General features: G+C 68.7%; 88 protein-coding genes, 5 pseudogenes and 3 riboswitches (2 of these 96 cut by a window edge). Of the genes and pseudogenes, 43 read left to right on the forward strand and 50 right to left on the reverse strand.

Annotated elements, in window-relative coordinates; genetic code table 11:
- From AC1UKG_RS16685 to AC1UKG_RS16720, 8 genes and pseudogenes are all read right to left on the reverse strand, one after another.
- A protein-coding gene (locus tag AC1UKG_RS16685; protein ID WP_482642276.1) for a discoidin domain-containing protein crosses the window boundary here: on the reverse strand, nt 1–3076 show its 5' portion. Its footprint begins 119 nt before the window's first position; only the first 3076 of its 3195 coding nucleotides appear in the window; the start codon lies at nt 3074–3076; its stop codon lies off the left edge, out of view.
- Nucleotides 3077–3196: 120 nt separating this feature from the next.
- A pseudogene (locus AC1UKG_RS16690) lies at nt 3197–3610 on the reverse strand (GlcNAc-transferase family protein); the annotation flags it as partial.
- 43 nt (nt 3611–3653) lie between these two features.
- The gene (locus AC1UKG_RS16695) at nt 3654–4178 is read right to left on the reverse strand and encodes a type VII secretion system-associated protein (protein WP_018746119.1); all 525 of its coding nucleotides are present in this window, start codon (nt 4176–4178) and stop codon (nt 3654–3656) included.
- A complete protein-coding gene (locus AC1UKG_RS16700; protein WP_018815585.1) occupies nt 4175–5107 on the reverse strand; it encodes a hypothetical protein in 933 nt (310 codons plus the stop codon). Before AC1UKG_RS16700 ends, AC1UKG_RS16695 begins: the two co-directional genes overlap by 4 nt.
- A gap of 171 nt (nt 5108–5278) precedes the next feature.
- Nucleotides 5279–6361: a hypothetical protein gene (locus AC1UKG_RS16705; protein ID WP_026271791.1), complete on the reverse strand. Its 1083-nt coding sequence runs from the start codon at nt 6359–6361 to the stop codon at nt 5279–5281.
- Nucleotides 6362–6549: 188 nt separating this feature from the next.
- Nucleotides 6550–23013: a hypothetical protein gene (locus tag AC1UKG_RS16710; RefSeq protein ID WP_482643212.1), complete on the reverse strand. Its 16464-nt coding sequence runs from the start codon at nt 23011–23013 to the stop codon at nt 6550–6552.
- A 23-nt stretch (nt 23014–23036) separates the two neighbouring features.
- On the reverse strand, nt 23037–24029 hold the full coding sequence (locus AC1UKG_RS16715) for a hypothetical protein (RefSeq protein ID WP_482642883.1): 993 nt from the start codon (nt 24027–24029) through the stop codon (nt 23037–23039).
- On the reverse strand, nt 24026–24442 hold the full coding sequence (locus AC1UKG_RS16720; protein ID WP_012184805.1) for a YbaB/EbfC family nucleoid-associated protein: 417 nt from the start codon (nt 24440–24442) through the stop codon (nt 24026–24028). Before AC1UKG_RS16720 ends, AC1UKG_RS16715 begins: the two co-directional genes overlap by 4 nt.
- A gap of 258 nt (nt 24443–24700) precedes the next feature.
- Here AC1UKG_RS16720 and AC1UKG_RS16725 point away from each other — a divergent pair, with 258 nt between their 5' ends.
- From AC1UKG_RS16725 to AC1UKG_RS16775, 11 genes are all read left to right on the forward strand, one after another.
- On the forward strand, nt 24701–25021 hold the full coding sequence (locus tag AC1UKG_RS16725; RefSeq protein ID WP_012184806.1) for a WXG100 family type VII secretion target: 321 nt from the start codon (nt 24701–24703) through the stop codon (nt 25019–25021).
- A 112-nt stretch (nt 25022–25133) separates the two neighbouring features.
- Nucleotides 25134–25436: a WXG100 family type VII secretion target gene (locus AC1UKG_RS16730; protein ID WP_012184807.1), complete on the forward strand. Its 303-nt coding sequence runs from the start codon at nt 25134–25136 to the stop codon at nt 25434–25436.
- Nucleotides 25437–25576: 140 nt separating this feature from the next.
- A complete protein-coding gene (locus tag AC1UKG_RS16735) occupies nt 25577–26395 on the forward strand; it encodes a hypothetical protein (protein WP_018815238.1) in 819 nt (272 codons plus the stop codon).
- 67 nt (nt 26396–26462) lie between these two features.
- Complete coding sequence (locus AC1UKG_RS16740; protein ID WP_482643207.1) at nt 26463–29633, forward strand: hypothetical protein; 3171 nt, start codon at nt 26463–26465, stop codon at nt 29631–29633.
- Nucleotides 29626–29994: a hypothetical protein gene (locus AC1UKG_RS16745; protein WP_018745602.1), complete on the forward strand. Its 369-nt coding sequence runs from the start codon at nt 29626–29628 to the stop codon at nt 29992–29994. The genes AC1UKG_RS16740 and AC1UKG_RS16745 overlap by 8 nt, the downstream gene beginning before the upstream one ends.
- On the forward strand, nt 29958–33953 hold the full coding sequence (gene eccCa / locus AC1UKG_RS16750) for a type VII secretion protein EccCa (protein ID WP_482642881.1): 3996 nt from the start codon (nt 29958–29960) through the stop codon (nt 33951–33953). The genes AC1UKG_RS16745 and eccCa overlap by 37 nt, the downstream gene beginning before the upstream one ends.
- A gap of 28 nt (nt 33954–33981) precedes the next feature.
- Nucleotides 33982–35388, forward strand: coding sequence for a type VII secretion integral membrane protein EccD (eccD, locus tag AC1UKG_RS16755; protein WP_482642880.1), 1407 nt, complete (start codon nt 33982–33984; stop codon nt 35386–35388).
- A 6-nt stretch (nt 35389–35394) separates the two neighbouring features.
- Nucleotides 35395–36759: a type VII secretion protein EccB gene (gene eccB, locus AC1UKG_RS16760; RefSeq protein ID WP_482642879.1), complete on the forward strand. Its 1365-nt coding sequence runs from the start codon at nt 35395–35397 to the stop codon at nt 36757–36759.
- A 9-nt stretch (nt 36760–36768) separates the two neighbouring features.
- Nucleotides 36769–39576, forward strand: coding sequence for a hypothetical protein (locus AC1UKG_RS16765; protein WP_482642878.1), 2808 nt, complete (start codon nt 36769–36771; stop codon nt 39574–39576).
- Nucleotides 39573–42890 (forward strand): right-handed parallel beta-helix repeat-containing protein, encoded by a 3318-nt coding sequence (locus AC1UKG_RS16770; RefSeq protein WP_482642877.1) that lies wholly within the window; start codon nt 39573–39575, stop codon nt 42888–42890. Before AC1UKG_RS16765 ends, AC1UKG_RS16770 begins: the two co-directional genes overlap by 4 nt.
- Nucleotides 42891–42906: 16 nt before the next feature.
- On the forward strand, nt 42907–43206 hold the full coding sequence (locus AC1UKG_RS16775) for a YbaB/EbfC family nucleoid-associated protein (RefSeq protein WP_018815231.1): 300 nt from the start codon (nt 42907–42909) through the stop codon (nt 43204–43206).
- On the opposite strand, the pseudogene AC1UKG_RS16780 reads toward AC1UKG_RS16775, so the two are convergent.
- The 11 genes and pseudogenes from AC1UKG_RS16780 to AC1UKG_RS16830 all read right to left on the reverse strand — a co-directional run bounded on the left by AC1UKG_RS16780 (nt 43193) and on the right by AC1UKG_RS16830 (nt 54930).
- Nucleotides 43193–46647: pseudogene (locus tag AC1UKG_RS16780) on the reverse strand (ATP-binding protein). The gene AC1UKG_RS16775 and the pseudogene AC1UKG_RS16780 sit on opposite strands and share 14 nt — an antisense overlap.
- A 122-nt stretch (nt 46648–46769) precedes the next feature.
- Nucleotides 46770–48395 carry a phosphoenolpyruvate--protein phosphotransferase gene (gene ptsP, locus AC1UKG_RS16785; RefSeq protein WP_018745610.1) on the reverse strand — a complete coding sequence of 542 codons (1626 nt, stop codon included), beginning with the start codon at nt 48393–48395 and terminating at the stop codon, nt 46770–46772.
- Nucleotides 48388–48678 (reverse strand): HPr family phosphocarrier protein, encoded by a 291-nt coding sequence (locus AC1UKG_RS16790; protein WP_018732039.1) that lies wholly within the window; start codon nt 48676–48678, stop codon nt 48388–48390. The genes ptsP and AC1UKG_RS16790 overlap by 8 nt, the downstream gene beginning before the upstream one ends.
- A 36-nt stretch (nt 48679–48714) precedes the next feature.
- Complete coding sequence (locus AC1UKG_RS16795; RefSeq protein WP_018745611.1) at nt 48715–49755, reverse strand: zinc-dependent dehydrogenase; 1041 nt, start codon at nt 49753–49755, stop codon at nt 48715–48717.
- A 27-nt stretch (nt 49756–49782) separates the two neighbouring features.
- Complete coding sequence (locus tag AC1UKG_RS16800) at nt 49783–50223, reverse strand: PTS sugar transporter subunit IIA (protein ID WP_018745612.1); 441 nt, start codon at nt 50221–50223, stop codon at nt 49783–49785.
- Nucleotides 50216–50524, reverse strand: coding sequence for a PTS lactose transporter subunit IIB (locus AC1UKG_RS16805; protein ID WP_018745613.1), 309 nt, complete (start codon nt 50522–50524; stop codon nt 50216–50218). Before AC1UKG_RS16805 ends, AC1UKG_RS16800 begins: the two co-directional genes overlap by 8 nt.
- Nucleotides 50525–50529: 5 nt before the next feature.
- A complete protein-coding gene (gene mtlA, locus AC1UKG_RS16810; RefSeq protein ID WP_482643208.1) occupies nt 50530–51747 on the reverse strand; it encodes a mannitol-specific PTS transporter subunit IIC in 1218 nt (405 codons plus the stop codon).
- Nucleotides 51748–51753: 6 nt separating this feature from the next.
- Nucleotides 51754–52805, reverse strand: a pseudogene (locus AC1UKG_RS16815) (1-phosphofructokinase family hexose kinase).
- Entirely contained in the window at nt 52802–53563 is a 762-nt protein-coding gene (locus tag AC1UKG_RS16820) for a DeoR/GlpR family DNA-binding transcription regulator (RefSeq protein ID WP_018745616.1), read from the reverse strand. Before AC1UKG_RS16820 ends, AC1UKG_RS16815 begins: the two are co-directional and overlap by 4 nt.
- A gap of 244 nt (nt 53564–53807) precedes the next feature.
- A complete protein-coding gene (locus tag AC1UKG_RS16825; protein WP_018745617.1) occupies nt 53808–54431 on the reverse strand; it encodes a response regulator transcription factor in 624 nt (207 codons plus the stop codon).
- A gap of 124 nt (nt 54432–54555) precedes the next feature.
- The gene (locus tag AC1UKG_RS16830; protein WP_018815228.1) at nt 54556–54930 is read right to left on the reverse strand and encodes a hypothetical protein; all 375 of its coding nucleotides are present in this window, start codon (nt 54928–54930) and stop codon (nt 54556–54558) included.
- Nucleotides 54931–55220: 290 nt separating this feature from the next.
- Here AC1UKG_RS16830 and AC1UKG_RS16835 point away from each other — a divergent pair, with 290 nt between their 5' ends.
- The gene (locus AC1UKG_RS16835; RefSeq protein ID WP_482642876.1) at nt 55221–57524 is read left to right on the forward strand and encodes an ATP-binding protein; all 2304 of its coding nucleotides are present in this window, start codon (nt 55221–55223) and stop codon (nt 57522–57524) included.
- A gap of 242 nt (nt 57525–57766) precedes the next feature.
- On the opposite strand, the gene AC1UKG_RS16840 is transcribed toward AC1UKG_RS16835, so the two are convergent.
- Nucleotides 57767–58357 (reverse strand): hypothetical protein, encoded by a 591-nt coding sequence (locus AC1UKG_RS16840; protein WP_026271697.1) that lies wholly within the window; start codon nt 58355–58357, stop codon nt 57767–57769.
- Nucleotides 58358–58394: 37 nt separating this feature from the next.
- Here AC1UKG_RS16840 and AC1UKG_RS16845 point away from each other — a divergent pair, with 37 nt between their 5' ends.
- From AC1UKG_RS16845 to AC1UKG_RS16860, 4 genes are all read left to right on the forward strand, one after another.
- Nucleotides 58395–59084, forward strand: a complete 690-nt coding sequence (locus AC1UKG_RS16845) for a response regulator transcription factor (protein WP_018745621.1) — start codon at nt 58395–58397, stop codon at nt 59082–59084.
- Between the two features lie 30 nt (nt 59085–59114).
- Nucleotides 59115–60440 (forward strand): sensor histidine kinase, encoded by a 1326-nt coding sequence (locus AC1UKG_RS16850; RefSeq protein WP_018815226.1) that lies wholly within the window; start codon nt 59115–59117, stop codon nt 60438–60440.
- A 165-nt stretch (nt 60441–60605) separates the two neighbouring features.
- Nucleotides 60606–61406 carry a lytic polysaccharide monooxygenase gene (locus AC1UKG_RS16855; RefSeq protein WP_018815225.1) on the forward strand — a complete coding sequence of 267 codons (801 nt, stop codon included), beginning with the start codon at nt 60606–60608 and terminating at the stop codon, nt 61404–61406.
- 56 nt (nt 61407–61462) lie between these two features.
- Complete coding sequence (locus tag AC1UKG_RS16860; RefSeq protein ID WP_482642896.1) at nt 61463–62002, forward strand: DUF305 domain-containing protein; 540 nt, start codon at nt 61463–61465, stop codon at nt 62000–62002.
- Between the two features lie 286 nt (nt 62003–62288).
- Here the strand turns inward: AC1UKG_RS16860 and AC1UKG_RS16865 are convergent, their stop codons facing one another.
- The 3 genes from AC1UKG_RS16865 to AC1UKG_RS16875 form a co-directional block, all read right to left on the reverse strand.
- Nucleotides 62289–63506, reverse strand: coding sequence for an MFS transporter (locus AC1UKG_RS16865; protein WP_018815223.1), 1218 nt, complete (start codon nt 63504–63506; stop codon nt 62289–62291).
- A 136-nt stretch (nt 63507–63642) separates the two neighbouring features.
- Complete coding sequence (locus AC1UKG_RS16870) at nt 63643–63945, reverse strand: ArsR family transcriptional regulator (RefSeq protein ID WP_018745626.1); 303 nt, start codon at nt 63943–63945, stop codon at nt 63643–63645.
- A gap of 224 nt (nt 63946–64169) precedes the next feature.
- Nucleotides 64170–65000, reverse strand: a complete 831-nt coding sequence (locus tag AC1UKG_RS16875) for an alpha/beta fold hydrolase (protein WP_018745627.1) — start codon at nt 64998–65000, stop codon at nt 64170–64172.
- Nucleotides 65001–65153: 153 nt separating this feature from the next.
- Between AC1UKG_RS16875 and AC1UKG_RS16880 the strand changes: the two genes are divergently transcribed.
- Nucleotides 65154–65360: a hypothetical protein gene (locus AC1UKG_RS16880; protein WP_029124934.1), complete on the forward strand. Its 207-nt coding sequence runs from the start codon at nt 65154–65156 to the stop codon at nt 65358–65360.
- Nucleotides 65361–65420: 60 nt separating this feature from the next.
- Here the strand turns inward: AC1UKG_RS16880 and AC1UKG_RS16885 are convergent, their stop codons facing one another.
- A complete protein-coding gene (locus tag AC1UKG_RS16885; RefSeq protein WP_482642875.1) occupies nt 65421–65897 on the reverse strand; it encodes a peroxiredoxin family protein in 477 nt (158 codons plus the stop codon).
- A gap of 111 nt (nt 65898–66008) precedes the next feature.
- Here AC1UKG_RS16885 and AC1UKG_RS16890 point away from each other — a divergent pair, with 111 nt between their 5' ends.
- Nucleotides 66009–66647: a TetR/AcrR family transcriptional regulator gene (locus AC1UKG_RS16890; protein ID WP_482642874.1), complete on the forward strand. Its 639-nt coding sequence runs from the start codon at nt 66009–66011 to the stop codon at nt 66645–66647.
- Nucleotides 66648–66728: 81 nt separating this feature from the next.
- Here AC1UKG_RS16890 and AC1UKG_RS16895 read toward each other — a convergent pair whose 3' ends face one another.
- On the reverse strand, nt 66729–67751 hold the full coding sequence (locus AC1UKG_RS16895) for a phosphatidylinositol-specific phospholipase C domain-containing protein (protein WP_482642895.1): 1023 nt from the start codon (nt 67749–67751) through the stop codon (nt 66729–66731).
- Nucleotides 67752–67944: 193 nt separating this feature from the next.
- Between AC1UKG_RS16895 and AC1UKG_RS16900 the strand changes: the two are divergent.
- Together AC1UKG_RS16900 and AC1UKG_RS16905 are read left to right on the forward strand one after the other, a co-directional pair.
- Nucleotides 67945–68166: pseudogene (locus tag AC1UKG_RS16900) on the forward strand (ABC transporter ATP-binding protein); the annotation flags it as partial.
- Between the two features lie 144 nt (nt 68167–68310).
- The gene (locus AC1UKG_RS16905) at nt 68311–69174 is read left to right on the forward strand and encodes an FtsX-like permease family protein (RefSeq protein WP_482642873.1); all 864 of its coding nucleotides are present in this window, start codon (nt 68311–68313) and stop codon (nt 69172–69174) included.
- Between the two features lie 25 nt (nt 69175–69199).
- Here the strand turns inward: AC1UKG_RS16905 and AC1UKG_RS16910 are convergent, their stop codons facing one another.
- Nucleotides 69200–69973 carry a TetR/AcrR family transcriptional regulator C-terminal domain-containing protein gene (locus tag AC1UKG_RS16910; protein WP_029124937.1) on the reverse strand — a complete coding sequence of 258 codons (774 nt, stop codon included), beginning with the start codon at nt 69971–69973 and terminating at the stop codon, nt 69200–69202.
- A gap of 216 nt (nt 69974–70189) precedes the next feature.
- Here AC1UKG_RS16910 and AC1UKG_RS16915 point away from each other — a divergent pair, with 216 nt between their 5' ends.
- The 4 genes from AC1UKG_RS16915 (at nt 70190) to AC1UKG_RS16930 (ending at nt 73828) form a co-directional block, all read left to right on the forward strand.
- A complete protein-coding gene (locus AC1UKG_RS16915) occupies nt 70190–71188 on the forward strand; it encodes an ATP-binding cassette domain-containing protein (RefSeq protein WP_482642872.1) in 999 nt (332 codons plus the stop codon).
- Nucleotides 71185–72000: an ABC transporter permease gene (locus tag AC1UKG_RS16920; protein WP_018745636.1), complete on the forward strand. Its 816-nt coding sequence runs from the start codon at nt 71185–71187 to the stop codon at nt 71998–72000. The genes AC1UKG_RS16915 and AC1UKG_RS16920 overlap by 4 nt, the downstream gene beginning before the upstream one ends.
- A gap of 382 nt (nt 72001–72382) precedes the next feature.
- Entirely contained in the window at nt 72383–72679 is a 297-nt protein-coding gene (locus AC1UKG_RS16925; RefSeq protein ID WP_018732065.1) for a DUF1540 domain-containing protein, read from the forward strand.
- Between the two features lie 297 nt (nt 72680–72976).
- Nucleotides 72977–73828: a DUF2470 domain-containing protein gene (locus AC1UKG_RS16930; RefSeq protein WP_018815217.1), complete on the forward strand. Its 852-nt coding sequence runs from the start codon at nt 72977–72979 to the stop codon at nt 73826–73828.
- 64 nt (nt 73829–73892) lie between these two features.
- Here the strand turns inward: AC1UKG_RS16930 and AC1UKG_RS16935 are convergent, their stop codons facing one another.
- Nucleotides 73893–74603: a DUF2470 domain-containing protein gene (locus AC1UKG_RS16935; RefSeq protein WP_029124941.1), complete on the reverse strand. Its 711-nt coding sequence runs from the start codon at nt 74601–74603 to the stop codon at nt 73893–73895.
- 48 nt (nt 74604–74651) lie between these two features.
- On the opposite strand from AC1UKG_RS16935, the gene rpsD reads away from it, so the two are divergent.
- Nucleotides 74652–75260 (forward strand): 30S ribosomal protein S4, encoded by a 609-nt coding sequence (gene rpsD, locus AC1UKG_RS16940; RefSeq protein ID WP_018815216.1) that lies wholly within the window; start codon nt 74652–74654, stop codon nt 75258–75260.
- 52 nt (nt 75261–75312) lie between these two features.
- Here rpsD and AC1UKG_RS16945 read toward each other — a convergent pair whose 3' ends face one another.
- Entirely contained in the window at nt 75313–75588 is a 276-nt protein-coding gene (locus AC1UKG_RS16945) for a hypothetical protein (RefSeq protein ID WP_475890436.1), read from the reverse strand.
- A gap of 1 nt (nt 75589) precedes the next feature.
- On the opposite strand from AC1UKG_RS16945, the gene AC1UKG_RS16950 reads away from it, so the two are divergent.
- From AC1UKG_RS16950 to AC1UKG_RS16965, 4 genes are all read left to right on the forward strand, one after another.
- Nucleotides 75590–75919 carry a hypothetical protein gene (locus AC1UKG_RS16950; RefSeq protein WP_080641997.1) on the forward strand — a complete coding sequence of 110 codons (330 nt, stop codon included), beginning with the start codon at nt 75590–75592 and terminating at the stop codon, nt 75917–75919.
- 363 nt (nt 75920–76282) lie between these two features.
- Nucleotides 76283–76978: a DUF2975 domain-containing protein gene (locus AC1UKG_RS16955; RefSeq protein ID WP_482642871.1), complete on the forward strand. Its 696-nt coding sequence runs from the start codon at nt 76283–76285 to the stop codon at nt 76976–76978.
- Nucleotides 76979–77148: 170 nt separating this feature from the next.
- Nucleotides 77149–78696: a glutamine/gamma-aminobutyrate antiporter GadC gene (gene gadC, locus AC1UKG_RS16960; RefSeq protein WP_482642870.1), complete on the forward strand. Its 1548-nt coding sequence runs from the start codon at nt 77149–77151 to the stop codon at nt 78694–78696.
- A gap of 372 nt (nt 78697–79068) precedes the next feature.
- Nucleotides 79069–80124: an alpha-lytic protease prodomain-containing protein gene (locus AC1UKG_RS16965; RefSeq protein WP_018745644.1), complete on the forward strand. Its 1056-nt coding sequence runs from the start codon at nt 79069–79071 to the stop codon at nt 80122–80124.
- 46 nt (nt 80125–80170) lie between these two features.
- Here AC1UKG_RS16965 and AC1UKG_RS16970 read toward each other — a convergent pair whose 3' ends face one another.
- On the reverse strand, nt 80171–80866 hold the full coding sequence (locus AC1UKG_RS16970; protein ID WP_018745645.1) for a pentapeptide repeat-containing protein: 696 nt from the start codon (nt 80864–80866) through the stop codon (nt 80171–80173).
- Between the two features lie 102 nt (nt 80867–80968).
- Here AC1UKG_RS16970 and AC1UKG_RS16975 point away from each other — a divergent pair, with 102 nt between their 5' ends.
- On the forward strand, nt 80969–81166 hold the full coding sequence (locus tag AC1UKG_RS16975; protein WP_018724500.1) for a hypothetical protein: 198 nt from the start codon (nt 80969–80971) through the stop codon (nt 81164–81166).
- Nucleotides 81167–81202: 36 nt separating this feature from the next.
- On the opposite strand, the gene AC1UKG_RS16980 is transcribed toward AC1UKG_RS16975, so the two are convergent.
- Nucleotides 81203–81541, reverse strand: a complete 339-nt coding sequence (locus AC1UKG_RS16980; protein WP_482642869.1) for a hypothetical protein — start codon at nt 81539–81541, stop codon at nt 81203–81205.
- Between the two features lie 490 nt (nt 81542–82031).
- Between AC1UKG_RS16980 and AC1UKG_RS16985 the strand changes: the two genes are divergently transcribed.
- Together AC1UKG_RS16985 and AC1UKG_RS16990 are read left to right on the forward strand one after the other, a co-directional pair.
- Complete coding sequence (locus tag AC1UKG_RS16985) at nt 82032–82841, forward strand: helix-turn-helix domain-containing protein (RefSeq protein WP_482642868.1); 810 nt, start codon at nt 82032–82034, stop codon at nt 82839–82841.
- The gene (locus AC1UKG_RS16990; protein WP_018739251.1) at nt 82838–83020 is read left to right on the forward strand and encodes a DUF397 domain-containing protein; all 183 of its coding nucleotides are present in this window, start codon (nt 82838–82840) and stop codon (nt 83018–83020) included. Before AC1UKG_RS16985 ends, AC1UKG_RS16990 begins: the two co-directional genes overlap by 4 nt.
- 171 nt (nt 83021–83191) lie before the next feature.
- Here AC1UKG_RS16990 and AC1UKG_RS16995 read toward each other — a convergent pair whose 3' ends face one another.
- The 11 genes from AC1UKG_RS16995 to AC1UKG_RS17045 all read right to left on the reverse strand — a co-directional run bounded on the left by AC1UKG_RS16995 (nt 83192) and on the right by AC1UKG_RS17045 (nt 95139).
- Nucleotides 83192–83695, reverse strand: coding sequence for a hypothetical protein (locus AC1UKG_RS16995; protein WP_026325501.1), 504 nt, complete (start codon nt 83693–83695; stop codon nt 83192–83194).
- 13 nt (nt 83696–83708) lie between these two features.
- A complete protein-coding gene (locus AC1UKG_RS17000) occupies nt 83709–85367 on the reverse strand; it encodes an alpha/beta hydrolase (protein ID WP_482642867.1) in 1659 nt (552 codons plus the stop codon).
- Complete coding sequence (locus tag AC1UKG_RS17005) at nt 85364–85678, reverse strand: WXG100 family type VII secretion target (RefSeq protein ID WP_482642866.1); 315 nt, start codon at nt 85676–85678, stop codon at nt 85364–85366. The genes AC1UKG_RS17000 and AC1UKG_RS17005 overlap by 4 nt, the downstream gene beginning before the upstream one ends.
- 112 nt (nt 85679–85790) lie before the next feature.
- Nucleotides 85791–86561 carry a MerR family transcriptional regulator gene (locus AC1UKG_RS17010; RefSeq protein ID WP_482642865.1) on the reverse strand — a complete coding sequence of 257 codons (771 nt, stop codon included), beginning with the start codon at nt 86559–86561 and terminating at the stop codon, nt 85791–85793.
- Nucleotides 86562–86587: 26 nt separating this feature from the next.
- On the reverse strand, nt 86588–87349 hold the full coding sequence (locus AC1UKG_RS17015) for an ABC transporter permease (protein ID WP_029124953.1): 762 nt from the start codon (nt 87347–87349) through the stop codon (nt 86588–86590).
- A complete protein-coding gene (locus AC1UKG_RS17020; protein ID WP_482642864.1) occupies nt 87346–88188 on the reverse strand; it encodes an ABC transporter ATP-binding protein in 843 nt (280 codons plus the stop codon). The genes AC1UKG_RS17015 and AC1UKG_RS17020 overlap by 4 nt, the downstream gene beginning before the upstream one ends.
- Nucleotides 88189–88381: 193 nt before the next feature.
- A complete protein-coding gene (locus AC1UKG_RS17025) occupies nt 88382–89449 on the reverse strand; it encodes a ribonucleotide-diphosphate reductase subunit beta (protein ID WP_018814645.1) in 1068 nt (355 codons plus the stop codon).
- Nucleotides 89446–91839 (reverse strand): ribonucleoside-diphosphate reductase subunit alpha, encoded by a 2394-nt coding sequence (locus tag AC1UKG_RS17030; RefSeq protein WP_475891200.1) that lies wholly within the window; start codon nt 91837–91839, stop codon nt 89446–89448. The genes AC1UKG_RS17025 and AC1UKG_RS17030 overlap by 4 nt, the downstream gene beginning before the upstream one ends.
- Before the next feature lie 130 nt (nt 91840–91969).
- Nucleotides 91970–92187, reverse strand: a riboswitch (cobalamin riboswitch).
- Nucleotides 92188–92235: 48 nt separating this feature from the next.
- Entirely contained in the window at nt 92236–93033 is a 798-nt protein-coding gene (locus AC1UKG_RS17035) for an alpha/beta fold hydrolase (protein WP_018745655.1), read from the reverse strand.
- Between the two features lie 48 nt (nt 93034–93081).
- Nucleotides 93082–93882 (reverse strand): inositol monophosphatase family protein, encoded by an 801-nt coding sequence (locus AC1UKG_RS17040; protein WP_026325503.1) that lies wholly within the window; start codon nt 93880–93882, stop codon nt 93082–93084.
- 81 nt (nt 93883–93963) lie between these two features.
- Nucleotides 93964–95139, reverse strand: coding sequence for a serine hydrolase domain-containing protein (locus AC1UKG_RS17045; RefSeq protein WP_018814648.1), 1176 nt, complete (start codon nt 95137–95139; stop codon nt 93964–93966).
- A gap of 106 nt (nt 95140–95245) precedes the next feature.
- On the opposite strand from AC1UKG_RS17045, the gene AC1UKG_RS17050 reads away from it, so the two are divergent.
- Nucleotides 95246–95722 (forward strand): hypothetical protein, encoded by a 477-nt coding sequence (locus AC1UKG_RS17050; protein WP_018745658.1) that lies wholly within the window; start codon nt 95246–95248, stop codon nt 95720–95722.
- 378 nt (nt 95723–96100) lie between these two features.
- On the opposite strand, the gene AC1UKG_RS17055 is transcribed toward AC1UKG_RS17050, so the two are convergent.
- Nucleotides 96101–96565 (reverse strand): hypothetical protein, encoded by a 465-nt coding sequence (locus AC1UKG_RS17055; RefSeq protein WP_475891206.1) that lies wholly within the window; start codon nt 96563–96565, stop codon nt 96101–96103.
- Between the two features lie 938 nt (nt 96566–97503).
- The gene (locus AC1UKG_RS17060) at nt 97504–97896 is read right to left on the reverse strand and encodes an SCO5389 family protein (protein WP_018745660.1); all 393 of its coding nucleotides are present in this window, start codon (nt 97894–97896) and stop codon (nt 97504–97506) included.
- Between the two features lie 185 nt (nt 97897–98081).
- Nucleotides 98082–98206, forward strand: a riboswitch (cobalamin riboswitch).
- A gap of 99 nt (nt 98207–98305) precedes the next feature.
- Here AC1UKG_RS17060 and AC1UKG_RS17065 point away from each other — a divergent pair.
- The 6 genes and pseudogenes from AC1UKG_RS17065 to AC1UKG_RS17090 form a co-directional block, all read left to right on the forward strand.
- On the forward strand, nt 98306–98797 hold the full coding sequence (locus AC1UKG_RS17065; RefSeq protein ID WP_018745661.1) for a hypothetical protein: 492 nt from the start codon (nt 98306–98308) through the stop codon (nt 98795–98797).
- Between the two features lie 151 nt (nt 98798–98948).
- Nucleotides 98949–99021: riboswitch (cobalamin riboswitch) on the forward strand.
- Nucleotides 99022–99178: 157 nt separating this feature from the next.
- On the forward strand, nt 99179–100633 hold the full coding sequence (locus AC1UKG_RS17070) for a prenyltransferase/squalene oxidase repeat-containing protein (RefSeq protein WP_482642863.1): 1455 nt from the start codon (nt 99179–99181) through the stop codon (nt 100631–100633).
- The gene (locus tag AC1UKG_RS17075; protein WP_080644711.1) at nt 100630–101565 is read left to right on the forward strand and encodes a hypothetical protein; all 936 of its coding nucleotides are present in this window, start codon (nt 100630–100632) and stop codon (nt 101563–101565) included. The genes AC1UKG_RS17070 and AC1UKG_RS17075 overlap by 4 nt, the downstream gene beginning before the upstream one ends.
- Nucleotides 101558–102706 (forward strand): CbiQ family ECF transporter T component, encoded by a 1149-nt coding sequence (locus AC1UKG_RS17080; protein ID WP_018745664.1) that lies wholly within the window; start codon nt 101558–101560, stop codon nt 102704–102706. The genes AC1UKG_RS17075 and AC1UKG_RS17080 overlap by 8 nt, the downstream gene beginning before the upstream one ends.
- Nucleotides 102703–104334 carry an ABC transporter ATP-binding protein gene (locus AC1UKG_RS17085; RefSeq protein WP_482642862.1) on the forward strand — a complete coding sequence of 544 codons (1632 nt, stop codon included), beginning with the start codon at nt 102703–102705 and terminating at the stop codon, nt 104332–104334. Before AC1UKG_RS17080 ends, AC1UKG_RS17085 begins: the two co-directional genes overlap by 4 nt.
- A gap of 218 nt (nt 104335–104552) precedes the next feature.
- Nucleotides 104553–104912: pseudogene (locus AC1UKG_RS17090) on the forward strand (ECF transporter S component); the annotation flags it as partial.
- 234 nt (nt 104913–105146) lie between these two features.
- Here the strand turns inward: AC1UKG_RS17090 and AC1UKG_RS17095 are convergent.
- The 3 genes from AC1UKG_RS17095 to AC1UKG_RS17105 are packed head-to-tail and all read right to left on the reverse strand — an operon-like array spanning nt 105147 to nt 108909.
- Entirely contained in the window at nt 105147–107594 is a 2448-nt protein-coding gene (locus tag AC1UKG_RS17095) for an FtsX-like permease family protein (RefSeq protein ID WP_018814655.1), read from the reverse strand.
- The gene (locus AC1UKG_RS17100) at nt 107591–108313 is read right to left on the reverse strand and encodes an ABC transporter ATP-binding protein (protein ID WP_018814656.1); all 723 of its coding nucleotides are present in this window, start codon (nt 108311–108313) and stop codon (nt 107591–107593) included. Before AC1UKG_RS17100 ends, AC1UKG_RS17095 begins: the two co-directional genes overlap by 4 nt.
- Nucleotides 108310–108909, reverse strand: coding sequence for a PadR family transcriptional regulator (locus AC1UKG_RS17105; RefSeq protein WP_018814657.1), 600 nt, complete (start codon nt 108907–108909; stop codon nt 108310–108312). Before AC1UKG_RS17105 ends, AC1UKG_RS17100 begins: the two co-directional genes overlap by 4 nt.
- A 177-nt stretch (nt 108910–109086) precedes the next feature.
- Here AC1UKG_RS17105 and AC1UKG_RS17110 point away from each other — a divergent pair, with 177 nt between their 5' ends.
- Entirely contained in the window at nt 109087–109494 is a 408-nt protein-coding gene (locus AC1UKG_RS17110; protein ID WP_018745667.1) for a RidA family protein, read from the forward strand.
- Here the strand turns inward: AC1UKG_RS17110 and AC1UKG_RS17115 are convergent, their stop codons facing one another.
- Complete coding sequence (locus AC1UKG_RS17115) at nt 109495–109887, reverse strand: winged helix-turn-helix transcriptional regulator (protein WP_018745668.1); 393 nt, start codon at nt 109885–109887, stop codon at nt 109495–109497.
- A 364-nt stretch (nt 109888–110251) separates the two neighbouring features.
- Between AC1UKG_RS17115 and AC1UKG_RS17120 the strand changes: the two genes are divergently transcribed.
- Both AC1UKG_RS17120 and AC1UKG_RS17125 read left to right on the forward strand, forming a co-directional pair.
- Nucleotides 110252–111085 (forward strand): alpha/beta fold hydrolase, encoded by an 834-nt coding sequence (locus AC1UKG_RS17120; RefSeq protein WP_482642425.1) that lies wholly within the window; start codon nt 110252–110254, stop codon nt 111083–111085.
- Between the two features lie 81 nt (nt 111086–111166).
- Nucleotides 111167–111637, forward strand: coding sequence for a Dps family protein (locus AC1UKG_RS17125; protein ID WP_482642861.1), 471 nt, complete (start codon nt 111167–111169; stop codon nt 111635–111637).
- Between the two features lie 20 nt (nt 111638–111657).
- On the opposite strand, the gene AC1UKG_RS17130 is transcribed toward AC1UKG_RS17125, so the two are convergent.
- The 3 genes from AC1UKG_RS17130 to AC1UKG_RS17140 form a co-directional block, all read right to left on the reverse strand.
- Entirely contained in the window at nt 111658–112797 is a 1140-nt protein-coding gene (locus AC1UKG_RS17130) for a DUF6596 domain-containing protein (RefSeq protein ID WP_018745863.1), read from the reverse strand.
- Complete coding sequence (locus tag AC1UKG_RS17135; RefSeq protein WP_482642894.1) at nt 112794–113204, reverse strand: YciI family protein; 411 nt, start codon at nt 113202–113204, stop codon at nt 112794–112796. Before AC1UKG_RS17135 ends, AC1UKG_RS17130 begins: the two co-directional genes overlap by 4 nt.
- A gap of 156 nt (nt 113205–113360) precedes the next feature.
- A complete protein-coding gene (locus AC1UKG_RS17140; RefSeq protein ID WP_018815394.1) occupies nt 113361–114773 on the reverse strand; it encodes an alpha/beta hydrolase in 1413 nt (470 codons plus the stop codon).
- Between the two features lie 241 nt (nt 114774–115014).
- On the opposite strand from AC1UKG_RS17140, the gene AC1UKG_RS17145 reads away from it, so the two are divergent.
- Nucleotides 115015–115343 carry the beginning of an SAM-dependent methyltransferase gene (locus AC1UKG_RS17145; protein ID WP_026271735.1) on the forward strand. It continues 430 nt past the right edge of the window, so 329 of the gene's 759 nt are visible here — the first part of the coding sequence; it begins with the start codon at nt 115015–115017; its stop codon lies beyond the right edge, outside the window.

A 115343-nucleotide genomic window follows, 5' to 3' on the forward strand; every position in this document is an offset into this window, starting at 1 on the left:
CGTTACTGGTGGAATAGACGGTCGTCCAGTGCGCTCCGTCAGGTGAAAGCTCGACCCGGTACCTGGTCGCGTAGGCCTCCTCCCAGATCAGCCGGACCTCGGTGACAGCCCAGACCGAATCAAGGTCGATTCCCAACCACTGCGGATCGTCATTCCACTCGCTGGACCAACGGGTCGTCCGGTCACCGTCGACCACGTTCTCGACCGCCAACGTGGACGTCTCCGTGCTGGAGGCGGCCGCCACCCGACCGAGGGCCAGGTTACGCTTCGTGGTGTTCGGCCGACCCGTAACCGGGGTCGACGTCGAGGTCGGTCGACCGGCGGCAGCGGGTGACGTCTGCTCGGCGCCCGTTCGTGTTGGCCCGGTCACCGGAGACATCGACGCAGCGGGCGCGGGCGTCCGGCTCGGGTGTTCGGACGCGGTCGGGGACGCGCTCGGGAGCGCGCTCGGACTCGCCGTGGGCTGCGGCGTCGCGCCTCCGGCGACGGGCGCCGGCTCCGATGACGTCGTCACCTCCGCAGCCCTCGGCACGTTGCCGGCACCCGCGTCCACCGCACCCCGCAGGGCGAGAACAGCACCGCCGGTGGCCGCGACAGTCGCCGCGACCAGGACCGCTCCCGCCATCCTGCGACGACGGCGGGGGCCCCGCGCGGCAGCGCGAGCCGGTGACGATGTGGACGCAAGCATGGGCAGCGGCACGGCTTCCTCGGCCGGCGCCGTCCGGGCCGGCAACGCACCGGAGGCACCCGAGGTTGCGCTCCCACCACCCGTCGAGGCCTCAGGTTCCACGGTGTCCGGGTCCGGGTCCGGGACCGGGGTGGTGGGAGCCGCCATCGCCACCGGCGTTGGCGTTGGCGTTGGCGTCGACACAGGCGGTGCTGGCGTGCTGTCGGGCACCGGACCCGCAGGGGTCGGATCTGGTCCAGCAACGACGGCCTGCTCGGCCGGGACCGGGGAGGTGAACCGGAAGCCGCTTGTCGTGGGCCCCACCACCCGACGAGGTCGAGCCAGCCTCCCCCCAGGTTGGTCGCCGGCTGCCGGACGCCCGTCGACTCGCTGCCGCCGCGCGGCCAAGGGCGCATCCAGGTAGTTCGCCAGTAGCTGCAGACTCAGCGGATCAACCGCATCAATCTCGACCAGGATCAGCTGGTCACAGTGGATCCACTCCGGCCGTTGTGTGGCTATGGTCAGGGCCACGTGCCACTCACTCGCCAGTCGGCCGGACACGCGAAACGGCGTACGAGCGCCGGGACCACGGGCCAACAGTGCGACGCGATCAGGTGTGTCCGTCTCGCCCGCCGCCGTGGTTCCGTCACGCGCTTCCGCCACAGACGACCTTGTTCGCAGGTCCAGCCTCCGCCGGTTTCCGCACGCCGGCTGCCATGTCACCTCCGTAACCGGTACCGCCTGCTCTTTCAGCATGTCGTCCAGATCGTGGTCGGCCAGCGGATACGGGCTTTCCAGACGGGAAGGTGGCAACTCGTCGTGATCTACCTGACGCGGGCGGATGGTGGACCATCCGCCACCGTGCGGACTGCCGGTGATCACGATCGCCGGGACCTGGTCGGCGACGCGCTGGCAGAACTCCATCGGCAGGTCGGTATTCGCCACGAGCAGGATCGGTCGGCCGGCCCGCTGACTATGGGCCGTGATCAGTTCACCGAGCTCACCAGGTCCGAGCACACCCTCCTCGGTGCACACCTGACCGTCGTCATCGATCTCGACCAAGACGCTGAACAGTCGTTCGTCGGCTTGCCACCACACCGGCGGCTCGGTCCGCGCCGGCACGAGTGCGATGTCGGGCGCTTCGGTCGAAGGTGTGTACTCGCGCGCTAGGGACTCGGCCTCCCGGGGATACAGGTCGACCCGTCCTCGTACCGGAGCCGGCAGCCGGACCAGCAGCTCCCGCAGCGCCCGCCGGGCCTCGCCGTCCAACGGTGCGCCCGGCACCCCAACGACGATCGCCATCCGCCCGGACTGCCAGGGCCGCTCACGCACCGCTGGGGCCGACTCTCCCGACAGCGGTGGACGAAGCCACACACCGCTCTGCACGACCTCGACCACCCACTCTGAGGTGAGTTGGTAGGCGTCCGGTTCGACCCGGGCCAGCCCGACCAGAAAGTCGACCGGCCCGGCCGGACTCGGCTGACCGGATGGTGCGAAGGCGAGCCGCGTTATCGGCGGTGCCCACCTACCGACGCCCTCCGTATTGACTACAACCGGCACCAAACGATTGCCGTGGTGCAGTGTTGGTACCCCCGTGGCCATCGTTACGGTGCACGCCCATCGCCGGGCGAGCATCTCGCACACCTGCGCGCTGACCGTCGCTCCCGGGCCATGGGGCACCACGTTCAGGCGTCCACGCAGGGCACTCGGCAGCGCGTCCGCCACTGCCATGACCGCATCTGGGTCAGGTGCCGCAACGCCCGGCCGTCCCACCAGCAACACCGGACGGTCCGCGTCCACCGGTATGGCGTACGCGGGGTCGTCCCGACCCGGAGCAGGCTGGTCGGGCGCGTCGGGGTACACCCACAGGCCCGCCGGGATCGGCGTTTGGCGCAGGCCGGCCACCGATCCGCCGTCGGCCGGGGAGTCAACGGCAGGTTGCCAGCGGGGCGCGGGAAACCGCCGGCCCACAGCCGGATCGGGCTGGCCGTCGCCGTCGGACGACGACGATTCTGCCCCGAACCGCCGCCAGCCCTCGTCCGCGAACAGCGTGCCGCCGGAAATCGGCTCGAGGCGTCCGGCCGGCGCGAGAACCTCGAATCCCGCGTGCTCGGCCAGAACCGCCGCCGGCACCTGCCCCGAGGTGTCCGGGCTACCACCTCCCGGCACCGCCAGCCGTACCACCGCCCGTGCGGACACGACGGCCAACAGCGCATCAGCAACGTCTCGCCAGTCGACCGACCCGCTCGGCCGTCCCAGCACCGCGACCTCACCTGGCGGCACCGGCAGTGATCGGGCCATCACCGCGAAAGCCGACGGTTCGCCGACCACCACGGCGCGTTCGGAGTACCACGTCAGCGCGGACGTCCCCGAGGTCGCCGGTTTCATTGTGTTGTCGCTACCGTCCACCGCTCACGAACTCCCAACGAGTCACATCGTCCCGGCCACGCCATCACCCAACCCTGAGCGGCACCGCGCGCCCGCTCGCCTGGGCCTGCCACCCGCCCTGGCCGCCATCCAGCTAGGCCGGGTCCGTCCAGGTGCGGCGGCGAAAGTCACATCCGGAGTAGGCCTCGTAGTCCGCAAGCGGGCAGGTGATCACCGGCTTTGTGGCGCCGGTGGCGTGGGCCGTCGCGATCACCCGGGTGTCCCAGTCCGGCGCGAACCGGGTGTGGCTGTCCACCTGGAGGAACCAGTCCTCATCCAGGTACTGCCGCAGCACCTGGGCGCGTGCCCAGCACGCGCACGGCTGTCGCGCGCATCGACGTCCAGCAGCTCCACCCGCGGGCCGGCGGCGATCGCCGAGACGTCCTCGTCTCCGCGGTGCTGCCAGCACACCACGACGCGCACCTCGTCCGGTTGCCCCGCCTTGGCCAGACAGTCCAACACCGTCGGTACCAGCTCGGGGTCGCGGTAGGAGGCCACCGACACGAACACCGTCATCGGATTCCCGCCGCGGATGCGATCCGCTCCGCGCACCGCGCGGTCATTCCCTCGCCTGCCGCAGGAAGTCGGCACCGAGGCGAGCCCCCGTGGGGCTACCCGGGTTCACCAGAACGTCGGTACCGTCGGCCAGGGTGGTGGACAGCTCGGCCAGCCCGACTCGCCGCCAGTCTGGCGCGATGATTCGACGCTGGTGCGACGCACTCGTCGCGAGCATCGCGCACAGCCCGCCGTCATCGTCGCGCACCACCAACGGTCGACCGTCGCCATTGAGCGCGAGTTCCACCAGGGAGGTGCGCAGCACCGCGGCCAAGTGTTCGGGGTCGACCTCGCCGAGCAGTGTGAGGCGGATGAGGGCGTCGAGCGGATCAGTCGGCGAGGCCTCGTAGCGCGGCTCGTAGTCCGGATTGGGGCGGAACTCGCCGACGGTGCCGTTCGGCAGCATCGGCCACGTTCCCACCACCACCTCGAAGGGCGGCGCGTCGTCGGGGTCCTCTGGCTCCCACTCCGGGTCGGTGAGCAGAAACACCTCCTCCGCTGCCGAGGTACCGCCGGACGCAGTGGTCATGACTGTGTCCCGTCCCCGGCCGGCACGAATGCGGCCGATTGGAACAGCATCGCCAACGCCCGATGCTCGTGTGCCGCGTCCGGTGCCGGCAGCAGTGCCCCGGCCGCCCGTACGTGCGCCAGCAGGTCCGGCTCCGGCGCCAGTCCGTGCGTACGGAGGTAGTAGGTGACCGATTCCGTCCACAGCCAACGTCCGTCGGTGCGGTAGCTCATCGGTACCACCGCTCCGCGCTCCGGCGCGACCACGTCGGACAGCGTCCCGGTGGTCCCCAGCACCGGAGCGCCCGCCTCCAGGTAGGCGGTGACCTGCTCACGATCCGCGCCGTCCAGCCGTTCGTGGCCGGACTCGAACCGGGCGCCGTCCGCGTCGACCACGTCGAAGACCCGGGCGATCCGCGGGGGCGGCGACTCGTCTGCCATCCACAGCAGCGCCCCGGAGCTGCGGGCCGCGCGTGCGTACGACGGGAGATCCGCACCGGATCGATATACCTCGACCTGCGGCATGTCCAGGTCCGCGGCCAGCGCGCGGATCATCGCGGCCGCGATCGCCGCCGGCGGCCCGGATGCCTCCAGCACGTAGACCCGGATCGGTGGTATCGCGGACGAGGCCCACTGGGGCGCCGTACGCCAGGAGCGCCACAGCGCCACCGCCCCTGTCTGCTCCCGCGCGGCTCGGATCGCCAGGTGGTCGATCTGGTCGGCGAGGTCCCGGCCGACCAGATCGAGCAGCGGCGGTACGGCGGTACCGAAGGTCTGCGGGTCCGGCAGTGCGGGTGCGAAGGTGTGCGTAGGTTCCGTGGGGTCGTCGGGCCGGGGCGCGAGTACCGTGCCGGTGTCGGCCAGCCGCAGCCGGAGCTCGACCAGCATCGCGTCCGGTATCCGGCCACCGAGGCGCAGCAGCGCGGCGTGAAGCTCGGCTTGATCGCTCATCACCGTTTTCCTTCTGAGTGGCGCTGTGATCGTCTCAATGGAGTCGGCAACCGTGCCCGGTCGGCTGGCAGGCTTGCCCCTACGGCCCCTCACCCGATCCCGTTCTTACCTCGACGGAGGCGCGGATGGTGAAGGGCGAGACCGGTCCGTGTGCGTCGTACCGGCCGGGATTCAGCGGGCGGCGGCAGGGCTCGGCATCGCGGGGCGGAACAACGCAGCCAGGACCCGGTGTTCGGCCACCTCGTCCACCTCGGGGGGCCGGAAGTCGGCGCGCCGGATGTGATCCACCAGGTCAGCCGCCGGAGCCAGGCCGTACGTGCGGAGATAGTAGGTGACGGTGTCGGTCCACACCCACACACCGTCGGTTCGATAGGACATCGGCACGACGGCACCACGATCGGGTTCCACCACGTCACTCTCCCGTCGGGTCGTCGTCAGAACCGCCCAACCGGAATCCAGGAAGGCGGCGACCCGCTCCTGCTCGGCGCCATCAAGACGAGGATGGCCCGGGGCGAACCACGGCCCGGCCGCCGGGTCGACGCCGTCGAAGACCGGGGCGACAGCGATCGGGTACGCCTCGGCGGCTGTCCACAACAACGCGGCGGACCCCCGCGCCTGCATCTGGTACGCGGGCAGTTCGTCACCCGACGCGTACACCTCGACAGGCGTTGGCGCGGCACCCACCGTACTGAGTTCCTGCTGCGCCATGGCGGTAACCACGGGCAGGTAGTCCGCGGGCACGTCGGCGGCCAGGACGAAGACCCGCGCTGCTGTTCTGCCGGTACCACTGGACGCACCGAAACGCCAGGCCCGCCACAGCGCGGTCACACCGGGTACCTCGCTCAGGGCCTCAGTCGCTGCCCGGTCCAGCTCGTCGGTCAGCACGCCGACGATCTCGGGTGGGGCATCCGTCAGATCCAGCAGCGGCGGCGGCGCTCCCGCGGCGAAGGCAGAATCCTCCCCCAGAGCCGGCTGGAACGTGAAGGACGTCCGTTCCTGTCGGTCCTGGCTTGGGCCTGACAGCGCGCCGACGCGATCCGGGTCCATGGCCGCGATCAGGGCAAGCTCCTCCTCGGTGAGGACCAGCCCCGCGGCTGCGGCAACTGCGGCAACCGTCCGGGTGACGTCGACCATCCGGCCCTCGGCCAACGCATACCGCGCCTCGGAGATCGTGTGGTCGGGCGCATGGCCGGCCACGCGCAGGAGAAGCCGATGTAGCTCCGGCCCTGGACCGACCGTACGAAACTCAGGCACCGCGCCATTCGACCACGGCCGCGTACCGCTGATCGACGGTCGAGTACCGGGTTTGCCCTCGTGTCACCGGCTGGTGGTACGCAGGCGCACCGACGGTCGCGGCCTTCACCACCGAGGTCGACCGAAGGGCAGCCGAGGGGCCAGCGGTGACGGATGGTGGACCTGCCCGGTCTGGCCGTCGGGGAAACCTAACGGGTGTCCTTGCGCTTGCCATGCGGGTCGGATACCCGATAGCCGTGCCACTCGTCGTCGTCGTAGTACTCCCACTGGCTGGTCTCGGGGTTCCAGTAGAACTGGCGGCCCTGGTTGTCTGCATAGACAGGGGGACCGTGGTCGGAGACGTAGACCGGGTCCGTGTTCGCAGGTGGTGGAGCGGGGTCTGCTGCGGGTGCGGCCTGTGGCGGAATGTCGTAGGTGATGGGTGCGGTGCTGTAGGTAACCCTCGGCGGTTGGGGCCCGGAAGCGCTGCTGGGCCCTGCGTGGCTGGCTCCTGCCGGCTCATAGTCCATGGCGTCGGAATCAGGCGGGATGTACATCTGCCGGCCGAGGTCGTCGTCGTAGTACGTGGAGTTGTCGTCGTAGTACATGGAGTTGGTGACGTCGTAGACGGGGTCGGTGGCTACGGGCGCGGGATAGGCGTCCGGCGCTTCCTCATCGATGGGGCTGGGCTGGGGAATATTGACGTCGTTGACCGGGCCGTAGCGCTTGTCCAAGTGCTGCTGCAGACTCTTGCGTGGCATGTGTAGGTAGTCAGCGATGCTCTGCATGCTGTACTGCTGCCGGGCGGCGGCGAGGGCCTCATTGAGCGCGGATGGGATGTCGCGAGCCTTCAGAGTCGATTTACTCTGCGACTTCTCGATGTGCTTCCAGCCCTGGTAGAAACCGGTGCCGCGCATGACGTCACGGAGGGAGGAACGGCCGATGTCGTCGATGTCGGGGCGCTTCTTGAACTTGCCGGCGCCCTTGCTGGTCGTGGAGGACACTGTTGAGTCGTGGCGGCCGCTGCGGGACGCAACCCGTCGCGTGACACTGTCGCGGCCGTCGCGGCGCTCATGGCCGTCCTTGTCCCGGACCATCCGGTAGACAGTGCTCCGGCCGGCCCCGGACGCCTCGGCGATTTCGGCCTGCGACACACCACGAGCCTCGTGGAACTTGAACCGTGCGGCAACCCGCTCAGGATCACGGTCCCGCCACACCGCTGCCAGTTCCGCGCGCTCGACCTCGTTGAGCACACGCTGGGCTGCGCGGGAACTGTGCGACTTTTCTCTACCGGTGCCGAGAGTGCGGTTCCGCGTGCCCGCGGTGAAGTCGAGGGCACGCTTCCCGCTCACAATCTTGTTCATTTCTTGGTCGAACGCACTCTCGGAGTCCGAGGCGGTGACGTAGCCCCGGTTGGGGGCGTCCTCCACGGGGATGACCTTCTCGGGTCCGTTGTTGTCGACGGCGTCATGGGGTGGCGCTTGACGGGACAGCGCGGACACACTCATCATTCGTTGGGCCTCACCACTGATGACACTCTCCAGATAGTTCTTCACCACGCCCCGCGGATCGCGGATGGTGTGCGGGAGGTAGGAGACCAGCGAACGAATCGACTCGAGATAGTAGTTGCCGTAGTTGTCATCAAAGTCGACGGGGAATTTATTTGCCCGATGATGCTGGAGAGCAGCCCAGCATCCCAGGCAGGGCCGATACTTACCCATGATCAGATAAGTACCCCTGATGTCCTTCGCCCGCAGACCGGCGCTGTGCACGGCCAGCAGGAGCTTCTGCTCGGCGTGGATCGAATCAGTACCACTGTCCGCGTGCTGCAGCACGATGACGGCACCCACGCTAGCGTCGTCGGTGAGCAGAGATTTCAACCGCAGTCGATTCTCGTCGCCATCCGGAGCAGCGTCCACGAGTTGGATATCCCGGTTGGCGCGCATCGCCCTGGCCGTGTCGTTATCGCGGTCACCTCGGAACGCCTCATCGATCTTTTCCTCGCTGCGCCGCAGCCGCCCGACATACTCGTCGGCGTCCTGCGACGTCAGGTGCTTCCGCCGACTGCTGTCGCTCTGTGAGATGCGCAGCACCTGATACAGGTGCGAGCCATCATCCTCTTCTGTCGAAAATGACACCATGTTGATCAGAGAGGCGGTGGCGTTGAAGTTGGTGGCAAATACCAACCGGCCATTGATCAACATACCCTGCACCTCGAGGTCCTTGGGCAGACTCTCTCGGTGCTTGCTCTGCTCACGCAGCTGCCGGAACACGTCATGCAGCTTGAAGCTGAGATGGGAGAGCGTCTGAGCCGCCCTCTTGGCACTCTTGTCCCGAGCGAACCGCAGCCGGAATTGGTCCCCTGCCCGCCCGTACTGGCCGCCCCCGTAGGACAGGGTAAATTTTTTGGCGGCCTGATCGATATCTTCGATCAGGCTCTTTTTGGATTGCTTCTTGTCCGAGGATGTGGCTGGCTTCTTGCTCGACGATCCGAAGGGAATGGCATCGGCAATGTTCGGAGGTTCGGCACTGGTGTGGCGGGTGGGATATTCGTAGTGGTGGTGAACCCTGGTAATGGGAGGGTGGCCGGCGGTGCGACGCCAGGCGCCAGGGCGGGTGCGGTCGAGTTGCGGGTGACCAGTGGAGGTGTAGGTGGTGGCAGCGGCAAAGATGCGGCCGGTGGGGGTGACCCAGGCGGTGTCAGGGGATGCGCTGACAGCGGTGATGTCGGCTTGACCGGAAAGACGGAGGTCGTAGTCGCGCTGCCCGGTCTCGCAGGCGACGAGAACGACATCTTTGCCGTGGGACCGGGTGTCAGCGGTGATGAGGGCCGCGAGGTGTTCGGGCGTGACGAGTTTGTTGCCGACGACGATGCCGTCGGGGGTGCCCTCGGCAAAGACCAGATATTCGTCGGTTTGGGGTGGGTAATTGAGGGCGACACGCATCTTGTCGGCCTGGTCGGGATCGAGCAGGGCGAGTCCGGCGGGAACGTAGGTGACCGGCGGTGGTGCGGTGTGGGTGCCCGAATCGGTGGTGGCGGCCCGCTCGGTGGCACCCGGGGCCTCAGGGTCCGTGGGCCGCTCTCCGGTGGGCTCCTCGGGAATGGGCCGGTCAGGCAGCGTCGCCTTCACCACCTCGGCCTCGTCCGTAAGGACGTGGTGTCGGCCTGCCACCCCTGGTGTTGCCGGGTCACGCTCGGTCTGGCCCGGTCCCGGCGGGACCAGCGGCGGCCGGTCCACCTCGGTATCCGACCGGTCAGCCTCGGCGCGGCTTGGCGTGGGGTCGACATCGGCCCGGCGATCCGGGGTGGCCTGCGGTGTGTTAACCGGGGATGCGACAGGCTGATGCGCCACGGTGACAGCGTCGGGGTCAGCCGACGGTTCGATGATGCTGGGCCGTGAGTCGTCGACTGCCTTGATTCTGTCGCTGGCGGAATGGAAGGCACCCGCCGTGACGGACTCGGTCCGGTCCGGGATCGTACTGACGTCGCCAGGCCGGTGTGACGCACCCACGGTGCCAACGATTGTGCTTGGTGTGGTCGTCGGGGTGGCGCGGCCGTTCGGTTCGTTGTGACTGGTTGTCGGCGAAACCCGCGCGTCAGTGGTGGTACTGGCCGGGGGAGGAGTGGCGGTGGCTTGGTAATGATCGTGATGCCGGTGAATGGTGACCAGGGGGGCGTCGTCAGGGCCGATGGTCTGGACGTGATCCGGTGTGTGGATGCGGATACGGGAGCTCAGTGCGGAGGCGAGTAGGCCGATGTATGCCTCGCCGACATCGCGGTGCCAATGTTGCTCCCAGTGTTGTAGAGCCTCGGCGAGCTCGGCGAACTCGTCGGGGTCAGCTGGTCTGGCCGGGTCGAGCAGGTGCACCGTCAGCTGGTCGCGCTGTACCTGCTCAGGCAGGTCGTGCAGGGGGATGTCGTGGTGAGTGCTGAGGAAGTCGAACATCTGCTGCGCCGACAGGGATCCGTCCGCAAGGTCACGTGCTGGGGTGCCGTCAGCGGCAGGCTTGAGGGGCACCTCCTGTTCCGCGATGGTTCGGGCACTGGCGTGGTCGGTGCCGTTGGCGGTCAGGCCGGCGGTGCGGTGATGCACGTACAGGTCCCGTAGGTGGGCCACGGGGAGCAGACTGGGGTCACGCAGGCTGGTGATCCCCGCCGCGTGGAGCCGATTGAGGACCGTGGCCTGATCCAGGGAGTCGACGGTGGCGTGGAGTGTCTGATTGCGGTTTCCCCGATATGCCTGCAGGGCCACGGTCGGCACGTTCGCCGGCCCCAGCGTGATCAGGTGTCGTTCGACGAGTTGACGTAGACGCTCGGCCGCCTGCCCCAACTCGGTGGACTGCGGTACGAGTTCCCGTGCGTCCCGCCTCTCGGGGCTGCTCTGCTCGGTGAGCTGGGTACGGACCAACTCCGGGTCGGCCAGCCAGGCACGTAGGGCTGGGGTGTCGAGTTCTGCCGAAGCCAACCTCTCCCCCACCAGACCGGGATCACTTCCGATAACCGCATACAACTGACATCGACCATCACCAGGAGTAGGCAACAACGACGGTCCCACCACCGATGGAGTGGCAGCCACCGGATCAGCGGCAGTCTCCGCACCATCCGGCCCGCCATCAGCGGCTGCGGAGACGGTGGCCTCCGCTACGTCGCTGACGGCCGGCGCGGGTGCGGAGGCGCCGGGCTCGATCGCCGGTGTGTCACCCGCCGCAGGGGACAGCTGCGCCCCCTCGGTAGGCGGTGGACTGGGTGAAGCATCGGTCGGGTCCTCAACATCGTTCTGTGACGCTGATGAATCAGCAGCGGTGAGATCAGTGGTCTCCTGCGTCGTGGTGGCGGGCTGAGTCTCCTCGATCCTGCTGGCATCCTCAGTGGTGTGCACAGAGTCGGTGTGGGGTGCGGCGGGACGCAGCGTGTCGAGTTGGCGTTCATGGGCCTGATAGGCATCCCACCACTTGGATTCAGCATCGTTGGCCTCTTGTTCGGCAGCTTTTAGGAGGTCAGCGTCTGTGGCCTTTTGAGCCCTCAACCCGTCCCTGCGATTGACTGCCTTGGTCCACTTCTCACTACTCTCGGCCAAACTCTTGGCTGTTTCGTTGAGTTCCGGCGGTAGCACGATGTCAGTGTGTTCACGTGCTGCCGCGTCGTTCATCCGCAGGATCATGGCGTCGTCGATTCGAAGAATGACGCCCGCACGCTTTCGTGACGTGGGTGGGTTGAGGCGGTGCTGGTGTGTACGACGGGCGGACGGTTGGAGCCGATTTCGTGGGCGGTGCACGTGCACAGGGACGGCGACCAGGGAGAATTCCAACGAATAGGAAAGACCCCAGACGAGAGTGTCATCCTCTGGGGTGGACGACGGTTGGGCGGTCGTCTTGTATTTTTCTGGCGTCGCACTGGCGTCGTATCGTTGACTGTCAGCCGTCGCGTAGTGACGCCTCTCCACTGGCATACCCCCCCTCCCGTCCTCGCCAACGGCGAGCAGGCCGCGTGTTTTTGCCAGATAGGTGCTCCCGGACTTGTGCGTCACCTTCTGGGAGCGCTCACCCTTCAAGGAATTCTTGATAGCGACATCCGTGTTGGCGCCAGCGAACCTCGGTCGCCCTACCACCCGGGCATCCAGGAAGAGTTTCCGTTTTGTCTGGCGGGGCAGCGGGATCAGGAATAGGCCAGCCAGCATGGCTGGCAGCCCAGCCCTCAGGTTGGTGGTGTTGATCGCGGCGCGCAGCGTGGCCTGTGTGGTGGCGTCGACGGTCACACCGGATTTGGCCAAGGCCAACTCGGCCGCATCGTGCAGCTCCGCCACATCCAGAAACACGTGCTCGACCGCGTATTGCGAGGGCTCTGGCAGGCTCTTGACCCCCGCAGCGTTACGCCATTCACTGCGAGCGGAGTCGGTGAGCTCGTTGCTCGGCAGTATGCCCTTGTCACCGGCGGCTCCGACCTGGCCGTTGATCCGCGAACTGTACGGCGACACGCGAAGTGTCAGTGGACGGACCTCTCTGAGGACCGCGCCCGCTTTGGGTAGCTCGCGACCGGTCACAGTAATGCTGAGGGCGATGTCGGTGCCGAATGTGGCGACTGGCCCCTCCACGGCCAGAGACTGAGAATATTTCAGAGTGTCAGCGTCGGAGTACTCTTTTTCGCGGGCACCCCAATTCGCGGAGATAGCCGCTCCCGCCCCACCCAGCACTCTGACTGGATCAGAGTTCTGCTGCGCTTCCGGGCTTCGACCTTCAACGTGTATCCCCCGACCCCTCAGCATGAGGGATACCGATGCCTTCGTGTGGCTGCGAGTAGTGCCGCCGGTGAGGGTCATTTTCGTTTTGTCACTGACAGTCAACTTGTCGACATGCACGATTTCCTTGAATTCAGGCTCACGCACCATCGACGCGGTAACCGTCATCTGATAGGTGTGTCCCCGGCCTCGCCCGTCCAGGCGAAGCAGCAGGCTCCGGCCACCGTTGAGGGCGCTGGCGATGTGACTGTCGGCGTGGCTCAGGAAGGTCTGCAACATCCGTACGTTGTCGTGCGGTGCGTCCAGCGAGGACTCCGGCAGCAGCGCCTGTGCCACCCGCGTACCGCGGGTTCCGCCGATCGCGTTCGTAATCGCACGCCGCACGGCACCAATATGACCGCTCAGGTCCAGGGTGCGATCTAGGCCGCCGATTCCGAATGACGGTTTGCCGGGAATACCCAGCATCGCGGGCAACGTGATGGTGCGGTTAGTCCGAACCGAGGGCTGGGCACGGTACATAGCGTTGTCTCGACGGTCGCGCTCGTGCGGATCGGCCTGCACGGCGTTGTCCGGCAGATACCGCGTTTGTCGCTCGGCCTCGGCCAGCTGGCCAGAATGCGCTTTGTCGTCGTCCTCGAGTTCCCGCGCCTGGCTCTCGGTCATCCACATCAGGAGTGAGTTGCGCAAGGTAAAGCTCTGCCCTGCCCGCTGGATCGGACTGTCGGGCAGCACTTCCAGCACATCCAGGTTGCCTCGACGTCGGGTTTCCGCGACGACCTCCACGTCCACGTCAAGTTGCACCAACACCCGACGTTCTGGTCTGCCGCCTACCTCGAGTTTCGATGAACCTGAGATGTTGTGCTCGTACTTTCGGCCCCGGGCGAATTGCAGGAAGGTTCCCGACATGACAAAGAAACCGCTTGCGGTGACGCGGTCTGTATTCGGATCGCCGGCTGGTCCGCGCACCACGCCCACCGGCGTAATCGACAAGCTTCCGCCCCACGAGCGAGCCTGCTTGGCGCCGCTGCTGGAGCCACCCGCGAGAATATCCTTGACGGTGTGGAACTCGGTCGACGGCTGCACCCGCGGGTTGCGTGGCCTCAGTCGAATCTTGACCTCGGCGTAAGCATCCGCCCGCCGGCGGCCGTACGTGAGCTGGGACAGCGACAGCGGTGTGCTGAACAGCTCGCCACCACCCGTCAACTGGTCTGGCGCCAACGACCGGGAGATGAGGGTGGAAATCGACCCGTCTGCGAAGCCCCAGATGGGGTCATTCGTAGCCCGCGTCAGGGTCTCCTTGACCCCCTCGAGCAGATGAGCCGTTCCGAGGAACGTCTCGACGAGGCTGCCGTCCAGCTTGTACGGGTACCCACCAGATATCTCCCTCAGTGCCGGTGGATTTGTCATCCACTCCCTGTCGACCGGTTCCGGCGCTGGCGCGGACGGCGGCGGTCTCAGTGTGACCCGGTGCTCGGGCACCAGCAGGCGCAGCTCCAACTGGTGCTCCTTGGGCGGCAGGGCACCGGAAACGACGGTCGGGACGTGGAGACCGGGCCTACCGGGCGTCAGGAGTAGTCTGCTCGGGTTGGGCCGCACGTTGGATTCGAAGGTCGTCGTCACGGTCAGGGTGGCCGCGAATTCGCGCATCGGCGCCTCCGCGAGCCCGCCATCCTCTTCAAGATCCGGTGCGCGCGCAATCTCAGCCTCGTGACGATGCTTGACGCCGACATCATGGCCACTGCTCGCGGTGTACCCGACACGCGGGCCGGCAATACCGACCGGGAAGGCCGGGCCGAGCACCGCGATGAGCCGGGCACCAACTCCTACGGAAGAAGCCCAACTCCTATCCTTACTGGCAACGGCTTCGTCCTTCGCTCCACGACTCTCGGTAGCTCCTGACACCTTTTGGCTCAGAATTTCGCCGTCGGATAGGCTGGAGAGCTCACCTTTGATCGTCACGACCGTGGTGTAGTCGTGCAGCATGCCATTCATCGTTAACGGGATTTCCAGCCCGGGTCCGACGATCCGGTCCAACATAAATCGTAGTTGACGATTCGAAAGCTGGACCTCAATATCTTCCCGACGCGACAAGATCGCCTGGATCGGCCCGGTCAGCCCCTGCGCCAACTCCGGATCGCCGAACTGCCGAACAAATGCTTCCTTCTTTAATGCTGGAATTAGACGCTGCGTGATCGGCAGACTCTTGTCCCCGATATTTCCGAATAGCTCCAGGCTTCCACGGGCTCCAGGCACGTTCCGTAATGCCCGGATCACACTTCTCCTCAGCTGATCACCACCATCAAGATCATCGATGTAGGCCCCTCCGAAGGAGCGTCCCTGCTCAATAGGCGCTGGCGCGAAGTGCGTACGACGTTCACCCGTGCGCCCCTGCCACTCGGTCGGTTCGCTATCCAGCGAAGTACCCCGCACCCGGTCCTTGGTCGTCCACTGCACCGTCGCGACGGCCCCGGCCAACCTCTGAGCTGGCCTTCCGATCAGGCGCACTTCCAGGTCATAGACAGTTCGGTAGCGAACGGCGGAGCCTTTGACCCTCACCTTCTGGCGCCCGACTCTCGTAGCCGCCACCTTCTGCTCGCTCGGCTCGGTGCGCGACACCGTCACCCTCGGCCCGACGACGTACATCAGTGGCCCCGCCACACCACCGCCACCACCGGTCAACATTGCCGCCCACGGCCGGTCGGCGATTGTGCTGTCGGTATTCTCGCTGGCCAGCTTGAAGCCATCTTCATACTTGACACCGTCCGCAGTCCCGAGATACCGCACTTGCCTGGCCACAAGCCGTGCCTGCAGGGCGCTGCCACGCCCCGGGAAAACACGGCGCCAGAGATTACGCTCGGCAGGCGTTCGTAGCAGCGGCTCCGAGGTGGCCCAGCCTTCCTCGGCCCTGTCGGCGCCAGCTGTTGTCGCGTCAGCGACAGGAAGCTTGTCTCTGGCCAAGAACTGCTTGAGTACGCTCCGGCCCGGCGCCCCTACGCTAACAATGTCCCCCAGCCCTTCCTCTTGGAGAATTTTCGCGACCTGCTCGAAGTGCGTGCCGCGATCTGGATCGGAGTGAACGACAACGCTCTCCACACCAAACCTCTTGGGCAGGGCGGTGGGCACCCTCACCGGAAGGGGTTCCGGGCCCGGCTCTGGAACAGCCAGTTTGGTCGGCACCCGCAACGGGACGATGCCCCTCGCCGTGACCTTTCCCGGGCCGCTTGAAAACGCGCGCTTCTCGGATGGTCGGGCATCGATTGGCTGCCCGTCGGGCCCTCGCAGAGAGGCGTAGATCACAGCCGGGACAGTGACCTTGATTTGATCCTCCACCTCCACGGTGGTAATCGCTTTGAAGCGCGTTTTACTGGTCCTGGAAATCGTCGATTTTGGCGCGGTCGGGATGGACACTCCCCCAGCAACCAAAGCACTGGGAATAAACGACGCGAAGAACTTTGGATCTACATGCGAATAATGATCAAGCTTGACTGAGTGCGAGTGCGATCCGTCGGGTTTACTTTCTGCCTTCGAACCCTCCTTGGCCTTTCCCTCAGGCTTGAGGCCATCCCAATCGAACCGAGCTGTGACGGTTAACTCGGCAGCTTCCCCGCCAAGACGGACAGGGTATGAATACCCCTCACCAAGAAATCTGCCAAAATCATCTCGTATGTCGCGGTTCACTTCCTCCAACACCGATTGCGACATTCCTGGCGCCAACAACTCTAGCTCACGAATAAGGTTTGTGTCATCATCGATGATGACGGATCGGAACTGCACAGCCGGACCCAAGGCTTCGCTCCGACGTAAATAATCAGGCAGAGCACTACGCAACTTATCCGCCGACAGAACCGTTGGAGAACTGCCGTCCCCGCTGTCAGTTTTCTGTTCGGCCTCGGCCTTGAAATCAGCCTCCGCCTTCGACTCGGACTCGGACTCGGGCTGTGCCTCCACCTTTGACTCGGGCCCGGGCTGCACTTCCGCCCTTGGCTCGGGCTCGGGCTCGGGCTGTACTTCCGCCTTTGACTCGGGCTCGGACTCCGCCTCCGCCTTCACCTGGGACCTGGGCTCAGGCCCAGGCTCTACCTCCGCCTTCGACTCGGACTCGGACTCGGGCTGTGCCTCCACCTTTGACTCGGGCCCGGGCTGCACTTCCGCCCTTGGCTCGGGCTCGGGCTCGGGCTGTACTTCCGCCTTTGACTCGGGCTCGGACTCCGCCTCCGCCTTCACCTGGGACCTGGGCTCAGGCCCAGGCTCTACCTCCGCCTTCGACTCGGACTCGGACTCGGGCTGTGCCTCCACCTTTGACTCGGGCCCGGGCTGCACTTCCGCCCTTGGCTCGGGCTCGGGCTCGGGCTGTACTTCCGCCTTTGACTCGGGCTCGGACTCCGCCTCCGCCTTCACCTGGGACCTGGGCTCAGGCCCAGGCTCTACCTCCGCCTTCGACTCGGACTCGGACTCGGGCTGTGCCTCCACCTTTGACTCGGGCCCGGGCTGCACTTCCGCCCTTGGCTCGGGCTCGGGCTCGGGCTGTACTTCCGCCTTTGACTCGGGCTCGGACTCCGCCTCCGCCTTCACCTGGGACCTGGGCTCAGGCCCAGGCTCTACCTCCGCCTTCGACTCGGACTCGGACTCGGGCTGTGCCTCCACCTTTGACTCGGGCCCGGGCTGCACTTCCGCCCTTGGCTCGGGCTCGGGCTCGGGCTGTACTTCCGCCTTTGACTCGGGCTCGGACTCCGCCTCCGCCTTCACCTGGGACCTGGGCTCAGGCCCAGGCTCTACCTCCGCCTTCGACTCGGACTCGGACTCGGGCTGTGCCTCCACCTTTGACTCGGGCCCGGGCTGTGCCTCCACCTTTGACTCGGGCCCGGGCTGTACCTCCACCTTTGACTCGGGCCCGGGCTGTACCTCCACCTTTGACTCGGGCTCGGGCTGTACCTCCGCCCTCGGCTCGGGCTCGGGCTGTACCTCCACCCTCGGCTCGGGCCCGGGCTCTGCCTTTGCCTTCGCCTGGGACCTGGGCTCAGGCCCGGGCTCGAGCTCCGCCTTCGACTCGGACTCGGACTCGGGCTGTGCCTCCACCTTTGACTCGGGCCCGGGCTGTACCTCCGCCCTCGGCTCGGGCCCGGGCTGTACCTCCGCCCTCGGCTCGGGCCCGGGCTGTACCTCCACCCTCGGCTCGGGCCCGGGCTGTACCTCCACCCTCGGCTCGGGCCCGGGCTCCGCCTTCGCCCTCGGCTCCGGCTCGGGCTGCACCTCCGCCCTTGGCTCGGGCCCGGGCTCTGCCTTCGCCTTCGCCTTCGCCTTCGCCTGGGACCTGGGCTCAGGCCCGGGCTCGAGCTCCGCCTTCGACTCGGGCCCGGGCTCCGCCTTCGCCTTTGATTCGGGCCCGGGCTCCGCGTTGGCATCACTCTTTACCCTGGCATCATCAGCCTCTGCTCTGAATCTGCCGTGGAGATCTTCTCCTGCCTTCGGCTCAGGCTTGGAGTCAACCTTGAGATCGACTTCGAGACCACCCTCTATTTTAAACTGAACTTGGAGGTCAGCCTGGGAGTTGGGGCTAACGAGCGAGACAGCTTGTGCTGTGGCCGCTCCGGCTGGCCGAGCTGAGTGTTGCGTTGTGGCTTGTGGGGTGGGTGTGGGCTGGGGGGCGGTGCCTTCGCTTCGGGTATCGCGCTTTCGCGGAGTCCCGTCGGGGTTGATCAAACTACTCGTTTGGTCCGTGCCCGCGTTGTCCGTTGCGCTGGCACGCGCCGACTCACCACTCGGCTGCCGGCCATCCTGCACGATTAAGTGAGGCTCGGATGCGAAATTTTCCACGGGTGACGGCACAGTATCGACCACGACGTGGGCCAGACCCTCCGTAGCCACCATCGGGGCTCGGGAGGACTCCGCAACGTCTCGGCTATCCACCACAGCGGCTACCTGATCAGCAGGATCATCAGCACTCGTATAGCCCGCCTTGTCGCCCGATGTCCTCGAGTCAGGCTGGGGCACTCGCCGCTCTTCCCGCTCACGAGAAACCGCGCTCAGGGTGAACGGACCGGGAGGGTCGAGGTCCTGCTCGGTTTCTTCAGGAATTGTGGGAAGGCTCGGAGGCTGCGCGGCGCGGGTGATGGTCGATGTGGGGGCTGACTTGGGGCCGAGGCGTATGCCTTCGGGGGTGGGTTGGGTGCTACGCCGGACAGTAACGATGCCGTCGTTGGACTGGTTGGATTGGCCAGTGTTCGAACCGGCCGCAGTGCCTGCACCGGGGTCGGTGGTGGGTTCTGGGTCGGCGTTGATGCCGAACAGGGGTGGTGTGCCGGTGGCGACGTCGTTGACGGCGTCCCAACCCTCGTCGTCCAGAGAATGAGGAGTGTAGAGCCGCCAAGATTCGCTATCGGTGGTGCGCAGTCCTCCTTCGACTCCGGTCACTCCAACATAAATGACCGTTTTGGGGGCCAGGACGTCACCATCATGGGCGTGGGCAAGCTGATGTGCGAAACCACCGGTGAGAGCACCGGTCTCGCAAGAGACCAGGACGATGGGTGCGCCGGGCCGGCCAATGACTTGGGCGAGGCCGTCCGGGTCCAGCGCGACGGTGGTGGTGGAGCCGTCCGGGTTGCGGACCGGAGCGTGCACGACGTCACCGACGCCGTGCACGATGACCGCGGTCGCGGGGTCTCCCTTGAAATCCTGTGCGGCGGCATATGTGTCCGGCGGCAGGAGGGTTCGGGTGCTGACCCTGTTCCAGTCACTGTCGTCAAGCAACGCGATGCCAGGCCGGTCACCCGTCAACGGCCGGATGACCAGCGGCTTGCCAGACGCACGCAGCACTCCGTCCGCACCCCTGACGACCGTGGCGAGGGGCACGACCGACGAACTGTCGTGCCGGTGACCATCCGACGAGGCCGCCGGCGCAGTGGTGTCTGCCTGCGCCGCGACACTCGTGATGGCAGGAACATCGACAACGGTCAGAATCTGTGCGACAGGGGCGACATTCGCTTTCGGATTTGGTTCGGTGCCGAGGCGTATGCCGGCGGTGGCGGGTTGGGTGTTCCGCAGGACGCTGACGATGTCGTCAATAGAACGGCCGCCTTGAAACAGTTGATCCATGTCGGGAGCGATGACGGGTTGGAAACCGTTGTCGAGCAGCAGTTTGGGAAGGATAACGTGGACGTTGAGGCGACGATTACCGTCCTCGAAGGGGTGGGTGATATGCAGCTTACGGATCGTGCGGGCGATGGCGGCAAGGGTCGCGTCGGAGGTCGTCGCGTTCTGTCGTTCGTGACGGTATTGGTCAAAAATGGTGTTTACTAGGGCGGGCGCGTCGGTGCGGGAGTAGTTGGTGGTGATAGTACGGGGCATGGTGGTGGCGCTGATGCCACCGCGCCCCATGATGGTGCTGGTGAAAGTGACCGGCTTGGGGCCGCCACGTTGCCGAAGAGCTTCGTGGAAGTCTTTGATGAGAGGGCGTTCGCCGATGCGTTCGGCGAGGACGTCGGAGCTGATATCCGGGTTACGAACAGGGAATGATGTGGGTTTAATAACTCCTTGTCGCGTGGTGCCGCCAGTCCAGTCGAACTGCTTATTGAGATGTCGAGTGACTGTTTCGTGTATTTGTTTGTAGGTATCAGCGTTAAGGGTATTGCTATTGATGCCAGGATTATTAAGGAACTGTTCGTAGGCTTCGGTCATACCTCTCTGAAAGCCCGGCGATTGATCGTTATCGTAGTAGGAGCCGGGATCATTCGGGTACGCGGCCTGCGCTGCGGCATGGTGCCTTGGATCGAGATAGAGCCGCCACCACTGATCACGAGAAACAACATCGGCAAGTAGGGCAGACACTGACCCGGGAACCACCGCCTGACTGCCCGTGCCGCCCAGTGCAAGACCATCGTAACTTTCGGTCGTGGACTGACCCTGAACCGACTCTTTGACTGACACCGGTGCGGATGGTGATGTCGGTGCCGGAGCCTCCAGGTTGGAAGTCGAAGCGGCAACCGGTTCAGTTCGCAGCACAGCATCGGGAGCACGCTGCAGGGTGGGGATCGTGGGTCCGGCTTGCGGAGTGACCGGCGAGGGCTTCGTGTCATCGGCTGTCGGCCCGATCGAAGCGGCTGTGGTCCTCGGGCCGTTTTCGGCGCCAGGATCGTTTGACGAACCCGATGGTTTGTCGACGACATCGGTATGTCCGCGGCTGGTAGCTAGTGCGACCTCAACGGTCGGTGACAGAGCTACTACCGGATCGTGCTGACCACTGGCCCTCCGTGGACCATCGGCCTGGAAACGTGAATCGCGGTCCCCCGCACTCTCGGTACGTGTCGTGGTGTCGCGCGTGGAGTCGCCACGAAGTGGGCTATCACTCGACAGTGGTGACTGCACAGTCCCGCTGCCGAGAGAGGGCTGGGTAGCGGTAGTCGTCATGGGTACCTGGTGCGAATTGGTCGTCACCAGGTTTTGCTGCGCGTCTAGGAGCTGGCCCGCGATTCCACTCTCCGACGCCAACGACTGCTCGACAGCAGGGCCAGGCACAGTCGAACCCTGCTCGATCGTGGCCGGTGCGGGAGCGACCGGATGGGTGATTTGTGGGGCCGGAGACGCGGATGAGAGCGGCGTATTGTTTCCCTGGGCATTCGGTAGTGTCCCGCTAGATGTTTGTGGACTGGGCAACTGTGGGGTAGGCGACTGGCCCGTTGGCGCTTGAACCACCGAGGAGTCGGCGCCGGGGCCTCCGGTGCGAGGCACCTCGACGGCTGGAACCGCCGTCACTGGCGTCCCAACCGTGGGCGCCTGTCCAGCCGGGTCTGCCGCAGGCGAAGCAGCAGCCTCCGCCGCCTGGGTTGACGTGGGTGCCGTCGTCTCGAAGACGGCCGGGGCCGGGGCTGTTGGGTCGGTGGGGGCAGATGCCGCGGGGCTCGTGGACTCGAAGCCGGGAAGGCCGCCGGCATTCACGGGCACGATAGCGTCGGCACCAGCAGGCGCCGCGATAGGTGCGACGTCCTCCGCCGGCGATGTGGCTGGAGGGGGCGCGGCGGGAGTCGCGGCAGGGTGCGCGGCGACCGAGCCGGCTGAGCCTGTGGTTTGTGGGGGCACCTGACCGCTTGCGGGTCCGAGCTGGTTTACGCCTGCGAATCCGGGTCGGAGCGCGCCAGCCGATGCCGAGGCAGTGCCAGGATCAGGCGCGACTGAACGGTTGGGAGCTGGAGCGTTGACGGTGCTGAGATCGGGTCGATTGGCGAATGCCGGAGCGGTGGCTGGGGTCAGGGCGCCATCGCGTTCGGCGTTCGAAGGTTGGGCGGTGTGACTACCGTTTGTGACGGGGCTGCCGGGAACCGGGGAACTGCCGACGGAGGGTGGTGCGCCCGTCGCGGCGTTCGAAGGGCCGGTGGCTTCGTTGTAGGGAGGGGGGTCTCCCTGCGTCTCGCTGTGCGGTGGGGGGCCACCGGCAACCTGGTCGTACGACGGAGGGCTGTCGCCAATGTCGTGGTACGCGGGTGGTGGAGGGCCCTCGACTGAAGTCGGGGGCGTCTTGGCCTTGTCGGAGCCCGTCTTAGGGTCGGGCGATGGCCGGTCCGGGAGGTTTTGGGGGTCGGCGCCGAACTGCTTGCCGAAGTCGTGTGCGTATTGGTGTGCGAGGCCGCCGATGATCGACGAGGTCATCGTGGCGAATGGGTTGAAGCCGCCCCCGACCATCATGCTGAACAGGCCCTCGAAGAGGGTTTCCGCAAGTGCGGACAACGTCTCGCGGGTATAGGTGTTCTTGTTGATCTTCGGGTAGAGCTTTCCACCGATCGCGTGCATGCCGGAGACGCCCATGCCGATGAAGAATCCGCCCGCGAAAGCAAGGGCAAGGTCCTGGTAGTCGAAACCCTTACGGTTGCCCTCGGCCATTTGCGTGAGCTGGGCAGCCATGCCCTGCCAGAGTTCCTCGAGCCCTTCCTCGACGCCTTCCCAGACCAGCCTCAGCAGCTGGTTCTGCAGCCGCATACGAAGAAAATCGATCAGGGTCTTTACAGTCTCCTGCCCAATTTTTATCAGTGCAGGCACGGCCGCCGCGCCGAAACCAGAGGCGATGGCGAAGGCGATCTCCACCACCTGGGTGAACGCGGCGATGACGATGTTGTATTGAGTAGATTCCGAATCCAGGGCAAACTCGTAAGCCGCGTTCCCGAGGGCCCACGAGATGTTCCCGGCGGTCGGGACGTTGTTCGCGATGCCGCCCCGGAACTGGTTGAACGCGTCCGCGGCGGGTCCGTCCAGATACGCGGAGAGCCCGTTGCCCAGGTTGGACGTCGCCGCGGTCCCGTTCAGCAGGTTGTTGGTGAAGGCGTAGAGCTCATCCCCCATGGCACGTAGTGCCGTGGGATCAGCCTCGGGGAATTCACCGCCGGTGGTGTAGAGAATGGCGTCATAGGCCCACTGCCACTCAGGGTCATTCGGAATATGAAAGTCAGGCATGACCAGCAGCCCGCGCTAACGATTCAACGATCCAGCGAGTGCCCACTGTCCGGGTAGCTGAGAACCAACGGCTGGTAGTCGGGCTCCGTCGGATCGGCATCCGGGTTCTCCACAACGACAAAGAAACGCCCGCCCCCCGAATCCAGCACCTGTCCGTCTCCGTCAGTAATCAAGGCGTCATCCACCGGCATGATCGAGTCGTAAAGGTTGACATCAACCCGCACACTGCCGTCCGGAAAGGGACGAAACGCCACTAGCCGGGAGTCCTCCGGCAACGGCTCACCATCAACCAGGACCGACAGGCTGTCCGGCACCACCAGGTACGGCGAACTCGCCAGGGACACCGACGTATCCGGATTCGTGGCGCGAACAAAGACCGGTTGCAGCGGCGGTTCCGCGATCCCCTCCCCCGGATCTGGCACCCCCTCCTCCGGACGCGTCGCTCGAACAACCGACGGAAACAGCGGCTTCGCGAACCCCTCCCCCGAACCCGGCACCCCCTCCTCCGGACGCGTCGCTCGAACAACCGACGGAAACAGCGGCTTCGCGAACCCCTCCCCCGAACCCGGCACCCCCTCCTCCGGACGCGTGGCACGAACAGCAACCGACGGAAACAGCGGCCCCGCGAACCCCTCCCCCGAACCTTCCACCCCCTCCTCCGCATACGTCAGGGAAAGGTGTGAATCGAAATCTTGCCTCATCGAATGGCTGACTTCCTGTGCCTCGTCATCAACCACAGCGTAGAGCCGCCCGTTTTCCCGCAACCCCTCCCCGGCGAACACCAAACGACCCTTTACCCCGCCAATCACACCCTCGATGTTGTCCATGCCACCCAGAAACGCCTGGGAGAACTGGACGCCCATCTCGTCGTTGCCCCAACTGTTGGCGTATCGACTGCGCATCGCGTCGAGATCGTTTAGGTAATTCTGATACAACGCGGCGTGCTCGGCGTACCCGTCGCCGACCAGCACGACGCCTTCGGGGTCGACCCAGAGCCGGCCCGCGGGACTGTTCATTGGCTCTGCCGTCCCATGCCGAGGATCTCTCGAACGCTGGTCGTCATTCGCGGCTCGGGCGGTAGAAAGGCATCCGTGCCGGCGGTGCCACGCACCAGTGAGCGGGCGTCAACGCCGTCGGGCAGCATCGGCGCGAGCACCGCCTCAGCCTGCAGCATGACGCTCTCCTTGGCCTCAGCGTAGGTAGCCATGATCACTTCGGTGAGGTCAGCTGGGGTCAGCCGTTTGTACGCCGACGTCAGGAACCGGATATCAGTAACGACGCCGCTCTGGCCGACGGTGACGCTGACCTCACGTCGGGGTGAGGTAGCGGTGGCCGTGAGCTCACGCATCCTGTGCTGTAGTTCGGTAAGACTGTTGCGCTGCCGTTGGTACTCCTCGAAGAGGCCCTCGATCCGCTCGCTGATGTTCATCCTCGGCGCCTCCCTCCACATCACCACTCAGTACAGATCGTGGATCACCGCCAGTGGAAGACCGCACGTGCCACTTGGTACAGACGTGCATCAGGTCTTCCCGATATACCCTGGATGGTCGCCCTCACATCCGGATCTGTGCGAAGCCGTGCAAGCATTCGAAGACATTCGGACATGCGTGTTGCCCGGGCGTGTCCTACGGCGGGTTCGGCCGCTAAGACTCATCCGTGCCAACGACTCGACGTGAGGAGTACGGCTGTGACGATGCCGAGAGTCAGTACGACCGAAGAGGGCATGCGACGTGCTGCCCAAGAATTCTCTGACAAGGCTACCGAGTTCACTGGTTCGCTGCAGGCCGTTAATGGACAGATGGCCATCCTGCAGGGATCCTGGACCGGGCAGGCCTCAGCCGGGTTCAACCAGGCGATGGACAGCTGGGAGGCCGCGTTTCAGCGGGTCATCAACGAACTGATCAAGATGCTCGACGTGATGGGCACAACCACCACGGGCTACCTCCAGGCAGAGGACACCGCGAGCAGCACGGCCAGCTCGTTCGGCGCGGCGCTGCCAGGCGTGTGAGGTTTTTGCCGCTGGTGGCGTCGAGCCCATAGCCCCCAGGTCGTCCACGAACCGCCGCCTGGAGGTCGTAGCTACTCGCCCGCGTGGCGGTCATTTCTTAGGAAGGTCCACAATGTCCAACTATACATTTGACTTCCGGCAGGCTGATGCCGTGCTGCACGACATGAACCAGATCAACGTGCGGATTCGGTCGGCGCTGGAGCAGATGGAGCAGACCGTAGAGGCCAGCCTCGCCCAGTGGACTGGTGCCGCCCAGGCTCAATACCACGTGTCCAAGGCGGTCTGGAACCAGTCGGCCGGTCAGATGACCGCGTACCTGGAGCAGGCCCGCCGTACGCTGCTGCAGATCTCGGACAACTACGGCACGACCGAGCAACGTCATGCGCAGATCTGGAATGACGTCCGCGGAGGCTGACCTCGTCCGCCGGCTGCCGCGTCTCTGTGCCGCGGTAGCCGGCTCCTGGTCAACCAGCAGCCCAGTGCGCTCGTCTGCCTCACGCGCCGCGCCTAACCCACTCGGAGCGCGGGCGCGGCACCACGACACGACCGAACGGAATGGATCCGATGGGCATCGACTGGAGCTACCCGAACACACAGGCGGTTGACGCGACCGGCGTACTGGACGAATACGATGAGGAGAACAGCCACCCCCCTGGCTGGACCAGATCGGTAATAGAAAAAATCAAAACCGACATCAACACCTACACGCCGGTGGGTCGGTTCGGGGGAAGAAACGGTTTCGACCGCGACGACTACACCGACGAGGAGTTGGCTGCCTGGGACTGGTACCAGGCAGAAGTGGTCGACAACTGGGACGAGGTGGCCGAGGAGCACAATTCCACTGTCACGGACACCGACAACGTCAATCCAGATGAGTACGACCCGGATCATCAGTACGTCGAGCAGCCTCCACCGGGATTCACACCACCGGAGACCGGTGAGTGGGCTGGTGGCGACAACCCGAACCAACAACTCAGCGTAAGCACCGAAGCGCTGGAATTCTTCGCGGACCAGATTGACCAGATCGCCGGGGACGGCACCGGAATCCTGTTCGACGCACGCACACTGCTCGGCGAGGTGCAGATGCGCCCCGGCGGATTCGCCAAGGCCGAGCTGATGCGGCAACTGATCGATGGCAGCAGCTCGGAGAGTCCGGGTCTACGCGGCGACACCATGAATCTGATGCTCTCTGTGCACCAGGCATTGTACGAGGTCAAAACGGGCCTACGCCTGATGGTGCGGGGATACGACACCAGCGAGGAGTTCAACGACATGACCGCCGACGAACTCGGGGAGGCGATGGGTGGCGCCTGGAGCAAGATCGGTGTCGTCGGCGACCACGGCCAGGACAGCGGTACCACCTCCGGCAGTTGATCGACGGGAGTAGGCCCGGTTCCGGTCGTCACGGCGTTCGTAGCACGTTCGGTAGAGAGGTCAGGGCATGCCGGAAGAGAAAGACGAGTGGTCGCATGTCGCGGAGGAGGAGGCGACGTTCGTCCCGCCCACCATCAACACGAGTGACCTCTACGACTACCGCACGTGGGCTCAGGAGGAGCGAGGGTGGCGCAAGCTACTCGCCGCGGTCAACGGTGGGGCGGCTATCGCCACAGCTGATGGTGAAGCGTTGGCCGCGCGCCTGGTCAGTCCTCAGTCGGTGATGGATGCCGGCGTAGCCTTCCAGCATGCCTACGACACCCTGAACTGGCTGGAACAGTTCGTGCGAGACCAGTCTCAGGCCATCGCCGGGGAGGACCGGGCGTGGCAGGGCGAGGCGGCCGATGCCTTCCTGGCAAAGATGACCTATTTTGCCGACTACATCGGCGCGCAGGCGGAGCGGATCGTCGGCGGCGACGGCACCGGTGGTGTCAACTCCGTCCCTAACCAGCTCTACAAGAGCGCGAACTACTTCGCCTGGGCACAGAGCACCATGAAGTACCTCGACCGATCCTGGGCGACAATCGCTGCGCAGAACGGTGTCGGCAGCAATGACCACGACATGGTGGCCATCAGCGGCACCAAGTTTGAGCAGCCGATGACCGAGCAGATGCTCCAGGTTGTTGACACGCTTGCGACCCAGTACGACTTCACCTACAGCTCGGTCATCCCGCCCGATGGCGACGGAGAACTGGAGCTCAACACGCAGGACGTGCCGCCCCCGCCGGAGATGCCGCCCCCGCCGGAGATGCCGCCCCCGCCGGAGATGCCGCCCCCGCCGGAGATGCCGCCCCCGCCGGAGATGCCGCCCCCGCCGGAGATGCCGCCCCCGCCGGAGATGCCGCCCCCGCCGGAGGTGCCGCCGCCGGGCGAAATCCCGCCACCCGAGCTGACCCCGCCGGGCGAGATCCCGCCGCCCGGTGTGACGCCGCCAGGCGAAATCCCGCCACCCGAGCTGACGCCACCAGGGGACGGCCCCTCCCTCTTCAACGGCGGTCCAGGCCTGGAGGACCCGACTCTTGGTGGCCTGCCCGGCCTGGACAGCCCGAGCGGTGGGGGCGCCGGTGACCAGGTGGTGCCACCCATCGTCCCGCCTCTTCCCGGGCCAGGTAACGGCAGTGGAGGGCCCAGGGACACCGGCTCATCGAATCCGCAGGCGCCGAGCGTGCCGGGCATCGACGCTGGCGAGGGTCTCGGCGTGCCACCCCCGCCGGGGACATTCACCCCGGCCCCCGTCCCGGGCCCCGGCAGTGGCAGTGGCAGTGGCAGTGGCACGCCCAGCATCCCGCCACCGCCCAGCGCCGGTGATCTGGTCGACGGCGACCAAGACGATTGGACCGGTGGGGGTGCCGGAGATGCACCCCTGCCAAACCCACCAGGTGACACGACGATGCCCGGCGCCGACAGCGACGCCCCGCTACCGACCGCGCCACCACTCGTCGCCGACAGCGACGTCCCCCTTCCGACCGCGCCACCACTCGTCGCCGACAGCGACGTCCCCCTTCCGACCGCGCCACCACTCGGCGCCGGCGGGACGGGCGACGCCCCCACCGCGCCGATGATGCCGGGCACGCCGATGATGCCGGGAGCGGGTGGGGTTCCAGGGGCCGGCGGTGCCGGTGGACCGGAGAAGCCCGACGCCAACGGACTGATCCAAGGCCCACCCGACGACTGGCAACCACCCGCCTTCACCGGCGTGGACCTACCAGGCTCACCCGACGGCACCTCACCAGGTGGCGCCGGCCTGAACGACACAACACCAGGCACCGACCCAGACGACACGACACCGCCCGCAACCCACGACACCACCACACCCACCGTGCCCGGCACACCGATGATGCCCGGCATGCCAGGACCAGGCGGCACACCAGGCTCCCCCGGCGGCCCCGGCGGACCGGAGAAGCCCGACGCCAACGGACTGATCGAAGGCGGTACGGACGCGTGGGAGCCCTCCGGCGTCGGCGATATCGGCGCGCTGGGAGCTCCGCACGGCACGGCAGCGGGTGGCGCGGGGCTCCACATCCCGCAGCAGAACGGAGGCTCTACCAACCCACTGTGGGACGTGGCGCCCGCCGGCGGAACGGCCACCAACACGCCGATTCTGCCGGGCATGCCCGGCAGCGTGGCCTCCCCCGGTGACACCAACACCCCTGATCATCCGGGTGCATCCACGCTGATCGCGGCAGACGACACCAACTGGCAACCATCCACACCCGACGGTACGGGGCCGGATGCGCCGGACGGCGCGTCCGGCGGTGGCGTCGGCCTGACCCCAGCCGCTCCCCCGATCACCGAGGTGACCGTGCCGCCGGTGAGCCAGGGTTCCCCCGAGCCACCGATACCGGTCCCCGGCGTGCTGCCGAGCCCGGGGCGAGCCCCGGCCGGCGATGCCTCGAGGTATCCGGGGACCTCGCGGGCCACGCCGGTCGACGCGGCGCTGACGCCCCCGGAGGAAGGGCCAGAGTCCCCGGAACCCGTCGCGCCGCCAACGGCCGTGAACCTGCCGATGGGCTTCCCCGCAGCCGGTGTGCCGTTCCCCGAGGCCCCGGCCGCGGACGCCCTGGACGGGCCGAGGTCGCAGAAGGACATCTCGCTGGTGGCCGGCGTTCCGGACTCGCCCCACCAGCACCGCAGGGCTGCGGCGCCCCCGGCGGACACCGAACCCGACGGCGGTTCAGCTACCGCTGACGGAAGTACCGCCCCCACCGCGGCGACTGCCGATGATGCTCCCCCGGGTCTCGTACCCGAGGTCACCGCGGATCCGGAACCGCGCACGCCGGTGGCGTTGGTCGGTGCGTCCGTCGGCACCGGGACCGCGGTGGCCCGGGTCGGCGGCCTCGCCCGTCGGGCCGAGGCCGCCGAGCCGGATGTCGGGGCGTCGGGGACGGTGGCTGGCCCCCGGCCGTATCCCGGTGTACACCCCGCACACCGCTCCGCGCCGACCGATGAACGGATACCGATCGACCGACCCGACGCCGCCGAGCTTCTGCGCGACGAGCACGACAGTTGGGGCCAGGACACGCCCGATGCACAGCTGCCACCCGGCGACGACTACGTACCCGTGATCCGGCCGGACAGCGGCGACGCGGACACGTCCGAGTGGGACGACCTCGACGACTCCGCGTGGCTGACCGAGGGGTACGCCGACGAGCAGGACGAAAGACTGACAGATGCCTGACATCGTGCCCGAAGAGGGCTCCTCCCGCCCGGTGTGGCGGCGTGCCGCCGCCACACCGACTGCTGCGGCCACGCCAACCGCCGGGTCGGACAGGCCGCTGCGGTGCGGCGGTCCGGAGCTCGACGTCCACGAGCGGTTCTACCTGATGCGGGAGAAACGGCGGTCGCAGCTGGCGGAGCAGGCGCGACTGCGGGAGGAGGAGGCCGAGGAGCGCGGCGCCGCCGCCAAGGAGCGGGTCCCGGACGACGAGGACGAGGACCGGGCGGCCGAACGGTTCCGCAACGACCGGTACGCGGTCAAGCTCCTGCACCAGGACAACTCGGCGTGGGTCGGCGGTACGGACCCGGGGGCACTCGGGTGAGCACCGTCACCATCAAACGCCCGCCGCGGGCCACCGGCCCCGAGGCACCGGACGGCCAGATCGAGCTCCAGGAGCCGCCACTGATGGCCGAGGAGGCGCCGCTCGACTTCCGGTCATTCGCGATGATCGTTCCGATGGGCCTCGGCATGGGCGCCATGATGGCGATGTTCGGCCTCTTCAACAGGTCGCCCATCATGTATGTGATGGGCGGTGCGATGGCCTCCGGCATGCTGCTCATGGGCATCATGCAGATCGGCAGGGCCGCCTCCGACCGCAAGCGCAAGATGCGCGGCGAGCGCCGCGACTTCCTGCGCTACATCGCCCAGTTACGCAGGCAGGCACGTACCGCGGCGGACCAGCAGCGACAGTTCGTGCTGTGGAACAACCCGCAGCCGGGCTGGCTGTGGTCGATCGCGATGAGCAGCCGCCTGTGGGAGCGGCGGCCCAGCCACGACGACTTCGGGCGGGTCCGGATCGGGCTCGGACGGCAGAACGCGATGCTGCAGCTCGCACCGCCGTCGACCAAGCCGATCGAGGACCTGGAACCACTGGCCTCCATCTCACTACGGCGCTTCTCCGAGGCGTACCGCAGTGTGTCCGGCATTCCGATCTCGGTCGGTCTTCGTAGCTTCACCAGCGTCGAGTTCGAGGGCGCCGCCGACCCGGCCATCGATGTGGCCCGAGCCATCGTCGCCCAGCTGGTGACCTTCCACGCCCCGGACGAACTACGGATCGCGGTGCTCGCCACCGAGGTACATCGTGGCGCCTGGGACTGGGCCAAGTGGCTGCCGCACAACGCGCACCCGACCGCTGTCGACGATGTGGGCCCGGTGCGTCTGTTCGCCGACACCCACGCCGACCTGATGGACCTGCTCGGTCCGGAGATCAGCGACCGGGGCGACCACGATCGCGAAGCCCGGCCGTCCTCCACCGAGCCGTTCGTGGTGGTCATCGCGCACCTGGTCGACCTGCCCGACAGCTCCCGGCTGCTCGGCGCCGGCATTCGCAACGTGGTGCTGCTCGACCTCACCGGCGACATGCCCGGCGGTCCCAAGGTCCTGCGCCTGACCATCGAGAACGACGTCATCACCTACCCGGCTGGGGAGACGGTCGGTTCCGCGACCCGCGACGGCCTCGACGCGACCCAGTGCGAGGCGCTGGCCCGGATCATCGCGCCGAAACGGACCAGCGGCACGTTCGACATCGTCGAGGAGCCCCTCGAGACGAGCTTCGAGCTGACCGCGCTGCTGGGCATCCGCGACGTCCACACCTTCGACGTGTCGACGCTGTGGCGTTCGCGGCAGCCGCAACGCAACCGCCTCACGGTGCCCATCGGCGTCACCGAGGAGGGTGAGGTCATCGAACTCGACCTCAAGGAGTCGGCCCAGGGTGGGATGGGCCCACACGGCCTACTGATCGGCGCCACCGGCTCGGGCAAGAGCGAGTTGCTGCGTACGCTCGTCTGCGCGCTCGCCGCGACGCACAGCTCGGAGATCCTCAACCTGGTGCTCGTCGACTTCAAGGGTGGGGCGACGTTCCTCGGCATGGACCGGCTGCCGCACACCTCCGCGGTGATCACCAACCTCGCCGACGAACTGCCGTTGGTCGACCGGATGCAGGACGCGTTGAACGGTGAGATGACCCGACGCCAGGAGATGCTGCGTGCCAGCGGGTACGCGTCGCTGTTCGACTACGAGAAGGCCAGGGCGGGTGGTGCCCCGTTGGTGCCGTTCCCGGTGCTGCTGATCGTCGTGGACGAGTTCAGCGAGCTGCTGTCGAGCAAGAGCGAGTTCATGGATCTGTTCGTGTCCATCGGTCGCCTGGGCCGCAGCCTCGGCGTGCATCTTCTGCTCGCTTCCCAGCGGCTGGACGAGGGACGGATCAATCGGGTCGAGGGACATCTGTCGTACCGGATCGCGCTGCGCACCTTCTCGTCGATGGAGTCACGTTCGGTCATCGGTGTCGGCAGGGCGTACGAGCTGCCGCCGGAGCCGGGTAACGGCTACCTCAAGTTGGACACCACGAACCTGGTGCGGTTCAAGTCGGCGTACGTGTCCGGTCCGTACACCGGACCGAGCACGGCTGCCGAGGTGGAGGAGGGCGGGGAGGAGCCCGTGCTCGACGTCGTCCCGTTCACCGCTGGCCAGGTCGCCGGCCGGCACGATCCTGGTCGGCTCCGCCCCGCCGACGCGATCATCGAGGCCGAGGACCAGGACGAGCGGGAGTCGCCCACTGGTCCAAGTCTGCTCGAGGTCCTGTTGGATCGCCTGGCCGGGTCCGGCCCACCGGCCCGTCAGGTGTGGCTGCCGCCGCTGTCCACCCCGCCCAGCTTGGACGCTCTGCTGCCGAGCGTGGTGCCGGATCCGGTGCGCGGTATGACCGTCGGCGACGTCACCGCCCAGGGTCGGCTCCGGGTTCCGGTGGGCATCGTGGACCGGCCCCAGGATCAATTGCGTGAACTGCTGGTCGCGGACCTGGGTGGCGCCGACGGTCACGTGGGTATCGCCGGTGCTCCGCAGAGCGGCAAGTCAACACTGCTCCGCAGTCTGATCCTGGGGCTGGCCCTCACCAACACCCCCGGCGAGGTGCAGTTCTACGGCCTCGACTTCGGCGGCGGCGGGTTGTCCTCGATCGCTGGGCTCCCGCACGTCGGATCGATCGCGACCCGGATGGAGCGCGACCGGGTGGTCCGCACGATCCAGGAGATCGGGCAGGTCATGGAGCGGCGCGAGGCCGAGTTCGCCGCCCGCGGCCTGGATTCGATGCGGGCGTATCTGGCGGCACGGGCGCGCGGCGACATCGACGACCCGTTCGGTCACGTGTTCCTGGTCATCGATGGCTGGTACACGATGAAGCAGGATTTCACCGATCTGGACACCAGGTTCCAGGAACTCGTCTCGCGGGGGTTGTCCTTCGGCATCCACGTGATCGTCACCGCGACCCGCTGGTCAGAGATGCGGACCTGGCTGCGTGACCTGCTCGGCACCCGGCTGGAGCTGCGCCTCGGCGACGCGATGGAATCCGAGGTCGGGTCCCGTAAAGCCGCGACCGTGCCGAACCAGCCCGGCCGTGGCCTCACCTCGGAGGGCCTGCACTTCCTCGGCGCGTTGCCCCGGGTGGATGGCAGCTCGGACGTCACCGACCTGGCCGAGGCGACCAAGGGTGTCACCGAGGAGATCCGCACGTTCTGGTCCGGGTCGCCGGCACCCAGTGTCCGGATGTTGCCCACCCAGCTACCGGTGGAGCAGTTGCCCGAGCCCGAGCCCGAATTCAGGGTCTGCCTCGGTCAGGACGAGCAGCGCCTCGCCCCGGTCTGGCACGACTTCATGACGACGCCGCACCTGCTGGTCTTCGGCGACAACGAGACGGGCAAGTCGAACGTGCTGCGGCTGGTGCTGCGCGCGATTCAGCGGCGCTTCGGGCCGGATCAGGCGAAGGTGGTGCTCGGCGACTCACGGCGAGACCTGGACACCGCGATCACCCCCGACTACCAGGTCGGCTTCGGCTTCACCGGCGACAAGTTACACGAACTGGCCGGCCAGGCGTCGGTATCGATGAACCGCCGGGTTCCCGGATCGGACATCTCGTCCGAACGGATGCGTCGGCGCGACTGGTGGGAGGGCCCGGAGCTGTTCGTGGTCGTGGACGACTACGACCTGATGACGAGGGGGACCGGCGTCGGCTCCTCGTTGGACCCGCTGTTGCCGCTGCTCGCCCAGGGCCCGTACATCGGGCTCCATCTCATCGTCGCCCGCAGCACCTCGGGCGCGATGCGGGCGATGATGGACCCGGTCATCCGGCGGCTGTGGGAGCTGGGCACACCAGCGACGCTGCTGTCGTACCCGAAGGAAGAGGGAAAGTTCCTCGGCGAGGCCACGCCACGCCGGTTGCCCGCGGGGCGAGCGCAGCTCGTCACTCGTCGCGGTGTGACGTTGCTGCAGACCGGACACGTGGCATGAGGTCCTGCCTCGGGAAAGGGGACCGTGGGTGAGCACCGTACTGGATGGACGACTCTGCCGAGTCACAGTGGCCGGCCCGGATCGCCGGGTCGACCTGGCGGTGCCGGTGACGACTCCGGTGGCGACGCTGCTGCCGGTGTTGTTGGGGCACACCTCGGAGGGACACCGCCTCGAGGGGGACACACCCGAGGCCGCGTGGGTCCTGCAGCGTCTCGGCCAGGAGCCCTTCGAGCTGTCCGGCACTCCGGAGAGTCTCGACTGGCTGGAAGGCGAGGAGCTGTATCTGCGCCGGGCGGAGGACCCGCTGCCCGAGCTGGACTTCGACGACGTCGCGGAGGGCATCGCGACCGTCGTCAACCGACGTGTGGACCGGTGGCAGCCGGAGTACCGGCGGGTGCTGTTCCTCCTCCTGTCGGTCGTCGCGATGGGTGCAATCGCCGTACTCCTGGCCGATTGGCGTCCGGTGCCACACCAGGTGGTGGCCGCCGGGACGGTTGGCGTGGCCTTCCTCGCCGCCGCGCTCCTCTTCGCGCACCGGCACAGCGACGGCGCCATCTCGCTCCTCTTCGGTGTTGGTGCGGCGGCGTTCGCGGCGCTGGCCGCGTCCAGCGCGGTCGACGGGGATCCGCAGGGGATAGCGATCCACGGGTCGTCGGTGCTGGCAGCGGCGGTCGGCGCGGTCGGCGTCTCCGGGGTGCTGGTCGCGGCCCAACGCACGGTCAGTCCGTACCTGCCGGTCACTCCGATGCTGGTGGTCGGCGTGGCCGGTCTGATGGCGCTCGGGATGCTGCTGCTTCAGTCCGGGTCCGGGATGTCGGTGCAGCCGACGGCGGCCGCGGCCGCCGCTGTGGTGTTCGCCGCGGTCGTGGTCGCGCCACGGGTGACGGTGAAGTTCGCCCGGCTGCGAGGCCCACAGCTACCGAAGACCGGCGCCGACATGTCGTACGACATCGAGCCGGTGCCGTCCGAGACCGTCGGCGAGCGGACCGACGACGCCGACACCTACCTGAGCGTGCTGATGCTGGCATCGGCGCTGGTGCTGCCGTTTCTGTTTCATCTCACCCTCCAGACACCGGGCTGGGCGGGCTGGACCTATGTCTTCGTGATCGCCAGTGCAATCTTTCTGCGCGCGCGTACCTTTCTCGGTCTGTGGCAACGGGTTCCGCTCACTGCCGCCGGTACCGTCGGCTACCTCATGGTCATCATGCACCTCTCCCAGACGCTGTCCGTCGGCTGGCGGTGGGCTCTGCTGGGCAGTCTGGTGCTGGTGGTGATCCCACTGGTGCTGGCGGCCCTGCGCCCCTGGCCCCGCCGAATGTTGCCGTTCTGGGAGTACACGGCGACGTTCTTCGACGTGGTGACCGGGGTGGCCGTCCTACCGGTTCTCGCTCAGATCCTCGGGCTGTACGCGTGGGCCCGCGGGCTCTTCGGGTAGGCCGGGATGCAGACCCAACGCGACCACGTCCACGCCCACACCTTCATGATGGGCCGGCTGAGCTCCGCCCTGGTGTTGGGTGACCCGGCCGGGGCCGAGATTCCCGGCCGCCGCGCGCAGACCGGCCTGCTGATCGGGATCATCCTGGCGCTGTTGGTGTCCGGCGGCTTCGCCGTGTACGGGTGGATAGTCCCCGGAGGAAGCACCGCCTATCGGCAGCCCGGTGCGATCCTGGTGGAGAAGGAGACCGGCGACCGCTACGTCTACCTGAACGGGCTGCTGCACCCCACCCCGGACCTGACCTCGGCAATGTTGATCCAGGGCCCCTCCGCCGAGGTCACGTTGATTTCGAAGAACTCCCTCCGGGATGTGGCACGCGGTGCCCCGCTCGGGTTGGCCGGCGCGCCCCGGCAGCTACCGTCGACCGACGGATTCGTGCGGGGGCCGTGGCTCGCCTGCCTGCCCGGCTCTGTCGCCCCCGGTCGATCCGAATCCGGGCTGGGCATCAACCTCGATCCCGAGGTAGCCGCCGACCCGTTGCCGGCGGACCGGTTCGTCGTCGTACGTGACCAGCGTGACGTGGCCTATCTGCTCGCCAACGGGGTGAAGTACCGAGTCGACGACGAGGCGGTGCTGGTGGTGTTGGGTGCCGTCACCGTCAGCCCGGCCCCGGCCCCGCAGCTGTGGCTGGATTGGCTGGACGACGGCCCCGCCCTGGCGCCCGCCCGGATCGAGGGCGCCGGTGCTCCCGGTCCGCAGGTGGGTGGGCGTGCCCACCCCGTCGGGACGCTCTTTTGGCAACGGGTGGAGTCCGGCTCCGAGCAGTTCTTCGTGCTGCGCCGAGATGGGCTCGCACCGATGAGCCGGACGGAGTTCCTGCTGGCCGACGCCGAGGACGAGGACGCTGCGGTCGAGCTGAGCACGGCGGCGATCGTCGACGCTCGGCGCTCCGCCGACCGCTCGCTGCTGGACCGGTTGCCCGACCTCACGCCGCTGCGGCTGCTGGACACCGCCGGACGTGCCCTGTGTGCGCGGCAACGCCCGGTCTCGGCCGAGGAGTACGCCAGCGAGGTGGTGCTGGTACCGCGGTCGGCAGCCGCCGTGAGCGCGGACGGCAAGCCGCTCGTGCGGACCCGTCCCGGGGCGGGGATGCACGTGGTAGCCGCCCCCATGTCGGCGCAGTCCGCCACCGCACGCACCTTCGTCATCTCCGACGGCGGCATCGCCTACCGTCTCGCGGACCAGGCCACGAGGTCCGCGTTGAAGCTGGGCGCGGTCGCACCAATCCCGTTTCCGAAGGACCTGTTGGCGGCGATGCCGCAGGGACCCGTGCTGAGTCGTGAGGCTGTCACAAGCCTGCCGAGGGGGTAGATCGCCACAATGGCATCCGTGATCCGAGACCTGCTGTCCGGCAGGAGGGACGGCCCTGGTGACATCGTGCAGCACACCGTGGGTAACGCGTTGGTCCTGCACGCCGCGGAGACGATCAGCGCCGACGCACAGTCGCTGGCCCTGTCGGTCGTCAAGGACGCCGACAACGACGTGGTCGTCCTCGATCTCAGCGACGGCGTACCGATCAGCTCCTGGGAGTCCATGGCCGGCGTACTACCGCGTCGTCGACGCGGTATCCGGCTCATGGCGTGCGGTCCGCACGCGAACTCAGCGGCGATGGCCGGGCAGTGGCTGTCGGAGCGGTTACATCGCACGGTCATCGCCCCCGACGGTGACCTGGTCCGCGGCGCGTCCGGTGGCTTGTTCGTGCACTCGATACCGGGCAGCGGCTGGGTCCGGTTCCGGCCCGGCAGGCCACCGACCTGGGATGCCAAGCGCTACCCGACTCCGATGTGGGATCGGGCCGTCACCGACAACCGGGCGTCCAGCTCGACCGGGGAGATCGAGCCACTGCCCGGTGGGGTGTGGATCCGCGACGTGCGCGAGCCGGACGTCGTCGCGGAGCACCGCCGACGGCTCACAGCCGACGTGCCGTGCCACCCCGAGACGATGACCGTGTTGCTGGGCTGCCCTGGCACGGCCCCCCTCTGCCTCGATGACGTGGTCCGCTTCTGGCGGAACCTGGACGAGGACAGCCGAGCCCGTACCCGTTTCGTCCAGTACGGTGACCTGCGCCTACCGAAGGGTGAGACCTTCGGTCAGGCCCTCGCCGACCTGCTCGGAACCACGATTGTCTGCTACACCGGGGTTCCGGTCGGGGCACCGCGACGATTCGAGGTCCGTACCGTACGTTCCGACGGCGCGCTCGGTTGGCCGCCGTTCGCGCTGGAGCTGCGATACGCGCCTCGCGCGCACCCCAACTCGAAGGCACACCGGCCCGTCGTGCTGAGTCACCGCCCGCCCCTGGCTGAGGCCGAGGAGGTCGCGCCACGGGTCTACTGGTACGCCCCGGACGCGGTGATCGAGGTGATCCAGTCCGGGCTGTGGGTCCGCAGCGGCGAGGAGCCGGTGAACGCGGAACGGGTCCGCGGTATGCCACTCGACCCCGAGGGCAGCGTGCTCGTCTATGACGACACCATCGGCGAGTCGGCTGAGCGAATGTGGGCGCTCGCCGAGGATCTCGCGGCCCGGATCGACCCGAGTGTGGCTGCGGACAGCTCACTCTTCTCGGCATCCGCACTGGTCCCGGGCGTGTCCGCGGCAGGGCTCGCCCAGGCGTCCCTCGGGGAGGAGGATTCGCCGCGTCCGACGGTTACCGGGCAGCTGTCCACGTCACCGCCGCCGGCCACGGAGGATCTGCCCGCCCCCACCGTGGACACGATCGTGATCAGGCCCGTGGTCGAGTCGGTCGCGGAGGCCGTTGCCCCGGTGGCCACCGCAACGGCCGCGGCCTTGGTGCGTCCAGACGTCACGCTGCAGACGCACCCGGCCAGGGAACCGGCACCACCGCCGGCCGAGACGCCCGCACCGCAACCGGCCGACAGACCAACACCACAGCCAGCCGAGGCACCCGCACCGCAACCGGCCGACAGACCAACACCACAGCCAGCCGAGGCACCCGCACCACCGCGGGCTGCGAAACCGGCACCACAACCGGCTGATGAACCGGCGCCGCGGCAGGCTGAGGCACCCGCACCACGGCCAGCCGGGAGCCCGACACCGCCACCGGGCATGGGCGGAGCGACGCCGGTCGCGGAGTCCTTCGTCAAGCCGGTCGCGGAGTCCTTCGTCAAGACCGTGCAGGACCCGATCGCCACCATCGAACCGGTCGAGACCACCACCGTTGCCGAGCCGACGCGGCGGCACGCGGTCGCCGGTGACGAAGCGCCGCTCCAAGAGCAGCGACGGACCCCGCCGCCAACAGCGTCCGTACCGGTGACCGACACGAACGCGCCGGAGGTGCGAGTGCAGCCGGTGCCCCCGGCGTCGGCGTCGGCGCTGCTGCCGAGCCGCCCACTCGACGAGGAGCGGGCCTGGCTGCGGCGCACGCTGAGCCGGGAGTTCGACAGCATGGCCAGTTCGGTCGCCCGGATCATCTCCGAACACCCTGGACTGCAGGCGTCCGGCGCGGTCGGTCGAGATGACGTCCTCGCCGACTCGGTCGCGGTCCGTCTCTACCTGTCACGGCGGGGCACGGGAGTCGACGTCGGGTTGCGATCTGGCAGCAACGGCCCGCACGTGCCGTTCGCCCGGTGCGCGGTCTCGGGCCTGTCCCGGCTACCGTCGTACCGCGGCGCCACGATCTACCGCACCTCGCCCACCGAGCAGGAATGGCAGCACTACCGCACCCGTAGACTGGTCACGAACTGGGCGTTCGTCAGCACGCTGACCGGACCGTGCGAGAGTCAGGACGGCGACACCGACGTCCTGGTGTGGTCGATGACCGCGCGCCGAACGGCGCTGCTGGAATCCGACGGAGCCGAGCGGGTCGAAGGCCGGGCGCTCTTCCTTCCCGGCACCCACTTCAAGATCTTGGAACTACAGGAACCGTCGGGCGGCGGCCGTGGCGCGATCCTCATGCGGGAGATCGGCGCGAAGGAAATCGACGGGGACGGCCGGGTGGATCCCGACCGGGCGCCCCTCGACGACCTGGCCATCGTGTCGCTACGTCGTAGCCTCGAACGCTGGTCGACCGCGGAACCCACCCGACGGGTCGGTGCGGGCTCGACGAGTCGGTTCGGCCTCCTACCGGGTCTGGACCGCCGCGCGGTCGGCGCGAAGGTGAGCGAGCGGTGAGCCGGCAGGTCCTGGTGGTGGGCGGCGGCAAGCCCGGCGCCCACCCGACGATCGGGGCGGCGCTGGCGCGTGCGGAGGCCGGCGCGACCATCGCCGTTCACCCCGGCCGATACGCGGAGAAGCTCGTCGTCGGCACCCACGTCATGATCAGCGCCGCCGGAGACGGACCGGTCGAGGTGCATGTCGAGGAGGGCAGTGTCCTCGTCGTGCACGGCGGGGGCGTCCAGTTGCACGGCATCAACCTGTCCAGCGGGGATTCGACGCTCGCCGCGGTCGACGTGTACTCCGGCGAGGTCGCGCTCGACCGCTGCCGGATCACCGGTGGGTCCTGGACAACCCTGCTGGCCCGGTTGCAGGGCTCGTTGGCCCTGCGCGGATGCGAGGTACGCAGTTCGGCTGGTGCCGGTGTGGTGGTCACCTCGCCGCGGCCGAGCACGGTCGAGGACACGCTGATCGCCGACGTGGCGACCTCAGGTGTCGTGGTCGCCGATCAGGGCATGCTGACACTGCGCAGGTGTGTGATCGAGGGCGCCGGCGCCAACGGCATCTGTGTCAACGGTTCGGCCCGGCTGACCGTCGAGCAGGGCGAGGTCCTTCGGGCCGGCAAGCCGGCAGTGGTGGTGGAGCAACAGGGTTGGGCACGGATGCGGCAGCTCACCGTCCGGGACAGCGGTAACGTCGACCTCTTCCTGCGCGGCGACATCGACGTGGTGGTGAGCGACTCCCGGTTTGGTGGCGCCGCGCTGCAGGCCGCGCACGTCGCCGATGGTGCCGCGCCCCGGTTCGAGCGATGCACCTTCGAAGCGGTCGGGCAGACCGCCACGCACGTGACCGGCAAGGCCCGACCCACGTTCGTCGACTGCGCCATCGTGGGCGCGCCGGTGGGCCTCACCGTGAACGGCGCGAGCGCTCCCCGCTTCGAGGGTCTCACGGTGCGGGACACCACGGAGTCCCTCGCGGTTGTCGGTGGCTCCGGTTCGGCAGTCGTCCAGCGGCTACGGGCCTCGATCGACACCGGTTCGGGGGTGGTGGTCACGGACGGCGCGACCCTGGACGGCACCGACCTCGCGATCGACGTGGGCCCGGCGGTCGCTCTCGAACTGCGCGGCGCCGCCCGCGCCACGGTTCGGGAGGTCCGGATCACCGGCGCGGTGGCCCTCAGCGGCGGCTCCAGCCTGGAACTGCAGTCCGCCTTGCTCCGCGGAGCCGGGGTCATGGCCGGCGACGGCGACCTCCGCCTCCAGGACACCGAAATCCAGGACGCGACGGGCGACGGTGTGGAGGTCGGCACCGACGGTGTGGTCACCGCGATGCAGATCCGGGTGCGTCGGGCACGCCGCAACGGCATCGCACTGGCCCGCGGCGCCCGCGGCGTGTTCACCGACTGCGAGGTACTCGACAGCGGCGCGAACGGCTTCGACGTGGACACGCCGGATCCGGTGACGATCGCCCGGTGCACCGTGCGGGACAGCGGTGGCGTCGACGTGCGGGCGGCCATCGATGCGCAGCTCGCCGTCGAGGAGCTGAGCACCGATCTTCCGCAGCGGACCACGTCCGGATCCGCGATCCCGGCCGGCCCCGCCGCAACCGATACCGCGACTGTCGAGGACGAGCCGGAGCAGCCTTCGGCCGAGTCGGCTGACGAGTTGAGCGGCCCGTTGCGTGAGCTCAACGGGCTGATCGGCCTACGCGGTGTCAAGCAGGAGGTCACCGCGCTGATCAATTTGATCAAGATGTCACAGATCCGGCAGGAGATGGGGCTACCGATGCCCCCGATGAGCCGGCATCTGGTCTTCGCAGGTCCACCCGGCACCGGTAAGACCACGGTTGCCCGCCTCTACGGCGCGGTCCTCGCCGAGCTGGGCATCCTGTCCGAGGGACATATGGTTGAGGCGGCCCGCGCTGATCTCGTCGGGCAGTACATCGGCTCCACCGCGATCAAGACCACCGAGCTGGTGACCAAGGCGCTGGGTGGGGTGCTGTTCATCGATGAGGCGTACACGCTGTCGGCCGGTTCCGGTGGGTCGGGTCCCGACTTCGGTCAGGAGGCGATCGACGCGCTGATGAAGATGATGGAGGACCACCGCGACGAGTTGGTGGTGATCGTGGCCGGCTACTCGGAGCTGATGGAGAAGTTCCTCGAATCGAACCCGGGTCTGGCGTCCCGGTTCACCAAGTCGATCGAGTTCCCGAACTACACCGTTGAGGAGCTCGTCACCATCACCTCCAACCTGTGCGGCAAGCACTACTACGAGCTGACGGACGACGCGGTGGACGGGTTGACCACCTACTTCACCCGGGTTCCGAAGACCGCGACGTTCGGCAACGGCCGAGTGGCCCGCAAGCTCTTCGAAGCGATGATCAACAATCAGGCGTCCCGCCTGGCCACCACGCCGCCGGCGAAGGACAGCGAGCTCAACCGGCTCACCGCGGAGGACCTGGCTCCCGAGTTCGCGCTGCTGGAGGAGCTGCCGGTGGAGCAGACCGAGCAGCCCGACCCCAGCCTGAACCCAGCCGGGGCAATCAATGCCACGCGTAGCTGGCGCCGGGTCTGTGAACTGGTCGGGGCGACATCCGTGCGCGACGCCATCGGCGCGAGCCTGCTCCAGGTGTGCGAGTTGCGCAGCCGGCGGCGTGCGTATGGCAGACACGCGAACGTCATCCTCAGCGGCCCGGCCGGCAGCGGCCGCGGTGAGTTCGCCCGGCACTACGCCGCCGGTCTGTCCGAGCTGGGTCTGGTGCCGGTCGGCCACCTGATCCGCGTCACCACCGGCAAGGAGTTGGCGCCACGATGGCCCGGGCAGGCCCGGAGCCTGGTCCAGGCGGCACTGCGGGACGCCGAAGGCGGCGTGCTGATGATCGACTATTCCGATGACGCCCTTGGTTCCGGCCCCGACATCATGGAGCAATTGGTGGACCTGACTCGCCCGAAACTAGGTGATCCGGTGATCCTCCTTCTCGGTGCGGCACCGGAGCTACGGGAACTACGGGCCGCCGTCCCGGTGCTCGCCGAGGCTTTCGGACAGGAATGGACCATGCCCGACTACTCGGTCCCGGAACTGGCCCACATCATCGTCCGGCACCTGGTCCGCCGTGGTCACGAGGTGCCCGACGACGTACGGGAAGCCCTTGTCGACCTGGCCGCCGGGCTACCCGAGGGCACCGTCCGCGCGGCGCACCTGCTCTCGATGCGGCTGACCGGGATGGCCGCGTCGCGGACCCTGACCCTCGCCGACCTGAACGGCCTCGCCGCCCGCACCACCGCAGGCAGGGTGAGCGCACAGCAGCACGACGGCCTGGCCGCCGTCGGTTGAACGGAGGAGAGATCTCATGCAGCCGGATGTCCACCAGTTCCTGGACCATGCCCGGGCGTTCGAGCAGCAGATGCGCGACGCCCAGACCGACCTCGAAAAGGCGGTCGTGACCGGGCGCTCCCAGGACAGGACGGTGACGGTGTTGGCCGGCGGGCTCGGCAAGGTCTTTGCCGTCCGCGTCAACCCGAGCGTCTTCGACCATCGTGACGTGCAGGCCCTGCAGAACGCGATCACGGAGGCGATAGGGGCGGCGGCCGACAAGGCCAGCAAGCTCGCTGGGCAGAGGATGGGGCCGATCGAGGTCACCCTGCACTGAGGACAGCGACGGACCGGCGACTCAAGGACACCGCTTCGCGGGGCCGATCCACCCCGAACTCGGCGAGCCGGCGGCGGATCCGGCGCAGATCCCACCGGGCGCCGAGCGCCGAATACAGCGATACCGCCTCGCCGCACACCCGGATCGCCTCGTGCGGGCGACGATCGGCGGCGAGCAGCACCGCCGCGTCCTCGAGTGCCGCCGCCAGTTCCGGCGCCCGACCCACCCTGCGATAGCGTGCCGCCGCAGCCAGGGCGGGTTGCGGATCGCCCGTGATCAGCGCCCGGCAGCGCTGGGCGGCGGCAGCTGCCCGAGCGGGCCGGACCTCCTTGTCCGCCTCACCCGCGCAGATCTCCACCGCCCATTCGACGACGTCGGTGCGACGCTGGTCGAGCGCGAGCCGCACCACGCCCGGAAGCCACTGGTGACGCAGCATCATCGGCGCGTACGCCGGTGCCAGCAGGGGGCGAGGATGTCGAGTGCCTCGTCGGCCCGGCCCTGCTGCTCGGCGACCAACGAGCGGGCGACCAGGAGGAAGTCGCTGCTCGCCCGCTCGGCATCGGTGGCGGGCAGCGCGTGCACCGCCGCCAGGTGCTCGGCGACCAGGCCAGCGTCGTCGTGGTGTGCGGCGATCAGCGCGGCGACACCGTGCAGCAACATGGTGCCGGCACCCGGTTCGCGGGCTCCCAGGAACGTGATGCCGGGATTGTCATCGGCGACCGCCCGGATCGCGCTGAGCGTTGTCAGGGCGTCGTCCCAGCGGCCAAGCCAGTAGTGCTGCACCGCCGTGGCCATCGGTAGGCCGTGTGGAAGCCGGTGTCGGATGGCGACGAGCGCCGCCTCACGCAGGGTCCGTTCGGCCTCGTCGAGCCGGTCGAGGTTCTGCAGGGTGAACGTCCGGTTGTCGAGCAGGTCAAGGTACATGCCCACGCACGCCCGACGGCCCCGAACGGTGTCCAACGCTCGGTCGACGTACTCCAGCGCACGTTCGTGGTCCCGCCGGATCGAGTTGGTCAGCCACACGGTCTGCAACGCGAACGCGGCCTCGCACGGCTGTCCCGCCGCGACCGCCTCGCTGTGGGTGCACCCGGCCGCTCGATCGGCACCGTCGAGATCGTCGAGGCTGCCCCGCCGGACGTCGGCCAGCAGCACATGGTGGCTCGTCCGCCAGAGCTCGGGCGTTTCGGGATCGCGAAGCGATGCCTCGAGCAGGCTGGTCGCGGCCACGGCGTCGCCACGACGAAAGATCATGGTGGCGAGCAGGTGACGCATCTCCGCACGATCGGCCGGGTCCCGGGCCACGCCGACGGCCTCGCACGCCTCGGCCATCGACCACCGCTGGTGCCGGAAGTCCAGTCTGACCAGGGCGATGAGCAGCACCGTGCGCTGTGTCGTGCGGGGTACATCCGTGTCGAGTACCCGCCGCAGCAGCTGGCCGGCGACCTGCGGCGCCCGCTTCGTCACCTCGGCGTGCCGCTCGACGAGCCAGGACACCATCCACTCGTCGACCGGGGGCTCCCCGGTGGCGAGTTGCTCGGCCACCCGGGTCACCGAGCCGCCGCCACGGTGCAGCACCTCGGCCGTGTGCCGGTGCAACGCCGCTCGCGCCGGCGCCGGGATGCCCTCGTAGAGCATTCGCCGCACGAGTGGGTGACGAAAGGCGAGCACGCTACCCGCTTCCACGACGATGTGGGCAGCGAGTGCCTCCTCCAGGTGTGCCACCAGTTCGACTGGTGACTGTCCGGTGACCGCGACGATGTCGTCGCCGCTGAACTCCGGGCCAAGTAACGCCGCCGTTCGTAGGACCTCCTGGGTGGCGGGTGAGAGAAGGTCCACGATGGCCCGGATCACGACCAGCAGTGAGCGGGGAGCCTCCACTGGGACGGAGGTGTCGATGTCGGCACACCCGTCGCTGATCCGCACGGCCCCACGACGGAGCAAGGCGGTGATCACCTCACGGGCACCGAGCGGGTTTCCGCCCAGCCGCGGCACGACCGCCGCCAGGTACGGCCCCACCGGAGCCCCGACCAACTGGGCCACCAACTGCTCGATCGCCGCTGGCGGCAGCGCACGCAGACGTAGTACGTGGCCCTCCCGGGCCTGGACGCTCCGGCGTAGCTGGGCTGCTGCCTGGCCGTACGGCCCGAGTCGGGTCGCCGCGACAAGCAGCAGCGGCATACGTCGCGTGATGGCGATCAGCCGGTCCCAGAGCAGGCAGCTGACCTCGTCCACCCACTGAAAGTTGTCGACGACGAGCACAAGGGGCCCGGTCTCGCAGCTCGCCCGCACGTGTGCGAGCAGGCGTTCCGCGGCGGCCGCCGGGTTCGGAGGCCGATGCCACTCCGAGGTCGTCCGCACGCCCAACGCCCGCCAGATCACCTGTAGCGGGGCGTCCTGGTCCGGTTCGTCGGCGGCGCCCCACGCGATCTGGCAGCCCAGGCCGTGCGCGTCGGCGATGGCCGCGGTGAGTAGTTCCGTCTTGCCGATGCCCGGCTCACCCTCGATCCACAGCGCGGTTCCGTGGCCCGCTGCGACCGCCCGAACCAGGGCGCGCAGCATCGTCAGTTCGTCGTCGCGCCCCGCCAGCACCGGCGCCTGACCGTCGCACGCCGCACTGCTGATCTCGGATGGCAGGATCGGTGGTGTGGGGCGGGTGGCGGGGATGGCGGGGGCGGCGGGCTCGGCCAGTAGCCGCCGGTGCAACTCGGTCAGAGCCGGGCCGGGCCCGACACCGAGCTCGGCGAGAAGGGTGTGCCGAGCGGCCCGGAACACCTCGATCGCCGCGGTACGGCGGCCGATCCGGTGCAGGGCGCGCATCAGCAGCTCGTACAGGGGCTCGTGCAGCGGGTGCTCGTGCACCAGGCCGGACAGTGTGGCCAGCAGGTCGTCGTCGCCGAGTTGCAGGCCCAGTCGTACCCGCTGTTCGGTCGCGGTGAGGCGACGCTCGGCCAGCCGGGTACGTTCCGTCTCGATCCGGGGACCGGAGACTCCGGCGTACGCCTCCCCATGCCACAACGCCAGTGCCTCGTCCCACCGGGTGGCCGCAGCCCGTGGGTCGGCCTCCCGCAGTTCCTGAGCCTGTTGGCAGAAGGCCAGAAAGCGTTCGCTGTCCAGGTCCTCGGGGGACAGCCGCAGGGCGTAGCCCGACGGGCCGGAGGTGAGTAGGTGGTGACTCGATCGGGGTGGGCCCGGCGTCGCCAGACTGCGCCGAAGCCCGGAGACGTAGGTGTAGACACTGCCGGCCGCGGTAGCCGGCGGCGAGGTGCCCCAGATTCCCTCGATCAGCTCGTCCCGGCCGACGGGACGGCCGGCAGCGGCTGCCAGCACCGCAAAGAGTGCCCGCTGCCGGGCCGGTCCGAGGGGCAGCTCGTGTTCGCCGAGCCAGGCCCGCACGGAGCCCAGGACCGAGACCCGAAGCCGCTGATCCGGTGTCGTTGCCACGTGCGCTCCGAATCCACGAGGTGCGACGGACCGCAGCACCGGGACGACAGCCCCGGGTTGCGACGCTGCCGGCCGGCGGCGGGACACCCGACAGTGCTCGGGTGGCCCACCGCCGTGTCGGCTCAGGAGACGGTGAGCGGTGCCGTGCCGGCCGCCCACAACGCCTCGGCGGCGAGTCGCCGACAGTCGGCGAGGGTGTGGGCGGCGAGCGCCTCCCGCACCTCGGGCACTGCCCGTGGGGCCATGGAAAGGCTGGTCACGCCAAGGCCGACGAGCACCGGCGCGATCCTCGGGTCGGCCGCGGCCTCGCCGCAGACACCGACCGGTTTGCCGGCGGCCGCGCCGGCGGCGGCACAGCCGGAGATGAGTTCGAGCAACGCGGGCTGTGCCGGGTCGAGCAGGTCGGCCAGGTCGCCACACTGCCGGTCGGCGGCGAAGGTGTACTGGCTCAGGTCGTTGGTGCCGATGCTGAGGAAGTCCACCACCGACAGCAACGAGCGGGCCCGCAGGGCTGCCGCCGGCACCTCGACCATCGCTCCCGCTGTGGGAAGGCCGGCGTCCCGGCAGGCGGCGGCGAACCAGGCGGCCTCCGCGACCGTCGCCACCATCGGTGCCATCACCCACACCTCGGCTGCCGTGTCCCGGGCCGCCTGTGCGATCGCCCCGAGCTGGAGCTGGAGCACATCCGCCCGCCGCCGGGCCAACCGCAGGCCGCGTACGCCCAGCGCCGGGTTCGGTTCCACCCCGGCCGTGAGGAAGGGCAGGGGCTTGTCAGCGCCGGCGTCGAGGGTCCGCACGATGACTCTGCGCCCGGCAAGCGCGGTGAAGACCTCGGCGTAGGCGGCGACCTGCTCGTCGTGTCCAGGCGGATCGGTGCGATGCAGGTAGAGCAGTTCGGTCCGGAACAGACCGACGCCTTCCAGCTCACCGTCCACATCCTCAGCCGAGCCGATGTTGCCGTACAGGGCCACGGGGTGGCCGTCGGCGGTGTGGCCGGGCCCCCGGGTCGTGGCGAGTCGTCGCCGACGCCGCTGCTCGGAGACCCGGGTGGCGATGACGGTGTCGTGATTCACGCCCACCGCGACCTGCCCGGTCGAGCCGTCGACGGTGACCTCGACCCCGTCGGCAACAGCCATCGCACCGGGGCACCGGACCACAGCCGGTAGGCCAGCGGCTCGGGCCAGAATCGCGGTGTGGCTGGTCGGCCCACCGTCCTCGGTGACCAGCGCCAGCACCTGCTCCGGATCCAGACCGGCGGTGTCCGCCGGCGCGAGGTCACGGGCGATCAGCACAAACGGGTGGCCCGGATCGGGGATACCGGGTGGCGGCAGCCCCAGGCAGGCGGCGACGACCCGGTCCCGAATATCGTCCAGATCGGTGACGCGCTCGGCGAGATAGCCCCCTACGGCCAGGAACGCCTCCCGGTGCACGGCCAGCGCCCGGTCGACGGCGACCGGTGCGCTGGCCCCGGCCCGCACCTGCGCGACCACAGCGGCCGACAGCTCCGGATCCTGCGCCATCATCGCCTGTGCCCGCAGAACATCGGCCGCCGCCCGGGCTGCCACACCCTCGGCCCGGCGGGTCAGGTCCGCGGCCACGGTATTCAGCGCGGCCACCGCCCGCTCGACCTCGGCGTCCGGATCAACCACTACGGCCGGCTCGGGCGGCGGTGGTGGTGGGCTCATCCGGTACGCCGGGCCGGCGGCGCTCCCCGGGCTGACGCCGATGCCACGCAGCAGCTCAGCCATGGTCCGGTGACTCGTCATCGGAGTCGAGGTCACGGGCGAGCAGCGTGGCGAGCGCGTCGAGGGCGGCGTCGGCCGTGGGACCGTCAGCTTCGAGGGTGACCTCGGCGCCGTGCTTGGCGCCCAGGGCCAGCACGGACAGCAGGCTACGGGCAGGAACGGGAGGCTTGTCGCTGGTCCGAATGGTCACCGGAACGGACTGAGCCGCCGCGGCAGCGACGAACAGGGCGGCGGGCCGGGCGTGCAGGCCACTGGTAGCACCGACCGTAACGGAACGGGTGGGCATTGCGGGCTCCCTTCTGGGGACGACAGGCGCGCGGGGTCAGGGCTCGATCGTCACCTTGATCGCCTCACCCGTGGCGACCAGTTCGAAGGCGTCGATGGCGCCGTCCAGCGGCAACCGGTGGGTGATGAGGTCGGCGACCGGCACCTCACCGGAGGCGATGAGGCGCAGTGCCTCGGCGTTGTGGGCGGGGCTCGACCCGTTCGCGCCGACCAGCGTCAGCTCCCGGTAGTGCACCAGGTTGGCGTCCAGGCCGATGACTGGCCGGTCCTTCGGCAGCCCACCGAAGAGGCTGATCCGGCCCTGCCGGGCGGCCATCTGGACGGCCTGTTCCTGGGCCGCGCCGGAGGCGGCGGCGGTGATGATGACGTCGGCGCCGCGCCCGTTGGTGAACTTGAGCACGGCGTCGACCGGGTCGGTGTCGGCCGCGCAGATCGTCGCGTCCGGCGCGACCAGCGCAGCGGCCTGGCTGAGCCGGTCCTGGTTGAGGTCGACCAGGACCACACTCCTGGCGCCCCGGGCCCGGGCCAGCCGTACGTGCAGACAGCCGATCGGGCCGGAGCCGATCACCACCACGTCGTCCCCAGCGCCGACCTGAGCGAGATTCTGCCCGTTGAGGACGCACGCCAACGGTTCGGCAACCGACGCTTCGGCGTAGCTGACCCCGTCCGGGATACGGTTGAGCCCGTCGACGGCGAGCACTTTGCTCGGCACCACGAGATACTCGGCGAACCCACCGTCGTAGTGGTAGCCCATCGACTCCTGGTTGGGGCAGACCGTCCGGCGACCCTGCTGGCACTCGCCGCACTGCCCGCAGGGAATGGCGGCGATGACCTGGACCCGGTCGCCGGGCGACCAGCCGTCCACCCCGGCGCCGACCTCCACCACCTCGCCGGCGATCTCGTGCCCCATCACGCGGGGCGGCACGATGTGATGGTGGCCGAACCGGGAGATCTTCACATCGGTCCCGCAGGTGGAACAGTTACGGACGCGAAGCTTCACCTCTCCCCGCCCGGCAGTGGGCTCGGGGGCGTCCTCGATCCGGACGTCACCGGGAGCGTGGAAGCGTACGACCTTCATGGCGCGAGTTCCTCTCGAGTGTGCTGGTCAGTTGGGGACGGAGGACAACAGCAGCCGCCGCACGTCATCGGGGTCGGCTGCCTCGTGGAGCGCACGGGCCCGCTCGGGGTCCAGGAGCAGCTCGGCGAGGTCGGCGAGGAGTTCGAGGTGCCCGTCTCCTTGGGCGGCGATCGCCACGCAGGTGGTGACCTGGTTGCCGCCCCAGTCGACGCCGGCGGGGAACCGGACGACGGCGAGGGCGTCGCGGCGGATGGCCGCCTTGCCGGCGGTCGTGCCGTGCGGGATCGCCACCCCCGCGCCCACGTAGGTGGAGATCGACTGCTCCCGGTCCAGCATCGCCGTCACGTACGCCGGGTCAACGGCGCCGATCTCGACGAGCACGCCGCCGCAGCGACGGATCGCGTCGTCGCGGTTGGCGACGTGTTCGTCGAGCCGGACGGCCTCTGGCGCCAGCAGGCGGTCATCCATCGAGGTCGCCGCCGGTCTGCACGGCTTTGACGACTCGGGTCACCGCCGGATCGCCGATGAAGACCTGGATCGGCACGATGATCGTGTCCGGGGCGCTGATCCGGGCACGCTCGGCGAGGCCCTGGTGGCAGATCACGACGTCGGCGTCGGCGGGAATGGCATCGACCGGTGTGTGCGCGACGGCCACCGAGTGTTTGCCGAGTTGGCGGCGTAGCTGGCCGGCGAGCATCGCGCTGCTGCCCATGCCGGCGTCGCAGGCGATGACAACCTTGCGAACGGCGGCGCCGTTGATGGTGGTCATGGTGGTCAGGACTCCTTTGCGGTCACTTGTGGCGCGGGGTCGTCGCCGGATCCGCGGGAGGCCGGCGCCAGGTTCTTGTTGTCGGCCGAGCGACGCCGCGCGGCGGCCAGTTCCGCCCGCTCGCGGTCGGCCTGCTCCTCCGGGGCGACGGCCGTGTCGTCGGCCTCGTCTCCTGCCTTCCGCCCGAATCCGAGCAGCAGGGCCGCGACGACAAAGGTCACCGCAGCGGCGACCACAATGCCGAGCACGACGCCGAACCAGCCGCCCTTCGGGTTGACCGCGAAGTAGGCGAAAACGCTGCCGGGTGAGGGAGTGGCGACCAGACCCGCTCCGGTGATCATGAAGGTGGAGACACCGGCGGCACCGCCCGCGATCATCGCCAGGATCAGGCGGGGCTTCATCAGCACGTACGGGAAGTACACCTCGTGGATGCCGCCGAAGAACTGGATGATCATCGCCGCCGGGGTGGTCGGACGCAGTGAGCGGGGCCCGAAGAAGAAAAACGCCAGCAGCAGACCGAGCCCGGGTCCTGGGTTCGTCTCGACCATGAACAGGATCGACTTGCCGGCCTCGGCCGCCTCGGTCACCCCGAGTGGGCTGAGCACGCCGTGGTTGATGGCGTTGTTGAGGAACAGCACCTTCGCCGGCTCGACGATGACCGACACCAGACCAAGCATGTGGTGGGAGACCAGCCAGTCCACGCCGCTGCCCGCGATGTCGGTCAGGCGGCCGACGATCGGGCCGATCCCCCACACGCCGAGTAGGGCCATGCCCGCGCCGACGATGCCGGCGGTGAAGTTGTCGACCAACATCTCGAATCCGGGCCGGATCCGGTCCTGGATCAGCCCGTCTACGCGCTTGACCAGGTACGCGGCCGCCGGACCGATGATCATCGCGCCGAGGAACATCGGCACGTCGGCACCGACGACGATACCGACGGTGGCGACCGCACCGACGACGGCGCCGCGCTGACCGTGCACGAGACGGCCGCCCGTGTAGCCGATGAGGACCGGCAGTAGCAGGGTGATCATCGGGCCGACCAGGGCGGCGAAGTCCTCGTTCGGGAGCCAACCGGTCGGGATGAACAACGCGGTGATCAGGCCCCAGGCGATGAAGGCGCCGATGTTGGGCATCACCATGCCGGCGAGGAAGCCACCGACCCGCTGGATGGCGGCCTTGACGCCGGCGCCCTGGACTGCAGGTGTGTAGTTGCTTGTTGTCATGAGGGGCTACTCCTTCGACACCGGGGCGGGGGTGGAGCCGGGGAGGGTCAGTTGGGGGAAAGTAGTGGCTGGACGTCGGTCAATCGGCGGTGCAGGCGAACTCGTTCACGACGAATGTCAGCGGGGCCGGGCATCTGACTGCCGGGCAGACTCACGGCGGCGGCACCCCAGGCGACGGCCTCGGCCAGCGCGTTCCGCCGGTGGTGTGACTGCCCACCCGACTCGGGATCCTCGACCTGGCCGGACCGGGCAGCGGGGATGGAGACCTCGCCGCCGGCGGCCAGGAAGCCGGCCAGGAGGGCGTCGCCGGCACCGACCGAACTGCGTGGGCGTGCCACGGTCGCCGCGCCGGCGATGACCCCGTTGGCGTCGACCAGGACGGCTCCGTCCGCCCCGAGACTGGCCAGCACTGCGCCCGCTCCCCAGGAACGGAGCTCCTGCGCGGCGTCGACCACGTCCGCGAAGGAGGCCAGCGGACGACCGACCACGTGGGCGAGTTCCTCCCGGTTGGGCTTGACCAGGCTGGCGCCCGCCTTCGCGGCAGCCTGGAGGGCGGGCCCGCTGGTGTCCACCACCAGCGGGTCACCGGCGGCAACGACCCGCTCACAGAGGCTGCGGAACTCCTGGGTGGGCAGGCCCGGCGGGACGCTTCCACAGATCACCACGCAGCCGCCGGCACCGGCCTCGGTGAGTACCTGGTCGGTGATCGCGGAGAACTCCGTGGCACTGAGTTCCGGCCCCGGCTCGTTGATCTTCGTGACCGTGCCGTCCGGCTCGGCGAGGGTGATGTTCGACCGCGTACTCCCGGATATCGGCAGCGCGCGCACGTCGACCCGCTCACTGCGCAGGAGGCGGATGAGCTGACCGCCCTCGTCCCCGCCGCAGGTGACCAGGGCCCGCGACGGTACGCCGTTGGCCAGCAGAGCGCGGGACACGTTCACGCCCTTGCCACCCGGCTCGGTACTCCCCGACGTGGCCCGGATGACGTCACCACGAACGAGTTCCTCGATCTCGATGGTGCGGTCGAGACTCGGGTTGAGGGTGAGAGTAAGAATCATGCCTGCACCACCCGCACCCCGGCACTCTCCAGCTCGACCGCGAGACCGTCCTCGACTCCGGCGTCGGTGACGATCAGGTCCAGGTCGGTGAGAGACCCGAACCGCGCGAAGTGGTCGGTGCCGAGCTTCGTGTGGTCGGCGAGGAGCACGGCGCGGCGCGCTGCCGCGATCATCGCCCGCTTCACCGATGCCTCGGCCGGGTCGGGCGTGGTCAGGCCCCGCCTGACCGAGCATCCGTTGGTGCCGAGAAACGCCACGTCGACGTACAGGTCGGCGAGCGCGCGCAGGGCCCAGTCCTCCACCGTGGCCAGGGTGCGCGCACGTAGTCGTCCGCCCAGGAGGAGCACGTGCAGATTCGGCCGGGAACCGAGAAGGGTGGCGATGACCGGGGAGTTGACCACAACCGTCAGCTCTCGATCGGTGGGCAGCGCCTCGGCGAGGCGGGCGGTCGTGCTGCCCGCGTCGAGGATGATCGAGCCCTCCGACGGCACCTCGGCCAGCGCCATCGCGGCGATCCGTTCCTTCTCGTGGATCAGGACCGAGTCCCGGGTGGCCAGGGCCGGCTCGAATCCCAGCCGTTCCGCGGGGATCGCTCCGCCGTGCACCCGGCGCAGCACGCCGGCACGCTCCAGCACGGTGAGGTCACGGCGGATCGTCTCCGTCGTCACCTGGAGAGTGCCGGCAAGCGTCGCCACGTCGACGCGGCCGTTGGACCGGGCCAACCGGACGATCTCCTGCTGTCGCTCCTCGGCGTACATGTTGTTTCAACCCCGTTTCAAAGTTGAGATGGCTTTTTTTACGCCTGTTTCTGTGGGGTGTCAAGACGTTGCGCCTGTTCACGGGCGCGCCACAGTGCCAGAAAAGGCGGGAATTAACATGTCATGACCCAACATGAACAGGCACGCCACGCCCAGCGCGACACCGCGCTGGCGGACCTGCCTGGATAGGAGATCTCCCGCCCCGGCACGGTCCCGCCCCGGGAGGCGTACCGGATGACCGGGGTCAGATCAGGCCGGTGCGCAGCGCATACGCGACAGCGTGCGCACGGTTGCGCAGTTTGAGCCGGTGGGTGACCCCGTAGATGACGTTCTTCACGGTTCGCTCGGAGTAGCAGAGTTCCTCGGCGATCTCGTGGGTGTCGAATCCGTTGGCCATCAGCCGCAACACGTCGACCTCACGTGAGGTGAGCCCGGCGGCGTTGAGTCCGTTCGGCGTCAGCACCTCACGGTGCAACCGCTCGACGTGCTTGAGCAACTCACCCACCAGGCTCGGGGGCAGGACACCGCCCCCGTTCGCCGCGGCCAGCACGCCGTGCGCCAACCGGTCAGCGGTCACGGCAACCCGCGGCAGAACCGCGACGACCCGGCACTCCACCGCGATGAGCAGCTCAGCTTCGGTGATCTCACTGACCACGAGTACGACCGGGACAGCGAGTTCCGCCGCGCTACGACGTAGCAGGGCCACCACGTCGGCCGTCAACTGATCGCAGGAAACCACGAAAACCGTGGCCTCCGCCTGATCCGCCGGGTCCACCACTGTGAACTCCGACCGGGACTGGAGATAGCTGAGCAGCCCCTCGTAGCTGAGCGGATCCGAGGCCCGCAGCACCACCCGAACCTGTTCCACGACGTCCTCCGCATCGTTGTGTTTGTGGCGGCGCCAGTGTGCGGAGCAGATCTTCAGAGTTCCTCCATGCCACCTTCACGCCTCGACCGCGGTCGTGGAGGTTCGTGGCGCGCCCAGCCGATCACTAGCGCTCCGGGGCGTTCGACGCGGCGGCGCCGGGAGGCGGACCCGGTCGTCGGGCACACCGCACCGCCTCGATATACTTGCGGAGTTCGATTTCTGCCTGTTCCAGGCGACCAGGGGAGAGCTGGTCCGCGAAGATCGCGTTCACGACGTCGCTGGCCAGGTCGTCGGGCAGATCGTCCGTCCACCAGGTGGGCCGACCCTGCCACACGCGCAACACGTGCAGCCGGCTCTGGACGGCCGAAAGGGTGCGCTGCAGGTCCGCTATTGCGGCATCAGCCCGCACCGCGTCGATGACCAGCCGCCCCTCCATGGCGAGCGTCAGGAACAGTTCGCCCGCGAAGGGATCCGAGACAGCATCACCGTCGGCCAGCACGGAACGAGTGCATCAGCCCGCTCACCTCACGTGGAAGGACAACAGGGCTATCGTGCCCTGGCTGGCGGGACTTCTTGCCCGGAGCCGCTGTCCCCCTCACGTGCCGCACAGGTGACGGGCAGGTTTCGGTCACCTGTTGCCCGGGAGAGCATCAGCGAAGGACCAATCAGCGCCCGGATCAGCACTGTCCACCGTGGGCTATCATCGGGATGCCCCTCCGGAAAGCGATAGGCTGTGCTCGCGGTGCGACACCCGGTGCGTCGATACAGGCAACGGAGGGGAGCGGTCTGTTGTCGACGACGATCACCAATCCCACTCCCCCACCGCTGGCCATGCCGACCGAACACGCCGGCATGAACATTCGCCTACTGGGGCCGCTACAGGCCTGGCAGGACGACACCGAACTCGTGCTCGGCTCCGGCAACCGGACCGCCGTCCTCAGCTTCCTCGCACTGCACGCGAACCACGCCGTGACCCGGGAACAGCTGATCGCCGCACTGTGGGGTGACGACCCGCCGGCCAGCGCGACCGGCAACCTCTACACGTACATCTCCTCGTTACGCAAGATCCTGGATCCGTGTCGACACCGGTGGTCAACCGGTCAGGTGCTCGCCTCCGGCGGCGGCACCTATCGCCTGCGGGTACGGAAGCAGGACGTCGACGCCTTCCGGTTCGAGGCACTGCGCGAGGAGAGCAAACGGCACCGGGCCCTCGGCGACAGCAGTACGGAACTGGCCTCGCTCACCGCCGCACTGCGGATGTGGCAGGGGACAGCGCTCGCCGGCGTACCCGGCCCCTTCGCCGAGGCCCAGCGGCAACGCCTGGCGGAGCTCCGGTTGACCACCGCGGAACGGCACGCCACGCTGCTCGTCGAAACCGGCCGTCATGACGAGGCCATCTCGACGCTCCACGCGTTGATCGAGGCTCATCCAACTCGCGAGAACCTCGCTCCCCTGCTGACCGCGGCTCTCCACGCCGCGGGCCGGGCGGATGTGCCACGTCGTCCGCGCCCTCCCATACCGACGGAGCCCGCTGGTCACGTACCGGCGTCACCACCACGAACCGGCACCAGGTCGCCGGTACGAGCCGGCCCTGGATCACTGGCCGGCCGCGAGACAGAAATCCGCCGGCTACGTCGAGCCGTCGTCGAAACGACCCGTGGCCAAGGGCGCAGCATCCGCGTCGAGGGCTTCACGGGTATGGGCAAGTCGGCACTACTCGCCGTGGCACTGCCGAGGACGGCACCGTCCACCTGCCGAATCGGTTGGGCCGTCGGCAGGGAGTTGTCCCAGCGCGTACCGCTGGGGCTCCTGCTGGAGTGCATGGAGTCGGCGTTGGCGGGTGAGCCCAGCAGCGAGCTGGTCCGGCAGATCTCGCTGGCCACGAGCGCGCCCATGGGCAACTCGGCCACCGCGCCGGTTGCCCGGGTGGTCAGCCTGGTACGACAGGTCGCCCAGCAAGCTCCACTGGTCCTCGTGGTGGACAACCTGCATTGGGCTGATCCACACACCATGGCGGCCTGGAGGGCCCTACACGAGTTGACGACGCAACTGCCGCTCCTGCTCATCGCCACCAGTTGGCCCGACACCGCCAAGCTCGGCACCGCCGCCGACGAGGTCCACGAGCTGGCCCCCCTGAACCGGGCGGCCAGCAGCCACCTGGTACGTACGGCTGCTCCGGAACCGCCGGAATCCCCGGAGCTGGACCATCTCGTGGCGGCTGCCGCGGGTAACCCGTGCTACCTGTGGCACCTGGCCACAGCGGGTTCCGACCCCACCGGCCGGCTTCCCGCAAGCCTCATCCGGGTGGTCCACGCCCACCTCGCCCCATTCACCCAGCCGACCCGAGAGGTACTACGCGCGGCGGCCTTCCTCGCTGCTGGACCTGCCGCGGACGTCGGCCCCGGCTGTTCGCTCAGCGAATTGTCCGTGGTGACCGAACGGCCCACCGCCGAGTTGGTCGAGCTGCTGACGCCGGCCGCACGGGCCGGCGTCGTCGCCACCACCGGTGACGGGCTGACATTCCGTCATCCGGTCGTCACCCGGGTGCTGCACGAGGGCACGGCCAGCGCGCTACGAGTCCTGCTGCACCGCTCCTTCGCCGAGCGGATAGCGGGCGCCGGCGGGCCACCCGAGCGGGTCGTCACCCAGTTACTCGCTGACGCGGTGCCGTTGGACATCACGCTGACCCGCTGGCTCACTACTCACGTCGAGCAGCTCACCACCCGCGCGCCCCGGATCACGGTGACCATCCTGCAACGTGCCCACGCCCAGTGCACAATGCCGCCCGCCGACCGCATGACCCTCACCATCTGGCTGGCCCGGCTGCTCCTGCGGTTGGGCCGCAACTGCGCCGCCGAGGCCGGGTGGGTCGCCTCCCACACCAATGACCCCGACGTGGAAGGTGAGATGCGGTGGATGGTCGCCCTGACCTATGAGAAGCGCGGCGAGCACCAGACCGCCACGGACATCGCCCGAGCGGTGCTGCACGAGCGCCGGGTCCCGGTTCCGTGGCTCGACCGGTTTCGCCTCATGCAGGCTCGGCTGCGCCGACACCTGGCCGACCGGCACCCCGAGATCGGCGCGGGTTCGTAAATACCCCCCATCCCGAGCTTGTTGCCGCCGATCTCGACAGGCTGGCCGATCGGCACACGATGCGGGACGTCGAGATCGTCTGGGAAAGGCGTTCCCCGGCTGTCGACGGCTCTACGCCAGGGACAACGTGGGTAGCCGGCCCGAATTTCGGTCGCCGCGGTGGCAGCGACGCTGTCTCGCGGCCGTTCCGGCTGGTTCGTGGGGCGTGCTCGCTGGTGGACCCTCCGGGAGGGTAGGCGACGTCAGTCGCCGATCTCGCTGACCTGGGCGAACGGTGCGTCGTCCCGCCACACCACGTGAATGATGAAGTGGTGGTGCGGCTCCAGGAAATAGACCGCCAGGTTGTCTGGGGTGTTCTGCACGGTCTTCGTCGAGAAACCGATGCTGGGGGTAGCGGTGACAGTGTGCACCCGTCCACCACTGGCGCGGATCACCGCCTGACCGCCCTCCACCCGGAACGAGCGCAGGTATGTCGCCACGCCCGCGTCGTCTGTGGTGACGGTCCAGCCGTCCCGGGTGATGGACTCTCGCGGCGCGACGGTGCTGGGGCTTGGCGTGTCGACAGCGGACGGTGTCTCCACGGACGGCGCCACGGAGGGTGGCGCCACGGACGGAGTGGGCGACGACGGGACCGGCCGCGGCGACGCCGTGACGGTCACCGGAGGGTTGTCGTTGTGCCCCTCGCGGGACAGCTCACGAACCGAGGCGAGCGTCGCCTCGCCGGTCGGCGCGGTGCGCAGCACGGGAAGCAGGGCGACCGAGGTCAGTGCGATGCTGGCGGCAGTAGCCGCGAGCCATCCGAGCGTCGGCGCCCACCTGCGGAGTGTGCGCACGGTGATCCCTTCTCCCATTTGCGCCTATGGTAACGAGATGGCGCTGATTCTGTTGGTCGAGGACGACAGCATCATTACGGCGGCGCTGTCCCGCGCGCTGACCGACGCGGGGCATGCCGTGCGGGCCGTCGGTCAGTCGGCCGAGGCGTTGCGCGTCCTGACCGGGGAGCCGCCGGATCTGGTGCTCCTCGACCTCGGGCTGCCTGACATCGACGGTACGGATACGCTTCGCATGATCCGGTCCATCTCCGAGGTACCGGTCGTCGTCATCACCGCCCGCCGGTCGGAGACCGACATCATCCACCTGCTCAACTCGGGCGCGGACGACTACGTCACCAAGCCGTTCTCCGGTGAACACATCCTGGCCCGCATCTCGGCGGTGCTGCGGCGGTACCGCAGCGGCACCGACCAGCAGGGGCCCGGCACGATCACCGTCGGGCCACTGGTCATCGGACGTAAGGAGCGGCGGGCCACGATGGACGGTAAACCCCTCAAGCTGACCCGGCGTGAGTACGACGTACTCACGTACCTGGCTGAGCGGGCCGGGCAGGTGGTGAGTCGGCGGGAGCTGATGACCGAGGTCTGGCAACAGGCCCGAATCGGTGAGGAACAGACGATCGACGTCCACATCTCCTGGCTGCGGCGCAAGCTCGGCGAGACGGCTGCCAGGCCACGGCTGCTGCACACCATCCGCGGCGTTGGCGTCATGATGGTCGATCAGCACTGACAGTCGGACCTGGACGAGGCGGAGTTTACGATGAGGTGGGCGCTCAATCGGCTGGCGCTGGCCATCACGTCGATGGTGGCGCTGGCCTTCCTCGTGCCGCTCGCGGTGGTGACCCGCCAGCTCGCGCACGACCGGGCCATCGGTGATGCCCGCCAGCAGGCTGCCGCCATGGTGGCGGCGCTCGCCGTGGACGAGGATCCGCACCTGCTGACGCGCGCGGTGATGAGCACCACCGCCGGCGGCGAGGGACGGCTCGCCGTGCACCTGCCCGACGTCACCCCGGTCGGGGTGGCGCACGCCACTGCCACCGACGTGGCACTCGCCGCCGGATACCGGCGTCCGGTCACCGCGGACACGAGCGGCGGGCTGGCCTACCTGCTGCCGACTGTGATCAGCGACGGGCAGACCGCGGTGATCGAGGTACACGTGCCCCGCGAGGATATGGAGCGTGGGGTGTGGCGTTCCTGGCTGGCCCTCGCCGGCCTCGCCGTCATCCTCGTCGGTGGCTCCACACTCGTCGCCGATCGACTGGGTAGCCGGATCGTGCGATCCACCCGCCGGCTCGCCGGTGCCGCCCGGCAACTCGGCACCGGCGATCTGACCGCCCGGGTCGCCCCCGACGGCCCGGCGGAGCTGCACGACGCCGCACAGGCGTTCAACGGGCTTGCCCAGGACATGCGGCGGCTGATCGACGCCGAGCGGGAGATGGCCGCCGACCTGTCGCACCGCCTGCGTACGCCGCTGACGGCGCTGCGCCTCGACGTTGAGGCGATGCCACCCGGGACCGTCGGGGAGCGGATGCGGCAAGCCTGCGACCTCCTCGACGAGGAGTTGGAGGCCATCATCACGGGAGCCCGGAGCAGCGTGGGCGAGCGCGACACCGAGTGCACCGACCTCGTCGAGGTGCTGGCCGACCGGCTGGCGTTCTGGGCCGTCCTGGCCGAAGACCAGCAGCGGCCCTGGACGGTGGTCGGCGGCGATCGGCAGGTGCCGCTGCCGGTGCCACGCGGTGATCTGATCCTGGCGGTGGACGCCCTGCTCGGCAACGTGTTCGCGCACACCCCGGAGGGGTCGGCGTTCCAGGTCACCGTCTCACCGGACGCGCTCGTCGTCGATGATGCCGGTCCCGGCATCGCCGACCCCGCCGCAGCCGTCCGACGCGGCACGAGCGGAGCCGGATCGACCGGGCTTGGCCTGGACATCGTGCAGCGGATAGCCGTCACCGCTGGCGGGCGGCTGCACATCGGAACCGGGTCGTTGGGTGGCGCCCGGGTGGCACTGCTCCTGGCGACGGGCACAGCATCCGGCCCGCCGTCCGGGCCGGACGAACGCCGTTGGCACGCCGACCGCAGCTGAGCCGACGCGGTGCACGTACCGCTCCTGGGTAGCAGCGGATCGTGCTTTAAGAAGTGTTTTCGCAGTCTTTAAGGCTTTGTTATTGCACTCATGCCTAGCGTCCTCAGCCGTAACTCGAGGTATGCCGGAGGGTCCGGCAACACCAAAAGGACGGTTTGACGAACGATGAAGATTCGCACGCTCATCGCCTACCCTTTGACAGCCGTCGCGGCCGCGGCCAGCTCGACACTGGTATTCGCGTCGCCCGCCTCGGCACACGGGTACGTGGCCTCGCCGCCGAGCCGGCAGGCCCTGTGCGCGCAACGCGCCGTCTCGGACTGCGGCCCGATCACGTACGAGCCGCAGAGCGTGGAGGGGCCGAAGGGCCTCAAACGCTGTGACGGCGGGCTTTCCCAGTTCGCCGTGCTGAACGACAACAACCGCGGCTGGCCGGCCCGGAAGGTGGACGACACCGTCACCTTCAGCTGGACCCTGACGGCTCGGCATCGCACCAGCACGTGGGAGTACTTCATCGGCGACACCCGGATCGCCCAGTTCGACGGCGGCAACCGGCAGCCCGAGGCGGTCGTCACCCACCAGGTCGATCTAAGCGACTTCGCCGGGCCGCAGACGGTACTGGCGATCTGGAACATCGGCGACACACCGATGGCCTTCTACAACTGCATCGACCTCGACGTGAAGGGCGGTGGCACCACCCCGCCGACCCAGTCGCCGACTCCCGAACCCACCAGCACGCCGACGCAGAAGCCGACTGGCCAGCCCAGTTCGACCGCCCTGCCCACCATTCCGGGGACGCCAGGCCAGACCGGTGGGCCGACCACCGCAGCCTGGGCAGCGGGTACCGCCTACCGCGTCGGTGACGAGGTCACCTTCGGCGGAGAGCGCTACCGTTGCCGGCAGGCGCACACCGCGATTCGTAGCTGGGAGCCGTCGCTGTTCACGCTCGCCCTGTGGCTGCCGGTATGAGGCGCGCAACCAGGACCGTCGCAGCCCTGTTGACAGCCGCCGGAGCAGCACTGTGGATGGCCGGCTGTGGCACCTCGTCCAGCAGGTCGGAGCCCCCTGCGCCGACCTCCGAAGCCGTCCAGATCAGCACCCCCCACAACGCCGCCGACGTGATGTACCTACAGATGATGATCGCCCACCATGGGCAGGGCCTGGAACTCGTCGGGCTGGCGGGGACGCGGGCGCAACAGGCGGAGATCAAGACACTGGCCGCTGCCGTCCAGGCCACCCAGGAAGACGAGGTCACCCTGATGAGATCGTGGCTCGACACCTGGTCGAGGCCGGCAGCGGTCGATCATGACCCGGCCGCGCATGCTGAGCACGGCGGTTTGCCGGCTACCGGGCCCGAGCAGATCGCCGCGCTGAGGAACGCACCGGAGGCCGACTTCGACCGGAGTTTCATCAACCTCTTCGTCGCTCACCAGCACAACGCGGTGGAGATGTCCCAGTGGGCGGAGGAAGAGGGAGAAAACCCGGAAGTCAGGGATTTTGCCCGTCGGGTCCGGGAGTCCCGTGCCGACCAGATCGCACAGCTGCTGGCGTACCTCAACACCTGACGGACGCCCAGGTCGGGGTACTGGCGGATCCCCGGCCTGGGCGCGGCGTACCTGTCCACGAGCTGACGGGTCACCTCGGGGGCCAGCAGTGCCCGGCGGCGTCCGGCCGACTACCGGGAGGCCACCAGCCGGACCGCCTCGGTCAGGCTGGTCGTACGGGGGTCCGATGACGACCCCCACGCCGAGCGCACGACGGGACCTAACCGGTCGAATGACTCGCACCAGGTAGGTCCCATCGTGCTGGGTCAACGCCAGCCTGATCGTGCCGTTCGCTCACCGCCCGAGGTCACGCCACACCCGCCGCGCCCGCGCGAGGCTGATCCGACGGGACGGAGTCGACAGACGAGGTAGCTCGGGTTCGTGCTGCCGAACCGGCCTTGGCTCCCATGATCGTGATGGCGATCGCCACCGCGACCCCGGCCGCCCCGATCCACGAGACGGACTCAAGCGTCAGACCAGCGACGGCCAGTCCGCCCAGCCCTGCCCCGGCAGCCATGGCCAGCTGCATCATTGACTGGTTGAGTCCAAGCAGGATGCCAGATGCTTCCGGCTCGATGGTGGCGAGGTGAAACTGCTGTGTGGGCCCGGTGCTCCATGCTGCCACCGACCAGATCACGAGAACTGCCAGGACGAGAATCATCGATCCACTCACGAACGACAGCGCCACGAGCGCGGCCAGGTGCAGACCCATGCCGCCAAGCAGGGTCGGCAGCACGCCCCGACGGTCGGTGAGGAAGCCGCCGGCCTTCGAGCCGACCAGGCTGGCGATGCCGAACGCGAGCAGCGCGCCGCTGATGAGCGTGGCGGGCACACCGGAGACCTCGATCAGGTACGGCGAGAGGTAGGTGTAGGCCACCGAGTAGCCACCGAGCCAGAAAAAGGTGATCGACAGGCCACGCACGATGGCAGGGTTCTTGAGGAGTGCCAGCTGACGGCTGACCGGCACCGGCCTGTCGCCTCCGACCGGGGGCAGCGCGTACCGGAGCGTGCCAGCGGCGAGAAGGGTCGCGACCGCGATACCGAGAAAGACGGTCTGCCAGCTGAACCACTCGGCGACCAGCCGCCCCGCGGGCACTCCGAGGATGAGGGAGGCGGTGAAGCCGGTCACCACGGTGGCGATCGCGCGGCCGGCCCGCTCCGCCGGGGCGATCTTCATTGCCAGCGTGAGTGCGGTCACCACCGCGACGCCGGCGGCGAGTGCCATGAACACGCGCGCGACCACGAACGGCCAGAAGCCCTCCACCAGGAAGGAGGCCACATTACTGACAACGAACAGGCCCAGTGCTCCGATCAGGAGCGTACGACGATCCATCCTGGCGACAGCGACGAGCGCGATCGGCGTACCGACAGCGTAGGTGAGCGAGAACAGGGTGATGAGCTGGCCGGCAGTCGACACGGTTACGCCGAGATCAGCAGCGACCACATCGAGAAGGCCGGCAATCACATACTCCGAGGTGCCGACGAGGAAGCTCGTGAGTGCCAACAGGTAGACCTGCAAGGTCACTCTGGATGATGCGGTGGTCACGGACTGCTCCTTCGTTTCGACACTTTGCGAAATTTCTGATTGTCTGGATACAGGCATGCGCACGACAGGCACTCGGTCCGCGGTCGCGATGACCGGGACCGGACCGCCCGCCTGATCAGAGTTCGCGGTTCATCGCTGCGACGAACCGAGCGATCGCCGCCTCATTGCGACGGTAGTAGGTGTATTTACCGATACGTTCCGCAATGAGAAGATCAGCCTGTAGCAGCATCGCCAGGTACTGCGATGCGGTTGACTGGGTCATCCCCAGCTTGTCCGCGACCTGCTTGACGCAGACACCCGTCGCGACCATGTCGATGTCGTCCTGCTGGGTGAAGTGCCGGGAGGGCTGCTTCATCCACTGCAGGATGTGCAGTCGAGGCTCGCTGGCCAGCGTCTTGAACACGTCGACAGTCGCCATGCCACCATCATAACGAGAATTCGCGAAGTGTCCAATCATCGCCGCTCGACCGCGCTGGCACACCTCGGCAAGCCCGGGTAGCGCCCGGCGAGCAGGCACAGATGGACGACCCACTCATGCCGGCTCGGTCGGGGTTCGCTCCCGTCCGCGCGGTGCCGCACCGGACGAGGGCGACGCGACGGAGGCTTCCGGGGGGTGTGGCAACGACGGTCGAGCAGGCCGAGTCACTTCCAGACTGCGGCGATGGTGTCCGCGAGCGCGGCGGGTTGAGACAGGAAGGGCGAGTGGGAGGAATCGAGCGGGACCACGGTGGTTGGGGTGGCTGAGATTTCGTCGATCTCGCGAACGAAGCGATGCTGCAGTGGTGGCCGGACCATACGGTCGTTACTACACGTGACATAGGTATGGGGGAGGGCACCGAATCGTTCGGGGGTCACGGTGATGCTTTCGGCTGCGATACCCACCGGCGCGTCCGAATTGAGCAAGTCGAGCACCGCGTTGACAGTGCCGAACGGGACGTCGTCGTAGAGCGCCTCGCGGATAGCTTGGCGGCCGGATGCGTCGCCGGTGTCCAACCGCGAGGCGCCGACAGCGAATGGGTCCGCCCGCAGCATCGCGGTGCCCAACTCGCCCTCGTTCTCATCGCTGGTCACGTAGGCGCCAGCAGGCAGGCCGGCGACCGGCACCAGGGCGGCGACGTAGACCACGTGGGAGACGAGCTCCGGCTCCAACTCTGCGGCCAGGGTCGCGACGACCCCGCCCATGCTGTGTGCCACGACCACGCTCGGATCGCCACCCCCGATCAGACGCAGGCGTTCGACCAGGGCTTTGGCCGCGGTGGTTGCCGTGACCGAGGCGACAGCGGACGGCTCAGTAGCGAAGGCGGCAGCATCGAACGGGCGGCTCCACCGGGCGTTGGGCGACGGACCCTCGAGCCCTTGCCCCGTCATGTCGACAGCGATCGAGGGGATCTGGCGCGCGGCCAGCTGTTCGGTGACCAGGTTCCAACACCAGGTGCCGTGCCAGAATCCAGGAACAAGGACGACGTTTCGCATAGTTGTGGATCTTAATTCGGACGGGCGAGGTAGCAGCCTCGACTGTGACAGAGAATTCCGTACGTTCCGTCACAGAGCCAACCAGGACAAGCCCGGTTCAAGTTCGGCTCAACCGGGTAGAGCAGCCGCCAGCCAACGTCGAGGGAGGCGACCATGGCGCGTCCGATACCGGAGTTGGACACGGAGGACCTGCGACAGATGGCCGTACGAGGTGGCATCGAGGGTGCGGTCGACATGGACCGGGAGGAACTGCTGGATTCACTGATCGCCCGCCCCGGCGAGGGGGCCTGGCAGGAGGACCCCAAGCCGGCGGCGGTCAACCCCAACACCTACCGCTACCAGAATCCCGACGAACAGTGAGCTCCGCGCGGAACCCACGATCGACTGGATGCGGCAGCTGAGTTGGGTGCCGGTGGGCGGTCAGCTGTGTTCGTTGATGTAGCGGATCAGGCCGGCGACATCGTCGGGGACCAGGCGACCGATCGCTCCGCTCGAGTAGACGGCCGTCAGCACGGTGCCGTCGGGCGCGAGGACAAACCCGGTCGACTGCAGGTGGTGCGGTTCGTCATTGACATAGGCGCCCGTCGCCTCGGCCACCGTGGCGATGTCGGCGCTGTGTCCGACGGGGAAGCCGAGCCGACGACTCGCCACGAGTTGGCGGGAGGTTTCCTCGTCGTCGGAGGAGAGCGCGACGACCCGTACGCCGAGTTCGGTGAGGGTGTCGCTGGCCCGCTGGAACGCCGCGAGCTGTGCGTTGCAGTACGGGCACCATGATCCACGGTAGATCAGCACGACACCGAACTGACCGGCGAGGTCGTCGGGCAGGTTGAGCGTGCCGCCACCGACCGCGGGGACCTGAAGGTTCGGAAAGCGTTGTCCGTTATTGAGACGAGCCACGTCGTTCTCCTTATCGCGCCGGCGCCCCGGGCGCCCTGTTACTGGACTGACTGGTCCAGATTAGGAGGCAAAAACTGGACCAGCAAGTCCAGTTTTTGCTAGGCTTGCGCCATGACCACCGCGCAGCGCACCCCCAAGCTGACCGCCCGGGGAGCGGCGACCAGGACCCGCATCGTGGCGGCCGCAGCCAACCTCGTACGCGAGCACGGGGCGGCGGGCACGAGCCTCGACGATGTGATGGCGGCGAGCAGGACCAGTAAGTCGCAGCTGTACCACTACTTCGCGAACAAGGAAGATCTACTCCGAGCGGTCGCATGGCAGCAGACCGATCGAATCGTGGAGGCGCAGCGCCCCGAGCTGGACCAGCTGGACTCCCTGGCCGGCCTGCGCCGCTGGCGCGACAAGTTCGTCGTGGCGCGCGACGAGGCCCAAAATGTGGGTGGCTGCCCGCTCGGGTCCCTGGCCGGCGAACTCGCCGACGGCGATCCGGAGAATCGCGTCGTGCTGCAGAAGTGCTTCACCGCGTGGGCATCCCCACTGCTCATGGGGCTGACCACGATGCGTGACCAGGGACAGCTGAGGCCGGATGCCGATCCGGACGCACTGGCCGAAGCCATCATGGCTGCACTACAGGGCGGGCTGCTGTTGAGCAACACCTACCGGTCCAGCCGTCCACTCGCCCGCGCGCTGGACATGGCGATCGACCACGTGGCCAGCTTCGCCACCGTCCGGGGAGCCGCGGCGGGGTAAGTTCCGCCCGGTCCGCGGCGTGCCGGCGACAGGCATCGCCACCGGCACGCCGCGGACCATCGCCAACCAGAACGAGGGCGGTTACGGAGTCTCGCCCTGCACCCCGCGCGGCACCACCATCGACTGGATCTGTGGCAGCTGGGTCCAGTCACTGGTGATGACGCTGGCGTTGGCGCCGGCCAGGAGCAGCAGCCGGTCGCGGGCCTCCGTTTCGGTGGGGTTGGTGCTGCTGATGGCGGGCGCCACCGAGTGCGCACTGGTCATCACCAGCACGTAGTTGTTCTCCGCGAACCAGGTGGTGTCACGGTTGAACCACCCGGAGGCCCCACTGTCGAAAACGACGAACCAGGGGCGGATGTCGGCGTCGTACTGGTCCCGGGGGTCGCCGCTGGCGGCGCCCCTGGCGGCGGGGAAGATCTGCGCATTCTCGATCTCTCCTGCTGCCGCGAGATCACGGAGGTGCCCAGCGTACTGCTCGTTGGTCGGCCACCAGTCGAATGGATTGTTGTTCTCCACGGTGCCGGGGATGACGTGAAGGAACACCCGTCCCGCGAGTTGCTCCCGGGTGGGCCAGTTTCCCAGCCGGGCCGCCTCGTCGAGGGAGTCATACCAGCCGCCGTCGGGCTTGGCCAGCAGGTCGGCGGGGCGGAAGACACGATCGCCGAGGCGGCTCCGGACCAGGCTGTCAACCTGGTCGACACCCATGCCGAAGGCGGTGGCGAGGCCCATCTTCGGCTCGATCTTGAGCATTAGGGGACCGCTGTCCGGGTGGGCTTCGAGCCAGACCCGGATGTTGTCCAGACAGTCGCTGAGGTGCTTGTTCCGGCTACCGGCGTAGAGGTCGACGAGGGTCGACCCGGTGGTGCAGTTGTTGTTGTTACTCAGTGGCTCGTCGTGGCTGACCTTCCACTTCCTGGTGAAGATGTTCGGCCAGATGTCGATCTCGATCAGGCTGGTGCCGGTATCCAGCGCCTCGGCCAGATAGTCGAAGGCCCCCTGCTCATAGGTGTTGTGGAGTCCGACAGTGGTCGCAGATCCGAAGGGCATGTCGTTGGAAGGGGCGGCCACGGCTGGTTGGACCGGCACCGTCAGGCTCACGATCATGATGGCGGCGACGGCCGACGCGCGACGTCCTAACATTCATCCTCCTCGATGCTCAAGGTACGCCGAGGCTAGCAGTAGATAGATGGACATAGGTTTAATAGCAGGTTTGACCCACGTGCCATCTGGTCGAGTACCGAGAGCGCGACAAGGTCCGATGCTGTCGACCGGCTTCCGGTCGAGGCACCGGGGACGCGAGCCGCGGGTGCTGTTCTGCGACGAGCCGACCGGTGCACTGGACTTGCTCACCGGCGAGCAGGTGCTCAGCCACCTGGTACGGGTTGCCCGCCAGCAGCGCACCACCGTGCTGCTGGTCACCCACGACACGCAGGAGGCCGGGTACGCAGACCGCGAGGTCGCGCTCCGCGACGGTCAGGTGGACCCGAGCGGTTTCGGCGTCGAGGTAGCGGTCCGATGAGACCGATGACGCTGCTGCGGTTGGCGCTCTCCGGCACCCGTACCGAGGCGGCGCGGGTGCTACTGACCGGCTTCTCCGCCGGCCTGGCCACCCTGGGGGTCCTGGCCGCACTGACCGTGGCCGCGATCCCCACAGTCGCGAACGGTGGCAACAATCTGTCCCCGCAGTACCGCAACGCGCTGCTGGCCGAGGCGGGTCGTCCCGCTACAGCGGGGGTTCGGTTCCCTGCCGCCCGAGGTGTTCCTGCTGCTGGTTCTGCTCGCGACGCTCGCCGCGACAGTCGGGACGGTGCTGGGCACCGGCTGGATTTCGTACCGCATCGGGCGGCTGCTGCACCGTTTCGCCCGCCGACCCGCCGGCCTGATAGCCGCCCGGCGGCTGATGGCCGACCCGTGGAACGGCAGCCGGACCCTGGCCGCGCTGCTGGGTTGCCTCGTGCTGGCCGGTGGCGCGGCGGTCATCCGCGAGTCGTTCGCCGCCGAGTTCGCGCTGCGGGCCGAGATGCACCGGCGTTCCGCGGCGGCGCAGGGCGTTGACTACTCACCTTCGGACAACAGCTTCTACTTCCAGTCGTTCGACCTGGTCAACCTGGCGATCACGGTCGGGCTGCTGATCGCTACCGGCGGCCTGGTCGTGGCCCTCACCGAGTCGGTCACCTCGCGCCGACGGGCGTACGCGGCACTGGTGGCCACCGGCGTCGGGCGTGGCACCCTGACCCGAGCCGTGCTCTGGCAGTCAATGGCGCCGGCGGCGCTGGGCGTGCTGCTCGCGCTCGCGGTGGGCACCGGGTTGGCGTACGGCCTCTTCGGCACAACAGTGACCGCTTACGACTTCAGCGTCTGCCCGGCGGGTGACTGCGAGCCACCGCGGATCGTCCAGAATGTGCCGTTCCCCCTGGTCGATGTGGCCCTGTTCGGCGTCGGCGGCCTCGTGGCGCTGCTGGCGGCCGTCGGCGTCGGCCTACTCTTCCTGCGGGCCAGCACCGCACTGGAGGAGCTGCGCGTCTGAGTGCGGCGAGGGCGGCGAGCAGCGGCTAACCCCTTTCCGCGCGGGCGGCGACGTGGGCCTCGATGCCCTTGATCAGCTGCCGCAGACCGAACGTCAGGTTGGGCTCGACCTCCCGGGCGGTCCCGTCGGCGGGGCCGCCCGGGAGGTCGAAGGTGCCGGCCACCTGCAGGGCGCTGAGGGTGGGGAAGCGGTCCGGGCGGGCCACCGCGGCCAGCGCCTCCCCGAAGGAGATCAGGTCGTCTTCGCCGGCCGCCCGGGCCAGGTCGGTGGAGATCCGGGCCAGGCCCTGGGTGGCACCGGTGAGGAAGAGGGCGAGCGACATCATCTCCTCGTACGTCAGGCCGATGTCTTTGATGACGGCCAGCAGCGCCTCGAGCCAGGCCAGCTGGTGGGGGCCGATCGGTTGGCTGACCTGGGCCCGCAGCATCCACGGGTGGGCCTGGTAGCGGTTCCACAGGGCCATTGCCCAGGTCTCGACCCGCACCTGCCAGCCGCCGGGCACCGCGTCGAGGTCGGGCGGCGCGCCGGAGGCCTCGTCGAACATGGCCTCCACCAGGTGCTTCTTGCTCGGCACGTAGCGGTAGAGGGACATCGGGGTCACCTCGAGCCGCTTGGCGACCTGCTGCATGGAGACGGCGTCGATTCCGTCGGCGTCGGCGATCGCGATGGCGGCCACGACGACCTGGGTGGTGCTCAGCCCGGGCCTCGGCCCGGGGCTGCTGCGCGGGCGGTCGCCCTCGCGCCAGAGGAACTCGAAGGTGCGTGACCCACCACCCGCCGGAGTCTGCTCGGAACCCATCGTGCCGCCCTTCCGTTGACACCCCACGCTAACCGTGTATAGCGTATAGCCATCCATATAGGCCATATACCTTCTGGCTAAACCGTCTGGCTCATATGCAGCCTGGGTCATATGCAGTCTAGGCCATATACCGCGCCCGTCGGAAGTCGGTCCGGCCCTGTGCCGGCACTGGCACCGCCACCGTCGGAAAGCAGCGACAGGAGAGGTGTGAGGGAAATGGACCACGAATACGCGATTCAGGTTCGGGGCCTCCGAAAGGACTACGGGAGGGTCGAGGCGCTCAGGGGGGTGGATCTGGACGTCCGCCGGGGCACCCTGCTGGCCCTGCTCGGCCCCAACGGCTCCGGTAAGACCACCGTGGTGAAGACGCTGAGCACGCTCACCCGGCCCTCACGCGGGTCCGTCGTCGTCAACGGCTACGACGTGACGCGGCGACGCAACGGAGTGCGGAGCTCAATCGGGATGGTCAGCCAGTTCGTCGCACTCGACCGGCTGCACAGCGGCCGGGAAAACCTGGTGCTGCTGGGCCGACTCCAGAAGCTCAGCAAGACCAACGCCACCCGCCGGGCGGCGCAGCTACTGGAACGATTCGACTTGACCGAGGCCGCCGACCGGCCGGTCAAGACCTACTCCGGGGGTATGAAGCGCCGGCTGGACCTGGCCGCCAGCCTGATCGTCACCCCACCCGTGCTGTTGCTGGACGAGCCCACGACCGGCCTCGACCCGCGCAGCCGGGCGGTGCTGTGGGCGGCGATCAGGCAGCTACTCGGCGAGGGCATCACCATCCTGCTCACCACGCAGTACCTGGAGGAGGCCGACCGACTGGCCGACCAGATCGCCGTCCTCAACGACGGCCGGATCATCGCCCGGGGCACCGCCGACCAGCTCAAACAAGGCATGGGCCGGGAACGGGTGGCAGTCGTGCTGAGCGGCCCCGAGGACTTCCGCCGGGCCGGCGACCTGCTCGTCGGGCCGGGCCTCACCCGCGACCCGGAGACTCGAACGATCAGTTTGGCGATCGACGGGCCGTCGCGGGTCAGGCACCTACTCGACCTTCTCGCCGAGCACGGCCTGGCGATCGACTCGCTGTCGCTGACCAAGCCCACCCTGGACGACGTCTTCTTCGCCCTCACCCAGCGGGCGAGCGACCCTCCGGACGCCGACTCGATGCCCGCCCGCCGCGAGCCCAACGACGAGCTGGGAGCCCTCCGATGACCAGCCAGACCCAGACCGGCGAGGGCGTCGCCCGGTCGGACACCCGAACGAAGCTGTACTGGGCGATCAACGACAACCTCGTCCTGATCGGCCGCCATCTGCAGCACCTGACCCGTAGCCCCGACCAGCTCTTCACCGCACTCATGTTGCCGGCGACCCTGCTGCTGCTGTTTCGTTTCATGTTCGGTGGGGCGATCGACGTCGGAACCACCGCCTACGTCAACTACCTCGTCCCCGGCATTCTGGTCATCGGCGTCACGATGGTCGCTGTTTCCACCAGTGCGGCCGTCCAATCCGACATGCAGGAGGGCGTGGTCGACCGGTACCGCACGATCGCCATGGCGGATTCCGCGGTAATCATCGGTCACGTCGTCGCCGCCGTCGTCCGCGCGGCGATCTCGCTGGTCGCCATGGTTGGCCTCGGACTCGCCGTGGGATTCCGCCCGGCCGGCTCCGCTCTCGACTGGGTGCTGGTCGCCGGGACGCTCCTCCTCTTCGCCTTCTCACTGGCCTGGGTCGCCGCCGTGCTCGGCCTGGTCGCCAGGTCGGCGGACGGCGCCAGCGGGCTCGGCCTGATCCTCATGTTCAGCCCCTACGCCAGCAGCGCCTTCGTCCAGCCGGAGACGCTCCCCGACGGTCTGCGCGGCTTCGTCGAGCACCAACCGGTGACCCTGGTTGTCGACACCGTTCGCGCGCTCCTGCTCGGGCTGCCGGTCGGCAACACCGGCTGGTACGCGGTGCTCTGGTGGGTCGCGATCCTCGGCGTGGCGGCTCCGGTGGCCACCCGGCTCTACCACCGCCGGTACGCGTGAGGGCCGAAACCCGTACCCGACGGCCCTTCGCACGTCCGTGGGCGGCCATCACTCAAACGGGTCGGAGTTCGGCCGACATCCTGCCTAAAATTGCCGAAGTAAAACGCCGAATCAACGGCTACAGCTAGGTTTGGCGAGCAGGCAAAGCAAGACTTACCTAACCTAGGTAAGGCTTACTTACTCCGCTCAGGTGCGGCAAACAACGAAACATGATTATTCTTTACCGGGTGAGGTTTACTGCTACAGTGTTGGCGTTGGAAAAGCCCGCAGACCTCACCGGCTCCACGTTTACGTCTCGCCGCTGCGGCAATACGGACTGACACCTTGTTACGCCGCGCTGGCTCGTTCCGGCCTGCCGGCCCGCACGGCCTTGGAGGCATCAATGAAGACTCTGCTGCAGTCACCCCCAGTCCGCGAATGCGCCGCCACGGCGTGCAGTTTCAACGACGGCGGCTGCCACGCTCCCGCGATCACCGTGGCCTCGGCGGGTGACGCCGCGTCCTGCGCGACGTTCGTGGAGTCCACCGTCTCCGGCGGGGTCGCCGAGGTGACCGGTGCGGTGGGCGCCTGCGCCCGCTCCGAGTGCACCTTCAACACCAACCTGGCCTGCACCGCCGAGTCCATCACCGTCGGCCCCGGCGCCACCGCCAGCGACTGCCTCACCTACCGTCCCGCCTGACCACCCGGCGCACCGGTCCACCCACAGCCCTCGGCGTAGCAGCCGGGGGCTTTGGTGTGTGCTCGGTCAGCCCGCCGCAACCCTCGACGGCTCCCCCGGCGCCGACTGGCTCACGGTGAACTGCCTCACCTGCGACATCGGCAGCCGAGCAGCGCGCTTGGCAAGGTTAGCCTTACCTATTAGAGTCGAGTCCCGAGGCCGAGCTCACTTCACTTCCATGGCCGAGGGGACTACATGGCGTTCCATCCAGGCGACTGGCCAGCGAGTCTGACCGGTTCGGCGCTCGCCCCTGGGGCGATGTCGGAAACGGCGCTCGCGGGCACCCGCATCCTGCCGACCGACCACCATGCGGTGATCTCGCGCTCCGCTCTCTCCACCGCCACGTCCCTGCGGCTGCGTCTCGGCGACACCGCGATTGACCTGATCCAGTCGCACGCCGTGCTGCCCGACGGCACGGTGATCCTGGCGGTTGATGCGATGAGCCCGACCGGCGGTCTGCTGGTGGCGGCCCGTGGGCGACGCGGAGAGGTGCAACTCGACGTCACCCAGCTCGTCCCGGTCGCCGTTCGCTCCCGAGTCCGGGCCAGAGTGCGGGTAACGGGTACCGCGCACCGATTCGACCCGGCGAACCTGGAGTCCTGCGACGCCGACACGGTGATGTCCCTGCTCGACCTGCCCCCCGTCGCGCTCTGGACGGTCGAACCGGTCGAGGTCACGGTCACCAGCGGCGAAGACGAAGCCCTGGTGGGTGCCAGCGCTTACCGAGCGACCTGCCCGGATCCGCTCGCCACTGTCGAAGCCACCCACCTGCAGCACCTGACCCGGCACCACCGGGACGCGGTGGAGCAGCTCACAACCCTGGTCAACCCGGAATTGACGGCGAGGGCGACCCGAGTCGTGCCGGTTGCGATTGACGCTGACGGCGTGGTGCTCCGCGCCGAGGCACCCGACAGCCATCTGGATGTCCGGCTGCCGTTCGCCCGCCGGGTCACCTCCAGCGCCGACCTCACCGCGGGGCTGCGGGACCTGCTGGCCAAGGCCACACCGCACCGGTCCGGCGGCTCGCCCGACGGCACGGCGGCCGCACCTGCCGTTCCGGCAGCCACCTGCGGCCTGCCAGCGGCGGAGTGCGGAATTCCCTCGGTCTGATCGTCCGCTCAGCCTGGCCCGCCTGATCCCCCACTCAGCGGCTGGCGGGTGACGAGGCTGCCGATCACCGGATCCGGGAACGCCGGCCGCAGGCGGCACCTCGCTCCACCAGCGCGGCCATGCGCTCGCGGAGCTCGTCTGGGTGGCGCAACGCCGGGGTGAACCCGAGCCGGACGTCGCGGTGGCCGCTCGCCCGCTCCAGCCGGAGCACCAGTCCGTGCCGGTCCAGGCGAAGCGGAACGACCCGCCGTACGCCGTACCGGTGCCGTGGTGCGATCAGACGGCAGAGCGATTCGACCGTACGTGGGTGGTGGCGGTCGAGGTGGCAGAGGAGTTCCGCCTCCTCGGCGGCGAGCGGGTCCGGTTCGGCGGCGGCGAAGTCATCCGGGTCCACTGTCGTGGTGGCTCCGTCAACGCTGAGCTCGACGGCGGCGAGGTCGAACTCGACAGTCAGGTCCTCGCTCTCGCCGGTGTCGCCGAGGGCGACCGGGGTGAGCCAACCGCTGAAGGTGCCACGACCACGGACGCGCTCCCGGACCGGCGTCGGCGCCACGTCGGTGATCTCGGCGACCGCCGCGACCTCGCGTTGGCGGGCGATGTCGGTGGCTAACCGACTGTTGACCGGGAGGTCCATCCGGATCCGGCCGCGCGGACCGAGCGTGTGTCGGTTGATCAGGTCGGCTCGGTGCCCGGGCGTCCGCAGCTCCAGCGAGGTGGCCGCAGCGACGATCGTCCGCAGCCGCTGCGCGGAAGCCTCGGGGTGGGTGTTGCTCAACCTGGCACCTCCTATTAGGTTAGGCTTACCTTACTAGAGAGGTGCAGAATGAACCATCCCCGCCCCAAGGTCAAGCGCTCCCGCGCCCTCGGCATCCCCCTGACCCCGAAGTGCGTGCGCTACTTCGAGCGCCGCCCCTTCCCGCCCGGCCAGCACGGCCGAGCTCGAAAGAGCACCAGCGACTACAAGATCCGGCTTCTGGAAAAGCAGCGGTTGAAGGCGCAGTACCACGTCAATGAAGGACAGCTACGGCGGGCATTCACCCGGGCCGCCCAGCTGGAGAGCAAGACCGGCGAGGCCCTCATCGCCGACCTGGAGACCAGACTGGACGCACTGGTCCTGCGGTCCGGACTGGCGCGGACGATCTACCAGGCCCGACAGGCGGTCACCCACCGACACATCACGGTGAACGGACGCCGGGTCGACCGACCTTCGGCCCGGTTGCGCCCCGGTGACGTCATCGCCGTCGCGGCTGGCAGCCGCACCAAGGCACCCTTCGTCGTCGCGGCGGCAGGGGCACACGCTACGGAAAAGTCCGCGCCCTACCTGGCGGCAAACCTCGCCGACCTGACCGTACGACTGGTCCGGCTGCCGCTACGGTCCGAGGTGCCGGTGACCTGCCAGGAACAACTCGTCGTCGAGTACTACTCACGCTGAGCCTCGGTGCCGGCGCATCGCCGCGGAGGCCAACCGCTACCGACCGGAATGACTAAGGACAGGTCACCGCTTCCGTCTCTATCGTCTCATTGTGCCCGATGAAGCTGCTCCACATGCTCGTGAAGTTGCCACAGTCGGTCGTCCATGACGACTTACCTGCCCGGAGATCGCCCAAGTGAACGAGCTCGTCGGTCGGCTCGCCGCCATCGCCCTCGACGCCGGTGCTGTACACCCACGTTCCGGTCAGCGCACCGGGCGAGTAGATGGACGTTTCCAGCTTGAACGGCCCCGACCCGACGATGCGCGAGCACAGCTTGACTTCTTGCACGGTGCTGCATTTCTGGGTCGAACCGGTGCTGGGCCTGGCCGGTGATGACGATGCCGACACGGTTCGTGTCGGTGCACTGGAGGGGGCGGGAGCATTGGTCGCGGCCCCCCCTGCCGGCGACCGGGAGGGGGATGCGGATGCGGATTCAGACGGGGACGGGGACGAAGAGGGGGATGGTGCGAGTGCGGCGGTAGTCGGTGCGGGTTCGGTGCTGGGGGGCCTCTCGGCCGCAACGTCGGTAGGCGCTGGCTCCACCGGTGCGTCCTGTAGCGCACTGAAACCGACCGCGGACAGGGTAACCGCCAGGGACACCACCACAATCAGGTGCTGACGCCGCAGTCGGACCGGGAGTAATTGACTCGCACGCTCACGCCACTCGACGTGACGCTGGACCCGCACCGCGTCGGCCGGCCGTTTGTCGCCGTCACTATCCGGTGCCGGCGAGGGTGTGTTGGCAGCGAGCCCCTCCGCAGGAGAGTCGCCGGACTTGGGCGAGTCAGTCATGGGCTCCGATCCCGGGTGTCGAGGTGATGGTCGGCAGGCGACGCGAGATCGATTGTGGGCCGAAGGTGAGATTCGGTCAATTCGCGCTTGTTCGATGCTTTAGGGGTTAACAGGTCATTGCCGAGCCGCTATCGTGACTGATCCCTGGAGGCCCTGGACCCAGCGGAGCGGGGAGTTACGGGTGAGCGCGATGACGACGGCGAGTGTGCGCCTGCTGACCGGCCTACTTGGCGTAGCCGCCGCGGCCGTGCTGGCGTTGGGCGTGTGGCCGACCGCGGTCGGCCCGTCCGGCCTGGACCTGGACCCCGGCCTGTCGCGGGCATTTGGGCCGCAGCCGGTGCCGTCGGTAGAGGTGCGGCCGGGAGATGGGTTCGCCGAACGGCAGCAGTCTTCCGGGTACGCGTACCCTCAACTGTTCACCTGGACGCAAACGTCCGACGGCACCCGGGACGCGGCGACCGGGCTACCACCGGTGGAGCTGTTCACTCCGTCGATGGGCCTCTCCATCCTGGCGCCGAGTTGGGCCGAACGGATCGGCCTGGCCGGGCCGCGACTCGCCACCCAGGGGCTGATCTTGTGGGTGCTCTGGTTGCTGTGGCGCATAGTGAGCACGGTGCCGCAGGTCTTCACCACCGCCAACACCCGCCGCGTCGTCCACATCGGGCTTATCGTGGCGATTGGTGGCAGCGGCGTTCAGCTACTCAGCTTCGCAGCTCACCAGGCAATCGTCGCCCGCTCCGCAGCCGCCGGAATCCTGGAGGTTGTCTTCTCGTTCTCCCTCACGCCACTGATAACCGGCACGATCGTCCTCCTACTTGCCGCCGCCCTCCGGCAGGGAGTGCGGCTACGAGCGGACCTCGACGCGTTGGAGTCGAGGTCCGGATAAGCGGCGCGCTGGTTGCCGAGCACGGCGTGCCGGGAGGCGGAGAGCACGCCCCCGAGGGTGATGACCCCCTCCGCCCAGCTGCGCATGCTCTACCTCCCGAATCAGCGATCGCACGCCGGCCGCGCACGTAAGGTAGGTCGGACGGAGCTTGGTTACCGCCGGGGGTCGTGATGGCTTCCTCAGACGTAATGCCATCGGCCAACAGCCCAGCGAGAATCACCGTTGTCGGGTTGGCGATGCTCAACATCGTCGCGGTACTCAGCCTGGACGGCCCGCCGACCGAGGCCGAGTATGGACTGGGCGCAGCTTTCTTCTACCTTTTCGCGGCCGCCTTCTTCCTCATTCCGGTCTCGCTTGTCGCCGCCGAACTCACCACCGGATGGCCCGAGAAGGGCGGCGTGTTCAGGTGGGCCGGAGAGGCGTTCGGGGCCCGCTGGGGGTTCCTGGCCATATTCCTGCTTATCGCGCAGGTGACGATCTGGTTCCCGCTCGTCCTGACCTTCGCCGCGATCTCTCTGGCCTACACCGGTCCACAGGCCACAGTCGACGAGAAGCTCTCCGGCAACCAGCTCTACGTGCTGCTCTCCGTGCTTGCGGTCTACTGGCTCGCGACCGCCATCGCCGCCCGCGGGGTAGCCGCCTTCACCCGACTCGCGAAGTGGGGTGGGATTGTCGGAACGATCATCCCCGCTGCCGCCCTCGTCACCCTCGGCGCCGCCTACCTGGTCTCCGGTGGCACCTCTCAGATCCAACTGGACTGGGGTGCCGCGATTCCCGACCTGAGCAGTATAAACAACCTGGCGCTCGCCGCGAGCATTTTTCTCTTCTATTCTGGCATGGAGATGAACGCGGTCCACGTCCAGGATGTGAAAAACCCCGATCGGGGCTACCCGGTAGCTATTCTGATCGCGGCGGTGGGAACAGCGTCGATTCTCATTCTGGGAACCCTCACGATCGCTCTCGTCGTACCAAAAAGTGAGACCGGCAGCACCGAATCCCTGCTCATCACCTTTATCGACGTCTTCCACCGGTTTGGCTTGTCCTGGGCCACGCCGATTCTGGCGTTCGCACTCGCGATCGGCGTCCTGGCCGGCATTGTCACCTGGGTGGCCGGGCCATCCACCGCCCTACAGGCAGTGGCGAAAGCCGGCTACCTTCCCCCCTCCTACCAGGCCACCAACAAAAACGGGATGCCCATCCGGATCATGCTGCTTCAGGCAGCGGCGGTCAGTGCCGTGGCGGTGGTGTTCGTCTTCATGCCATCGGTGGAGGCGGCCTTCCAGATCCTCAGCCAGCTCGCCGGGCTCCTCTACCTGGTCGTCTACCTGATCATGTTCGCCTCGGCGATCTATCTTCGCTATCGCCAACCCGACCAACCACGGCCATACCGGGTGCCCGGCGGGCTGGCCGGCATGTGGATCATCGGCGGAGCCGGCTTCGTCGCCTCGACACTCGCCCTCGCCTCCAGCCTCGTACCGCCGAGCCAGATCGGCGTCGGCAGCCCCGCCCTCTACCTCGGCTTGCTGATCGGGCTGGCCACCCTGATCATCACCACCCCACTGCTGCTGTACGCGCGTCGAAAGCCGCACTGGCGCGACCCGGCCAGCGAAGTCGCACCGTTTACCGATGAGCCCCGCGACGACCGCTCCGGCGGAACTCCCACCCGGAGACAGGGCCCCACCGACACAGAAGCCGCAGCGGCCGACGCTGACGAGTGACCATGTCACGCGGCAGGTTCATGAGCACTCGCACCCGCACCCGCACCCGCACCCGCACCGACGAAACACGCGTGCCCTGAAAACAAATGTGAAACGGCGCCTCATTCACGTTCAATGAACGCGATCAACACCCGGGGAAGTCACGATCTCCAGGCGCTCCGCACTCAGGGCCGCCCGGTGCTAGTCACCACCGCGATGCTTACCGGACGGGTGTCCCATCCGCGCCGAGATCGGCCCCACTACCTCCCAATATCGACATTGTCAAGCATCGAACGTGCTGATAAATTACATTAACTAATCGTTTCACGCCGAATAATCTTCATGGGTCAAGGCTCGTGAGGCTAACGGCTGCTGCCCCTTAGGGGAGGTTCAATGAAATCCACCCTGCCTTCGTTCCGTCGGGTTGGTGCCGTCGCCGCCGCCGGCACACTGGTCGCCAGCGGACTCCTGGGAGCACCCACCCAGGCCGCACCCGCCGGATCCGCCTCCCCCGAAGCCGCCACCAACCTCGCCGAACGCCTCGGCGACCGCACCGCCGGCGTCTACGCCGACCACAACGGCACCATGATCATCACTGTCACCGACGAAACCACCGCCCACCAGGTCCGCGCCGAAGGCGCCACCCCCAAACTCGTCACCCGCAGCGCCGCACAACTCCGAGCCGCCACCGCCGAACTCGAACGGTCAGCGAAGATCCCCGGCACCGCCTGGTGGACCGACCCCACCACCAACCAGGTCGTCCTCTCCATCGACCGCACCATCACCGGCGACAAACTCACCCAAGTGAAAGAAGCAGCCGCCCGCACCAACGGCACCGTCCGCATCGAAACCCGCGCCGGAATCCTCAGCACCGACGTCATCGGCGGCGAAGGTATCTGGAACTACCGGTATCGCTGCAGCCTGGGCTTCAATGTGAAGACCGCTCCCGACAGCTACTACTTCCTCACCGCCGGGCACTGCATCACCGGGACCGAGAGCTGGTACGGGAACTCCAGCAGGACAAACCTGATCGGGCCGGCGCTCCACAAGAGCTTCCCCGGCGACGACTACGGCATCGTCTACTCCCAAAACGGGAAGCAGGATTACGGCCACGTCAAGGTCGGCAACAGTTGGCGGGACATCACCGCCAGCGGTGATGCCTATGTCGGTCAGGATGTCACCCGCACCGGCTCCACCACCGGCACGCAGAGTGGCGCGGTGGTCGCCGTCAACGCCACGGCCAACTACGCGGTGGGGCCGGTGTACGGGCTGGTCGTCACCAACATCTGCTCCGCCGGCGGTGACAGCGGCGGTCCGATCTTCGCCGGCAACACCGCACTCGCCATCCACTCCGGCAGCCAGGGCGGGGGCTGCCCCAATGACAACGCCCGCGGCTTCCACCAACCGGTCGGGGAAGCCCTGGCCGCGTACGGCGTCTACGCCTACTGATCTGCAGCGGGACGGCGGGTCGCCAGCACTGCCGGCCGGCCCGCCGTCAGCCCTCGACCCGGATGCCGGCCGCCTGGGCGAGGCCGTACGAGAGGCTGATCAGATCCTCGTGGTCCACCACCGCGCCACGCCAGCTGGAGAAGTCGCCGACACCGGCCAGGGTGCAGCCCCGAAACCGGGTGCCCTCCATCGACGCGTGATGGAACACCGCCCCGGTCAGGTCGCAGCTCCGAAACGTCGCACCCCGCAGGTCCGCGTTGGTGAAGTCGGCGCCCTGAAGGTTGCAGTCCTCGAACCGCACCGCGTCGAAGGTCGTCATCCGCCACGCCGACAGGTCCACGCGGCACCCCACCAGGGTGACATCCCGCAGTACGCCGTCCGCCACCGTCACGCCGGTCATCCTGCACTGCTCCAGCCGCACCCGGGCCAGCTCTCCGCCCTCGGCGCGCAGATTCGCCCAGCTGGAATCCGTCACCAGGCAGTCGGTCAACACCACCTGATCCAGCCGGCACTCGGAGAGGTCCGCCCCACGGAACCGGCACTGCCGGAAGGTCACCGTGGCGGCGTCCTGGCCGGCCAACCGCACCCGGTAGAGCGCCTGGCGTTCCAGCGTCGACTCCGGCTCCAGCGCCGTCGCCTCGCAGAGGCTGACCTCGGGCGGGGGGACCGGGCTACGGGGTTCTCGCTGCTTCCGCGAGCCGGTGGCACGTCGCGGCGCAGAGGATCGGGCAGGCACACCCACACCCTAGGACCTGGCGGTGACCGTACGGCCGACGTGTCGCGCACCGACCTGGGGCGCTGGCGCGACTAAACTCGGCGCTCGAACAAACGTGCCAACCCGGGGGTGCAGGTGTCGAACAATCCCGTAAACCTGAACTGGGTCTTCCGGCCCGATCGCGCCGACCAGGACCGGATCGCCGAGCATGCCGGTAAGCCGATTCACGCCGTGCAGCGGCGCGCCGACGATGGGAGCCGGGTGGAGGTTGTCCTCGTCGACGGCGCCCGGGTGCAGGCGTACCGACATGAGGTCGTGCTCGGCTGACCGACGACCGGGGCTCGCGGCCCGGCACCGCGGGCCTCACCCCGGGGCCGTTCCGGCCGACCGCCGGAACGGCCCCCAGGCGACGAAGCGTTCGAATAGTTCGCGGGGGTGTGGTGCGTCGTGGGGGTTGAGGTGGTAGAGGTCGTGCATGGCTTCGTAGCAGAGTCCGGCGAGGTAGATCGACAGGCTCGGCTGTCGGGTGTCGTATTCGGCGGTGAGGAGGAGGCGGGCTTCGGCGCAGGGCCAGGGGTGGCCGCAGGCGCGGCAGGTCCAGGTGGGTCGTAGGGGTGTGTGGGGTGGTTGGTTTCTGGTGCGGTGGCGTGGGTGTTGGGGGTGGGGGCCGAGTCGTGGTGGGGGGAGGTGGTGGGGGTTCACCAGCGGCCTCCGTTGGCGCGCCATTGTTGGGCGGGGGTGAGTCGGCCGACGCGGCCGGGTTGGGGCTCGGCGAGGGTGGGTTGAGTCATCCACGCCGGCAGGTTGACCGGCAGATTCGCTGGCCGGGTTGGTGGCCGATTCGCTGGCCGGGTTGGTGATGGTGCTGCGGGGCGGTACGGGGCGTTCGATCGGTGCGCCCCGGTCGACGGCCTGTTCCTCCGGTGCCGGCTGAACCAACGGATCTTCACGACTACCTCCTGGTGTCCTTGGACAGGGCCCCACCCGCTCTTGCCGGACGCGGGCGGGGCCCTGGGCAGGACCCATCCCCGCTACGCTCGGCGAAGAACAGGTCCGCATGAGTGACAGTCTCGATAGGACCGGCCTGGTTTCGATACCTGCTCACGCTGATCGAGCAGATCTTGGGCCTGATTGGGCAGCGTTGGGCAGTCGTGAGGAGACACGCGGAAAACCGAGCAGAAAGTGGGCAGCGATGGGCAGTGTCATGGACTACGTGCTGATGGAGCTTCGCTTACTTCGCCAAACCCTGGCCCTCAGCCAGGAGGACTTCGGCCGCAGCATTGGCTACTCGGCGTCGCACGTGAGCGCCGTCGAGACCGGCGGGCGTCCACTCACGCCGGACTACGCGATCGCGGTCGACCGGACCCACGACCCCGCGTTCCGAGAGGGCCAGGACGGCCGATTCAGCCGGATGCTCCGGCAACTCGCCAAGGCCGACCCGGACTGGTTACGCGAGTGGATCGAGTTCGAGCAGGAGGCGACCCTACTCCGCTGGTACGAGCCGGCCTTCGTGCCCGGGCTGCTTCAGACCGAGGCGTATGCCCGCGCCATGTTCACCACGGACATTCTCCAACCTGCCGAGGTTGAGCAACGAGTCCAATCCCGGCTCGCACGCCAAGCCATCCTCACTCGTGACTCCGGTGCGCCCCTGGTGGCCGTGCTCGACGTGATGGTGCTCCGTCGGCCGGTGGTCGGCCAGCCGGGGGTGCTGGCCGAGCAGGTCGCCCACCTGGTGAAGATGGCGGAGCTACCGCACGTGCAGATCCTCGTGGTGCCGGAGGAAGCCGGGATCTATCCTGGACTGCAGGGCGGTTTCATCCTGGCCACCCTGGGCGACGGCTCGATGGTGACCCACCTCGATCACCAGGTGCGCGCGCAGGTGGTGAACGGGGCCGATGACCTTGCTAGCCTCCAGCGAACGTGGGAGGCGGTCCGGGGTGAGGCTCTCCCTCGTAGGCAGTCCCTCGACCTGATCAAGGAAGCGGCGCAGACATGGACATGACTGGTGCCCGATGGCACAAATCAACGCGGTCCGGCACCAACGGCGGGTCGTGTGTCGAGGTGGCCGACAACCTGCCCAGCGTCGTGCTCGTGCGCGACACCAAGGACCGGGACGGCGGCACCCTCCAGTTCCACCCGACGGTGTGGCAAACCTTCGTCGACTTCGCCAAGCGACACTGACCAGCGCCACGGAAGGCCCGGCTCCCCCTACGGAGACCGGGCCTTTCCGGGTCTACTGCCGTTAACGACGGGTCCCAACCCGGTCGGTGATCCGCGCCTCGCGCATGGCACAGCCCTTACTGAATTCCAGCGAAGAACTGCTTGACCTCAATCTAAGTTGAGGTCAAGCCACTACTGCGGCCCAGGCGTCCCGAACTCCCACACGCAAGGCGAACTAGCACCCAGGCGGACATCGTAATGCCCACCCCGATCATAAGTACGAACCGAAAGCTTGTAGCCATCGTCGGTTCGGACGAAGTAGCGGTGCTGGTTGCTAGAATTCTCGTCTATAAATGCCGCGTAGCCCTTGCGCTCCCAGAACTCGGAAAGGATCGACAAAACATCAGTCTCCGACCACGTGCCGGAGACGGGCGGAATAACCTGAGCGCTTCGCTCCGAGAACACCGGCCCGGTGGAAAGATCACACGGGACACCATCCAAGTTCGGACGTCTATCGATCGTAGCGTCGGAAGGCAACTGGGCGATCGCCTCCTGCAGAATCTCCTCAACTCGTTCAGCCGCTTGCGCAAGCGTCTCGGTAGGTTGCATAGCGCTATCCTTTCCCAAACAGCCAGCCGTCGTAAATGCGATCAAGATAGCTGCGGTCAGCACGGCACCTACTCGCCGATAAGCCATGTCGGTTCACCTTTTATTCAGCTTGACCGGTGACAATCTCTGCGATATTTGTGCGCGCAGGATTGCTTTCTTCCCAGTAGGCGGAGTGGGCGCCGGCCATGTCAAGGAAGCTACCCGGGTCACTGCGGAAGACCCGCGCCCCGAAGTCGGCCTCACTGGGATCCTTGCCATGCGTGAAACCCCAGTCCGGCACCAGACCAATAACGTCGTGCTTCGCCGTGGTGGCCCAGACCTGATCGGGGCGCACTCCAGTCAATTCGGAAGCGTGATCAACACCAACACCAGGCGAACCGACGAACACCACAGCATCAGCATCGAAGTCAGAGTCCCGAGCAGCGTGACCGATAACCGTAGAGCCATAACTATGACCAAGCACCGTGTTGCGCGACGGACCCTCCCCATCGTGAGTAGCCCGCAGCCCACTCTGGAACCTGTCCAGGACCGGACCACCGCCCTCGGCATAGGATTCCCCACCAGCATCAGAAATCAAGTCCGGCGCGTCGTAGCCATACCAGTAGACCACCGAGGTCTTCTCACCACCTGCCGCCCAAGCGGCGTCCTGGGCCATGGCGTCCATACGCTTCAGCCCGCCACCGGCACTGGAAAGTTGCTCGCCAGTGCCCGGCACGTAGGTGAGCACATTATCGGCAGTATCCGGGTTGCCGACCGAGACGATCGCCCGACCGTCCCCGTCGCTGGAGAACCCGATCAGGTAGGCGTCCGGCCGATTCGGATCGTTCAACCGGGAGGTAATCGCGTCGATGCCCCGCAGCTTGCCGGGCAACTCAGCACGCTCGGACGCGAGTCTCCTCAACTCGTCTTCCAGCACAGCCCTCGGATCCTCGGCTTCCGGATAGACATCTAAAACTCGACCCTGTTGAAGAGCTTTCCACAGAAATTCTTCTCTGGCCTCAATCTCACTTAACTGCTGCTGGAGCAGACCGCGTTCGCGCTCCACCACCGTACGGTTGGCCACATCCCGATCAGAGATCGGAATGCCGTCCAGCTGCCCGACCAGATCCGGGAACTCCCGCAACACCTGCTCCTGCTGCAGCGGAGTCAACGACTCCCACCACGCATGAACCTCAGCCGGACTCCGCCCCGCCTGCGCCTCCAACACCCCACGAGAAACCCCATCAAGCCGACCCGTCCCGAAACCCACCCGTGGCGACGGCACATTAACCGCGATGGCATTAGCAGTCGCCTCATCCTGCGCCCGCGCAGACTCCACCACCGTCGGCAAACACTGAAGCACCGACTCGGTAGCCCGACTGGAACGATCCAAGCCACCAGCCATATCCCCAAACGGCGGCGGCGCCGTCACCCCAGTCACCATGTCCACCTGATAACCAGCCACCCGCGCCAAAGCGACAATTTCCTCCGCCTGCCGCCGCAACCCCACCATCGCGTACGCATGCTGCTCCAACGCATCCGCGACCCGCTTCGCCGGGTTGTACGCGTTACTCACCTCAGCCCGCAACGTCTCACCCTTGCCCACCGCAGCCGCCGAAGCCCGACCGTCCGGCCACACATGAACAAGATCGCGGCTTCCCCGGATCAGCTGCTCAGCGGCATCGTCGATCCCCTGCGCAAGCCGACCCCACACCTGCGCCGACTCATGCCACGGATCCGGTCGAAAATCGAGCACATCCCGCAACGTCAGACCACTCACCGCGGTAGCACCCCCGAGCGCCGCAACCCATCAGCGTTCACCTCATCCGCGGCCCGATACTCCCGCGCCGAAGCGCTCACATCCGCACCGAAACCCTCCAACTCCTCCACCAGCCGGCGCAGCTCCGCCAGCCACATCTTCTCCGCACCCTGCGCCGCGACCACCGCAGCCGAACCCGACGGCGACGACGGCACCAACCCCGCACCAGCCACCCGCACCGACTCCCGCAACATCGCCGCCGTCGCCTCCACCTGCGCCCCCACACTCTCCAGGGCGTCCACATCAACCGCGAATCCCGGATGCATCAGCACCTCCCCCTCGTGCGACCCCGCACAGTATCGAAGGTTCGCCCGCTTGGATGTAACAGCAGCCGTCGCGATGAATCATCCAGAGTGACCATGAGTGCACGGGTTCGGCTCCGGCTCAGGGCTTGCGCTTCTCCATCCGGGTCCATCCGGTCCAGCCACGTTCGGCGAGCAACTCGGCCAGCCGGGCGACGATGGGGTGGGCCGCAAAGGAGTACGAGTCCAGCAACCGGACGAATACCTGGTCGGGAATGATCTCGTCCTGCTGGTCCAGCACCCCGTTCGCCGCCGCCTCCTCGTACTGGTCGCTCAGCAGGTCCGCGATCTCGCACAGTAGATCGTCGTTGTCCGGCTCCACCGTGAGTTGGCTGAGGAGCTGGTAGAGCCGGCGGACCTTCGGGTCGGCGAGTTGGGCCACCTTGTCGGCGATGATCGCCGTGATCGTCTCCGGGAAGCGCGCCGCCATCAGGATCCACGCGTCGCGCTCCGCCTCGACGAGCACCGGCGGCGCGCCGATGCCCCGGAGGCGTTCCAGGTAGTCGGCCACCTCCTCGGGGACCGCCAGCGACTCGACGGAGCCCAGCTGCGCGACCCGCCGCCGGTGCTCCTGGAGGGTGCGGATCCGCGCCCGCAGCTCCCGGTCGACCTCGATCGTCGCGGCGGCGAACGTCTCGGGATCGGCGTCGAGCAGCTCCCGGACCCGGGCCAGTGGGACGCCGGCCTCGGCGAGGGTCCGGATCCGGATCAGGCGCAACACCGCGGCGGCGCCGTAGCTCCGGTAGCCGGAGGCGTCGCGTTCCGGCTCCGGCAGGAGCCCGACCTGGTGGTAGTGCCGCACCGCACGGATGGAAACCCCGGCGTAGGAGGCCAGCCGCCCGATCGTCAGCATGGCCGCCTCCCCGCCGGGCCCCAACGTCACCTGACCTTGCGATGGTAGACGGCCCTGGCTACGACGTACGCGACGGCGAGCAGGCCGACGCACCAGGCGAGGGCGATCCACAGGTCGGCGCCGACCTGCTGCTGCGCCAACAGTCTGCGGACCGTGTCGATGATGGAGGTGACCGGCTGGTTCTCGGCGAAGGCGCGTACCGGGCCGGGCATGCTCTCGGTGGGCACGAACGCCGAGCTGATGAACGGCAGGAAGACCAGCGGATAGGAGAAGGCGCTCGCCCCCTCCAGGGACGTCGCGGTCAGCCCCGGTATGACGGCGAGCCAGGTCAGGGCCAGGGTGAACAGCAGCATGATCCCCGCGACCGCCAACCAGGCCAGCACGCCCGCCCCGGAGCGGAAGCCCATCGCGAGGGCGACCAGCACCACCACCACGAGCGAGATCAGGTTGGCGACCAGCGAGGTCAGCACATGCGCCCACAGGACGGCCGAGCGGGCGATCGGCATGGACTGGAACCGTTCGAAGATGCCGCCCTTCATGTCCAGGAAGAGCCGGTATGCGGTGTAGGAGATGCCCGAGGCCACGGTGATGAGCAGGATGCCGGGGAGCAGGTAGTTCACATAGCTATCCGACCCGGCCTCGACCGCACCGCCGAAGACGTAGACGAAGAGCAGCATGAGGGCGATCGGCGTGATCGCCGTCGTGATGATGGTGTCCGGGCTGCGGCCGATGTGGCGCAGGGAGCGCTGGGTCAGGGCGGTGGTGTCGCTGAGGAAGGTGCCGGTCATCGGGGGTCCTTAGCTGCTCGTACCGGTGCGGTGGACACGGTCGGCACGGCGGTGTCCCCGCCGCCGACGATGGCCAGGAAGATGTCCTCCAGGGACGGCTGCTTCTCGACGTACTCCACGGTCGCGGGCGGGAACAGCCGCCGGAGTTCGGCGAGCGTGCCGTTGGCGATGACCCGCCCCTCGTGCAGGACCGCGATCCGGTCCGCGAGCTGCTCGGCCTCGTCCAGATACTGGGTGGTGAGCAGCACCGTCGTACCCTGGCCGGCGAGTTCCCGGACGGCCTGCCACACCTCCAGCCGCGCCTGCGGGTCCAGCCCGGTCGTCGGCTCGTCGAGGAAGATCACCGGTGGTTTCCCGACCAGACTCATCGCGAGGTCGAGGCGACGACGCATCCCACCCGAGTACGTCGCCACCCGGCGGTTCGCCGCGTCGGTGAGGGCGAAGCGGGCCAGCAGGTCATCCGCGACCCGGCCCGGCTCCCGCTGCCGCCGCAACCGGGCGACCAGCACCAGATTCTCCCGCCCGCTGAGAACCTCGTCGACCGCGGCGAACTGCCCGGTCAGGCTGATCGACGCACGCACCTTTCCCGCCTGCGCGGCAACGTCGAAGCCGTTCACGGTGGCCGCACCGGCATCCGGGCGCAGCAGCGTGGACAGAATCCGTACCACCGTGGTCTTGCCCGCCCCGTTGGAGCCGAGCAGCGCGAAGACACTGCCCGGCGCGACGTCGAAGTCGACGCCGCGTAGCACCTGCAGCTCCTGGAAGGACTTGTGTAGGCCGCGTACCTGGATCGCCGGCTTCCGGATCCGCCCCGGTGCCTGCTGGAGATCTATCGACATGACGCCAGCGTGCAAGGTTGACGCTGCGTCAAGGTCAAGCCCACACCGCAGACCGCGACCAGGACGCAGCCGCAGCGGCTACGGCCGCGACCCGCCCACATCCAGGCGGACCGCGCCGAGGTGGTGCCAGAAGACCCCGGGATGCTCCCGGCCAGCGCACTCCCCGGCGCTCACATCCGCGCCCCGCTCCGGATCAGAAGTCGTCGTCGAAGGTAACGCTCCCGCTGACGCCCATCTGGTACGCCGACACCCGCCGCTCGAAGAAGTTCGACAACTCCTGTACGTCCTGCAACTCCATGAAGGCGAACGGGTTCTGGCTGCCGTACATCGGGGTGATCCCCAGCGTGACCAGCCGCCGGTCCGCGACGTGCTGGAGGTATTCCCGCATGTCGGTCAGGGAGAGCCCGGACACCCCCTGCTCGAGCAGGTCCGCGGCGAACTGGACCTCGCAGTCGACCGCCTCCGCCATCATCTCCCTGACCTGCTGCTCCAGGTCGGCGTCGAAGAGGTCCGGCTCCTCGGCGCGGGCGGTCTCCACCACGTCGAAGGCGAAGGCCATGTGCATGGACTCGTCGCGGAACACCCAGTTGGTGCCGGACGCGAGGCCGTTGAGCAGACCCCGGGAGCGGAGGAAGTAGACGTAGGCGAAGGCGCCGTAGAAGAACAGGCCCTCGATGCAGGCGGCGAAGCAGATCAGGTTGAGCAGAAACGCCCGCCGGTCCACCCGGGTCCGCAGCTCCCGCAGCTCGAAGATCGAGTCGATCCACCGGAAGCAGAACTCGGCCTTGCGCGCGATCGAGGGGATGTTCTCCACCGCCGCGAACGCCGCGAACCGCTCCTTCTCCTCTGGCACATAGGTGTCCAGCAGGTTCAGATAAAACTGGACGTGCACCGCCTCCTCGAAGAGCTGCCGGGACAGGTAGAGCCGGCCCTCCGGGGAGTTGACGTGCTGGTAGAGGTTGAGCACCAGGTTGTTGGCGACGATCGTGTCGCCGGTGGCGAAGAACGCGACCAGCCGGGACACCAGGTGCCGCTCGGCCGGGGAGAGCTTCGCCAGGTCGGCGAGGTCGGAGTGCAGGTCCACCTCCTCCACCGTCCAGGTGTTCTTGATCGCCTCCTTGAACCGGTCGAAAAAGTGCGGGTACCGCATCGGGCGCAGGGTCAGGTCCATGCCAGGGTCAAGCAGCAGCTGCCGCTCGCCAACGGCTTCGGCGGTACGGGCCTCGGCGGTCGCGGTACGGGTCTCGGCGTCGGTGGTCATTGGCATGCCTCGCAGCTTTCGGGGTTTTCCAGGGAGCAGGCCAGCGCCTCGGCGTCGGCCCCGGCGGAGCTCGACGGGGTCGGGGTGACGGCGACGGTGGCCTGCTGGATCCGCGTCGCGGGACGGGACCGCAGGTAGTAGGTGGTCTTCAGCCCGGACTTCCAGGCGTACAGGTACATCGAGGAGAGCTTGCCGATCGTCGGCGCGGCCAGGAACAGGTTCAGCGACTGCGACTGGTCGATGTACGGGGCGCGGGCCGCCGCCAGGTCGATCAGCGCCCGCTGCGGAAGCTCCCACGCCGTCCGGAACAGTTCCCGCACCTCGGCGGGGAGCTCGGCGATGCCCTGCACCGACCCCTCCGCCCGCTTGATCTCGTCCCGGATCGGGGCCGTCCACAACCCGCGCGCCTTCAGCTCACCGACCAGGTACGTGTTGACCTGCAGGAACTCACCGGACATGGTTTCGCGCTTGAACAGGTTGGACACCTGCGGCTCGATGCACTCGTAACAGCCGGCGATCGAGGCGATCGTCGCGGTCGGGGCGATCGCCACCAACAGCGAGTTCCGCAGACCGTGCTCCGCGACCCGAGCCTTCAGCTCGACCCACCGCTTCGGCTGCGCCGGCTCGACCCCCCACAGCTCCGGGTGCAGCTCGCCCCGGGCGGCGCGGGTCTCGGCGTACGCGGGATGCGGGCCGAACCGCTCGGCGAGCCCGGCGGAGGCCTCCAGGGCGGTCAGGAAGATCTCCTCCTGCACCCGGGTGGACAGCTCCCGCGCCTCGGCCGAGTCGAACGGCAGCCGCAGCGTGAAGAAGGCGTCCTGCAGCCCCATCAGCCCGAGCCCGACCGGCCGCCAACGCGGGTTGGAGGCCGCCGCCTGCTCGGCCGGGTAGTAGTTGATGTCGATCACGCGGTCGAGGAAGACCATCGCGGTACGAACGGTCTCCCGCAGCTTCGCCCAGTCCACCCCGTCGGTGCTGACGTGGGCGCCCAGGTTGACCGAGCCCAGGTTGCAGACCGCGGTCTCGGCGTCGTTGTTGACCTCAAGGATCTCGGTGCAGAGATTCGACAGGTGAATCGTGTTGCCGGGCTCCCCGGTCTGGTTGGACAGCGCATTCGCGCGGTCCTTGAAGGTCATCCACCCGTTGCCGGTCTGCGCCAGGGTGCGCATCATCCGCCCGTACAGGTCCCGGGCCTTGACCGTACGGACCGCCTTCTTCTCCGCTACCCGGTAGGCGGCGTCGAACTCCGCGCCGTACAGGTCGGGCAACTCCGGGGCGTCGGACGGGTCGACCAGCGACCAGTCGCCGTCCGCCTCGACCCGGCGCATGAACTCGTCCGGCAGCCAGTTGGCCAGGTTCAGGTTGTGCGTACGCCGGGCGTCCTCGCCGGTGTTGTCCCGCAGCTCCAGGAACTCCTCGATATCGGGGTGCCAGGGCTCCAGGTAGACGCAGGCCGCGCCCTTGCGCCGGCCGCCCTGGTTGACCGCGGCGACACCGGCGTCGAGGGTCTTCAGGAACGGCACGATGCCGTTCGACCGGCCGTTCGTCCCCCGGATCAGCGCGCCCCGGCCGCGCACCCGCGACCAGGCGATGCCGATGCCGCCGGAGAACTTCGACAGCTTCGCGACCTGGTGGTACCGCTGGTAGATGGAGTCCAGCTCGTCGCGGGGCGAGTCGACCAGGAAACACGACGACATCTGGGTGTGCCGGGTGCCGGAGTTGAACAACGTCGGTGAGCTGGGCAGGTACGCCAGCGACGACATCAGCCGGTAGAACCCGATCGCCTCGGCCGGCGTCCGCGACAGCCCGCAGGCCACCCGCAGCAGCCAGTACTGCGGGGTCTCCACCACCAGCCGCGACTGCGGGTGCCGCAGCAGGTAGCGGTCCGCGACCGTGCGCAGCCCGAAGTACTCGAACCGCAGGTCACCGGCGGGGTCCACCGCATCGTCCAGCTTGCGGGCGTTGCGGGACACGAAGGCGGCGGTGTCGTCGCTGATCAGCCCGAGGTCGTGGGCGTACCGGATGGACTGGCTGAAGCTCGCGACCTGCTGCCCCCGGACCTCCTTGTCCACATAGGCGGCCAGCAGTCGTGCCGCCAGTTTCGAATACTGCGGCTCCTCGCCGATCAGCTCCGCCGCCGTCTGGATCGACAGTCGGTCCAGCTCGGCCGTGGTCGCCCCGTCGTACAGGCCGCTGATCGTCTTGGTCGCCACCCGCAGCGGGTCCACCTCGTTCAGGTCGCCGACCCACCGCTCCACCGCGCGGACGATCTTGTTGACGTCCACCGGCTCGGTGTCGCCGTTGCGCTTGCGGACCTCCATCACCTGCCGCCGCTGCTGCTGCGCCGCACCGGCCGGACCGTCCGTGGCGCGTTCCCGCGTCGTCGTCATCTCCCCCTCCTCCACCTGCCGACACAGTCGACGAACGCGCAGGGGACACCACGATCATTCGCCCGGTGGCTGACCACACCGGGCGGCTGCGGGTGTCGGCCGTCCCGCGCGGCCGCCAACCGCCGCACGCGACGCGTGCGGCGCGCTGGCAGGTCTTCGGACTCGCGGGCACGCCCGGGGGACCCGGTCGCCTACCGGCCGTCGCTTCCCAGGCTTCGATCAGCCCAGTGCGTGATGACGGCTTTCGTTCCCACTCACCGCTGCGGGGCAGTCCCGGACTTCCACCGGGTTCCCTCTTGCCTCGGCCGCTCCCGGTGGGAGCGCCGAACCAGCTGCGGGAGACACCATATATGCCTCCCCCATCCGGCATGCAACACCAGATGTCGTGTCGGCGTGTCAGCGGCTGAGAAACTGCCCCAGGGCGCGCACCCAGGCGTCCCGGTCTTCCAGGTGGACGTCGTGCCCGGCGCCGGCAACAACCACCTGCTCGACATCCGGACGCAGGGACACCATGCGCCGCACCTCGGCGGCGGGAATGATCCCGTGCTCGCCAAACACCAGCAGGGTGGGGGCCTGCACCCGCTGCCACTCGTCCCAGCAGGCCCGGTCGGCGACGGCCGCGATGGCATCCCGCATCACCGCCGCCTCGAATCGCGGCCAGAGCCCGTCCGGGCGCCGGTCCAGGTCCCGCAGCCAGGCCTGGGCCACCGGGGTGTCGCCCAGAAACTCGGCGGCCTGGCGACCATCGGCGAACGGCACCGGCCACGAGGCGAAGAAGGCGCCCAGCTCGGCCGGGTAGTCCCCCCGCTCCTCGCGGCCCCCGACCCCGCCCTCCAGCAGCACCAGCCGACGCACCAGCTCGGGATACACGGCGGCGAAGAGCAGCGCGGTGTGCCCACCCATCGACTGACCCACGACCGTCACCGGTGCACCGTCAGCGAGCTCCGCGACGACGGCAAGCACATCCTCGACGTACGCCCGGCGGGAGAGGTCCTGCGGCCGCCGGGTCGAGTGGCCGTGCCCGCGCTGATCCACCACGACCACGCGGTGCTCCGGTAGCAGCGCCTCCGCCGTCGGCACCAACTCCGCCGCGCTGCCCGCCAGCCCGTGCAACAGCACGACCACCTCGTCGCCGGAGCCGCCAACGAGGCAGGACAGCGCCACTCCGTCCCGATGGACCGTCACCCGCTGCACCGTACGAACTCCCTCACCCTGGCGACCCGGAAAGCGCCGTTACCCTACTCAGGCCTGCCGTTGGTTCTCAATGGACTTCAGCAGGGCGTGATGCGTCCGCTCGTCGGCAGCCACGACCAGACCGCCCAGACCGGAGTGGGGTGGCCGTCCGTCGAGTCCGGAGACCACGCAACCCGCCGCCGCACAGAGGGCGATCCCGGCGGCGAAGTGCACACTGTCCCGCAGCTGGTGGCCGTCGGTGACGTAGCCGGCACGACGGCCGGCGGCGACCCAGGTCACGGCCAGGGTGGTGGAGAGCACCCGGGGGCGAAACCGTGCGGTGAAGCCGGCATCGGTGAGGATCCGAGCGGCGTGGAAGGCCTCCCCGTTGGGAAACGGCGGATCCAGGTTGAGGTCCACCAGCGCGGAGTCGGCCGAGGGAACGAGCCGCTCGTCCGTACCGCCCCGACGGACGTGGGCGGCGGTGCCGTCGGTCCAGAACACCTCGTCGTTGAAGGGGTCAGCCGCGGCGGCCACCACTGGCTGCGTACCGGCCTGCAGCGCCACATTGACCGCGACCAGCATGCTGCGCACCGCGTAGTTCAAGGTCCCGCACAACGGGTCAACCAGCCACCGACGTCCGCTGCCACCGGTGCCGGTGCGCCCGCTCTCCTCCCCCACCAGGAGGTCATCCGGACGCGCCGCGCGGAGGATGTCCAGGATCGTCTTTTCCGCTGCGAGGTCGGCTGTGGTGGCGAAATCTCCGGCCCCCTTCGAAAACCGGGTCAGCGTAGCTCCATAGTGGGCGCGGACGACCGTAGCTCCCGCCGACGCCGCCTCGATCGCCAACGCCTGATCTGTGATCGACATACCCGACACCATAGATACACGTTGAGCCGCGACACAGCCTTCCGGCCCAGCCATGGATCCGGCCGGCGGGAGCCGAAGGTTTCAGACTGTCTGGTGGGCGAGAACCGACTGGAGGGCCTTGATCAGGCCCGTCGTCCTGGGGTCCGGGGCCATGGTGACGCGCAGCCCGTTCGTGACGTACCCGAAGGCGATCCCACTGGCCGGGTCGGCGTAGCCGAGTGAGCCGCCGTGCCCGGGGAAGCCGAAGGCGGTCGGTGACCACCAGGGCTGCTCCGGCAGGGGCAGGCCGAAGCCGAGCGCCGGCCGGGTCGGCACCCGCAGCACCTGGTCAACGCCGTTGGCCTGTTCGCGGGTGGCGGCAGCGAGAGTGGCCGGGTCGAGAATCCGGACGCCGTCAACCTCGCCGATCAGGCCCGCGTAGAAGCGGGCCAGGGACGAGGCGGTGCAGATGCCGTTCACCGCGGGGATCTCCGCCGCCCAGGTACGCGGGTCGGCGAGGTCGAGCGGCGGGTCGGTCACCGTCATCGACCGGACCGCCAGCGAGGTCGGATCGGTGTACGCGGCCAGCGCCTCCCGTAGCGCGGCCGGCATCGCCTCGGGGGTGGCGGGCGGGGCGACCGGCCGCTCGGTAATCCGGGCGACCCGGTGTGCCTCGGCGGCGGGCAGGCCGATCCAGAAGTCCAGGCCGAGTGGGGTGGCGATCTCGTCGGCGAAGTAGGTGCCGAGGCTGCGGCCGGAGACACGGCGTACCACCTCGCCAACCAGCCAGCCGTAGGTGAGCCCGTGATAGCCGTGCGCCGTTCCCGGCGGCCAGGCCGGTGCCTGGGCGGCCAACGCGGCGACGACCGGCTCTCCGGTGAGCGCCGCCGTCAGCGGGACCGGACGGTCGAGCACCGGCAGCCCCGCCTGGTGGGACAGGAGCCAGCGGACCGGGATACCGCCCTTGCCGGCCGCCGCGAACTCCGGCCAGTAGGCGGCCACGGGGGCGGCCAGGTCGAGGTCCCCGCGCTGGGCAAGCAGGTGCGCGCAGGCGGCGGGTGCGCTCTTGGTGGCCGAGTAGACAAGTTGGAGGGTGTCTTCCCGCCACGCGCGGTCGGTGGTGGAATCGGCGACCCCGTCCCAGAGTCGGACCACCTCCCGGCCGTGCCGGTAGACGCTGAGGGCGGCGCCGATCTCGGAGCCTGCTTCGAAGTTCGCCTGGAATGCCGCTCGGACCGGCTCGTATCCCGGCGCGACGGTGCCGTGTGCCACGGGCATGCTTCCCTCCGGAGTTCCGGCTCCGGGTGCCGACCACCCGAAGCCACGTCGTCAAGATAACCTTACTGGAAGCGTCAGGCAATCCTGACGGGCCTATGCTGGCTGAATGACGGAGGAGATGGTTCCGGGGCATGCTGAGCTCGTCGGATTCCGACTGCCGGACGGGGCGCTGAAGACGGATACCACGGCGCCGGCCGACGCCGTCGGCTACCGGGCCGGATGTAGCTGCGGCTGGGTCGGCAGCCGGGACTACCCGGCCGCTGACGAGGGGCGCTGGATGGCCACCTCTGAGTGGGGCGGGCACATCCGGCCACTCCTGGCCGCCACTCCACCCGGCTGGCTGCTCAACCGCTCCGACACCTTGCGGGACGACGTCGCCGACCTGACTACCACCTGGCCACTACAGGCGCTCGGCATCCTCGCCCAGGTGGAGCGCTGGCAACGGCCCCTCATCGAACAGGCCGTGGCCCAGGCGCGGGCGACCGGACTCTCCTGGGCCGAGATCGGCAACGCGCTCGGCATCAGCCGCCAGTCCGCACACGAGCGCTTCCGCAACATCGCCCCGCCGAGGCCACCCAGTTAGCCGATAACTCGGCTACTACTGACGCACTCCAGGAAGTCGCGGACGTAGTCGACCACGGGGTGTTGAGGTCAGGCCGATGCCGTTGGAGTCAGTCCCAGCCTCGAAGCTGCTGCGCCCCACCGACGGAAACCGCCGAGCGACCATCCCGCGCTCGCACGGTGCGGCTACGCGGACGCCGAGCAGATGGCGGCGATCGGTCGCGCCACATCCACGCCCCGGTGCTACACCCTGGTATTTCGCCACAAAATGACGTGGCAATGGGGCGGGAAGAAACTCTTTTCTAATCTGAACGACGCAGGCCAATACTGCGGTGACCCAAGGAGCGAAGGTCACCGCAGTAGGCACTACCAGGTGAAGGAAATACCTTCAGTGGGCCTTCTACGCCCAGCCAGGGACAGGATCCTCGCAATGCTCCTCGGAGGCATCCAGAACCTTACAGACCTTCACCAATACCGGAGTCTCCTCCGCCAAGTTTCCAGAAACCCACGGGCTGCAGTAGGGGGATGCATGGCCGTGGGTCGTAGCAACCCGATCAGTCTCCCAGGTTCCGGTGGGATTGATGTCCATCCGAACCTCAACCCGCCAGCCGTCGGGGTAATAGTCGCACGCCTGGATCGAATCCCCCGGAATCTCGTCGACCGGGTCGGCATTGAATTTACCGATGCCGATCAGGTTGGCGCCTTCCCAGTACTCCGTCCACACGTCAAGTGACTGGACGCTGGCGTCATCCTGATTTTGCTGGGCAGTGACTTCGGCTTGGGCAACGCCCGGGAAACCCAGGGCGACAGCGAAAGCCGCAATGGCCGCCAGCATCATACGACCCGGCGATCTGGTCACACTCACGTGAACTTCCCCCAATCGGGGGCGACTCCAGCCCACTCGACCCCCGTCGTAGTTAGTGTCGACATAGTTTCACACGATCAGCCCGCACCTCAAGGGGGGCGACATTCATCTCCGTTTTGGAACGCGCCCCGAAGCAGCGCCAGCCTTCCCTATGGCGACAACCAGCACCCAGCCGAGGCTAACGCAACCAGAATCTTCGCCACCTACAGCATAACTGGCGCGACACCGGCGGTGACACCATTATCCCTTTCATTGATTAATACGGGTAAAGGGTAACTTTTCGGGGCGCCCCTACGGTGTGCAGTTCCTCGCCGCCACTGACTTTGGGGGGACGGCCAGCCTTTCCCTGAGATTCGGACCGGCCACGCCCATCTTGTGGAACGGGTGGATGCCGCACCGAGGGTGCGCTCTCGATGGCCAAGCCCGCCGCTGCCCAGGTGCCGGCGATGCCGACGATGCGCGAGGGTGCGGCCTGCACCGCGATCGGCGACGTCATGCACCAGCCACCGGTCTCGCCGCGGACGAGCGCCGCGCCTGTCGGGCTGCGACGAAGGCCCCGGGGGGTGAGGTGGTCTACGGGGTCATCGACGCGGCTGGCCGACGGGGGTAGCCGCCGCGCGGACCAAAGAAGCCGACGCGACGAGAGTACATTTCGATAAACACACGTATGATTATCTCGGCCAACGCAGCTACCTCGTGGCGCACACCGCCGACGGACCAGCCGGGACGGTACCGAGCACGACCGCTGTGCTGCAGCGGGCCGTGGTGTCGAAGCGCGGAGCGGCCGGCGAGTTAGCGGCACCGGGGCGCGGACTCAGCAAGGGCAGCCCGCCAGCAGTCGACCTCGGCGAGCCAGGAGCGCGGCGGCGGCCGATCGGGGGTGCCCGGCGGGCCAGTGGAGGTAGGTCACTCCGCCGGCCCGCCGGGCAGCAACCGGATCAACAGTTGCGCAGCTCGGGAGACTGGTTGAGCAGCTGACCGCGGACGGAGACGAAGCGGCGGTAGGTTTCCGAGTCCACTGCGGAGTGTCGGAACGCCGCGACCCGGTGACAGTTCTGGAAGGCCAGCTTGACGCCGAAGTGACGCTCGAGGCTGGACCGGATGGCATCACTGGCCAGCGCGCGCAGGAGCTGACCCCGCTCCTCCTCGGTCGGCGGCGGGACGACGTTGTCGGCGAACTCGGCGTCGGAGGACGCCAACTCCGCCGCCACCCGGCTGACGGTCTGCCAGGCGTACGGCAGGGAGTCGCGGACGCAGGAGACGAAGGCGTCGTCGTCAACGGGGCCCGACTCGGCGGAGCGCAACAGGTCCGGTGGCACGGTGAGAGACATGATCCTCCTCAGCTGACAATGATCATGGTTTTCATTACCGTTACGTACTGAGCACACCACGCAACGTCCACCGCGTCAATGACGCCACCGGGTGTGGCGCGGTCGGAATCGGCCGATTCGCGCTTCGTGGCGTGCCCACCGCAGCCCGTTTGACAGCGCTGCTCACACCGACTCAGACTGTCGCGACAACTCCACCAACGCGTGTGTGCGGGGGAAGTCCGGTCACAATCCGGCGCTGGCCCGCAACGGTAGGCCGTCGGGATACGTCCCGACGGCGAGCCCGAATACCCGCCACGCTCGCGCACCTCTACCCACCCGTCGTGGCCCACGGGTCGGAGGCCCCGACCCGACGCTGACCAACAGCGGCCGGCCCGGGTTCTGACGACCGCAGGGCGGAAAGGCACTCCTGATGGTCGTGTCCCACCTCCGAAACACCGTCCGCACCCGCGTCGCCGGCCTGCTGGCCGCCGCCGTCGCCGGGATCGCCCTGGCCGCTGTCGAGCCCGCCCCCCAGGCCGCACGCGCCGACGCCTGTGCCGGCACCACGGGCGTCACCGTCGTGATCGACTTCACCGCGTTCGGTGGCGACGTCGAGGTCGCCTGCGCCCCCGGCGACCCGGACACCGGGCTGGCCGCCATCCAGGACGCCGGCTTCGCCGTCGAGGGCACCCTCCGATGGGGACCCGCCTTCGTCTGCCGGCTCGGCGGCCTGCCCACCCCGGATGTCGAGCCCTGCATCGACACCCCGCAGGCCAGCGGATACTGGTCGTACTGGCACGCGCCCCGGGGCGGTGACTGGGAATACAGCGACAAGGGCGTGCTCAACTACGACCCGGCCCCGGGCAGCGTCGAGGGCTGGTCCTACGGCGCCAGCGAGCCGCCGAGCATCCCCGCCCCCTGAGCCACCGCGCCCGGCGGTGTGACCAGTGGCGCATCCGGGCGCTCGTCTCGGCCCTGGCGTCGTCGCACGCACTGGCATCGTCGCGCGCCCGGGCGATACGGTGACGGGCGCCCGGTGCACACCGGGGCACAACTGCATAAGTCCCGCGCGGGGGAAAGCCGGTGCGACGCCGGCGCTGACCCGCAGCCGTGAGCGAGAGAACCCTTTCGCGAGCCGGAATGCCCCGCCCGGGACGAGCGGCTTCCACTGTCGAGGTCTACAGGGTGAAGTCCGGTCCGCCGAGGTCCGTCCACCCCGCTCACCGCAGCACGCGGAGCGGGGTCTTCGTTCCCCGGGGTGCTTGCCGGAGCTCACCGACTCCGCTACGAAAGGCACCCCCTCATGGCCCTGTCCCGACGCCTCGCCACCGGTCTCGGCGCGGCCGCGGCAACCACCCTCGCCGCGGTAGCCGCCGCCCCGCTGACCGTGGTGGCGGCTCCCGACCCGGACCACGCCGCCGCGGCGCGCGCAGCCGCGTCCTGGCTGGCCGACGAGTTCACCGACGGCGTCCTGCCCGGCCCGTTCGCCCCGGAGGACTGGGGGCTGACCATCGACGGCCTCCTCGCGCTCTCCGCCACCGGGGTGGATCCGTCGACCCGGCAGGCGGCGACCGCCCAGATCGCGGCGAACGTACGCACCTACAACAGCTACGACCACTGGGGCATTGAGGGCTTCACCGACGGCGGGGCGACCGCGAAGCTGCTCTACGCCGCCTCCGCCGCCAACGCCGACCCCACCGACTTCGGCGGCTACGACCTACGGACCGAGACCCTGTCGCTGCTCGCCGGAGCGGACACCGACCACCAGCGGGGACGGATCACCAGCCGGACCACCCCGCAGACCGGCGCAGACCCCAGCAACACCTTCGACCAGTCCTTCGCCGTGCTGGGCCTGACCCGCAGCGGCGGCGTCCCGCAGGACGCGGTGGACTTCCTCATCCGACAGCAGTGCGCGGCGGGCGGCTTCCGCCTCTACCCGGACATCGCCGGCGAGCCCTCGCCGTCCTGCGACGAAGAGCCCGACGCCACCCTTGATGTCGACTCGACCGCGATGGCCGTGCAGGCGCTGCTCAGCGCCGCCGAGGCCGGTGCCACCGGCGCGGGCGACGCGGCCGACGCGGGCGCGGACTGGCTGGTATCCCAGCAGCACGCCGACGGATCGTTCGACGACTCCGGACCGACCCCCGGGAAGAACTCCAACAGCACCGGCCTGGCCGGGCAGGCGCTCGCGGCGGCCGGCCGGGACCCGGCAGCCGCCGAGGCGGCGGTGGCGCTGGCCGCGCTCCAACTGACCGCGGCGAACGGCGGGGCGGCTGCCGCGGAGGCGGGTGCCATCGCCTACAACGCCGACGGGCTCGCCGACGCCGTCGCCGACGGCCTCGCCGACGCCGACCGGGACCGGTGGCGTCGGGCCACCGCCCAGGCGCTGCTCGGGCTCGCCCAGGTGCCGCTGGGTCGGATCGGCCTCGACCCACCGCCGACCGGGCAGCCCACCCCGACCGGCACCGCCTCGCCGACCGCGTCACCCACCGCCTCGCCGACCGCCACCGGATCGCCGACACCGACCGGCACCGCCAGCCCGACGCCGAGCGCCACCGGGACCGTCCCGTCGGAGTCACCCTCTGCCACGACCGCGCTGCCGACCAGCAGCGCTCCGGTGACGCCGACGCCGACCACCTCCAGTCTGGGTGGGCTGCCCACCACCGGTGCCGCGATCACCAGCTACGTGCTGCTCGCGGTGTTGCTGCTCGGTGGGGGCGTGGGGCTGCTCATTCTCGGCCGTCGGCGGGCGAATTGAGCCGCCGGACACTCCGCGGCGCGGTGGCCGTCGCCCTGGTCGCCGCCGGCTCGGTGATCGGACCGGGGAGCCCGGCGGCGGCCGCCGGGTCCGCCGGCTACTGCCCGGACGCCTCGGGGGTCACCGTCGTGGTCGACTTCAACGAACTCGGGGGCGGGACCGTGGTCCGCTGCGCCCCGGGCAGCCAGGCCACCGGGCTGGCCGCGCTGAAAAGTGCCGGCTTCCAGATCACCGGCACGCTGCGCTGGGGCGAGGGATTCATCTGCCGGATCGAGGGCAAACCGTCGGCGGACGCGGAGAAGTGTGTCGACACGCCGCCGGCCAGCGCCTACTGGTCGTACTGGCACGCCCCGAACGGGGGCAGCTGGACCTACAGCAACATGGGGGTGCTGAACCGTACGCCCCCGGCGGGAAGCTTCGAGGGCTGGTCGTTCTCCCTCAACCGCGACCCCAACGACGCCCCCCGCCCGGGGATCGCCCCGCGCCGCCCCGCACCGCTGCCGCCACCGCCCACCTCTGCACCGGCACCGCCGGCGAGCGACGTACCGGTGACACCGCCACCGGCGGGCGGGGATGGCGCGCCACCACCCGCCGACAACGGTCAACCGGGTGTCGGCAACCCGGACCAGCCCGGTGCGGCGGACGGCGACCAGCCCGGTGCCGCCGGCGGGCCGACCCAGACCGCTGGCCCGTCGACTTCGGCCACCGCCACGCCGACGGCCAGCGCGGCGGGCCTTCCGTCCCCGGAGACTGCCACCACCTCAGCCCAGCCAGGATCCGCCGACGAGCCCGTGCTGACCGACGCCGTCGCCTCCCGCGAGGAGGGGGGCGTGCCGCTGGGCACGCTGACCGGGGTACTGCTGCTGGCCATACTGACCGCCGGGGGCCTGGTCGCCGCCCGGCGACGGCGGGCCGCCGACCCAGATGACTGACGCCGCGGTGGACCGCTCCACGACCGCCGATCGGTGGTCGGCCCGCTGGTCCGCCTGGCGGCTGCCCCGCGGGCTGCACCCGGGCGCCTGGTGGCTGTGGGCGCTGGGGCTGGCCACCGCGGCCAGCCACACCACCAACCCGCTGGGGCTCACCCTGCTGGTCGCGGTCGCCGCGCTGGTGGTCGTGGCGCGACGCGGGCACGCCCCCTGGGCGCTGGCGTTCCGGATGTACGTCTGGCTCGGCGTGGTGATCGTCACGATGCGGGTGGTGTTCCGGATCGTCCTCGGTGGCGGGCAGGGCGAGTACGTCCTGGTCCGGTTGCCGGAGATCCCGCTGCCGGAGTGGGCGGCGGGTATCCGCCTCCTCGGGCCGGTCGCCGCCGAGCAGATCCTCGGTGGGTTCTACGACGGGCTGCGGTTGGCGACGATGCTGATCTGCCTGGGGGCGGCGAACGCTCTGGCCAACCCGAAGCGGCTCCTCAAGGCCGTACCGGGAGCGTTGTACGCGGTGGGCACGGCGGTGGTGGTCGCCCTGTCGGTCGCCCCTCAGCTGGTGGAGAGTGTGCTGCGGGTCCGGCGGGCCCGCCGGCTGCGGGGTGCGTCCGGGCGGGGGATGCGGGCGTTTCGGGGAGTCGCGCTGCCGGTATTGGCTGACGCGTTGGACCGGTCGCTGGCCCTCGCCGCGGCGATGGATTCACGCGGCTACGGCCGAACCGCGGCGGTCCCCGCCGGGCAGCGGGCGGTCACCGGCACGCTGGTCCTCGGCGGCCTGCTCGGCGTCTGCGCCGGCACCTACGGGCTGCTCGACACCGTCGGACCCGGCTATCTGGGGCTGCCGCTGCTCCTCGTTGGGCTGGTCGCCGCCGTGGGCGGCATGCTGCTGGCCGGCCGCCGCGTCCGCCGCAGCCGCTACCGGCCGGACCGTTGGCGGCCGGCCGAGCTGCTCGTCGCCGGTTGCGGGATCGCCACGGCCGGCCTGACCATGCTGGCCGGCACTGTCGACCCGGAGCTGCTCTACCCGCCGGTCAGCCCGCCCACCTGGCCCGAGCTGACCCCACTGCTGCTGCTCGCCGTCGCCGTCGCGGCCGTACCGGCCTGGCTCGCGCCGCCACCGACACCTGTCCCGAGAGATCAGACATGATCACATTTGACCAGGTGACCGTCCGCTACACCGAGGACGGGCCACCGCCGCTGCGGGACGTGACGCTGACCGTCGAGGAGGGCGAGCTGTGCCTGGTCGCCGGGCGCACCGGGGCCGGCAAGTCGACCCTGCTGCGGGCGATCAACGGGTTGGTGCCGCACTTCACCGGCGGCACCCTGCACGGCTCGGTCACCGTGGACGGCCGGGACACCCGCCGGCACCCGCCCCGCGACCTCGCCGATGTGGTCGGCGTGGTCGGCCAGGACCCGCTCTCCGGGTTCGTCACCGACACCGTCGAGGAGGAGCTGGCGTACGGCATGGAGCAGCTCTCCCTGCCGCCGGCGGTGATGCGCAAGCGGGTGGAGGAGACGCTGGACCTGCTCGGCATCGCCGAGCTGCGCGACCGGCCACTCCGGACCCTCTCCGGTGGACAACAGCAACGGGTCGCCATCGGCGCCGTCCTCACCAGCCACCCCCGGGTCCTGGTGCTCGACGAGCCCACCTCCGCGCTGGACCCCACGGCCGCCGAGGACGTCCTCGCCGCGGTCACCCGGCTGGTCCACGATCTCGGGGTCACCGTGGTGCTGGCCGAGCACCGGCTCGAGCGGGTCATGCAGTACGCCGACCGCCTGCTCTACCTACCCGGTGACGGGCGGGTGGTCAACGGACCACCGGCGACGGTGCTGGCGGGTGTGGAGCTCGCTCCACCCCTGGTCGAGCTGGGTCGCCTGGCCGGCTGGGACCCACTGCCGCTGTCGGTACGCGATGCCCGCCGCCGCGCCGCCGGGCTGCGTGGGCGGCTCGCCGAGGGAGCGCCCCCCGCACCGGCTCCCGCCCCGGAGCCGACGACGGCGCTGAGTGCGCGGAAGGTCGTCGTGCGGTATCCGGGCACCGTCGCCGTGGCCGGCGTCGATCTCGATCTCCAGGTTGGCCAGGTCGTCGCCCTGATGGGCCGCAACGGTTCCGGCAAGTCCAGTCTGCTCTGGGCCGTGCAGGGTAGCGGCCCTCGGCAGGGCGGCGCGGTGACCGTCACCGGCGCGGCGGGGGCCGTCGACCCCAAGAGCCTGCCGGCACACCAGGCCCGCCGGCAGGTCGGGCTGGTTCCGCAGACCCCGGGCGACCTGCTCTACCTGGAGACGGTCGACGGCGAGTGCCGCCAGGCCGACCAGGAGACCGCGGCGGCGGCCGGCACCTGCCGCGCCCTGCTGGACCAGCTCACCCCCGGTCTGCCCGGTAACCGGCACCCGCGGGACCTCTCCGAGGGGCAGCGGCTGGCGCTCGCGCTCGCGGTGCAGCTCACCGCCGCCCCGCCGGTGGTGCTGCTGGACGAGCCGACCCGCGGCCTGGACTACCTCGCCAAGCGGCAGTTCGTCGCGCTGGTGCGGGGGCTGGCCGCCGCCGGGCGTGCCGTGGTGGTGGCGACGCACGACGTGGAGCTGGTCGCGGCGCTGGCGGACCGGGTGATCGTGATGGCCGACGGTGAGATCGTGGCCGACGGCAGCACCACGGAGGTCATGCTCGCCTCGCCCGCCTTCGCCCCGCAGGTCGCCAAGGTGCTGGCCCCGGCAGCGTGGCTGACGGTGGATCAGGTCGCCGCCGCGCTGGTGGCGGAGCGGGAGCCGGCGTGAGTGTCCTGCGGGTCGCTCCGCGCACCGCCGTGGTGCTGGTGCTCGCGTCGGTCGCCGCACTGGCCACCTTCACCTGGCCACTCTTCGTCCCGGTGCAACCGGAGAACACCGCCCGCGCCGGCGAGGCGCCGCTGGTCTTCGTCGTCATGTTGCCGGTGCTGGTGGCGTTGGTGCTGGCGGAACTCACCTCCGGTGGGATCGACAGCAAGGCCCTGGCGATGCTCGGGGTGCTCGCCGCGGTCAACGCCGCGCTGCGCCCGCTCGGTGCCGGTACCGCCGGGATCGAGACCGTGTTCTTCCTGCTGGTCCTCGCCGGCCGGGTTTTCGGACCGGGGTTCGGCTTCCTGCTCGGCTCCACGTCGCTGTTCGCCTCCGCGTTGCTCACCGCCGGGGTCGGCCCCTGGCTGCCGTTCCAGATGCTCGCCGCCTCCTGGGTGGGGCTCGGCGCCGGCCTGCTTCCCCACCGGCCCCGCGGTCGCGCCGAGGTCGCTCTGCTGGCCGGGTACGGCGCGCTCGCGGCCTACGGCTACGGGCTGCTGATGAACCTCTGGTTCTGGCCGTTCAGCGCCGGCGCGGAGACCCAACTCTCCTACGTGGCCGGCGCGCCGGTCCTGGAGAACCTGCACCGCTTCGTCATCTTCACCGCGGTGACCTCCACCTTCGGCTGGGACACCGGACGGGCGATCACCACCGCCGTGCTGATCGCCCTCGCCGGCCCGGCGGTGCTCGCCGCGCTGCGCCGCGCCGCCCGCAAGGCCGCCTTCGGTGTTCCGGTGACCTTCGCCGCCCCCGAGCCGGGACCGCCGGCGTCGCTACCGACCTCGCTCCTGCCTGCGCAGGCGGGGAAGCCCGCCACGGGCCAGCCCGCGGGCCACGACGATCGCCAGCACGGGTGGGACCAGCACCACCGCCAGCAGGGCGGGCCAGGGTACGTACCAGCGCAGCTCGACGTGCCAGCCGAGGTAGGCCGCCGCCGTCGGGATGCCGGAGATCAGGCCGAGCAGGGTTCCGGCACCGACGATGAACCCGGCCTGGGCCGCGGCGATGCGTCGGCGGGTACGCCCGGTGGCGCCGACCGCCGCCATGGTGGCTAGGTCGGGGCGGAGTTCGGTCGCCGCCAGCCCGACCGCCACGGTGCTGGCGACCAGGGTGACCAGGACGCTCACCCCGGCCAGCAGGTAGAACATGGTGGTGCTGCGGCGGGTGTCCGAGCCGAGCTCGACGGCCGCGACGGTGGCCGGCGAGTGCGACCTACCGGCAGCGAGCTGCGCCTGCAGCAGCACCGCGTTCGCCCGGTCCAGCTCCGCATCGGTGGGTGTGCGGCTCGGGTCGATGACCACCTGCCGGGGCTCGGTGTCCAGCCCGAGGCGCTGCGCGGTCGCGGGTGAGACCACCAGGCCGGGAAGCTTGGCGAAGTACTCCTGCCGGGCGGCCACGACGACCGGCAGCGAGGTGGGCGCCGCCGAGCTGGGCTCCGTCCCGCCGGGCAGCAGGGTGGCGTGACCGCTCTCCGCCAGGGCGTCGTTGAAGACCACCGCGTCTCCCTGATCCAGGGCAGCCACCTCGGCGGTGGTGGCGGCCCGGCCGGTCACCAGCCGTACGACCTCCGCCCCGCCGACGGCGATGTCGCGCTGCTCATGGGCGCGAAGGACGGTGGGATCGGTGGTGCTGTCGGCCAGGTCCCGGAACACGGTGGGATAGAAGTTACTGACTGTCCGCAGTGGCACGACGGCGCGGGCCGGCAGGGGCGCGGCCAGCCGCGCCAACCCGGCTGACCCCAGCAGGTCGGCGAGCTCCGCTGGCACCAGGACCTGACCGGTCCGCGCCTCCACCCGGGAGGGGGTGGCGACTCCACGGGCCCCGCCGGCCAGCGCGAGCACGACGCTACCGGCGACGGTGGCGAGCACCGCGGCCATCGCCGCGGCGGTGCGGAGCCGATGCCGTACGGCGTGGCGCAGCGCCAACCGGACCGGCATGGGCAACACCCGTGCCAGGGGCGCGCTCACCCGTACCAGCGCGGGTGAGCACATGACAACGCCGAGCAGCAGGGCGACACCGCCGGCGGCGAGCACGGCCGGTTGACCCTCCGGGTTGGCGGAGCCCAGCAACGCGACGGTGGCGACAGCGATCAGCCCCACGCCGGCCACCAGCGCGACCTGGTCCAGCCGGGACTGGTCCCGCTGGCCGCCCAGGGCACCGCGCAGGGGTCGCCCCCGGAGGGCGCGCGCCGGCAGCACCGCCGCCAGGACCGCCAACAGCAGGGTGACCACCGCGGCCCCCGCCACCCGCCCAGCGGGGATCGACACCTCGGTCAACGGGTGGTCGGCGATGCGCTCGATGAGCGGGCCGGCCAGGGCGAAGGTCGCCAGCCCCAGGAGCGCCCCGGCGGTCGCGGAGATGGCACCGAGCAGCATTCCACCGGCGACGACCACCTTGCGGACCTGCGCAGCGGTGGCACCGGCGGCGGCCACCAACGCCAACTCCCGACGTTGCCGGGCGGCGCCGACGGTGAATGCCGCACCGACCAGGAGCACGACCTGGGTGCCGGCGAAGCTGACCACGAGCACCGTCGCCGCCGCCTCGATCCGACTTTCCGCGGCGCTGGGGGCACTCCGTTCCTGATACGAGCTGCGCTCCGGCGGCGACCACCCGCTGCTGGGCGGCAACTGCACCATCAGCTTGCCGCCCGCCGCGGAGAGCGGGGCGTCATGGGGCACGAGCAGCCCGGCGGCGCGCAACGACCGGCTCCAGTCGATCAGCCCGACCACGGTGAGCTCCCGCTGCGGCATCCCGGCGGTCAGCCGGCTGCCCAACTCCAGGCCCAGCTCCTCGGCCATCGACCGGGTCAGCGCCACCTCGGCCGACCCGGCGGGGGCCCGGCCGGACCGGAGCACATACCGACCCTGGTTCAGCGGGTGCTCCGGGTCGGTCGCCTCGTAAACCGACACGCGCAGGTCGTCCGGGCCGCGGACCACCGTGCGGGCCTGCGTCAGCCCGAGGATGCGGCTGCCCGACGGCAGGGTGGCCACGATCGGGCTGTCGGAGTCAACGATCAGATCGGCCTGGCCAAACGTGAAGGTGGCGTTCTGCGCCGAGGTGCCGCTGAGGTTGCTCCAACTCGCCAGCAGGACGGTGCCGGCGTACGCGGGGACGAAGAGCATCAGCAATATCAGCGCGCTCCGGGCCCGATGGCGCAGCGCGGAGCGGCGGGTGATGCGCAGCGCGACCCGCCACGAACCGACCCGGCCGGCGGCGCTCACGACGGCTCCGCCAGCAGCCGCCGGGCGTCGTCACGCTCCGGGGTGGCGTCCACCAGCCGCCCGTCTCGAAGAAAGACCGTACGGTCGGCCCAACCGGCGTACCGCGCCTCGTGTGTGACCAGCACACCCGCCGCCCCGGCATCGATTCGCGCCCGCAGGACCTGCAACACCGCGAGACTGGTCCGCGAGTCGAGGGCACCGGTCGGCTCGTCCGCCAGCACCAACCGGCGCTCGCCGACCAGTGCGCGGGCGATCGCCACCCGCTGCTGCTGCCCACCCGAGAGCTGATCGGGAAACCGGTCGGCGACCTCGGGCAGGCCCACTTCGTCCAGCGCGGTGACAGCTGCCGCGCGCGCCGCCCGCGCACTGCTGCCGCCGAGCTCCAGTGGCAGGGCGACGTTCTCTGCCGCGGTCAGGTCGGTCACCAGGTTGAAGTCCTGGAACACGTAGCCGATGCGGTCTCGGCGTAGGTGGGCCACCGCCGTCGAGTCGAGCCCGCCGAGCCCAACCCCCGCCACCTCCACCGACCCGGAGGTGGGCACCTCCAGACCACCGGCGATGGAGAGCAGGGTGGACTTCCCCGAACCGGACGGCCCCATCACCGCGACCAGTTCACCGGCCCGAACGGTCAGGCTGACCCCGGCCAACGCCCAGACCGAGCCCTCGCCGGCCCGGTAGACCCGTTCCACCTCGGACAGCCGCAACACCACGCCGCTCACCGCCGGACCCGCCCCGACTCAGCAGCATCCGCTGGGATCGACGCCGGCGCGGAGGCGGGCACGGCTCGGGCGTATCGCCGCCGCAGCACCGCCGCCTCCACATGATCCAGCCACCGGAGCTCGCCTTCCAGGGCGAAAATCAAGTGGTCGAGGAAGAGCGACCAGGTGAGATCAACATCCTCGTTGGCCTGTCGGCGTAGGTCGGTGTAGTCCCGCATCTGTCGCATCGACTCGGTGCGCTGCTGCTGCACCACGACCGTGATGTCCACGCTCGGATCCTGCGCGGCCATCGCCAACTTGATCGCCAACTCGTTGCGGGGGCGCTCCGTCTCGGTGACCGGGGTGAGGTACCAGTCGGCGAGAGCCGCCCGCCCCGCGTCGGTGAGCGCGTACAGCTCTCGCCCCTCGGCGTCCGTGCCCTCGGTGGCGACGAGGCCGTCCCGGACCAGGCGGTCCAGGGTGGTGTAGATCTGACCGACGTTCACCGCCCAACTGCCACCGGTACGCGTGTCCAGCTCTGTTCGGAGCTGGTACCCGTATTTCGGACCGTCCACGAAGAGGGCCAGCAGCCCCCACCGCACCGCGTTTCGCTGCATGAGCGGGAACTTACCAGGTAACTACTTACCAAGTAACTCCCTCCTGGAGTCGGATGCGGCTCGGCTAACTGGTTACCGAAAGGTTCTTGGGGTTCGGAAAAGTGCCTTCTTCCCTGCACACGCCCGGTTTCATATGGTGTTCTAGTAACTGAAAGAGAGCGAAAGGAGGCGGTCATCATGGCCGTAACCCTGGTCAACCCGAGCGGACTTCCCGTGGTCGACGTGTACCGGCAGGTGTCGGTGGCGACCGGTTCCAAGCTGGTTCACGTCGCTGGGCAGGTCGCCTGGGACGCGGACGGAAATACGATCGGCGAAGGCGACCTGGCCGCCCAGGTCGAGCAGTGCTACCTCAACGTCGGCACCGCACTGGCTGGCGTCGGGGCGTCCTTCGCCGACGTGGTGAAGCTGACCGTGCATGTCGTCGACTGGACCCCGGAGCGGATGCCGGAGCTGCTCGAGGGCATCCGGCGGGCGTCGGCCAAGTTGGGCACCACGCCCATCGCTCCGGCCTCACTGTTCGGGGCCGCGGCGTTGGATATTCCCGAACACCTGGTCGAGGTTGAGGCGACCGCCGTCCTCGACTGATCACCCCTGCGAGGTGTCGAAGCGACGCCGCGACGACTCGATGTGGCTGAAGTAGCGCTGAGTCCAGCCACACATGCCGTCGACGACGCTACGTAGCGCCTCACCCGCCCCGGTAAGGGTGTACTCGACCCGGGGCGGGATAGTGGGATACACGGTGCGCTCGACCAGGCCGTTGCGTTCCAGCATCCGCAGGTTCTGGGTGAGCATCTTGTGGCTGATGCCGCCAACCTCGTCGCGTAGTTCACCGAAACGCATGGTGCGTTGTCCGAGGAACTCGATGATCAGAAATGCCCACTTGTTGGCCACGTCGGAGAAGATCTCTCGTGCCAGCGAGTCCGCACGCGCCAGATCGGCGTCTGGCAGCAGTCCGCTCGCCTCGCTTCTGTCACCCATCCGCTCACTCTCTATCAGATCCTCAGTAACTACAAGAGAGCAGCGACGAGACGGGGACAAGGACCGTCAACGCAGCACCCCGCCGCACGGACGACGGCACACCCACGACGCGGACGCCGCGACTGCAGTAGCGCCGGTCGGCGGCGATCAGCACGTACCCGTGAAACGCCTCGTCAGTTGACGGCGGCGAGATGGACGGCCCGAAGCTCCCGCCAGCAGGCAGAGCTCCCCGCGGTTTGGTCGTATGACGCTCGTCACTGCGGGTTTATCAAAGAAAACCTGGCGCCGAGAACGTTCGTTCTCTAACGTACTACCCAACGCAAGTGAGAACGAACGTTCTCACCCTTGGTTTGGGAGGCCCGTCATGCCGTACATCACCGTGGGAACCGAGAACAGCACCAACATCGACCTGTACTACGAGGACCACGGTCAGGGACAGCCGGTGGTCCTCATCCACGGCTACCCCCTGGACGGGCACTCCTGGGAGAAGCAGTCCGCGGCCCTACTCAAGGCCGGCTACCGGGTGATCACCTACGACCGGCGGGGCTTCGGCCAGTCCAGCCAACCCACCATCGGCTACGACTACGACACCTTCGCCGCCGACCTGAACACCGTCCTGGAAACCCTCGACCTCACGAATGTGGTCCTGGTCGGCTTCTCCATGGGCAGCGGCGAGGTCGCCCGCTACCTCGGCCGCTACGGCTCCGCCCGGGTTGCCAAGGCCGCCTTCCTGGCCTCACTGCAACCATTCCTGCTACAGACCGACGACAACCCCACCGGCGTGCCCCAGGACGTCTTCGACGGCATCTCCGCCGCCGTCACCGCCGACCGCTACGCCTACTTCACCGACTTCTACCGCAACTTCTTCAACACCGACGACACCCTCGGCACCCGCCTGTCCGAAGAAGCCCTGCGCAACAGCTGGAACATCGCCACCGGCGCGTCCTGGTACGCCTCCGCCGCCGCCGTACCCACCTGGATCACCGACTTCCGCGCCGACGTCCCCAAGATCGACGTACCCGCCCTGATCCTGCACGGCACCGCCGACAACATCCTGCCCATCGATGCCACCGCCCGCGAGTTCCACAAGCAGCTACCCGACGCCGACTACGTCGAAATCACCAACGCACCCCACGGCCTGCTCTGGACCCACGCCGACGACGTCAACCAGGCCCTCCTGACCTTCCTCGCCAAGTAACCCCGCCGAGCGAAGCGCACCCGATCGGCGCTGACTCCACTCTCGAGCTCCACCCCGACAACGCTGAAAAGAGATCCCCCGATGTCCACGACCACCGCCCCCACCGTGCAGCCCACACCCACTCCCGGCACTGTCGGCGTCATCCTGCGGCAGACCCTCATCGACCTTCTCGATCTCGCCCTTCAGGCCAAACAAGCCCACTGGAACGTCACCGGGCCTCGATTCCTGCCCCTACACCAGCAACTCGACGCCCTCGCCACCACCACACGTGAACACGCCGACACCATCGCCGAACGCGCCGCCGCCATCGGCGCACCACCCGACGGACGCGCCACCACCATCGCCGCCACCAGCCGGCTACCTCAGTTGGATGCCGGCGTGCTACCGGACGCCACCGTCATCGACAAGATCGACGACCTCCTCACCACCACCGCCACCGGAATCCGCCAGGCAATCGAGGTCACCGCCGACGACCCCATCACCCAGGACCTGCTCATCACCGCCGGCCACACCATCGAACACCAAGCCTGGCTCCTACGCTCCCAGCGATAACACGTCGACCGCTCCGATGGTCACGGCCGGTCGTTGAGTCGGGCAGCCTGTCGCGTGAGGTGGTCACGCTCGGCGAGGCTCGGCGCCGAGCGGGCAGCCTCGGCATAGAGCCGGGCCGCGGTTACCGGGTCGCCCGCCCGCTCGTGCAGGTACGCCGCGGCGGCGGTGTGCCGGGGCAGGGCGGGGTCAAGCCCCGCCAGGGCGGCCAGGCCGGCCTTCGGGCCGTCGGCCTCCCCGAGCGCGACCGCCCGATTGAGCCGGGCCACCGGGCTGTCGGTGAGGCGCACCAGCTCGTCGTACCACTCGACGATCTGCCTCCAGTCGGTCTCGTCGACCGTCCGGGCGTCGGCGTGCAGGGCGGCGATGGCGGCCTGGGCCTGGAACTCTCCCAGCCGGTCGCGGGCGAGGGCGTTCTGGAGCACCTCGACCCCCTCGGCGATCAGGTGGTGGTCCCACCGGCCGCGGTCCTGCTCGGCGAGGGGCACGATCCGGCCGTCCGAGCTGGTGCGCGCCGGACGCCGCGCGTGGTGCAGCAGCATCAGCGCCAGCAGGCCCGCGACCTCCTCGTGGTCAATCTGGACGGCTAGTTGACGAGTGAGCCGGATCGCCTCGGCGGCCAGGTCGACATCCCCGGAGTAGCCCTCATTGAAAACCAGGTAGAGCACGCGCAACACCGTGGCGACATCACCAGGCTGGTTGAGGCGGACACCCGAGACCACCCGCTTGGCCCGGCTGATCCGCTGGGACATGGTCGCCTCCGGCACGAGGTAGGCCCGCGCGATCTGACGTGTGGTCAGGCCGCCGACCGCGCGCAGCGTGAGCGCGACGGACGAGGCCGGTGTCAGAGCGGGGTGCGCGCAGAGGAAGTACAGCTGCAGCGTGTCGTCCACCACCTCGGCCGGCCCGGGAACCGGCTCGCCCTCGACGCGTACCTCGCGCCGCCGCCGGGAGGTGTCGGCGCGGGCGGCATCGAGGAACTTGCGCCAGGCCACCGTGATCAACCAACCCCGGAGCTCCTGCGGCGGGCTCTCCGGCCCCCCACGCACCGCCTCGACCAGGGCGTCCTGCACGGCATCCTCGGCCGCCGCGAAATCCGCCCCGCGCCGGACGAGGACACCGATCACCGCTGGTACGAGGTCCCGCAGCAGCTCCCCGTTCACTCCGGCACAGCCGCCGGAACGCCGTAGAACGGTCGGACCTCCAGCCATTCGTGGATTGGCCTACCGCCCGGCCCGGGCGCCGCCGACAGCTTCCCCGCCAGCTCCACCGCACGGTCCCACGAATCGACGTCGATGACGTACCACCCGGCGATCAGGTCCTTGGTCTCGACGAACGGCCCGTCGGTCACCGGTGGCCGCCCCTCGCCGTCGTACCGCACGAAGGCGCCGTCCGGCGACAGTGCCTGGGCGTCGACGAGTTCGCCCGTCTCCTCCAGCCGCGCTCCGAAGTCGTGCATGAACCGCATGTGCGCGTCGACCTCATCCGGCGCCCACTGGTCCATCGGCGCCCGGTCCACAGCGGGCTTCGGACCACCCCGGTAGTGCTTGAGCAGCAGATACTTGGCCACCAGCTTCTCCTGACGAGGCGATATCTCCGGCGGTAGCTCCACGCGGGAGCGGGCAGACTCCACGCCCCCGCGCGGACACTACTGCGAACTCAGCGATCAGGTCGCCTGCCGCCCCGGGACCGGCAGCGTCTTCTTGCCGGCCCGCCGACGGAGGGGTCAGGCCGCCGCGCATCGCGTACCGGGGGCGGGCAGCGTCAGGTCCACGAGGTAGCGGTCCACCACGGCCTTCGTGCAGTCGGTGCGCTTGTAGGTGCCGTGGCCCCAACCCTCGTACGTCACCAGACGGCCGTGCCGGCCAAGGTGCTGGGCGACGTTGGTGGCCCAGTTGTAGCCGGTACGGGGGTCGTGCAGGGCGTTGAGCAACAACAGCGGAGTGCGGGTCCGCACCTGCGGTACGTGCGGGGGGTTCCGGACCGGCGACGACCAGCCGAGGCAGGTCTGCACCGCCAGCAGCCCGCCACCGTACCGGATGTCCGGCCCAGCGGCCGCGGCCACCCGGACCAGGCCGGCGTACTCGGTGTAGTCGCGGACCGGGACGGGCCGGTCGGCGCAGAAGGCGGCAGCGGAGAGGGAAAGATCCAGCTCGGGGGGCGGGGTGCCGCCCTCCATGTCACGCACGGCGACCGCCAGGTCCGACCAGTCCGGGCCGGCAAGCAGCCCGAGCGCCACGGCGGTGACGTCGAAGGCGGTACGCGGGGCGTACTCACCCCGATCCGCGCGGGCCAGCACCTCGGCCCAGACCGCCCGCACGTCCCGACCGCGCAGGACGCACTCGGTGGACCGGTCACACCAGGAGACGAACTCGTCGAACGAGTCCTGCAGGGTGGCGGCCTGCGTCCGCACGAAGGGGCGCACGCCGAGGCTGTGGTCGAACACGCCCTCCAGCACGACGGCTCGCACCCGGTGCGGGTACCGCTCGGCGTACTGCTGGCCGAGCAGGGTGCCGTAGGAACTGCCGTGGAAGGAGATCTGTCGCTCGCCCAGCGCTCGCCGCAACGCCTCCAGATCGCGCACCGTGCTGAGCGTGTCGGCGTGGTCAAAGACCGGAGTGGTCGGCCGGCACCGCTCCCAGAACGCCTGGTTGTAGGCCACCATGGCATCGAAGTCGGCCTGGCTGCCCAGCGGGACCGGCGGCTTGGGCAGGCTCGGATCCGCGGTGCAGTCCGGCTCGGCGCTGCGCTTCACCGTACGCGGGTCGAAGCTGACCACGTCGAACCGGTCGAGCAACTCGTCGCTGAACCGATTCCCCTCGAGAATACGTTGCACTCCGGAGTCTCCCGGGCCGCCCGGCCCGAACACCAGCGTGCCCACCCGTTGCGGCGACTCCCGCGCGGGCCGACGCGCCACGGAAAGCTCGAACGTCGGGCCGTGCGGTCGGGCCCAGTCCACCGGCAGCCGGAGCAGGGCGCACTCCACCTCGTCGTCGAGGGCGACCAGGGCCGAGTCGTCGCGGCATTCGCCCCAGGCGAGGGTGGGCGGCGCGGGGGCAGGGTCGGCGCGGGCCAGTGCGGGTGATCCGGCGAGAACGGCCAGGGCGACGACCCCGATGGTCAGCGTACGCACGGGCATGAATCCTCCAGACGGTTGACCGTCCACCCACCCTCCGCCCGCACCCAGCTCCGAAGCATCGGGTGAATACCCGGATGGCACCCGGATCTCGGTCGCCGAACGTCGGAAACCCGATAGCGACAAAGCCCACGGCAAATGTCACGCACAGTCACTTGTGGATGAGGGGTGCATCAAATATCCTCCTACCCAACCAGATCGAGCTGGTTGACTGGACTGCTTTCCCATTAACAGGAAGTTCGTCATGACAGATGCCATCGTGCAACAAGCGCAGGTCCCAAATACTGGACGAATCATCGATTATTGGCGCGGCGGAGCACACCACCTTCCGGCGGACGCGGAGGCGGCCAAGGCATTCTGCGCTCTGTACCCAGGATTTCCACAGGTCTACCAAACGTTGCAGGAGTTCATCGGGCGCGCCGTCCAGGCGATCGCGGAACAGGGAGTCAATCAGTTCCTGCTTCTCGGTGCCGGCATTCCGACACAGGGCAACGTGCATGAGATCCTTCCTGAGGCTCGCGTTCTCTACACCGACATCGACGCCATCAACATCGCTTTGGGCAACGAGATTCT

Source organism: Salinispora sp. CH2A1_6 (assembly GCF_056820975.1).

Excerpts from the sequence above, each read along its gene's own strand:
- AC1UKG_RS16695 (WP_018746119.1), bottom strand. The coding sequence starts at position 4,178 with ATGACCACTGCGTCCGGCGGTACCTCGGCAGCGGAGGAGGTGTTTCTG.
- AC1UKG_RS16700 (WP_018815585.1), bottom strand. The coding sequence starts at position 5,107 with ATGAGCGATCAAGCCGAGCTTCACGCCGCGCTGCTGCGCCTCGGTGGC.
- AC1UKG_RS16710 (WP_482643212.1), bottom strand. The coding sequence starts at position 23,013 with ATGCCTGACTTTCATATTCCGAATGACCCTGAGTGGCAGTGGGCCTAT.
- AC1UKG_RS16715 (WP_482642883.1), bottom strand. The coding sequence starts at position 24,029 with ATGAACAGTCCCGCGGGCCGGCTCTGGGTCGACCCCGAAGGCGTCGTG.
- AC1UKG_RS16720 (WP_012184805.1), bottom strand. The coding sequence starts at position 24,442 with ATGAACATCAGCGAGCGGATCGAGGGCCTCTTCGAGGAGTACCAACGG.
- AC1UKG_RS16730 (WP_012184807.1), top strand. The coding sequence starts at position 25,134 with ATGTCCAACTATACATTTGACTTCCGGCAGGCTGATGCCGTGCTGCAC.
- AC1UKG_RS16735 (WP_018815238.1), top strand. The coding sequence starts at position 25,577 with ATGGATCCGATGGGCATCGACTGGAGCTACCCGAACACACAGGCGGTT.
- AC1UKG_RS16740 (WP_482643207.1), top strand. The coding sequence starts at position 26,463 with ATGCCGGAAGAGAAAGACGAGTGGTCGCATGTCGCGGAGGAGGAGGCG.
- AC1UKG_RS16745 (WP_018745602.1), top strand. The coding sequence starts at position 29,626 with ATGCCTGACATCGTGCCCGAAGAGGGCTCCTCCCGCCCGGTGTGGCGG.
- eccB (WP_482642879.1), top strand. The coding sequence starts at position 35,395 with ATGCAGACCCAACGCGACCACGTCCACGCCCACACCTTCATGATGGGC.
- AC1UKG_RS16765 (WP_482642878.1), top strand. The coding sequence starts at position 36,769 with ATGGCATCCGTGATCCGAGACCTGCTGTCCGGCAGGAGGGACGGCCCT.
- AC1UKG_RS16775 (WP_018815231.1), top strand. The coding sequence starts at position 42,907 with ATGCAGCCGGATGTCCACCAGTTCCTGGACCATGCCCGGGCGTTCGAG.
- ptsP (WP_018745610.1), bottom strand. The coding sequence starts at position 48,395 with ATGGCTGAGCTGCTGCGTGGCATCGGCGTCAGCCCGGGGAGCGCCGCC.
- AC1UKG_RS16790 (WP_018732039.1), bottom strand. The coding sequence starts at position 48,678 with ATGCCCACCCGTTCCGTTACGGTCGGTGCTACCAGTGGCCTGCACGCC.
- AC1UKG_RS16795 (WP_018745611.1), bottom strand. The coding sequence starts at position 49,755 with ATGAAGGTCGTACGCTTCCACGCTCCCGGTGACGTCCGGATCGAGGAC.
- AC1UKG_RS16800 (WP_018745612.1), bottom strand. The coding sequence starts at position 50,223 with ATGGATGACCGCCTGCTGGCGCCAGAGGCCGTCCGGCTCGACGAACAC.
- AC1UKG_RS16805 (WP_018745613.1), bottom strand. The coding sequence starts at position 50,524 with ATGACCACCATCAACGGCGCCGCCGTTCGCAAGGTTGTCATCGCCTGC.
- mtlA (WP_482643208.1), bottom strand. The coding sequence starts at position 51,747 with ATGACAACAAGCAACTACACACCTGCAGTCCAGGGCGCCGGCGTCAAG.
- AC1UKG_RS16820 (WP_018745616.1), bottom strand. The coding sequence starts at position 53,563 with ATGTACGCCGAGGAGCGACAGCAGGAGATCGTCCGGTTGGCCCGGTCC.
- AC1UKG_RS16845 (WP_018745621.1), top strand. The coding sequence starts at position 58,395 with ATGGCGCTGATTCTGTTGGTCGAGGACGACAGCATCATTACGGCGGCG.
- AC1UKG_RS16850 (WP_018815226.1), top strand. The coding sequence starts at position 59,115 with ATGAGGTGGGCGCTCAATCGGCTGGCGCTGGCCATCACGTCGATGGTG.
- AC1UKG_RS16855 (WP_018815225.1), top strand. The coding sequence starts at position 60,606 with ATGAAGATTCGCACGCTCATCGCCTACCCTTTGACAGCCGTCGCGGCC.
- AC1UKG_RS16860 (WP_482642896.1), top strand. The coding sequence starts at position 61,463 with ATGGCCGGCTGTGGCACCTCGTCCAGCAGGTCGGAGCCCCCTGCGCCG.
- AC1UKG_RS16870 (WP_018745626.1), bottom strand. The coding sequence starts at position 63,945 with ATGGCGACTGTCGACGTGTTCAAGACGCTGGCCAGCGAGCCTCGACTG.
- AC1UKG_RS16875 (WP_018745627.1), bottom strand. The coding sequence starts at position 65,000 with ATGCGAAACGTCGTCCTTGTTCCTGGATTCTGGCACGGCACCTGGTGT.
- AC1UKG_RS16880 (WP_029124934.1), top strand. The coding sequence starts at position 65,154 with ATGGCGCGTCCGATACCGGAGTTGGACACGGAGGACCTGCGACAGATG.
- AC1UKG_RS16890 (WP_482642874.1), top strand. The coding sequence starts at position 66,009 with ATGACCACCGCGCAGCGCACCCCCAAGCTGACCGCCCGGGGAGCGGCG.
- AC1UKG_RS16895 (WP_482642895.1), bottom strand. The coding sequence starts at position 67,751 with ATGATCGTGAGCCTGACGGTGCCGGTCCAACCAGCCGTGGCCGCCCCT.
- AC1UKG_RS16910 (WP_029124937.1), bottom strand. The coding sequence starts at position 69,973 with ATGGGTTCCGAGCAGACTCCGGCGGGTGGTGGGTCACGCACCTTCGAG.
- AC1UKG_RS16915 (WP_482642872.1), top strand. The coding sequence starts at position 70,190 with ATGGACCACGAATACGCGATTCAGGTTCGGGGCCTCCGAAAGGACTAC.
- AC1UKG_RS16920 (WP_018745636.1), top strand. The coding sequence starts at position 71,185 with ATGACCAGCCAGACCCAGACCGGCGAGGGCGTCGCCCGGTCGGACACC.
- AC1UKG_RS16925 (WP_018732065.1), top strand. The coding sequence starts at position 72,383 with ATGAAGACTCTGCTGCAGTCACCCCCAGTCCGCGAATGCGCCGCCACG.
- AC1UKG_RS16930 (WP_018815217.1), top strand. The coding sequence starts at position 72,977 with ATGTCGGAAACGGCGCTCGCGGGCACCCGCATCCTGCCGACCGACCAC.
- rpsD (WP_018815216.1), top strand. The coding sequence starts at position 74,652 with ATGAACCATCCCCGCCCCAAGGTCAAGCGCTCCCGCGCCCTCGGCATC.
- AC1UKG_RS16955 (WP_482642871.1), top strand. The coding sequence starts at position 76,283 with ATGACGACGGCGAGTGTGCGCCTGCTGACCGGCCTACTTGGCGTAGCC.
- gadC (WP_482642870.1), top strand. The coding sequence starts at position 77,149 with ATGGCTTCCTCAGACGTAATGCCATCGGCCAACAGCCCAGCGAGAATC.
- AC1UKG_RS16965 (WP_018745644.1), top strand. The coding sequence starts at position 79,069 with ATGAAATCCACCCTGCCTTCGTTCCGTCGGGTTGGTGCCGTCGCCGCC.
- AC1UKG_RS16985 (WP_482642868.1), top strand. The coding sequence starts at position 82,032 with ATGGGCAGTGTCATGGACTACGTGCTGATGGAGCTTCGCTTACTTCGC.
- AC1UKG_RS16990 (WP_018739251.1), top strand. The coding sequence starts at position 82,838 with ATGACTGGTGCCCGATGGCACAAATCAACGCGGTCCGGCACCAACGGC.
- AC1UKG_RS16995 (WP_026325501.1), bottom strand. The coding sequence starts at position 83,695 with ATGGCTTATCGGCGAGTAGGTGCCGTGCTGACCGCAGCTATCTTGATC.
- AC1UKG_RS17010 (WP_482642865.1), bottom strand. The coding sequence starts at position 86,561 with ATGCTGACGATCGGGCGGCTGGCCTCCTACGCCGGGGTTTCCATCCGT.
- AC1UKG_RS17015 (WP_029124953.1), bottom strand. The coding sequence starts at position 87,349 with ATGACCGGCACCTTCCTCAGCGACACCACCGCCCTGACCCAGCGCTCC.
- AC1UKG_RS17020 (WP_482642864.1), bottom strand. The coding sequence starts at position 88,188 with ATGTCGATAGATCTCCAGCAGGCACCGGGGCGGATCCGGAAGCCGGCG.
- AC1UKG_RS17025 (WP_018814645.1), bottom strand. The coding sequence starts at position 89,449 with ATGACCACCGACGCCGAGACCCGTACCGCGACCGCCGAGGCCCGTACC.
- AC1UKG_RS17030 (WP_475891200.1), bottom strand. The coding sequence starts at position 91,839 with ATGACGACGACGCGGGAACGCGCCACGGACGGTCCGGCCGGTGCGGCG.
- AC1UKG_RS17040 (WP_026325503.1), bottom strand. The coding sequence starts at position 93,882 with ATGTCGATCACAGATCAGGCGTTGGCGATCGAGGCGGCGTCGGCGGGA.
- AC1UKG_RS17045 (WP_018814648.1), bottom strand. The coding sequence starts at position 95,139 with ATGCCCGTGGCACACGGCACCGTCGCGCCGGGATACGAGCCGGTCCGA.
- AC1UKG_RS17050 (WP_018745658.1), top strand. The coding sequence starts at position 95,246 with ATGACGGAGGAGATGGTTCCGGGGCATGCTGAGCTCGTCGGATTCCGA.
- AC1UKG_RS17060 (WP_018745660.1), bottom strand. The coding sequence starts at position 97,896 with ATGTCTCTCACCGTGCCACCGGACCTGTTGCGCTCCGCCGAGTCGGGC.
- AC1UKG_RS17065 (WP_018745661.1), top strand. The coding sequence starts at position 98,306 with ATGGTCGTGTCCCACCTCCGAAACACCGTCCGCACCCGCGTCGCCGGC.
- AC1UKG_RS17070 (WP_482642863.1), top strand. The coding sequence starts at position 99,179 with ATGGCCCTGTCCCGACGCCTCGCCACCGGTCTCGGCGCGGCCGCGGCA.
- AC1UKG_RS17080 (WP_018745664.1), top strand. The coding sequence starts at position 101,558 with ATGACTGACGCCGCGGTGGACCGCTCCACGACCGCCGATCGGTGGTCG.
- AC1UKG_RS17085 (WP_482642862.1), top strand. The coding sequence starts at position 102,703 with ATGATCACATTTGACCAGGTGACCGTCCGCTACACCGAGGACGGGCCA.
- AC1UKG_RS17105 (WP_018814657.1), bottom strand. The coding sequence starts at position 108,909 with ATGCAGCGAAACGCGGTGCGGTGGGGGCTGCTGGCCCTCTTCGTGGAC.
- AC1UKG_RS17110 (WP_018745667.1), top strand. The coding sequence starts at position 109,087 with ATGGCCGTAACCCTGGTCAACCCGAGCGGACTTCCCGTGGTCGACGTG.
- AC1UKG_RS17115 (WP_018745668.1), bottom strand. The coding sequence starts at position 109,887 with ATGGGTGACAGAAGCGAGGCGAGCGGACTGCTGCCAGACGCCGATCTG.
- AC1UKG_RS17120 (WP_482642425.1), top strand. The coding sequence starts at position 110,252 with ATGCCGTACATCACCGTGGGAACCGAGAACAGCACCAACATCGACCTG.
- AC1UKG_RS17125 (WP_482642861.1), top strand. The coding sequence starts at position 111,167 with ATGTCCACGACCACCGCCCCCACCGTGCAGCCCACACCCACTCCCGGC.
- AC1UKG_RS17140 (WP_018815394.1), bottom strand. The coding sequence starts at position 114,773 with ATGCCCGTGCGTACGCTGACCATCGGGGTCGTCGCCCTGGCCGTTCTC.